Origin of the sequence: Pseudomonas sp. NPDC087803, assembly GCF_044742995.1 — a bacterium.
Classification (GTDB): Bacteria; Pseudomonadota; Gammaproteobacteria; order Pseudomonadales; family Pseudomonadaceae; genus Aquipseudomonas.
Genome location: NZ_JBIUVO010000009.1, coordinates 1 through 95,783, shown reverse-complemented (window position 1 = coordinate 95,783; position 95,783 = coordinate 1). Strand labels below are relative to the sequence as shown.

Annotated in this window: 99 protein-coding genes and 1 pseudogene; 51 read left to right on the top strand and 49 right to left on the bottom strand. The window is 61.4% G+C overall.

Features of this window, described 5'->3' with window-relative positions:
* The 7 genes from ACIOUG_RS08770 to ACIOUG_RS08740 all read left to right on the top strand — a co-directional run.
* On the top strand, positions 1-282 hold a 282-nt coding region (locus tag ACIOUG_RS08770; protein WP_401064425.1), incomplete at its 5' end, for an amidohydrolase family protein.
* 278 nt (positions 283-560) lie between these two features.
* A complete protein-coding gene (locus ACIOUG_RS08765) occupies positions 561-1,946 on the top strand; it encodes a UbiD family decarboxylase (RefSeq protein ID WP_401064423.1) in 1,386 nt (461 codons plus the stop codon).
* Entirely contained in the window at positions 1,943-2,572 is a 630-nt protein-coding gene (locus tag ACIOUG_RS08760) for a UbiX family flavin prenyltransferase (RefSeq protein ID WP_401064421.1), read from the top strand. Before ACIOUG_RS08765 ends, ACIOUG_RS08760 begins: the two co-directional genes overlap by 4 nt.
* A gap of 66 nt (positions 2,573-2,638) precedes the next feature.
* Positions 2,639-3,679, top strand: a complete 1,041-nt coding sequence (locus tag ACIOUG_RS08755) for a CobW family GTP-binding protein (RefSeq protein WP_401064419.1) — start codon at positions 2,639-2,641, stop codon at positions 3,677-3,679.
* 257 nt (positions 3,680-3,936) lie between these two features.
* The gene (locus ACIOUG_RS08750; protein WP_401064417.1) at positions 3,937-5,292 is read left to right on the top strand and encodes a nucleobase:cation symporter-2 family protein; all 1,356 of its coding nucleotides are present in this window, start codon (positions 3,937-3,939) and stop codon (positions 5,290-5,292) included.
* A 13-nt stretch (positions 5,293-5,305) separates the two neighbouring features.
* Positions 5,306-6,694 carry an amidohydrolase family protein gene (locus ACIOUG_RS08745; RefSeq protein WP_401064414.1) on the top strand — a complete coding sequence of 463 codons (1,389 nt, stop codon included), beginning with the start codon at positions 5,306-5,308 and terminating at the stop codon, positions 6,692-6,694.
* A gap of 215 nt (positions 6,695-6,909) precedes the next feature.
* On the top strand, positions 6,910-7,119 hold the full coding sequence (locus tag ACIOUG_RS08740) for a hypothetical protein (RefSeq protein WP_401064412.1): 210 nt from the start codon (positions 6,910-6,912) through the stop codon (positions 7,117-7,119).
* Positions 7,120-7,127: 8 nt separating this feature from the next.
* On the opposite strand, the gene ACIOUG_RS08735 is transcribed toward ACIOUG_RS08740, so the two are convergent.
* The 3 genes from ACIOUG_RS08735 to ACIOUG_RS08725 form a co-directional block, all read right to left on the bottom strand.
* A complete protein-coding gene (locus tag ACIOUG_RS08735; protein WP_401064409.1) occupies positions 7,128-8,045 on the bottom strand; it encodes a DHH family protein in 918 nt (305 codons plus the stop codon).
* Positions 8,046-8,186: 141 nt separating this feature from the next.
* Positions 8,187-9,470: a Zn-dependent hydrolase gene (locus tag ACIOUG_RS08730; RefSeq protein ID WP_401064406.1), complete on the bottom strand. Its 1,284-nt coding sequence runs from the start codon at positions 9,468-9,470 to the stop codon at positions 8,187-8,189.
* A gap of 142 nt (positions 9,471-9,612) precedes the next feature.
* Positions 9,613-11,097 (bottom strand): NCS1 family nucleobase:cation symporter-1, encoded by a 1,485-nt coding sequence (locus tag ACIOUG_RS08725; RefSeq protein ID WP_401064404.1) that lies wholly within the window; start codon positions 11,095-11,097, stop codon positions 9,613-9,615.
* Between the two features lie 624 nt (positions 11,098-11,721).
* Here ACIOUG_RS08725 and hydA point away from each other — a divergent pair.
* The 3 genes from hydA to preA all read left to right on the top strand — a co-directional run bounded on the left by hydA (position 11,722) and on the right by preA (position 15,962).
* A complete protein-coding gene (hydA, locus tag ACIOUG_RS08720) occupies positions 11,722-13,161 on the top strand; it encodes a dihydropyrimidinase (protein WP_401064401.1) in 1,440 nt (479 codons plus the stop codon).
* A 158-nt stretch (positions 13,162-13,319) separates the two neighbouring features.
* Positions 13,320-14,687 carry an NAD(P)-dependent oxidoreductase gene (locus tag ACIOUG_RS08715; protein WP_401064398.1) on the top strand — a complete coding sequence of 456 codons (1,368 nt, stop codon included), beginning with the start codon at positions 13,320-13,322 and terminating at the stop codon, positions 14,685-14,687.
* Positions 14,688-15,962: an NAD-dependent dihydropyrimidine dehydrogenase subunit PreA gene (gene preA / locus ACIOUG_RS08710; protein WP_401064396.1), complete on the top strand. Its 1,275-nt coding sequence runs from the start codon at positions 14,688-14,690 to the stop codon at positions 15,960-15,962.
* An 82-nt stretch (positions 15,963-16,044) separates the two neighbouring features.
* Here preA and ACIOUG_RS08705 read toward each other — a convergent pair whose 3' ends face one another.
* Positions 16,045-16,665, bottom strand: coding sequence for a TetR/AcrR family transcriptional regulator (locus ACIOUG_RS08705; protein ID WP_027613201.1), 621 nt, complete (start codon positions 16,663-16,665; stop codon positions 16,045-16,047).
* A 138-nt stretch (positions 16,666-16,803) separates the two neighbouring features.
* Between ACIOUG_RS08705 and copC the strand changes: the two genes are divergently transcribed.
* Together copC and copD are read left to right on the top strand one after the other, a co-directional pair.
* On the top strand, positions 16,804-17,166 hold the full coding sequence (gene copC, locus ACIOUG_RS08700) for a copper homeostasis periplasmic binding protein CopC (protein WP_401064393.1): 363 nt from the start codon (positions 16,804-16,806) through the stop codon (positions 17,164-17,166).
* Between the two features lie 3 nt (positions 17,167-17,169).
* The gene (copD, locus tag ACIOUG_RS08695) at positions 17,170-18,027 is read left to right on the top strand and encodes a copper homeostasis membrane protein CopD (RefSeq protein ID WP_401064390.1); all 858 of its coding nucleotides are present in this window, start codon (positions 17,170-17,172) and stop codon (positions 18,025-18,027) included.
* Positions 18,028-18,112: 85 nt separating this feature from the next.
* On the opposite strand, the gene ACIOUG_RS08690 is transcribed toward copD, so the two are convergent.
* The 5 genes from ACIOUG_RS08690 to ACIOUG_RS08670 all read right to left on the bottom strand — a co-directional run bounded on the left by ACIOUG_RS08690 (position 18,113) and on the right by ACIOUG_RS08670 (position 23,670).
* On the bottom strand, positions 18,113-19,255 hold the full coding sequence (locus tag ACIOUG_RS08690; protein ID WP_401064388.1) for an HlyD family secretion protein: 1,143 nt from the start codon (positions 19,253-19,255) through the stop codon (positions 18,113-18,115).
* A complete protein-coding gene (locus ACIOUG_RS08685) occupies positions 19,252-20,907 on the bottom strand; it encodes an MFS transporter (protein WP_401064385.1) in 1,656 nt (551 codons plus the stop codon). The genes ACIOUG_RS08690 and ACIOUG_RS08685 overlap by 4 nt, the downstream gene beginning before the upstream one ends.
* Positions 20,908-21,107: 200 nt before the next feature.
* The gene (locus tag ACIOUG_RS08680) at positions 21,108-21,908 is read right to left on the bottom strand and encodes a sulfite exporter TauE/SafE family protein (protein WP_401064382.1); all 801 of its coding nucleotides are present in this window, start codon (positions 21,906-21,908) and stop codon (positions 21,108-21,110) included.
* 9 nt (positions 21,909-21,917) lie between these two features.
* On the bottom strand, positions 21,918-23,162 hold the full coding sequence (locus ACIOUG_RS08675) for an FAD-dependent oxidoreductase (protein WP_401064380.1): 1,245 nt from the start codon (positions 23,160-23,162) through the stop codon (positions 21,918-21,920).
* 166 nt (positions 23,163-23,328) lie between these two features.
* Positions 23,329-23,670: a helix-turn-helix transcriptional regulator gene (locus ACIOUG_RS08670; protein WP_007965280.1), complete on the bottom strand. Its 342-nt coding sequence runs from the start codon at positions 23,668-23,670 to the stop codon at positions 23,329-23,331.
* Positions 23,671-23,761: 91 nt separating this feature from the next.
* Here ACIOUG_RS08670 and ACIOUG_RS08665 point away from each other — a divergent pair, with 91 nt between their 5' ends.
* The gene (locus ACIOUG_RS08665) at positions 23,762-24,625 is read left to right on the top strand and encodes an MBL fold metallo-hydrolase (protein ID WP_401064378.1); all 864 of its coding nucleotides are present in this window, start codon (positions 23,762-23,764) and stop codon (positions 24,623-24,625) included.
* Between the two features lie 86 nt (positions 24,626-24,711).
* Here the strand turns inward: ACIOUG_RS08665 and bkdR are convergent, their stop codons facing one another.
* The gene (bkdR, locus tag ACIOUG_RS08660; protein ID WP_016985245.1) at positions 24,712-25,200 is read right to left on the bottom strand and encodes a Bkd operon transcriptional regulator BkdR; all 489 of its coding nucleotides are present in this window, start codon (positions 25,198-25,200) and stop codon (positions 24,712-24,714) included.
* Positions 25,201-25,385: 185 nt separating this feature from the next.
* Here bkdR and ACIOUG_RS08655 point away from each other — a divergent pair, with 185 nt between their 5' ends.
* The 5 genes from ACIOUG_RS08655 (at position 25,386) to ACIOUG_RS08635 (ending at position 31,686) form a co-directional block, all read left to right on the top strand.
* Positions 25,386-26,621: a 3-methyl-2-oxobutanoate dehydrogenase (2-methylpropanoyl-transferring) subunit alpha gene (locus ACIOUG_RS08655; RefSeq protein ID WP_003224001.1), complete on the top strand. Its 1,236-nt coding sequence runs from the start codon at positions 25,386-25,388 to the stop codon at positions 26,619-26,621.
* Between the two features lies 1 nt (position 26,622).
* On the top strand, positions 26,623-27,681 hold the full coding sequence (locus ACIOUG_RS08650; protein ID WP_003224000.1) for an alpha-ketoacid dehydrogenase subunit beta: 1,059 nt from the start codon (positions 26,623-26,625) through the stop codon (positions 27,679-27,681).
* A complete protein-coding gene (locus ACIOUG_RS08645; RefSeq protein ID WP_401064374.1) occupies positions 27,682-28,968 on the top strand; it encodes a dihydrolipoamide acetyltransferase family protein in 1,287 nt (428 codons plus the stop codon). It begins immediately after the preceding gene.
* A 4-nt stretch (positions 28,969-28,972) separates the two neighbouring features.
* Positions 28,973-30,346 (top strand): dihydrolipoyl dehydrogenase, encoded by a 1,374-nt coding sequence (gene lpdA, locus ACIOUG_RS08640; RefSeq protein WP_401064371.1) that lies wholly within the window; start codon positions 28,973-28,975, stop codon positions 30,344-30,346.
* A gap of 320 nt (positions 30,347-30,666) precedes the next feature.
* On the top strand, positions 30,667-31,686 hold the full coding sequence (locus ACIOUG_RS08635; RefSeq protein WP_003223996.1) for a branched-chain amino acid aminotransferase: 1,020 nt from the start codon (positions 30,667-30,669) through the stop codon (positions 31,684-31,686).
* Between the two features lie 163 nt (positions 31,687-31,849).
* Here ACIOUG_RS08635 and ACIOUG_RS08630 read toward each other — a convergent pair whose 3' ends face one another.
* The 3 genes from ACIOUG_RS08630 to ACIOUG_RS08620 all read right to left on the bottom strand — a co-directional run bounded on the left by ACIOUG_RS08630 (position 31,850) and on the right by ACIOUG_RS08620 (position 34,793).
* On the bottom strand, positions 31,850-32,671 hold the full coding sequence (locus ACIOUG_RS08630) for a TIGR03915 family putative DNA repair protein (protein WP_401064369.1): 822 nt from the start codon (positions 32,669-32,671) through the stop codon (positions 31,850-31,852).
* Complete coding sequence (locus tag ACIOUG_RS08625) at positions 32,668-33,888, bottom strand: putative DNA modification/repair radical SAM protein (protein ID WP_401064367.1); 1,221 nt, start codon at positions 33,886-33,888, stop codon at positions 32,668-32,670. The genes ACIOUG_RS08630 and ACIOUG_RS08625 overlap by 4 nt, the downstream gene beginning before the upstream one ends.
* Before the next feature lie 146 nt (positions 33,889-34,034).
* Positions 34,035-34,793: an ArsR/SmtB family transcription factor gene (locus ACIOUG_RS08620; protein WP_401064364.1), complete on the bottom strand. Its 759-nt coding sequence runs from the start codon at positions 34,791-34,793 to the stop codon at positions 34,035-34,037.
* A 78-nt stretch (positions 34,794-34,871) separates the two neighbouring features.
* Here ACIOUG_RS08620 and ACIOUG_RS08615 point away from each other — a divergent pair, with 78 nt between their 5' ends.
* Positions 34,872-35,975, top strand: a complete 1,104-nt coding sequence (locus tag ACIOUG_RS08615) for a cytochrome P450 (RefSeq protein WP_401064361.1) — start codon at positions 34,872-34,874, stop codon at positions 35,973-35,975.
* On the opposite strand, the gene dmeF is transcribed toward ACIOUG_RS08615, so the two are convergent.
* On the bottom strand, positions 35,972-36,901 hold the full coding sequence (gene dmeF / locus ACIOUG_RS08610; RefSeq protein WP_401064358.1) for a CDF family Co(II)/Ni(II) efflux transporter DmeF: 930 nt from the start codon (positions 36,899-36,901) through the stop codon (positions 35,972-35,974). The two genes, ACIOUG_RS08615 and dmeF, sit on opposite strands and share 4 nt — an antisense overlap.
* Positions 36,902-36,913: 12 nt before the next feature.
* Positions 36,914-37,189 carry a metal/formaldehyde-sensitive transcriptional repressor gene (locus ACIOUG_RS08605; protein ID WP_003223990.1) on the bottom strand — a complete coding sequence of 92 codons (276 nt, stop codon included), beginning with the start codon at positions 37,187-37,189 and terminating at the stop codon, positions 36,914-36,916.
* A 693-nt stretch (positions 37,190-37,882) separates the two neighbouring features.
* Here ACIOUG_RS08605 and ACIOUG_RS08600 point away from each other — a divergent pair.
* Together ACIOUG_RS08600 and ACIOUG_RS08595 are read left to right on the top strand one after the other, a co-directional pair.
* The gene (locus ACIOUG_RS08600; RefSeq protein ID WP_401064355.1) at positions 37,883-38,260 is read left to right on the top strand and encodes a DUF6124 family protein; all 378 of its coding nucleotides are present in this window, start codon (positions 37,883-37,885) and stop codon (positions 38,258-38,260) included.
* Positions 38,261-38,416: 156 nt separating this feature from the next.
* Positions 38,417-38,686 carry a hypothetical protein gene (locus tag ACIOUG_RS08595; RefSeq protein WP_401064352.1) on the top strand — a complete coding sequence of 90 codons (270 nt, stop codon included), beginning with the start codon at positions 38,417-38,419 and terminating at the stop codon, positions 38,684-38,686.
* Between the two features lie 122 nt (positions 38,687-38,808).
* Here the strand turns inward: ACIOUG_RS08595 and ACIOUG_RS08590 are convergent, their stop codons facing one another.
* Positions 38,809-39,147 (bottom strand): FKBP-type peptidyl-prolyl cis-trans isomerase, encoded by a 339-nt coding sequence (locus ACIOUG_RS08590; protein WP_115990136.1) that lies wholly within the window; start codon positions 39,145-39,147, stop codon positions 38,809-38,811.
* Positions 39,148-39,336: 189 nt separating this feature from the next.
* Positions 39,337-39,645, bottom strand: a complete 309-nt coding sequence (locus ACIOUG_RS08585) for an RcnB family protein (RefSeq protein ID WP_007965617.1) — start codon at positions 39,643-39,645, stop codon at positions 39,337-39,339.
* Positions 39,646-40,069: 424 nt separating this feature from the next.
* On the opposite strand from ACIOUG_RS08585, the gene ACIOUG_RS08580 reads away from it, so the two are divergent.
* Together ACIOUG_RS08580 and ACIOUG_RS08575 are read left to right on the top strand one after the other, a co-directional pair.
* Complete coding sequence (locus ACIOUG_RS08580; RefSeq protein ID WP_401064349.1) at positions 40,070-41,362, top strand: MFS transporter; 1,293 nt, start codon at positions 40,070-40,072, stop codon at positions 41,360-41,362.
* Between the two features lie 12 nt (positions 41,363-41,374).
* Positions 41,375-42,142 (top strand): substrate-binding domain-containing protein, encoded by a 768-nt coding sequence (locus ACIOUG_RS08575; RefSeq protein ID WP_401064347.1) that lies wholly within the window; start codon positions 41,375-41,377, stop codon positions 42,140-42,142.
* Here the strand turns inward: ACIOUG_RS08575 and ACIOUG_RS08570 are convergent.
* On the bottom strand, positions 42,132-43,046 hold the full coding sequence (locus tag ACIOUG_RS08570) for a LysR family transcriptional regulator (RefSeq protein WP_401064346.1): 915 nt from the start codon (positions 43,044-43,046) through the stop codon (positions 42,132-42,134). The genes ACIOUG_RS08575 and ACIOUG_RS08570 overlap by 11 nt on opposite strands.
* A gap of 251 nt (positions 43,047-43,297) precedes the next feature.
* On the opposite strand from ACIOUG_RS08570, the gene ACIOUG_RS08565 reads away from it, so the two are divergent.
* Positions 43,298-45,106 (top strand): monovalent cation:proton antiporter-2 (CPA2) family protein, encoded by a 1,809-nt coding sequence (locus tag ACIOUG_RS08565; RefSeq protein WP_401064344.1) that lies wholly within the window; start codon positions 43,298-43,300, stop codon positions 45,104-45,106.
* Between the two features lie 187 nt (positions 45,107-45,293).
* On the opposite strand, the gene hcnC is transcribed toward ACIOUG_RS08565, so the two are convergent.
* The 5 genes from hcnC to ACIOUG_RS08540 form a co-directional block, all read right to left on the bottom strand.
* Entirely contained in the window at positions 45,294-46,553 is a 1,260-nt protein-coding gene (gene hcnC, locus ACIOUG_RS08560) for a cyanide-forming glycine dehydrogenase subunit HcnC (protein ID WP_401064341.1), read from the bottom strand.
* Positions 46,546-47,955 carry a cyanide-forming glycine dehydrogenase subunit HcnB gene (hcnB, locus tag ACIOUG_RS08555; protein WP_401064339.1) on the bottom strand — a complete coding sequence of 470 codons (1,410 nt, stop codon included), beginning with the start codon at positions 47,953-47,955 and terminating at the stop codon, positions 46,546-46,548. Before hcnB ends, hcnC begins: the two co-directional genes overlap by 8 nt.
* The gene (gene hcnA / locus ACIOUG_RS08550) at positions 47,952-48,266 is read right to left on the bottom strand and encodes a cyanide-forming glycine dehydrogenase subunit HcnA (protein ID WP_401064337.1); all 315 of its coding nucleotides are present in this window, start codon (positions 48,264-48,266) and stop codon (positions 47,952-47,954) included. The genes hcnB and hcnA overlap by 4 nt, the downstream gene beginning before the upstream one ends.
* 481 nt (positions 48,267-48,747) lie before the next feature.
* Positions 48,748-49,689 carry a hypothetical protein gene (locus ACIOUG_RS08545; protein ID WP_401064334.1) on the bottom strand — a complete coding sequence of 314 codons (942 nt, stop codon included), beginning with the start codon at positions 49,687-49,689 and terminating at the stop codon, positions 48,748-48,750.
* Positions 49,690-49,881: 192 nt separating this feature from the next.
* Positions 49,882-50,217: a hypothetical protein gene (locus tag ACIOUG_RS08540; protein WP_401064333.1), complete on the bottom strand. Its 336-nt coding sequence runs from the start codon at positions 50,215-50,217 to the stop codon at positions 49,882-49,884.
* A 166-nt stretch (positions 50,218-50,383) separates the two neighbouring features.
* Between ACIOUG_RS08540 and ACIOUG_RS08535 the strand changes: the two genes are divergently transcribed.
* Complete coding sequence (locus tag ACIOUG_RS08535; RefSeq protein ID WP_401064331.1) at positions 50,384-51,067, top strand: response regulator transcription factor; 684 nt, start codon at positions 50,384-50,386, stop codon at positions 51,065-51,067.
* On the top strand, positions 51,045-52,439 hold the full coding sequence (locus tag ACIOUG_RS08530; protein WP_401064329.1) for a sensor histidine kinase: 1,395 nt from the start codon (positions 51,045-51,047) through the stop codon (positions 52,437-52,439). Before ACIOUG_RS08535 ends, ACIOUG_RS08530 begins: the two co-directional genes overlap by 23 nt.
* 244 nt (positions 52,440-52,683) lie before the next feature.
* On the opposite strand, the gene ACIOUG_RS08525 is transcribed toward ACIOUG_RS08530, so the two are convergent.
* Positions 52,684-53,094 carry an SRPBCC family protein gene (locus tag ACIOUG_RS08525; protein ID WP_401064326.1) on the bottom strand — a complete coding sequence of 137 codons (411 nt, stop codon included), beginning with the start codon at positions 53,092-53,094 and terminating at the stop codon, positions 52,684-52,686.
* Positions 53,095-53,124: 30 nt separating this feature from the next.
* On the bottom strand, positions 53,125-53,922 hold the full coding sequence (locus ACIOUG_RS08520) for an SDR family NAD(P)-dependent oxidoreductase (protein ID WP_401064324.1): 798 nt from the start codon (positions 53,920-53,922) through the stop codon (positions 53,125-53,127).
* Positions 53,923-54,267: 345 nt separating this feature from the next.
* Between ACIOUG_RS08520 and ACIOUG_RS08515 the strand changes: the two genes are divergently transcribed.
* Positions 54,268-54,927, top strand: a complete 660-nt coding sequence (locus tag ACIOUG_RS08515; RefSeq protein ID WP_401064322.1) for a methyltransferase family protein — start codon at positions 54,268-54,270, stop codon at positions 54,925-54,927.
* A 104-nt stretch (positions 54,928-55,031) separates the two neighbouring features.
* Here ACIOUG_RS08515 and ACIOUG_RS08510 read toward each other — a convergent pair whose 3' ends face one another.
* Both ACIOUG_RS08510 and ACIOUG_RS08505 read right to left on the bottom strand, forming a co-directional pair.
* Entirely contained in the window at positions 55,032-55,700 is a 669-nt protein-coding gene (locus ACIOUG_RS08510) for an HAD-IA family hydrolase (protein WP_401064319.1), read from the bottom strand.
* 77 nt (positions 55,701-55,777) lie between these two features.
* A complete protein-coding gene (locus ACIOUG_RS08505) occupies positions 55,778-56,191 on the bottom strand; it encodes a response regulator (protein WP_401064318.1) in 414 nt (137 codons plus the stop codon).
* Between the two features lie 199 nt (positions 56,192-56,390).
* Between ACIOUG_RS08505 and ACIOUG_RS08500 the strand changes: the two genes are divergently transcribed.
* Entirely contained in the window at positions 56,391-57,332 is a 942-nt protein-coding gene (locus ACIOUG_RS08500) for a class I SAM-dependent methyltransferase (RefSeq protein WP_401064315.1), read from the top strand.
* Between the two features lie 131 nt (positions 57,333-57,463).
* Here the strand turns inward: ACIOUG_RS08500 and ACIOUG_RS08495 are convergent, their stop codons facing one another.
* A complete protein-coding gene (locus tag ACIOUG_RS08495; protein WP_401064313.1) occupies positions 57,464-58,243 on the bottom strand; it encodes a LuxR C-terminal-related transcriptional regulator in 780 nt (259 codons plus the stop codon).
* 111 nt (positions 58,244-58,354) lie between these two features.
* Between ACIOUG_RS08495 and ACIOUG_RS08490 the strand changes: the two genes are divergently transcribed.
* Together ACIOUG_RS08490 and ACIOUG_RS08485 are read left to right on the top strand one after the other, a co-directional pair.
* Positions 58,355-59,470 (top strand): polyamine ABC transporter substrate-binding protein, encoded by a 1,116-nt coding sequence (locus ACIOUG_RS08490; protein WP_401064310.1) that lies wholly within the window; start codon positions 58,355-58,357, stop codon positions 59,468-59,470.
* 147 nt (positions 59,471-59,617) lie between these two features.
* Complete coding sequence (locus tag ACIOUG_RS08485) at positions 59,618-60,736, top strand: P1 family peptidase (protein WP_401064308.1); 1,119 nt, start codon at positions 59,618-59,620, stop codon at positions 60,734-60,736.
* A 93-nt stretch (positions 60,737-60,829) separates the two neighbouring features.
* On the opposite strand, the gene ACIOUG_RS08480 is transcribed toward ACIOUG_RS08485, so the two are convergent.
* The gene (locus ACIOUG_RS08480; RefSeq protein ID WP_401064305.1) at positions 60,830-61,417 is read right to left on the bottom strand and encodes an NAD(P)H-dependent oxidoreductase; all 588 of its coding nucleotides are present in this window, start codon (positions 61,415-61,417) and stop codon (positions 60,830-60,832) included.
* Positions 61,418-61,503: 86 nt separating this feature from the next.
* Here ACIOUG_RS08480 and ACIOUG_RS08475 point away from each other — a divergent pair, with 86 nt between their 5' ends.
* Positions 61,504-62,142, top strand: coding sequence for a TetR/AcrR family transcriptional regulator (locus ACIOUG_RS08475; protein ID WP_247268638.1), 639 nt, complete (start codon positions 61,504-61,506; stop codon positions 62,140-62,142).
* A gap of 191 nt (positions 62,143-62,333) precedes the next feature.
* Here ACIOUG_RS08475 and ACIOUG_RS08470 read toward each other — a convergent pair whose 3' ends face one another.
* On the bottom strand, positions 62,334-63,020 hold the full coding sequence (locus tag ACIOUG_RS08470; RefSeq protein WP_401064302.1) for a GNAT family N-acetyltransferase: 687 nt from the start codon (positions 63,018-63,020) through the stop codon (positions 62,334-62,336).
* Between the two features lie 257 nt (positions 63,021-63,277).
* Here ACIOUG_RS08470 and ACIOUG_RS08465 point away from each other — a divergent pair, with 257 nt between their 5' ends.
* Positions 63,278-63,601 carry a YXWGXW repeat-containing protein gene (locus ACIOUG_RS08465; RefSeq protein ID WP_401064299.1) on the top strand — a complete coding sequence of 108 codons (324 nt, stop codon included), beginning with the start codon at positions 63,278-63,280 and terminating at the stop codon, positions 63,599-63,601.
* Positions 63,602-63,642: 41 nt separating this feature from the next.
* Positions 63,643-63,855 (top strand): hypothetical protein, encoded by a 213-nt coding sequence (locus tag ACIOUG_RS08460; protein WP_401064298.1) that lies wholly within the window; start codon positions 63,643-63,645, stop codon positions 63,853-63,855.
* Between the two features lie 15 nt (positions 63,856-63,870).
* Here the strand turns inward: ACIOUG_RS08460 and ACIOUG_RS08455 are convergent, their stop codons facing one another.
* Both ACIOUG_RS08455 and ACIOUG_RS08450 read right to left on the bottom strand, forming a co-directional pair.
* Positions 63,871-64,431 (bottom strand): YceI family protein, encoded by a 561-nt coding sequence (locus tag ACIOUG_RS08455; RefSeq protein WP_401064295.1) that lies wholly within the window; start codon positions 64,429-64,431, stop codon positions 63,871-63,873.
* A 115-nt stretch (positions 64,432-64,546) separates the two neighbouring features.
* Positions 64,547-65,905 (bottom strand): MATE family efflux transporter, encoded by a 1,359-nt coding sequence (locus ACIOUG_RS08450; protein WP_401064293.1) that lies wholly within the window; start codon positions 65,903-65,905, stop codon positions 64,547-64,549.
* A gap of 126 nt (positions 65,906-66,031) precedes the next feature.
* On the opposite strand from ACIOUG_RS08450, the gene ACIOUG_RS08445 reads away from it, so the two are divergent.
* From ACIOUG_RS08445 to ACIOUG_RS08435, 3 genes are all read left to right on the top strand, one after another.
* Positions 66,032-66,601 carry a chorismate mutase gene (locus ACIOUG_RS08445; protein ID WP_401064290.1) on the top strand — a complete coding sequence of 190 codons (570 nt, stop codon included), beginning with the start codon at positions 66,032-66,034 and terminating at the stop codon, positions 66,599-66,601.
* Positions 66,602-66,725: 124 nt separating this feature from the next.
* Positions 66,726-67,088 carry a hypothetical protein gene (locus tag ACIOUG_RS08440; protein ID WP_401064288.1) on the top strand — a complete coding sequence of 121 codons (363 nt, stop codon included), beginning with the start codon at positions 66,726-66,728 and terminating at the stop codon, positions 67,086-67,088.
* Positions 67,089-67,316: 228 nt separating this feature from the next.
* The gene (locus ACIOUG_RS08435) at positions 67,317-68,960 is read left to right on the top strand and encodes a diguanylate cyclase (RefSeq protein ID WP_401064285.1); all 1,644 of its coding nucleotides are present in this window, start codon (positions 67,317-67,319) and stop codon (positions 68,958-68,960) included.
* Between the two features lie 48 nt (positions 68,961-69,008).
* On the opposite strand, the gene ACIOUG_RS08430 is transcribed toward ACIOUG_RS08435, so the two are convergent.
* From ACIOUG_RS08430 to ACIOUG_RS08420, 3 genes are all read right to left on the bottom strand, one after another.
* The gene (locus tag ACIOUG_RS08430) at positions 69,009-69,725 is read right to left on the bottom strand and encodes a hypothetical protein (RefSeq protein WP_401064284.1); all 717 of its coding nucleotides are present in this window, start codon (positions 69,723-69,725) and stop codon (positions 69,009-69,011) included.
* A gap of 96 nt (positions 69,726-69,821) precedes the next feature.
* Positions 69,822-70,907, bottom strand: a complete 1,086-nt coding sequence (locus tag ACIOUG_RS08425; RefSeq protein ID WP_401064281.1) for a polyamine ABC transporter substrate-binding protein — start codon at positions 70,905-70,907, stop codon at positions 69,822-69,824.
* A gap of 51 nt (positions 70,908-70,958) precedes the next feature.
* Positions 70,959-72,260: an NAD(P)/FAD-dependent oxidoreductase gene (locus tag ACIOUG_RS08420; protein ID WP_401064278.1), complete on the bottom strand. Its 1,302-nt coding sequence runs from the start codon at positions 72,258-72,260 to the stop codon at positions 70,959-70,961.
* Positions 72,261-72,420: 160 nt separating this feature from the next.
* On the opposite strand from ACIOUG_RS08420, the gene ACIOUG_RS08415 reads away from it, so the two are divergent.
* Positions 72,421-73,305, top strand: a complete 885-nt coding sequence (locus tag ACIOUG_RS08415; protein ID WP_401064275.1) for a LysR substrate-binding domain-containing protein — start codon at positions 72,421-72,423, stop codon at positions 73,303-73,305.
* Here ACIOUG_RS08415 and ACIOUG_RS08410 read toward each other — a convergent pair.
* Positions 73,302-73,688 (bottom strand): c-type cytochrome, encoded by a 387-nt coding sequence (locus ACIOUG_RS08410; protein WP_401064273.1) that lies wholly within the window; start codon positions 73,686-73,688, stop codon positions 73,302-73,304. The genes ACIOUG_RS08415 and ACIOUG_RS08410 overlap by 4 nt on opposite strands.
* A 161-nt stretch (positions 73,689-73,849) precedes the next feature.
* Positions 73,850-75,181 carry a PLP-dependent aminotransferase family protein gene (locus tag ACIOUG_RS08405; protein ID WP_401064270.1) on the bottom strand — a complete coding sequence of 444 codons (1,332 nt, stop codon included), beginning with the start codon at positions 75,179-75,181 and terminating at the stop codon, positions 73,850-73,852.
* A 90-nt stretch (positions 75,182-75,271) separates the two neighbouring features.
* Between ACIOUG_RS08405 and ACIOUG_RS08400 the strand changes: the two genes are divergently transcribed.
* Positions 75,272-76,165: a DMT family transporter gene (locus ACIOUG_RS08400; RefSeq protein ID WP_401064268.1), complete on the top strand. Its 894-nt coding sequence runs from the start codon at positions 75,272-75,274 to the stop codon at positions 76,163-76,165.
* A gap of 98 nt (positions 76,166-76,263) precedes the next feature.
* On the opposite strand, the gene ACIOUG_RS08395 is transcribed toward ACIOUG_RS08400, so the two are convergent.
* Positions 76,264-77,709, bottom strand: coding sequence for a SulP family inorganic anion transporter (locus ACIOUG_RS08395; protein WP_401064265.1), 1,446 nt, complete (start codon positions 77,707-77,709; stop codon positions 76,264-76,266).
* 156 nt (positions 77,710-77,865) lie between these two features.
* Between ACIOUG_RS08395 and ACIOUG_RS08390 the strand changes: the two genes are divergently transcribed.
* Positions 77,866-78,156: a hypothetical protein gene (locus ACIOUG_RS08390; RefSeq protein ID WP_401064262.1), complete on the top strand. Its 291-nt coding sequence runs from the start codon at positions 77,866-77,868 to the stop codon at positions 78,154-78,156.
* 84 nt (positions 78,157-78,240) lie between these two features.
* Positions 78,241-78,786 (top strand): hypothetical protein, encoded by a 546-nt coding sequence (locus ACIOUG_RS08385; protein WP_401064259.1) that lies wholly within the window; start codon positions 78,241-78,243, stop codon positions 78,784-78,786.
* A gap of 41 nt (positions 78,787-78,827) precedes the next feature.
* Here the strand turns inward: ACIOUG_RS08385 and ACIOUG_RS08380 are convergent, their stop codons facing one another.
* Positions 78,828-79,463 (bottom strand): hypothetical protein, encoded by a 636-nt coding sequence (locus ACIOUG_RS08380; RefSeq protein ID WP_123588268.1) that lies wholly within the window; start codon positions 79,461-79,463, stop codon positions 78,828-78,830.
* Positions 79,464-79,592: 129 nt separating this feature from the next.
* Positions 79,593-80,051 (bottom strand): GNAT family N-acetyltransferase, encoded by a 459-nt coding sequence (locus ACIOUG_RS08375; RefSeq protein WP_401064257.1) that lies wholly within the window; start codon positions 80,049-80,051, stop codon positions 79,593-79,595.
* A 143-nt stretch (positions 80,052-80,194) separates the two neighbouring features.
* Here ACIOUG_RS08375 and ACIOUG_RS08370 point away from each other — a divergent pair, with 143 nt between their 5' ends.
* Positions 80,195-80,836, top strand: coding sequence for a TetR/AcrR family transcriptional regulator (locus tag ACIOUG_RS08370; RefSeq protein WP_258675007.1), 642 nt, complete (start codon positions 80,195-80,197; stop codon positions 80,834-80,836).
* A gap of 196 nt (positions 80,837-81,032) precedes the next feature.
* Here the strand turns inward: ACIOUG_RS08370 and ACIOUG_RS08365 are convergent, their stop codons facing one another.
* Positions 81,033-81,566: a cysteine hydrolase family protein gene (locus ACIOUG_RS08365; RefSeq protein ID WP_401064255.1), complete on the bottom strand. Its 534-nt coding sequence runs from the start codon at positions 81,564-81,566 to the stop codon at positions 81,033-81,035.
* Positions 81,567-81,632: 66 nt separating this feature from the next.
* A complete protein-coding gene (ggt, locus tag ACIOUG_RS08360) occupies positions 81,633-83,360 on the bottom strand; it encodes a gamma-glutamyltransferase (RefSeq protein WP_098968174.1) in 1,728 nt (575 codons plus the stop codon).
* A gap of 152 nt (positions 83,361-83,512) precedes the next feature.
* Here ggt and ACIOUG_RS08355 point away from each other — a divergent pair, with 152 nt between their 5' ends.
* A complete protein-coding gene (locus tag ACIOUG_RS08355; RefSeq protein ID WP_401064252.1) occupies positions 83,513-84,028 on the top strand; it encodes a methylated-DNA--[protein]-cysteine S-methyltransferase in 516 nt (171 codons plus the stop codon).
* A 127-nt stretch (positions 84,029-84,155) separates the two neighbouring features.
* On the opposite strand, the gene ACIOUG_RS08350 is transcribed toward ACIOUG_RS08355, so the two are convergent.
* The 4 genes and pseudogenes from ACIOUG_RS08350 to ACIOUG_RS08335 form a co-directional block, all read right to left on the bottom strand.
* Positions 84,156-84,746 (bottom strand): NUDIX domain-containing protein, encoded by a 591-nt coding sequence (locus ACIOUG_RS08350; RefSeq protein WP_401064250.1) that lies wholly within the window; start codon positions 84,744-84,746, stop codon positions 84,156-84,158.
* A gap of 153 nt (positions 84,747-84,899) precedes the next feature.
* Positions 84,900-85,901, bottom strand: a pseudogene (locus ACIOUG_RS08345) (chitinase); the annotation flags it as partial.
* A 39-nt stretch (positions 85,902-85,940) separates the two neighbouring features.
* Positions 85,941-86,576, bottom strand: a complete 636-nt coding sequence (locus ACIOUG_RS08340; RefSeq protein WP_401064247.1) for a lytic polysaccharide monooxygenase auxiliary activity family 9 protein — start codon at positions 86,574-86,576, stop codon at positions 85,941-85,943.
* A gap of 222 nt (positions 86,577-86,798) precedes the next feature.
* Entirely contained in the window at positions 86,799-87,236 is a 438-nt protein-coding gene (locus ACIOUG_RS08335) for a hemerythrin domain-containing protein (protein WP_003223870.1), read from the bottom strand.
* Between the two features lie 147 nt (positions 87,237-87,383).
* On the opposite strand from ACIOUG_RS08335, the gene ACIOUG_RS08330 reads away from it, so the two are divergent.
* Positions 87,384-87,809: a GNAT family N-acetyltransferase gene (locus ACIOUG_RS08330; RefSeq protein ID WP_401064245.1), complete on the top strand. Its 426-nt coding sequence runs from the start codon at positions 87,384-87,386 to the stop codon at positions 87,807-87,809.
* 110 nt (positions 87,810-87,919) lie between these two features.
* Here ACIOUG_RS08330 and ACIOUG_RS08325 read toward each other — a convergent pair whose 3' ends face one another.
* Complete coding sequence (locus ACIOUG_RS08325) at positions 87,920-88,270, bottom strand: hypothetical protein (protein ID WP_401064242.1); 351 nt, start codon at positions 88,268-88,270, stop codon at positions 87,920-87,922.
* A 133-nt stretch (positions 88,271-88,403) separates the two neighbouring features.
* On the opposite strand from ACIOUG_RS08325, the gene ACIOUG_RS08320 reads away from it, so the two are divergent.
* The 8 genes from ACIOUG_RS08320 (at position 88,404) to ACIOUG_RS08285 (ending at position 93,168) form a co-directional block, all read left to right on the top strand.
* Complete coding sequence (locus ACIOUG_RS08320) at positions 88,404-88,733, top strand: DUF6388 family protein (protein WP_401064239.1); 330 nt, start codon at positions 88,404-88,406, stop codon at positions 88,731-88,733.
* Between the two features lie 25 nt (positions 88,734-88,758).
* On the top strand, positions 88,759-89,463 hold the full coding sequence (locus tag ACIOUG_RS08315) for a YoaK family protein (RefSeq protein WP_401064238.1): 705 nt from the start codon (positions 88,759-88,761) through the stop codon (positions 89,461-89,463).
* Between the two features lie 238 nt (positions 89,464-89,701).
* The gene (gene tusD / locus ACIOUG_RS08310; RefSeq protein WP_027614682.1) at positions 89,702-90,094 is read left to right on the top strand and encodes a sulfurtransferase complex subunit TusD; all 393 of its coding nucleotides are present in this window, start codon (positions 89,702-89,704) and stop codon (positions 90,092-90,094) included.
* A 1-nt stretch (position 90,095) separates the two neighbouring features.
* A complete protein-coding gene (tusC, locus tag ACIOUG_RS08305) occupies positions 90,096-90,452 on the top strand; it encodes a sulfurtransferase complex subunit TusC (protein WP_201138125.1) in 357 nt (118 codons plus the stop codon).
* Positions 90,452-90,745, top strand: a complete 294-nt coding sequence (tusB, locus tag ACIOUG_RS08300) for a sulfurtransferase complex subunit TusB (RefSeq protein ID WP_401064235.1) — start codon at positions 90,452-90,454, stop codon at positions 90,743-90,745. The genes tusC and tusB overlap by 1 nt, the downstream gene beginning before the upstream one ends.
* The gene (locus ACIOUG_RS08295) at positions 90,742-91,077 is read left to right on the top strand and encodes a TusE/DsrC/DsvC family sulfur relay protein (protein WP_401064233.1); all 336 of its coding nucleotides are present in this window, start codon (positions 90,742-90,744) and stop codon (positions 91,075-91,077) included. Before tusB ends, ACIOUG_RS08295 begins: the two co-directional genes overlap by 4 nt.
* A complete protein-coding gene (locus tag ACIOUG_RS08290; protein WP_401064231.1) occupies positions 91,074-92,075 on the top strand; it encodes a glycosyl transferase family protein in 1,002 nt (333 codons plus the stop codon). The genes ACIOUG_RS08295 and ACIOUG_RS08290 overlap by 4 nt, the downstream gene beginning before the upstream one ends.
* Before the next feature lie 91 nt (positions 92,076-92,166).
* A complete protein-coding gene (locus ACIOUG_RS08285) occupies positions 92,167-93,168 on the top strand; it encodes a glutathione S-transferase family protein (RefSeq protein ID WP_401064228.1) in 1,002 nt (333 codons plus the stop codon).
* 117 nt (positions 93,169-93,285) lie between these two features.
* Here the strand turns inward: ACIOUG_RS08285 and cysG are convergent, their stop codons facing one another.
* Together cysG and serS are read right to left on the bottom strand one after the other, a co-directional pair.
* Positions 93,286-94,680, bottom strand: coding sequence for a siroheme synthase CysG (gene cysG / locus ACIOUG_RS08280; RefSeq protein ID WP_401064226.1), 1,395 nt, complete (start codon positions 94,678-94,680; stop codon positions 93,286-93,288).
* Positions 94,681-95,783 (bottom strand): serine--tRNA ligase (serS, locus tag ACIOUG_RS08275; protein ID WP_401064223.1); only part of this gene is annotated, 1,103 nt, incomplete at its 5' end.

Here is a 95,783-nt window from a genome sequence, read left to right as displayed (position 1 = left end):
GAATCCGGCTGGTGCTTCCAGTCGCGGATCGTCGAATTCGCCAAGGAGCTGCCGCGTAACAAGATCGTGTTCGGCACCGACTCGCCGCCGAACGAACCGGGCATGTGGCTGCGCGAGCTGGAGGTGTTGTGCTCGCCGGCACCGCAAGGGTTGGGCATCGACGAGGATCATCTAGAGGACTACCTGGGCAACAACATCGCCCGGTTGTGCGGGATCGAACCGACACCACCGCCGAAGGATCTGGTTGAGGCCGACATACGCCTGACCACCACGTATCTCTGATACTGCTGTTCGCTGAAGCCATGCTGAACACTTGTGGCGAGGGAGCTTGCTCCCGCCGGGTGGCGAAGCCGCCCCAAAGAACAAGGCCTGCTGCGCAGTCCAGCGGGAGCAAGCTCCCTCGCCACAGGGATCTGCTCAGCACCTAAGTGAACAATAGAGGCAACACAGCGACTTTACAGGCACGAAGATGACCCGGCGTTCCCTCGACCGGCAGGCCAACGGCTGCTCGATCGAACGCCCTCTCACCCCTGCGTGCCTGCTTTTTACGAGGTGAAACCATGACCCGTTCGACGCTCGGCGACACGCAGGATTTTCACGTTTTCATCGACGCCTATCGCCGTGAGTACCCGGACGATGTGCTGACCATCACCCAAGCGCTTTCTGCCGATCAGGACGTCACTGCCCTGGTCGATGCCCTCGCCGCACAGGGCCGCGATCCGTTGCTGATCTGCGACAACGTCGGCGGCCTCAAGGTGCCGGTGGCGACCAATCTGTTCGCCTCCCGCACCCGCATTGCCCGGTTGTTCGAGGTCACGCCTGCGCAATTGCACGAAACTTTTCAGAGCCGCGCCAACCAGCCCATCGCCCCGCGCTACGTGGCAACCGGCCCGGTGCTCGATGAAGTGTTCGAAGGCGAAGCCGTGGATCTGGCGCTGCTGCCGATGCTCAAGCACTTCGACAGCGATCGTGGCCCGTACATCACCAACGCGATCATCATCGCCGAGGACCCGCTGACCGGCATCGCCAACATGAGCTACCACCGCTCGATGCGCCACGCCCGCCAGTCCCTGGCGACCAGCCTGCACTCGCGCGGTCACCTGTGGCGGATGCTGCAGACCGCCCGTGAGCGCGGCGAAGAATTGCGCGTGGCGATGGTGGTCGGCGCGCATCCGTTGTTCATGCTCGCCGCTGCCGCACGCCTGCCCTACGGCAGCGATGAACGCGCCGTCGCCGGCGGCTTGTTCGGCGCCCCGCTGGAGCTGGTCAAGACCCCGCGCTACGGCATCGGCGTACCGGCATACGCGGAGTTCGTCCTCGAAGGCGCCATCGACCCGACGGCCTACGCCGAAGAAGGCCCGTTCGGCGAGTTCAGCGGTTACTCCTCGGATCGTTCGACCAACAACGTGCTGCGCGTCGACACCCTGTTGCGGCGCAAAGACGCCTGGCTGGTGGACGTGATGGGCGGCCGCTACGCCGAACACCTGACCCTCGCCCGGCTACCGCGCGAAGCGGAGATGAGCGAAAAACTCAAGGCGCGCTTCCCTGCCGTCACCGCCGTGCATTACCCGAATTCCGGCACGCACTTTCATTGCTACGTGGCACTGGATCAGAGCCGCGACGGCGAAGCGCGGCAGATCATGCTCGCCCTGCTCGGCTGGGACCCGTACCTGAAAAGCGTGATCGCGGTGGACAGCGATATCGACATCACTGACGACAGCCAGGTGTTGTGGGCACTGGCCACGCATTTCCAGCCGCATCTGGATATTTTCGTGATCGACGGCTTGCCCGGCAGCCCGCTGGATCCTTCGTCCTCGGTCAACGGCACCACTTCGCGCATGGGCCTGGACGCCACCCGTGGCTCGGGCTTCGACGGGATCAAGGCGCAGCTCGATCAGGACGTGCTCGAGCGTGCCCGGCAACTGCTCAAAGGGCTGGCATCGTGAACCGCCAGCGGTTGGTAGTGGGCATCAGCGGCGCGTCCGGCTTCCTCTACGGCGTGCGCCTGCTGCAGCTGCTCGCCGAACTGGACATCGAAAGCCACCTGATCATCAGCCGCGCCGCGCTGCTGACCATGGCCCACGAGACTGACTACAAACTGGCCGATGTCACTGCGCTCGCCAGCCACTACCACCGCGCCGATGACGTCGCCGCCGGGATCGCCAGCGGGTCGTTTCGCTGCCTGGGCATGGTGGTCGCGCCGTGTTCGATGCGCACGCTGGCGGAGATCGCCACCGGCACTTCGTCCGGGCTGATCGGCCGCGCCGCCGACGTCACCCTCAAGGAACGCCGCACCTTGGTGCTGATGGCCCGCGAAACGCCGCTGACCCTCGCCCACCTGCGCAACATGACAGCCGTCACCGAGATGGGCGGGATCATCGCGCCCCCAGTGCCGGCGTTCTACGCCCGGCCCGAGAGCCTTGCACAGATGGTCGATCACAGCCTCGGCAGAGTGCTCGACCTGTTCGGCCTCGATGCCGGGGTCGCCACCCGCTGGAAAGAACACCGAGAACCCTGTGGGAGCGGGCTTGCTCGCGAATGCGGTGGGTCATTCAACAATGATGGTGGCTGACCCTCCGCATTCGCGAGCAAGCCCGCTCCCACCCAGAGCAAATCCGCGTCCATCAAGGAGCTTCACATGAACACCCCCTTCAACGCCCCAACCCCGAACACCAAAATCCCCGTGACCATCCTCACCGGCTTCCTCGGCGCCGGCAAAACCACCCTGCTCAACTACATCCTCAAGGAAAACCACGGGCGCAAGATTGCCGTGATCGAAAACGAGTTCGGCGAGGTCGGCATCGACGGCGATCTGGTGCTCAGCTCCGAGACCGAAGAAATCTACGAGATGGTCAACGGCTGCGTGTGCTGCACCGCCGAGGTTCGTGAGGATCTGGTGCGCATCGTCCGCGAGCTGGTGGCGCGTCCGGTGCGCCTCGACCACATCCTGATCGAGACCAGCGGTCTGGCCGATCCGTACCCGGTGGCGCAGAGCTTTTTCATCAATGACCCGATTGCCGAGGAAGTCGAACTCGATGCGATCGTGACCATGGTCGACGCCAAGCACATCGCCCAGCACCTGGAAGATCTGCAACTGGATGGCGTCGACAATCAGGCGGTGGATCAGATCGTCTGCGCCGACCGCATCGTCATCAACAAGGTCGATCTGGTCAGCAGCGACGAAGTGGAAATCCTGCGCGGCAAGATCCGTGGTTTGAATGCCACGGCGGATCTGGTGACCTCGACCCACGCGCAAATCGACCTGACGAAAATCCTCGGCATCGGCGCGTTCGAGTGCACGCAGAAGCTCATGGAAATCGGCGCTGAACCTGAGCATCACGACCATGACCACCATCATGAATCGGAAGACCACGAACACGACCCCAGCGTGTCATCGGTGGGCATCGCCGTGGACGGCGCAGTCAACCTGATGGCGTTCCACCGCTGGATCAGCGAGCTGCGCTCCTCGCAGGCGGACAACCTCTATCGGATGAAAGGCGTGCTCGCCGTAGCCAACGAGGACCAGCGTTACGTGCTGCAGGGCGTGCACAGCCTGGTGGAGTTCCGCGCCTCGACCGCATGGGGCACGGAGCCCCGTTCGAGCAAGATCGTGTTCATCGGCCGCGACCTGGATCGTGCGGCGCTGAACCAGGGCTTTGCCGCCTGCCTGGCAGGCTGAACAAGGCATCGGAGCCGGTGGATGGCGGTTCCGGGCACGAATGACTGAGACCATTCAATTGACGGTGACACCGAACCTGTGGCGAGGGAGCTTGCTCCCGCTGGGTCGCGAAGCGGCCCCTGAAAAGCATGGGCCTGCTGCGCAGTCCAGCGGGAGCAAGCTCCCTCGCCACAGGTGTCATCACGGAGTCAATCAATTGATCAGCATCAGACGAATACCCCTCTCTACCGCATAAAAACAGCCAGAGGTGATTCCCCATGTCGTCAGCCACTCCTTCCTCCACCGTGCACCCCGTTGACCGCGTCCTCCCGGTGCGACAGATGCTCACCCTCGGCCTGCAACACATGGCCGTCTCGTACATCGGCGCCATCGCCGTGCCGTTGATTGTCGCCAGTGCTCTGAAAATGTCCCACGCCGATACCGTGGTGCTGATCAGCACCACGCTGTTCTGCTCCGGCATCGCCACCCTGTTGCAAACCGTCGGCTTCTGGAAATTCGGCGTACGCCTGCCGATTCTGCAGGGCGTGGCATTCAGCAGCGTCGGCCCGGTGATCGCCATCGGCAGCAACCCCGACGTGGGCTTCGCCGGGGTCTGCGGCGCGGTGATCGGCGCGGGGATTTTCACCATGCTGATGGCGCCGTTCGTGGGTCGATTGCGGCGGTTTTTCCCGCCGGTGGTCACCGGCTGCATCGTCACGGTGATCGGCTTGCAGCTGTTCCCGATCGCCTATGAATGGGTCGGTGGCGGACGCAACGCGAGTAACTTCGGCGCCCCGGCATTTCTCGCGGTGGCGGTGGTGGTGCTGCTGACCATTCTGCTGGTCAATCGCTATGGCAGTCCGTTGCTGCGCAACATGGCGGTGCTGGTGGGCATGCTGGTCGGCGCCGGTCTGGCCTACGGTCTGGGCATGGGCAATTTCCACAGTGTCGAAGAGGCGCCGTGGCTGACCGTGCCCTACCCGTTTTACTTCGGCCTGCCGACCTTCAGCCTGATCCCCATCGCGACCATGGTGGTGGTGATGATCGTGCAGATGGTCGAGTCGATGGGGCTGTTCGTGGCCATCGGCGACATCGTCGACAAACCGGTGGAAGACAAGCAGGTGATCAACGGCCTGCGCGCCAATGGCCTGGCCAGCACCATCGCCGGGATGTTCGCGGCATTCCCGTTTATCGCCTTCATGGAAAACGTCGGCCTGGTGATCCTGACCGGCGTGCGCAGCCGCTGGGTGGTCGCCGTCAGTGGCCTGCTGATGTGTTCGATTGCACTGGTGCCCAAGGCCGGGGCGATCATCGCCTCGATGCCGACGGCCGCACTGGGCGGCGCCGGTATCGCGATGTTCGGCGTGGTCGCGGCAGCGGGCATCCAGACCCTGGCCAAGGTCGATTACGAGCGCAATCGCTACAACGTGCTGATCGTCGGTTTCACCATCGCCGCCGCGCTGGTACCGGTGCTCGCGCCCACCCTGTTCAAACAAATGCCCGAGTGGTCACAGCCGTTTCTGCACAGCAGCGTGGTCATCGCCTGCCTGGTGTCGGTGCTGCTCAACGCGGCGCTCAACGGCGTCAGCGTGCCAGACACCACACCCGGCAAATCCGCCTCGCACATTCTCTGACTGGAGCCTGCCCATGACTCAACTTCAAAACATCCTGATCAAAAACCCGCTCGCGGTGATGACCGGCCTGCGCGGCCCGCGTGCCCGGGCCGGCGCAGTGGACATTCGCGTGATCAACGGACGCATCGCCGAAATGGCCACCGACCTCCAAGCGCAACCCGGCGAGCGAGTCATCGATGCGCGCAACGGCGTGGTCTATCCGGGCTGGATCAACACCCACCATCACCTGTTCCAGAACCTGCTCAAAGCCGTGCCCGCAGGCCTGAATCAGGATCTGCAAGGCTGGCTGGCAAGCGTGCCCTACCCACGTCTGAACCGCTTTACCCCGCACCTGGCACGGATCGCCGCCCGCCTGGGCATGGTCGAGTTGCTGCTGTCCGGGGTGACGACGTGCGCCGATCATCACTATCTCTACCACGCCCACGGCACGACCGAGACCGGGGATCTGCTGTTCGATCTGGCCGATGAGTTCGGCCTGCGTTTCGTGCTCTGTCGCGGTGGCGCGCTGGAATCGGCGAGCGCGCACCCGGGCTTCTCGAAAACTGCGCTGCAACCGGAAAGCCTCGAGCAAATGGTCGGCGACATCGAGCGACTGAAATCGCTGTATCACCAGGACACCCCGGACGCCCTGCGCCGGGTCGTCGTCGCACCCACCACGCCGACCTTCTCGCTGCCGCCAACCCTGCTGCGCGAACTGGCGCACACCGCGCGCGGCCTCGGTCTGCGCCTGCACACACATTTGTCGGAAACGCAGAACTACGTGAATTTCTGCCGCGAGAAATACAACTGCCTGCCGGTGGAATTCGTCGCCGAACACGAATGGCTAGGCCCCGACGTCTGGTTTGCCCATGCCGTGCACCTGCAACCCGGCGAAATCCGCATGCTCGCCCAGACCGGCACCGGCATCTCACACTGCCCGGTAAGCAACGCCCGCCTCGGCAGCGGCGTCGCGCCGGTGCCGCAAATGTTTGATGCCGGCGTGCCGATCTCCCTCGGCGTCGACGGCGTCGCGTCCAACGAATCCGGGAGCATGGTCGGCGAAGCCAACACTGCGTGGCTGATCCACCGCGCCGAACAAGGCGCTTCGGCGACCACTGCCGAAGACGTGATCCACTGGGGCACGGCGGGCGGTGCGCAGGTATTGGGACTGGGCGCGGTCGGCACACTGGAAATCGGGCAAGCGGCGGATCTGGTGATCTACAGCCTCGACCATCCACGCTTCTTCGGTTTCCACGACAGTGCGGTTGCACCGGTCGTCGCGGGTGAACCGATCACGGTGAAATACAGTTTGGTGGGCGGCCGGATCGTGGTCGATAACGGCGTGATTCCGGGGCTGGATATCGAACGGATGCGCGCCGAGGCGTGGGAAGGTGTGCAGGCGCTGATGAAGGTCGAGGATTGATCCGCAGGCGATGCAAAACCTGTAGGAGTGAGCCTGCTCGCGATAGCGGTGTGTCAGCTGACATTTGCGCTACTGACGCCCCGCTATCGCGAGCAGGCTCACTCCTACAGGGAACAACAGCGCATTCGCGGACTCGGGGTTTGTCGACTAAGGTTATTCCCTCATCGGATTGAGCCCCTGCCAGCTACACCGGGCTCTTGATCAAGGAGAGACTGATGACGTCGCGTCGCAACATCGAACAGACTTATCGCACCTGGTCCAGCCCGATTCTGCTGGAGCTGAAAAAGCGCGAACACCAAATGGCGCCGGTCGAGCGTCAGGCGCTGGAGAATGTTTTGGTCGAACGAAGGTTGCTGGATATTGGGAACGCCAACGGCCCCGACCGACGCCAGGGCACAGCGGGCAAGAATGACCGGCCCGGTTGATCAGCGGATCAGACCGGGTTGAGGTTCAACCCCAGCTTCAGCAGTTCCTTGCGCAGCATCGACGGTTTCACAACCGCCATTGCTGCGTGCCATTGCAGCGCCAACAACCGATCCAGCTTCTGCTGGCTGAGCACGGGTTCAGCCAGCAAACAACTCTTGCCGTCGCGGATGCTGATGATGTTGAGCAACCAGTCATCGCCCTGCCTGGCCATCCAGCCGCCGATCTCGTTGCGATGTTTGTGAAGCAACGCATCGGCGTCCCACACCGTCATCTGAGCGAAAACCTGCGGCAGGTTGCTGTCCGGTTTGAAGCGCTTCAGATCCGCCGCTAACGCAGCCTGCAGGTCTGCTTCGATGGCGGCCTGACATTCGAGAAAATACTGCTCGGGCCAATTCACCGGCAGATTCGCCCGCTGCATTAATGCCTCATAAGCCTCAATATCCGCCTCAGAGGTCATTTGCCCGGTGAGGTTAAGCGTGTTATCGAGGATTGCCGTGGCCAGCAATGCCGCGCTTTGCTCGCTGATTCGCGAGAGCAGACCGGCAGCTTGCCAGCGCTGAAAAACCAGCGTCGCCGCTGCACCAATCGGGCGGATGTCGGCGGCTGGACCCAGTCGCTCAGCCCAGTACCGTTCAAAACCGGGATGATGGTCGATGACCTCCACCACTTGGTCGAGCACCACCAGCGGGTCGAAGTGCTGATAGTCGGACACATCGACCAGCACGAATTCGTCGTTTACTTGTGGAGAGCAGCGGTGAAACTCAGCGCCCCAACTCAGAACGGTCGGCGACACGCTGCCGTTGGGTTCAGCACTGCTGACAGCACGGGCGAGAATGCCTTGCAGGTTGAGCAACTCTGCGTAAGCGATGCAGCAGGCGTAGGCGTCGATGTCCAGATAGGACGCGCCGGAGGTGATGATTTTCATGGGGCGCAAACGTCGCACATTTCCATGACATTGGGGTGACATAAAAAGATCGCAGCCTGCGGCAGCTCTTACAGGGGATTTGTGTCCGTTTCTGTAGGGGCTGCCGCAGGCTCGGGCCGCGATCGGACGATCTTTTGATCTTCAGGCCGCAGCTTTACCAGCGGCCACCATCGCCGAAGCCGCGAGCATCGCCCGCAACAACACCGCGCACCCGGCCGCCAGATCATCCGGCGCCGCGTTCTCGATTTCGTTGTGGCTGATCCCGCCCTCGCACGGCACAAAGATCATCCCCGCCGGGCCGAGTTCGGCGAGGAAGATTGCGTCGTGGCCGGCGCCACTGACGATGTCCATGTGTGACAGGCCCAGGCCTTGCGCCGCACCGCGCACGGCTTCGACGCAGCCTTTTTCGAAGTACAGCGGCGGGAAGTCGGCGGTCGGGGTCAGTTCGTAGGTCAGGCCGTGTTCTTCGCAGGTGGTATCGATGACTTGCTTGACCTCGGCGATCATCGAGTCCAGGCGCGCCGGTTGCAGATGGCGGAAGTCGAGGGTCATGCGCACTTCGCCGGGGATGACGTTGCGCGAGCCGGGATAGGCTTGCAGGCAACCGACGGTGCCGCAGGCATGAGGTTGGTGGCCGAGGGCCGCGCGGTTGACCGCACCGACGATCACCGAGGCGCCGACCAGAGCGTCCTTGCGCAGGTGCATCGGGGTTGGCCCGGCGTGGGCTTCGACGCCGCGCAGTTTCAGGTCGAACCACTTCTGCCCGAGTGCGCCGAGCACCACACCGATGGTTTTCTGTTCGTCTTCGAGGATCGGGCCCTGTTCGATATGCGCTTCAAAATACGCACCGACTTTATGCCCGCTGACTTTGCGTGACCCGGCGTAACCAATGGCGTTGAGCGCTTCGCCGACGGTGACGCCCTCGGCATCGACTTTGGCCAGGGTTTCTTCGAGGGTGAATTTTTCCGCGAAAACCCCGGAACCCATCATGCACGGGGCGAAGCGCGAGCCTTCTTCGTTGGTCCAGACCACCACTTCCAGCGGCGCTTCGGTCTCCACGCCGAGGTCATTGAGGGTGCGCAGCACTTCGACCCCGGCGAGCACGCCGAAGCAGCCGTCGAACTTGCCGCCGGTGGGCTGGGTGTCGATGTGGCTGCCGGTCATCACCGGCGGCAGGTTCGGATTGCGCCCCGGGCGCCGGGCAAAGATGTTGCCGACTTCATCCACGGTAACGCTGCACCCGGCGTCCTTGCACCATTGCACGAACAGGTCGCGGGCCTGGCGGTCGAGGTCGGTCAGGGCCAGACGACAGACCCCGCCCTTGACCGTTGCACCGAGTTTGGCCAGCTCCATGAGCGAGGCCCAGAGACGGTCGCGGTTGATGTGCTGATGGGTGGATTGCAGAACGTCTACGGCTGCGTTCATGTTGATCTCCTCAGGCAGTTCTTATGAGTGTCTTCAGGTAATTCTTTGGTGGGTTTGAGGCCGCCTTCGCGAGCAAGCCCGCTCCCACAGGTGAACGCATTCCAAAATGTGGGAGCGGGCTTGCTCGCGAAGGGGCCATCTCTCACACCGAAGATTTCACAACAGACGGGCTGCTTCGCATCGAACACAACCCGTAATAAATCACCCCACCCAGCGCCGAACCGGTAAACCAGCCGTAGCTGTAAAACCAGCTGAACGCATCGCTACCGAGCGACAGCAGGGTCAGCACCACCGGCACACCAAACGCGGTAAACCCGGCCCAGTTCCACGCCGGATACACGTCGTCGCGGTACAACCCGGCCAGGTCCAGTTGTTGTTTCTTGATCAGGAAATAGTCCACCACCATGATCCCGGCAATCGGCCCGAGCAGGCTCGAATAGCCCAGCAGCCAGTTGGAATACACGGTCTCCAGGCTGACATCGGACACGATCAGCCCGAGCTTTTTCAGCAACTCGTGGGCCATCAGCGCGAGCCCGACAAACCCGGTGAGCAACACCGCTTTGGTGCGGTTGATTACCTTGGGCGCGATGTTCTGGAAGTCGTTGGTCGGCGAAACAATATTCGCTGCAGTGTTGGTCGACAGCGTGGCGATGATGATCAGCGCCATGGCCACCGCCACCCACACCGGGCTCTGGATATGGCCGATCAGACTGACCGGATCCGATACGGTCACGCCGACCAGTTTCACCGACGCGGCAGTCATCACCACCCCCAGCGAAGCGAACAGGAACATGGTCAGCGGCAGACCGAAAATCTGCCCGAGGATCTGGTCCTTCTGACTTTTGGCGTAGCGGCTGAAGTCAGGAATATTCAGTGACAGCGTGGCCCAGAAACCGACCATCGCCGTCAGCCCGGCAGCGAAGTAACTGACCACACTGGCGCCTTCAGGGCGCTTGGGTGGAATCGCCAGCAGTTCGGTCATCGACACATTGGGCATGGCCCACATCAGCAAGCCGATACCGACCGCCACCAGCAGCGGCGCGGACAGGGTTTCCAGCCACTTGATCGACTCGGCACCACGGATCACCACCCACAGGTTCAATGCCCAGAAAATCATGAAACCGATCACCTCGCCCGTTCCGCCGAGGGACTTCCAGCCGTCGAAGATCGAGCCGAGAAACAGGTGAATCGCCAATCCGCCAAACATCGTTTGAATGCCGAACCAGCCGCACGCCACCAGCGCACGAATCAGGCACGGCACGTTGGAGCCAAGCACGCCGAATGACGAGCGCAGCAGCACCGGAAATGGAATGCCGTACTTGGTGCCGGGGAAAGCATTGAGGGTCAACGGGATCAACACGATGACGTTGGCCAGCAGAATCGCCATCAGCGCTTCGCCGACGGTCAGGCCGAAATACGCAGTGAGCACGCCACCGAGGGTGTAGGTCGGCACGCACACCGACATACCGACCCACAGCGCGGTGATGTGCCATTTGTTCCAGGTTCGTTCGCGCACCTTGGTCGGTGCCATGTCGTGGTTGTAACGGGGACTGTCGAGGACGTCGCTGCCGGCTTCGAGTTCGAACAAGCCGTCGCGCTCGGTCACTTGCGATCTGTTCTGTTGCATGGCCGCTCCACTGTTCTTCTGATTATTTTTTTGCTCATCAGGCGACTGCACACCAAGGTACGAGCCGGACGATGGCCGGAGGAACTGACAACTTTCTTGCACCGGCCATGGTGTCAGCGGCGGCATCAATAAACGTGCCGGGTACTCCGTCTGACGCTTGAACAGTGCTACAAACGCATTGCAACTTTCTGATATTGCTCGGTTTTAATTATTCACCAGAAGAGTTCTGGAAAACTTGTCTGCACGCTCAGGCAAAACGTCTGCCAAGTTGTCCGAACTGTCAGGACTCAATCTGGTGCACTGCACTTTTTTTCATCACGGGCGCTCAACCGCAGCTCAACTTCAAGCGGCTGATTTCACATAGGAAATCTTGCTCATATTTCCATCCTGTCAAGTGCGTCAAAATGGTGAACAGCCTCACCATTTTGGTGATTTTTGTTTTTTATCCTTATTTTTCATGCACTTAAAACAGCAATAAGCTTATAAAAAATAATCTTGATCAATTGCATAACTGCGACTAGCTTCTATTCCTGACAGCGTTGACAGGAATACGCCGATCAGCGTTGTACATCAATAAAACATTTAGAACCGGCACAAGTCGGTCATGCCTGCGAGGAACTCGGAATGTCTCTGTTGATCCGTGGCGCCACCGTTGTTACCCATGATGAAAGTTATCGCTCCGACGTCTATTGCGCCGACGGCGTGATCAAAGCCATTGGTCAAAACCTGGATATTCCCGCCGGCGCCGAAGTACTCGACGGCAGCGGCCAATACCTGATGCCCGGCGGCATCGACCCGCACACCCACATGCAACTGCCGTTCATGGGCACCGTGGCCAGTGAAGACTTCTACAGCGGCACCGCCGCAGGTTTGGCCGGGGGTACCACCTCGATCATCGACTTCGTGATTCCCAATCCGCAGCAGTCACTGATGGAAGCGTTTCACCAGTGGCGCGGCTGGGCCGAGAAGTCGGCGTCGGACTATGGCTTTCACGTCGCGATCACCTGGTGGAGCGAACAAGTGCGTGAGGAAATGGCCGAGCTGGTCAGCCAGCACGGGATCAACAGCTTCAAGCATTTCATGGCCTACAAGAACGCGATCATGGCCGCCGACGACACGCTGGTGGCGAGTTTCGAGCGCTGCCTGGAACTCGGCGCGGTGCCGACCGTGCATGCGGAAAACGGCGAACTGGTCTATCACCTGCAACGCAAGTTGATGGCCCAGGGCATCACCGGGCCTGAAGCACATCCACTGTCGCGGCCATCGCAGGTGGAAGGTGAAGCGGCGAGCCGGGCGATCCGTATTGCCGAGACCATCGGCACGCCGTTGTACCTGGTGCACGTTTCGACCAAGGAAGCGCTGGACGAAATCACCTACGCCCGCAGCAAGGGTCAACCGGTGTACGGCGAGGTGTTGGCCGGGCATTTGCTGCTCGATGACAGCGTCTACCAGCACCCGGACTGGCAGACCGCCGCCGGTTACGTGATGAGCCCGCCGTTCCGCCCGCGCGGGCATCAGGAGGCGCTGTGGCATGGTCTGCAAAGCGGCAATCTGCACACCACCGCCACCGACCACTGCTGCTTCTGCGCCGAGCAAAAAGCCGCCGGCCGCGACGACTTCAGCAAGATCCCCAACGGCACCGCCGGCATCGAAGACCGCATGGCGGTGCTGTGGGATGAAGGGGTCAACAGCGGACGATTGTCGATGCAGGACTTCGTCGCCCTCACCTCCACCAACACCGCAAAAATCTTCAACCTTTACCCGCGTAAAGGCGCGATCCGCGTCGGCGCCGATGCCGACCTGGTGCTGTGGGATCCGCAAGGCACCCGCACCATTTCCGCCAAGACCCACCATCAGCAGGTGGACTTCAACATCTTCGAAGGCAAGACCGTGCGCGGCGTGCCGAGCCATACCGTCAGCCAGGGCAAAGTGGTCTGGGCCGACGGCGACCTGCGCGCCGAGCGCGGGGCCGGGCGCTATATCGAACGGCCGGCGTATCCGGCGGTGTTTGATTTGCTGAGCAAGCGGGCTGAGCAACATCGCCCGACTGCCGTTAAGCGCTAAAGCGAGGCCTTCGGCCTCATCGCGAGCAGGCTCACTCCTACAGGTGTACGCATTCCAATTGTAGGAGTGAGCCTGCTCGCGATAGCGCCATTTCAGACACCACAAAAACCACTGCCCGACAGAGGCAGAGAACCTCAATAACCGTGAGGCACAAAACCGTGATCGAGACCCTGAATCATCTCCCGCATCCGCACGAAAGCGCGGCCGCGCTCGCCGGCCATTTCACTGATCTGGCGCCACCGCTCAACGCCCGGCAAGCCCATCTGGAGGCCTCGCGCTGCCTGTATTGCTACGACGCGCCGTGCGTCAACGCGTGCCCCAGCGAAATCGACATCCCGTCGTTCATCCGCAATATCCATCAGGACAACGTGCCCGGTGCGGCACAGAAAATCCTTTCGGCGAACATCCTCGGCGGCAGTTGCGCGCGGGTCTGCCCGACCGAAATCCTCTGCCAGCAAGCCTGCGTGCGCAACAACGCTCAGGAATGCGCGCCAGTGCTGATCGGCCTGCTGCAACGCTACGCCGTGGACAACGCGAATTTCACCGAGCACCCGTTCCAGCGCGCCGCCGCTACCGGCAAACGCATCGCCGTGGTCGGCGCCGGGCCGGCGGGTTTGTCCTGCGCTCACCGCAGTGCGATGCACGGGCATGACGTGGTGATTTTCGAAGCACGGGACAAGGCTGGCGGCCTTAATGAATACGGAATCGCCAAGTACAAACTGGTCGACGACTACGCGCAGAAAGAACTGGATTTCCTCCTGCAGATCGGCGGTATCGAAATCCGCCACGGGCAGAAACTCGGCGACAACCTGACCCTCAGCGAGCTGCATCAGCAGTTCGACGCGGTGTTCCTCGGCCTCGGTCTGAATGCCAGCAAACAGCTCGGCCTGCCCCACGAGGACGCGCCCGGCCTGCTCGCCGCCACCGACTACATCCGCGAACTGCGTCAGGCCGATGACCTGACGCAACTGCCGCTGGCCGAACGCTGCATCGTCCTCGGTGCCGGCAATACGGCGATCGACATGGCCGTGCAAATGGCCCGCCTCGGTGGCCGCGATGTGAATCTGGTGTATCGCCGGGGTGCGGCGGACATGGGCGCCACAGGCCACGAACAGGACATCGCCAAAGCCAATCAGGTGCGTCTGTTGACCTGGGCGCAACCGCAGGAAGTGCTGCTCGACGCGCAAGGCAAGGTGCGCGGCATGCGTTTCGCCCGTACCGAACTGGTCGACGGTCGTCTGCAAAGCACTGGCGAAACCTTCGAACTGGCCGCTGACGCAATCTTCAAAGCCATCGGCCAGGCCTTCGACAGCAGCGCCCTCGCCGACCCGCTGGCGCGCGAACTCAAGCGTCAAGGCGAACGGATTCAGGTCGATGAAAATCTGCGCACGAGCATTCCCGGCGTGTATGCCGGTGGCGACTGCACCAGCCTCGATCAGGACCTCACCGTGCAAGCCGTACAGCACGGCAAACTCGCCGCCGAGGCGATCAACGCGCAACTGATGCTCAACGTGGAGGCTGCGTAAATGGCCGATCTCTCGATTGTCTTCGCCGGTATCAAAGCGCCCAACCCGTTCTGGCTGGCTTCCGCGCCGCCGACCGACAAGGCCTACAACGTGGTCCGCGCCTTCGAGGCCGGGTGGGGTGGCGTGGTCTGGAAAACCCTCGGCGAGGACCCGGCAGCGGTCAACGTCTCGTCGCGCTACTCGGCGCATTACGGCAACAACCGCGAAGTGCTGGGCATCAACAACATCGAGCTGATCACCGACCGCTCGCTGGAAATCAACTTGCGCGAAATCACTCAGGTGAAGAAGGACTGGCCGGATCGCGCATTGATCGTCTCGCTGATGGTGCCGTGCGTCGAGGAATCGTGGAAACACATCCTGCCGCTGGTGGAAGCCACCGGCGCCGATGGCATCGAGCTGAATTTCGGTTGCCCGCATGGCATGCCCGAGCGCGGCATGGGCGCGGCGGTCGGTCAGGTGCCGGAGTATGTCGAGCAGGTGACGCGCTGGTGCAAGACCTATTGCTCGCTGCCGGTGATCGTCAAACTCACACCGAACATCACTGACATCCGCGTCGCCGCCCGCGCCGCCCATCGCGGTGGCGCCGATGCGGTGTCGCTGATCAACACCATCAACTCGATCACCAGCGTCGATCTGGAACACATGGTCGCCCTGCCCACCGTCGGCAGCCAAAGCACCCACGGCGGTTATTGCGGTTCGGCAGTCAAGCCGATCGCGCTGAACATGGTCGCCGAGATCGCCCGTGACCCGCAGACCCAGGGCCTGCCGATCTGCGGTATTGGTGGCATCGGCAGTTGGCGTGACGCGGCGGAGTTCATGGCGCTGGGCAGCGGCGCGGTGCAGGTGTGCACGGCGGCGATGCTCCACGGTTTCCGGATTGTCGAGGAGATGAAGGACGGGCTGTCGCGCTGGATGGACAGTCAGGGCTACGCCAACATCGCCGAGTTCTCCGGGCGCGCGGTGGGCAATACCACCGACTGGAAGTACCTCGACATCAACTATCAGGTGATCGCCAAGATCGACCAGGAGGCGTGCATCGGTTGCGGGCGCTGCCACATTGCTTGCGAGGACACTTCACACCAGGCGATCAGCAGCCTCAAGCTGGCTGACGGCACGCATAAATATGAAGTGATCGATGATGAGTGTGTCGGCTGCAATCTGTGCCAGATCACCTGCCCGGTGGCGGACTGTATCGAGATGGTGCCGATGGAAACCGGGAAGCCGTTTCTGGACTGGAATCATGATCCGCGCAATCCCTATCATGTCGCGGTCTGATTCTTAAGATCAAAAGATCGCAGCCTGCGGCAGCTCCTACACCGATCTCTGTAGGAGCTGCCGCAGGCTGCGATCTTTTGATTTATGGCTCCAACCCGATCCCGCGCAAAATCACACTGGTCACCGTCTGCACCGCCCGCTCGAACTGCATGTCCGACAGCGGTTGATGCTCGTTCAAAATATTCACCTGATGATCGAAGTCGGCGTAATGCTGGGTCGAGGCCCAGATCATATACAGCAGGCTCGACGGCTCCACCGGCAGAATCCGTTTGTCCTCGACCCACTGGCGGATCTTCGCTTCCTTCATTTTCGCCCAGTCATACAGGCTCAGATCCAGCGCCTCACCGAGGGTCGGGGCACCGTGGATGATCTCGTTGGCCCAGACTTTCGAACCATACGGCCGGCTGCGCGAGTGGTTCATCTTGGCGCGGATGTAACTGCTGAGCACCACCCGCGGATCGTCGAACATCTCGAAGCACAGCGCGTCCTGTTTCCACACTTCCAGCAGGTCGAATAGCACCGCGCTATACAGTTCGCTCTTGGTCGAAAAGTAGTAATGCAGGTTGGAGCGCGGCAGTTGCACTTCGGCGGCGATGTCCGCCATGGCGGTGCCGCCGAAGCCTTTTTCGGCGAAGACTTTTTCCGCCGCCAGCAGGATTTTCTCGACGTTACTGCGACGAATCTCGATCTTGTGATTGCCCATGAGGGCTCCCTGACAACGACGTTGTGGAAGACTAGCATCCGCTCTGGCCTCGGGGCGACCGCCGCAAACAAAACTTCGTACGAAGCGCTGCGCATGGCTAAACTGGCGTTTCTTTGTCCTGCCTCAGAGGTATCCGCGATGCTGTTCAAGAATGTCCTGACCACCACTGCCCTGCTCGCCTCGCTGTTCGCCGCATCTTCGGTTTTCGCTCACGCGCACCTGAAAACAGCGACCCCGGCCGCCGACAGCACCGTCGCCGCGCCGGCCGACCTGCGCCTGACCTTCTCCGAAGGCGTCGAAGCCAGTTTCACCAAAGTCAGCCTGACCCACGATGGCGCCCCGGTGGCGATCAAAGCGCTGACCACCGAGAACGACAAGAAAACCCTGATCGTCACCCCCGCCGCACCACTCGGCGCCGGTGCATACAAAGTCGAATGGCACGCAGTGTCGGTCGACACACACAAGAGCGAAGGCGCCTATCAGTTCAAGATCGGCCAGTAATTCATGAGTGAAGCGCTGGTGCTGTGCCGCTTTGTGCATTTCAGCGCGGTGTTGATGCTGTTCGGCGCCTGGCTGTTTCGACCGCTGCTGCTCAAGGCGCCAGTGCCGACACTGGATCGGCATCTGGCGCGACTGGCGCGCTGGCTGACGGCAATTGCGCTGCTCAGCGGCGTCACCTGGGCGCTGTTGATCACCGCGAGCATGGCCGGTTCGGCGGCGGCCGCGTTTGATCCGGAGACTATTGGCGTGGTGCTCGGCAACACGTTTTTCGGCCAGGTCTGGCGTTGGCATCTGCTGATCAACGCGCTGTTGCTGGCGTTGCTGTTCACCCCGTGGCGCTCGAGCGTGCCGCTGCGCTTGGGCTTGAGCGCGCTGTTGTTGGCGACGCTGGCGCCGGTCGGCCACGGCGCGATGCTCGACGGCCTCAGCGGGCAACTGCTGATCCTCAACCAGGTCGTTCATCTGACATGCGTGGCGGCGTGGCTCGGCGGGTTGTTGCTGCTGGTGCTGATCCTGCGTCAGCCGGTCGAACCGTTGAATCAGGTGTTGCAGCGCTTCAGCGGCGTCGGTTATGCGATCGTCGGCGGGCTGCTGATCACCGGGCTGATCAACGTGCGCGTGCTGACCGGGCAATGGTGGCCGACGCCGTTGTTCGCCGGGTTTGCCTTGATTCTGCTGATCAAGGCGTTGCTGGTGCTGGGCATGCTTGGTCTGGCGCTGTTCAACCGCTTGCGGATCAATGACTGCCAACAACGGATGGGCGCGCTCAAGCGCAGTGTGGTGCTGGAGTGGTTGTTGGGGATGGGCGCTGTGGCGGCCGTTTCCCTGCTTGGTACGCTGCCGCCGATGATTGCTGCCTAAAAGCAAAAGATCGCAGCCTTCGGCAGCTCCTACATTGGAACGCGATTCCCTGTAGGAGCTGCCGAAGGCTGCGATCTTTTTGCTCTTAATGCGGTTGTGTGTCGCCCGCTGCGGTGTCGATGCTGACCACCACCGACATCCCCGGGCGCAAGCGTTCCTCTTCCTGCTGCCCCTCATCAATGGTGATCCGCACCGGCACGCGCTGAGCGATCTTGACGAAGTTGCCGGTGGCGTTGTCGGCCTGCAACAGGGCGAATTCCGAACCGGTGCCGGGCGAAATGTGCTGCACATGGCCGGTGAACTTGCGGTGGTTCAGCGCATCGACGGTGAAGCGCACCGGCTGGCCGACACGCACGTTGTCCATCTGGGTCTCCTTCATGTTGGCGATCACCCATTTCTGGTTCGGCACCAACGCCATCAGTTGCGCCCCGGAGTTGACGTAAGCGCCGAGGCGCACGCCAATCTGCCCAAGCTGGCCGTCACGCGGGGCGACGATGCGGGTGTTCGACAAGTCGATGCGCGCCAGTTGCACCGCCGCTTCAGCACTGGCCACCGCGGCCTCCAGCGAACCGCGATTGACGATCACCGTTTGCAGATCCTGCCGGGCGATTTCCAGATTGGCCTTGGCCTGCGCCACCGCCGCAATGCTCTGCGCATTGGCCGCGAGCGCCACGTCCATCTCGCGTTTCGACACCGAGCCGTCACTCACCAGCTCCTTGTTACGGCGCAGATCCGCCTCGCTTTTACGCAATTGCGCTTCGCTGTCGGCCACCACCGCCTGACGCAGTTTGATCGTCGCTTCGGCGCTGTTGCGTTGCTGCACCACGTTGGCCAGCGTGGCCTTCTGCACCGCCAGTTGCGCCAGCGACTGGTCGAGGCGCTGCTGATAAATCCGGTCGTCCAGCCGCACCAGCAGGTCGCCGGTCTTCACGTACTGGAAGTCCTGCACCGGCACCTCGAACACGTAACCGCTGAGCTGCGGGCCGATGATCGTCACCTGGCCGCGCACCAAGGCGTTTTCGGTGGTTTCGACCGCACTGCTGAACGGCGGCAACTGCCAGGCGTAGAGCACGATCAGCACGCCGACGATGGCAATCGCGGCAAAACCCAGCGACGAGATGATCCGCACCCGCAACGAGCGCGGTTCGGTGTTCGGCGAGGACGGCGGTGCCACGCCTTCCGGGGTGGCGGCGATGGCATTGGTGGTTGTGGTGGTCGGTTCGGTCATGAATTGGAAGCACCGCTAGGAGGTACGGAAGGCGCTGGGTCGACGGCTTTGGTGGTGCTCATCAGCCACAGCGCACGAATGGACAGCCAGATCATGGTCAGCACCGCAATCACGGCGATCAGCATGAATACATCGTTATAGGCCAGCACGTTGGCTTCGCGAGTCGCGGCATTCGCCAGGCTGCGAATCCCGGCCAGATTGCGCAGGCTCGGATCGGCGAGCAAGGAGCCATAGGCCGAACCGCCGCTCTGCACGCGGGCGGCTACCAGCGGATCGGACAGCGTCAGGTGTTCGACCAGATGACTGGAATGGAATTTCTCGCGCACGATCTGGAACGTGCCCAACAACGCCGCGCCGAGCAAGCCGCCGAGGTTGTTGCAGATCCCGAACAACACCGAAAAACTCACCAGATTGCGCGGATTGGTCAGCACGTTGCGCGTGCCGAAAACCATGGTCGGGCCGAGGAAAAACGTGCTGCCGAAGGCCAGCAGGAACTGGCTGAAATACAGGTTTTGCGGACGAGTCAGGTTGTTGGAAAAGCTGTCCATCACCGAACCGGTGGCCATCAGCGCCAGCGAGATGATCAACGGCATCAGCAGGTGCTTGGGGTCGATGGTCAGTGCGCTGGTCGCCAACCCGGCGACGCTGCCGATCAGCATCACCACGTACAGGCTGTGCAACTGCTCATAGCCCATGTTGAGGTTCTGCATGAAGCCGACGGCGCCGGTGGATTGTTCCGAAGTGACCATGCGAATCAGGGTCACCGCCAGCGCCAGGCGGATCATCGTGCCGCTGCCGAGCCAGCGGGTCATCAGCATCGGGTTGCTGCGATTGTGCTCGATCGCCAGGCCCGCAAGGATCAAGGCAATCGAGGCCGCCAGCGCATAGCCGATCCAGTTGGCTTCCAGCCACCAGTCGATGCGCCCCAGCGACAACACCGCACACAGCAGTGCCACGCCGCTGGCGAGAATCGCGAAGGTGAGAAAGTCCAGCGGCTCGAAGGTTTTGAAGCGGTCACCGGGCGGCAACTTGAGCAGCAAAACGCAGCCCAGCGACAGCAAGGCCATGCCCAATTCGAACAGGTACAAGCCGCGCCATTCGGCAATCTGCAGCAAGTCTTCGGAGAACAAGCGCGCCAGCGGCAGCGCCAGTTGCGAGGCGCCGAGGCCCAGCACCAGCGCCTTCAGCCGCCACTTGGCCGGAAACGCCTGAACCATGTAATACAGGCCCAACGAACTCAACGCTGCGCCAACCATGCCGTGCGCCGCGCGCACCGCGATGGCCGAGCTCAAGTCATTGACGAACAGATGGCCGAAGGTCACCAGCGCATACAGCACCAGAAACACCTCGGTGAATGCACGCAGGCCGAACTGCTGACGAAACTTCACCAGCAGCAGGTTCATCGACACGTTGGTCATCACGTAGGCGGCCGGCAGCCAGGCCATCTCCGCTGTGGTCGCGCCCAGCGCACCTTGCAGGTAAGGCAGGTTGGCGACCACCAGCGAGTTGCCCAGCCCACCGGTCACCGCCACCAGCAGCCCGACCAGCGCATACGCCAGGCGCTTGGGGTTGGAGTGCAGCGGCGTCGAGGGGGAACCGGGCAGACTGGGCTTCTCGTGAGGCTGCCAGTTGCGCGGGGCGTATCGATCCATTGAAAGGCCTTGTGCTGAGGTTGCTTGAGTGTGCCGCAAATTTTGCGGCAAACCCATATCTGCTGTGACAACAGAGACACCTGTGGGAGCGGGCTTGCTCGCGAATGCGGTGTACCAGTCAATAAATATGTCGACTGTTACACCGCATTCGCGAGCAGGCTCACTCCTACAGGGTCAAATGTTGGGCCGGGTTATTTGTATCAGGCGCGCAGCATCATGTAAGCGGCGACGATCAGACACACACTGGCAAACCCGACCTGCAATGCCCGCGCCGGAACCTGGGCGCACAGCCTGCGGCCGATGACCATGCCGACAATGCTGGCGACGATGAACGCCGCGCCAAGGCTGTCGATGCGCACCCCGGCATGGAACGAGCCGATCACGCCAATGGCGGAAATCAGGCTGATCACCATCAGCGAGGTCGCAACAATGCCGCGCATCTGCACGTCGGTCAGTTGCTTGAACGCCGGCACGATCAGGAAGCCACCACCGACGCCGAGCAAGCCCGAAACCACCCCGGTCACCGCGCCCAAAGCCGCAAGGGTCGCGGTGCATTTGGCGGTCCAGTCGAAACGTCCGGTCTCTTCATTGAGCATGCAGTTTTTCTGGCCCCAGCTCGCGTGGCCGTGGTCGCTCGGTCCCTCTTGCGCACGCTCGCGGCGCAACATGCGCCAGGCCACCAAGACCATCAGCAGGCTGAAGAGGATCATCAGGATCTTCTCCGGCAACTGATGCGCGAAATAAATGCCCAGCGGCGAAAACACCGCACCGAGCGCGGCAATCAGCAACGCCGCGCGATAGCGCACCAGACCATGACGCAAACCGTCGATCGCCCCGACTGCCGCCGCACTGCCCACGGCGAACAACGCCACAGGCGCGGCCTGGGTCATGCTCCAGCCGAGGCCCAGCACCAGCGCCGGCACCGCGAGAATCCCGCCGCCCGCCCCGGTCAGCCCGAGAATCAGCCCCATCAACACGCCAAACAGACTTGCCAGCAACATAGGGAGTTCTCAGTCGACTTTGGACAAACCGGTCAGCCACTCGCGACCCTTGAGCATGCCGTTCCAGTAGAACCACGGCAGCAGCGTCGCCTTGAGGAACCACGCCGAGCGGCGCGGCACGGTCGCATCGAGGGCGAAGGTCGGCAGCAACTTTCCGCCGTAGCCGAACTCGGCGAGGATCACCTTGCCCTTCTCCACCGTCAGCGGGCACGAACCGTAACCGTCGTATTTCAGTGGCAGCGGTTGTTTCTTGCGCAGGGCCAGCAGATTTTCCGCGACTACCACGATCTGCTTGCGCACGGCGGCAGCGGTTTTCGCATTGCTGGTGCCGCAGATATCGCCGATGGCGAACACTTCCGGGTAACGCGGATGTTGCAGGCTGTGCGGGTTCACTTCGCACCAGCCGCCCGCATCGGCCAGCGGGCTCTGAGCGATGAAATCCGGCGCGACTTGCGGCGGCACAACATGCAGCAGATCGAAGCTTTTCGCCTGTGTGGTGAGGTTGCCGTCAGCGTCCCTGATCTCGAACCAAGCGGTTTTCGCCGGGCCGTCGACCTTGACCAGGTTGGCGTTGAAGGCCAGTTGCGCGTTGTATTTTTCGATGTACTTCATCAGCGGCGGGACGAAGGTCGCGACGCCGAACAGCGCCGCGCCGGCCAGGTTGAACTCGACGTTGATGTTGTTCAGCACGCCTGTTTTGCGCCAGTGATCGCACGACAGGTACAACGCCTTCTGCGGTGCCCCGGCGCATTTGATCGGCATCGCCGGCTGGGTGAACAGCGCCTTGCCGCCACGCAGTTTCTGCACCTGATCCCAGGTGTACTGCGCATGCTGATAGCTGTAGTTGGAGGTCACGCCGTGCTGGCCGAGGCTTTCCTGCAGGCCTTCGATCTTCTCCCAGGCCAGCCGCAGGCCGGGGCAGACGATCAGGTTCTGGTAGCTGACGCGGCGTTGATCGCTGAGCGTGAGGTGACGTGTGTCGGGATCAACCGCAGTTACCGCCGCCTGAATCCAGGTGGCCTGCCGGGGCATCACTTTGCTCATCGGTCGGGCGGTGTCCTTGACGTCATAGGCACCACCGCCGACCAGCGTCCACGCCGGTTGGTAGTAGTGCTGGGCGCTGGGTTCGATCACGGTGATGTTCAGCGTGGGATCGCGCTTGAGCAGACTGGCGACGAAGCCGATGCCGGCGGTGCCGCCGCCGATGACCACGATATCTGCACTGATGGATGGGCCCCAGTGTTGATCGTTCATTGCTTGTTCCTTATTGCTGCACGCAAGGATTTTCCGGCCATCGCACCAATCCATTGTAGGAGTGAGCCTGCTCGCGATGGCGGTGGATCAGTCTATGAAGATGTTGGCTGATACACCGCTATCGCGAGCAGGCTCACTCCTACAGGGATTGTGTGGTGGCTGACATTTATTGATGGCCCAGACTTTTCAGCACCGCTCCGCAATACAGCCCGGAGAGCGTCTTCATCACCTGAATCACTTCAGGACTGGCCAAACCGTAAAAGATGTACTTGCCTTCGCGACGAGTCGCCACCAGGCCTTCATCGCGTAGGATGCCCAGTTGCTGGGACAGCGTCGGCTGGCGCACGCCGGTCATTTTTTCCAGCTCGCCGACGTTGCGCTCGCCCTGAGTCAACTGGCACAGGATCAACAGGCGATCCTCATTGGCCAGCGCCTTGAGCAGCGCGCAGGCCTTGGAGGCGGACGCCCGCAACTGGGCGACTTCACATTCGGTCAGACTGGATTGCATTTGCACGATGCCTTCAACGTCACTTAAGCTGCGAACATTATGTTTTTAGATAAAGTGTTGCAACCCATTTCCCTGGTTCAGGTTGGTGTCCATGCCCGCGCAGATTGAAGCTTTCCTCGACCCCGCCTCCTCGACCTACAGCTACGTGGTCTATGAAGCCGATGGCGGGCAGTGTGCAATCGTCGATCCGGTACTCGATTACGACGGCGCCGCCGGTCGCACCTGCACGGTACAGGCCGACAAAATCATCGCCTTCGTCCGTGAACGCCGCTTGCAGGTGCAATGGCTGCTGGAAACCCACGCTCATGCCGATCACCTGTCCGCCGCGCCGTACCTGCGCCGCGAACTCGGCGGCAAGATCGCCATCGGCCAATCGATCAGCAAGGTGCAGAACGTGTTCAAGGCGCTGTTCAATCTGGAGCCGGAATTCTGCGTCGACGGCTCGCAGTTCGATCACCTGTTCGCGCCGAATGAGTCGTTCATGATCGGCAACCTCAAGGCCACCGCCCTGCACGTCCCCGGCCACACCCCGGCGGACATGGCCTACCTGATCGACGGCGAACAGATTCTGGTCGGCGACACGCTGTTCATGCCCGACGTCGGCACCGCCCGCTGCGACTTCCCCGGCGGCAACGCGCATCAGTTGTTCAACTCGATTCACAAACTGCTGGCCTTCCCCGCCAGCGTCAAACTCTACGTCTGCCACGATTACCCGCCCGAAGGCCGCGCCGCGCAATGCCAGACCACTGTCGGTGAGCAGCGCCTGAGCAATATTCATGTGCATGACGGGATTGATGAGGCGGCGTTTGTCGAGATGCGCACGAAGCGTGACGCCGGGTTGGGCATGCCGACGTTGTTGTTGCCGGCGATTCAGGTGAATGTGCGGGCGGGGAATTTTCCGGCGGCCGAGGATAATGGTGTCGTGTATCTGAAGGTGCCGATCAACAAGCTCTAGAAGCAAAAGATCGCAGCCTTCGGCAGCTCCTACAGAGAGATCCGTTTCCCGTGTAGGAGCTGCCGCAGGCTGCGATCTTTTGCTCTTCAAGACCCCAGCGTCAACCCATTCGCCGGCAACGGCAGCGCGGTTTTATAGCGCACCTGCTTCAAGGCAAAACTCGACCGAATGTTCGCCACCCCCGGCACCTTGGTCAGAAAGTCCATCATGAACCGCTCCAACGACTGAATCGTCGGCACCAGTACCCGGATCAGATAGTCCGGGTCGCCGGCCATCAGGTAGCACTCCATCACCTCGGGGCGATCGGAAATCGCCTCTTCGAAATGCTGCAACGCTTCCTCGACCTGTTTCTCCAGGCTGACGTGAATGAACACGTTCACGTGCAGGCCCAGCAGATCGGCATCCAGCAGCGTCACCTGCTCGCGAATCAGACCTAGTTCTTCCATCGCCTTGACCCGGTTGAAACACGGCGTCGGCGACAGATTCACCGAGCGTGCAAGGTCGGCGTTGGTGATGCGCGCGTTCTCCTGAAGGCTGTTGAGAATGCCGATGTCGGTACGGTCCAGTTTGCGCATGAGACAAAACCACCTGTTTTTTATGTTTATGCAGAATTTCTATCTGCAAATCGTCTTCAGCGCAACGAAACAGAGAGAAATATTCTTCTTGGCCGGGCCTATGATTGTTGTAGGACAAGATTTCTTTCACCCAAGAATGATTGCCAGCTCACTACAAGAAATTCACAAGATCGAGCGTAGAAGCCATGACCCAAGCGTATGAACCGCTGCGTCTGCACGTCCCTGAACCCTCGGGCCGCCCAGGCTGCAAAACCGACTTCTCCTACCTGCATCTGACCGATGCCGGCACGGTGCGCAAACCTTCCATTGACGTTGAACCTGCCGACACCGCCGACCTGGCGCGTGGGCTGATTCGGGTGCTCGACGATCAAGGCAACGCCCTCGGCCCCTGGGCTGAAAACGTGCCGGTCGAAATCCTGCGCAAGGGCATGCGCGCCATGCTCAAGACGCGGATCTACGACAACCGCATGGTGGTCGCCCAGCGCCAGAAAAAAATGTCGTTCTACATGCAGAGTCTTGGCGAAGAAGCCATCGGCAGCGCCCAGGCCCTGGCCTTGAACATCGACGACATGTGCTTCCCGACCTACCGTCAGCAAAGCATTCTGATGGCCCGCGAAGTACCGCTGGTCGATCTGATCTGCCAACTGCTGTCCAACGAGCGTGATCCGCTCAAGGGCCGGCAGTTGCCGATCATGTATTCGGTCAAGGACGCCGGCTTCTTCACCATCTCCGGCAACCTCGCCACCCAATTCATTCAGGCCGTCGGCTGGGGCATGGCTTCGGCGATCAAAGGCGACACGAAAATCGCCTCGGCCTGGATCGGTGACGGCGCCACCGCCGAATCGGACTTCCACACCGCCCTCACCTTCGCTCACGTTTACCGCGCGCCAGTGATCCTCAACGTGGTCAACAACCAGTGGGCGATCTCGACCTTCCAGGCCATCGCCGGGGGTGAAGCCACCACTTTCGCCGGACGCGGCGTCGGTTGCGGCATCGCCTCGCTGCGGGTCGATGGCAACGATTTCTACGCGGTGTACGCCGCTTCCGCCTGGGCTGCCGAACGCGCCCGGCGCAACCTCGGCCCGACCATGATCGAATGGGTCACCTACCGCGCCGGCCCGCACTCGACCTCCGACGATCCGTCGAAATACCGTCCTGCCGACGACTGGAGCCACTTCCCGCTGGGCGACCCGATTGCCCGCCTGAAGCAGCACCTGATCAAGGTCGGCCACTGGTCGGAAGAAGAGCACGCCGCCGTCAGCGCCGAGCTTGAAGCCGAAGTGATTGCCGCGCAGAAACAGGCCGAACAGTACGGCACCCTCGCCGGCGGGCAGATTCCAAGCGCCGCGACCATGTTCGAAGACGTCTACAAAGAGATGCCGGAGCACTTGAAGCGCCAGCGTCAGCAGTTGGGGATCTGACATGAACGATCACAACAACAATATTCAGTTGGAAACCGCCATGACCACGACCACCATGACCATGATCCAGGCCCTGCGCTCGGCCATGGATGTGATGCTTGAGCGTGACGACAATGTGGTGGTGTTCGGTCAGGACGTCGGCTACTTCGGCGGCGTGTTCCGTTGCACCGAAGGCCTGCAGACCAAGTACGGCACCTCGCGGGTATTCGATGCGCCAATTTCTGAAAGCGGCATCGTCGGTGTGGCCGTGGGCATGGGCGCTTACGGCCTGCGTCCGGTGGCCGAGATTCAGTTCGCCGATTACGTCTACCCGGCTTCCGACCAGATCATTTCCGAAGCCGCACGCCTGCGTTATCGCTCGGCCGGCGAATTCACCGCGCCGATGACCCTGCGCATGCCGTGCGGCGGCGGCATTTACGGCGGTCAGACCCACAGCCAGAGCATCGAGGCGATGTTCACTCAGGTCTGCGGCCTGCGCACCGTGATGCCGTCCAACCCGTACGACGCCAAGGGCCTGCTGATCGCCTCCATCGAAAACGATGACCCGGTGATCTTCCTCGAGCCTAAGCGCCTGTACAACGGCCCGTTCGACGGCCACCACGACCGCCCGGTAACCCCGTGGTCGAAACACCCGCAAGCCCAGGTGCCGGACGGTTACTACACCGTGCCGCTGGACGTCGCCGCGATCACCCGTCCGGGCAAGGACGTGACCGTGCTGACTTACGGCACCACCGTTTACGTCTCGCAAGTTGCCGCTGAAGAATCCGGCGTTGACGCCGAAGTCATCGACCTGCGCAGCCTGTGGCCGCTGGACCTGGAAACCATCGTCAAGTCGGTGAAAAAAACCGGTCGCTGCGTGGTGGTACACGAAGCCACCCGCACCTGCGGTTTCGGCGCCGAACTGGTGTCGCTGGTGCAAGAGCATTGCTTCCATCACCTGGAAGCGCCGATCGAACGCGTCACCGGTTGGGACACCCCCTACCCGCACGCGCAAGAGTGGGCGTATTTCCCAGGGCCGTCCCGAGTGGGCGCGGCGTTGAAACGGGTCATGGAGGTCTGAATGGGCACGCACGTTATCAAGATGCCGGACATCGGCGAAGGCATTGCAGAAGTAGAACTGTCGCAGTGGCACGTCAAGGTCGGCGATCTGGTGGTTGAAGACCAGGTGCTGGCGGACGTGATGACCGACAAGGCGATGGTCGACATTCCGTCGCCGGTACACGGCAAGGTGATTGCCCTTGGCGGTCAGCCGGGTGAAGTGATGGCGGTCGGCAGTGTGCTGATCAGCATCGAAGTTGAAGGCGCCGGCAACTTGAAAGAGTCCGCCGCGCCAGCGCCGGTTGCCGCGAAAGCGCCCCCTGTCGCAGCGAAAGTTGAAGCGGTAGTCGAAAACAAACCTGCTGCCGCTGCTGCACCGCGTCCGGCTCCGGCTCCGGTTTGCCAAGGCCCGATGGTTGCCCGTGAAGCCGATGAACGTCCGCTGGCCTCGCCGGCCGTGCGCAAGCATGCGCTGGATCTGGGCATTCAATTGCGCCTGGTACGCGGCACCGGCCCAGCCGGTCGAGTGCTGCATGAAGACCTCGAGGCCTATCTGGCGCAGGGTCAATCCAACGCATCGGCACCGTCAGCCGCTGCATACGCTCAGCGTCATGATGAAGAGCAGATCCAAGTGATCGGCATGCGCCGCAAGATCGCCCAGCGCATGCAGGATGCCACCCAGCGTGCAGCACACTTCAGCTACGTCGAGGAAATCGACGTCACCGCGATTGAAGAGTTGCGCGCGCACCTCAACGAGAAACACGGCGCCAGCCGTGGCAAGTTGACCTTGCTGCCATTCCTCGTCCGCGCACTGGTCGTGGCTCTGCGCGATTTCCCGCAGATGAACGCGCGTTACGACGACGAAGCTCAGGTCATCACCCGCCTCGGCGCGGTGCATGTTGGCGTCGCCACGCAAAGCGATGTGGGATTGATGGTGCCGGTGGTACGTCACGCCGAGGCGCGCAGCCTGTGGGACAGCGCCGCGGAAATCTCGCGCCTGGCTAACGCCGCACGCAATGGCAAGGCCAGCCGCGACGAACTGTCCGGCTCGACCATTACCCTGACCAGCCTCGGTGCGCTGGGCGGCATCGTCAGCACCCCGGTGCTGAACCTGCCGGAAGTGGCGATCGTCGGCGTGAACAAAATCGTCGAACGCCCGATGGTCGTCAAAGGCCAGGTGGTGATCCGCAAGATGATGAACCTCTCCAGCTCCTTCGATCACCGCGTGGTCGACGGCATGGACGCGGCGCTCTTCATCCAGGCCATTCGTGGTCTGCTCGAACAACCCGCGACCCTGTTTGTGGAGTGATGCCATGCAAACCTTGAACACCACGCTGCTGATCATCGGCGGCGGTCCCGGCGGTTACGTCACGGCGATCCGCGCCGGACAACTGGGCATTTCGACGATTCTGGTCGAAGGCCAATCGCTGGGCGGCACTTGCCTGAACATCGGCTGCATTCCATCGAAAGCGTTGATTCACGTGGCCGAGCAGTTCCACCAGACCCGCCATCACAGCCAGCATTCGGCGCTGGGTATCAGCGTCTCGGCACCCACCCTCGACATCGGCAAGAGCGTCGAGTGGAAGGACGGCATCGTTGATCGCCTGACCACCGGCGTCGCCGCGTTGCTGAAAAAGAACAAGGTTCAGGTCATCAATGGCTGGGCCAAGGTTATCGATGGCAAAACCGTGGAAGTCGGCGACACGCGCATTCAGTGCGAGCATCTGGTGCTGGCCACCGGTTCGACCAGCGTCAACCTGCCGATCCTGCCGATTGGCGGGCCGATCATCTCCTCCACCGAAGCGCTGGCACCCAAGTCCGTGCCGAAACGCTTGGTGGTAGTGGGCGGCGGTTATATCGGTCTGGAGCTGGGCATTGCTTACCGCAAGCTCGGCGCCGAGGTCAGTGTGGTCGAGGCGCAGGATCGTATCCTGCCAGCCTACGACGCCGAGCTGACGCAACCGGTGCACGAAGCGCTGAAGCAACTGGGCGTGAAGCTCTATCTCAAGCACAGCGTGCTGGGTTTCGACGGCACCTTGCAGGTACGTGAGCCGAACGGCGACACCCTCAATCTGGAAACCGATCAGGTGTTGGTGGCGGTTGGTCGCAAACCGAATACGCAGGGCTGGAACCTTGAAGCGCTGAACCTGGACATGAACGGCTCGGCGATCAAGATCGACAGCCGCTGCCAGACCAGCATGCGCAATGTCTACGCCATTGGCGATCTGAGCGGCGAACCGATGCTCGCGCACCGCGCCATGGCTCAGGGCGAGATGGTCGCCGAGCTGATCAGCGGCAAATCCCGCGAATTCAACCCCACCGCTATCGCTGCCGTGTGTTTCACCGACCCGGAACTGGTGGTGGTCGGCCAGACCCCGGACGAGGCCAAGGCTGCGGGGCTGGACTGCATCGTTTCCAGCTTCCCGTTCGCCGCCAACGGCCGGGCGATGACCCTCGAATCGAAAAGCGGCTTCGTGCGGGTGGTCGCCCGTCGTGACAATCATCTGATTGTCGGCTGGCAGGCGGTCGGGGTTGGCGTATCGGAGTTGTCGACCGCGTTCGCGCAAAGCCTGGAAATGGGCGCGCGGCTGGAGGACATCGGCGGCACCATCCATGCACACCCGACCTTGGGTGAAGCGGTGCAGGAAGCGGCGTTGCGCGCTTTGGGACATGCGTTGCACCTGTAAACGCTGAACCCCTGTGGCGAGGGAGCTTGCTCCCGCTGGGCTGCGAAGCGGCCCCAAACCCTGTCACTGCGGTACACCTGATGCACCGCGATGGCCGGCTTCACCAGTGCTGCGCACTGGAGCGGGAGCAAGCTCCCTCGCCACAGAAGAGCAGAAAGATAGAGGAACGATGGGAATTTAATAAGCAAGCTACGATTTTTGCCAATCCCCCCATCGTCCGGGCTGCGAAACCGCTCAAGAATGAAGTATTGTTGTGCCCATCCAAAAAAACGTCAGAAGCCTTGAACCGTTTCGACGGTTGTTCAGTGATAGAGGGTGTCATGGGTAACGAAAGCATCAATTGGGACAAGCTGGGTTTTGATTACATCAAGACCGACAAACGCTATCTGTCGTACTTTCGCAATGGCGAGTGGGACAAAGGCACCCTGACCGAAGACAACGTGCTGCACATCAGCGAAGGCTCGACGGCCCTTCACTATGGCCAGCAGTGCTTCGAAGGCCTGAAGGCTTATCGTTGCAAGGACGGCTCGATCAACCTGTTCCGTCCTGACCAGAACGCCGCGCGCATGCAGCGCAGCTGTGCTCGCCTGCTGATGCCGCACGTCTCCACCGAGCAGTTCATCGAAGCGTGCAAGGAAGTGGTTCGCGCCAACGAGCGCTTCATTCCGCCATACGGCACCGGCGGCGCGCTGTACCTGCGTCCGTTCGTGATCGGCGTGGGTGACAACATCGGCGTGCGTACCGCGCCGGAGTTCATCTTCTCGGTGTTCGCAATCCCGGTCGGCGCCTACTTCAAGGGCGGCCTGACCCCGCACAACTTCCAGATTTCCAGCTTCGACCGCGCCGCGCCACAAGGCACCGGTGCAGCCAAGGTCGGTGGCAACTACGCCGCCAGCCTGATGCCGGGTTCCCAGGCCAAGAAAGCGCACTTCGCTGACGCCATCTACCTGGATCCGCTGACCCACAAGAAGATCGAGGAAGTCGGTTCGGCCAACTTCTTCGGGATCACCCACGACAACAAGTTCATCACCCCGAACTCGCCGTCGGTCCTGCCAGGCATCACCCGTCTGTCGCTGATCGAACTGGCGAAAACCCGTCTGGGCCTGGAAGTGGTGGAAGGCGACGTGCTGATCGACAAGCTGTCGGACTTCAAGGAAGCCGGTGCTTGCGGTACCGCGGCGGTGATCACGCCGATTGGCGGCATCAGCTACAACGACCACCTGCACGTGTTCCACAGCGAAACCGAAGTCGGCCCGGTCACCCAGAAGCTCTACAAAGAGCTGACTGGCGTGCAGACCGGCGACATCGAAGCGCCAGCGGGCTGGATCGTCAAGGTTTGATCTGACGGCCAGTTGTACAAAAGCCCCCCATCAAGTGATTGATGGGGGGCTTTTTCGTTGTGAGGGTCAAGATCAAAAGATCGTCCGAACGCGGCCCGAGCCTTCGGCAGCTCCTACACAGATCTCCTGTAGGAGCTGCCGCAGGCTGCGATCTTTTGATTTTCTATTTCAGCGCAATCCGCTTCCCGCCCCGCGCGGCAATCCCGCTGGCCTGCCCGTTCTGCTGCTTGCCCGTGCGCGCCTGAGTAATCAATCCGGGAATCAACTCGCCCTCCGGCAGATTTTTCCAGAACCGCACCGGGAAGTGCCCTTGCATGACCTTCTCGTTCAACCGCGCCGGATTGAAGATGTGGCTGTAGTACGTCAGCCACAACTCGCCGTGCGGATCGTCGACGTTCTGCGCCAGTTGTTGCCATTCCAGCGGGCACTGGCGCTGATGAATCAACTGTTCGCCGTCGTAATAAACCCCGTCACGCGGGGTGGCGATCAACCAGCGGTGCCGCCCCATGCGCCGGATGAAATGCTCGCTGGCGCTGTGCAGGATGTCGTGGGCCGGTTCGTGCCACGCAACGTATTGCGGGCCTGGCTGATCCTGCGGGCGTTCGATGAAACGCACGAACGCATGCAGATGATGGGCTTCGCGCTGCACCTGCTTGATCCGCCGCTGCAACTCGCTGCCGAGTTTGTCGCCGGCCATCATCGCCGTGCGATCGCCGTGGCTGACGCGCCACAGCACTTCATACAACAGACTCCAGCGCTGCTCGCCCCGGTAACGGCAGGCCTGCTCCAAAGTGTCGAGCAGTGCGCGAGGAATGCGTGCCTGAAACGGCCCCTGCCCCTCGGGCACCGATACGTCACTGGCAAACAGATCACTCACCCCTTCCGACGCCCAACTCACCAGACTCGGGTCGATTTCATGGCTGAGCAGCCAGCGCGCCTGCTGGCGCCAGGTGTCGAACAGGTCGTCGCAATCAAGATTGATCATCCCCACAACCCCATCTGCTGTGGCTGCGGCCGGTCGCGCAATTGCTGGTAAAGCATGTGGCTGGTGACTTCGGCCTGTTGCGGGTGGTAGTCGCTGGTGATGATGAACGGCTTGGCCTTGGCCAGCACACAGCGCATGCGCGCCACGTCTTCGTAGCGGATGCGCCGTTGCTGGCGCAATTGCACCAGACGTTCGGTGGTGCGCAGGCCAATGCCGGGAATGCGCGCGATCAGCGCCGGTTCGGCGCGATTCAGATCCAGCGGAAACACTTCGCGATTCTGCAGCGCCCAGGCCAGTTTCGGGTCGATGTCCAGCGCCAGATTGCCCGGGCCCTTGAGCAGTTCGCCCGCGCTGTAGCCGTAACTGCGCAAGAGGAAGTCGGCCTGATACAAACGGTGCTCGCGCATCAGCGGTGGTGCGGCCAGCGGCACGCTTTTCGGGCTGTCAGGGATCGGGCTGAAGGCCGAATAGTAGACGCGGCGCAAGCGGAAATTGCCGTACAAGGCCTGGGCACCATGCAGGATCGTGCTGTCGTCGGTGTCATCGGCGCCGACGATCATCTGCGTGCTCTGCCCGGCCGGGGCGAATTTCGCCGAGCGCGGCTCGTTGAGCACGGTCTGCTCGCCGGTGTAGATGGTGTGCATCGCCTGCTTGATCGAGCCGATGTGTTTCTCCGGGGCCAGGGTTTGCAGGCTGGCATCGGTAGGCAGTTCGATATTGACGCTGAGGCGATCGGCGTAACGTCCGGCCTCCTCGATCAATGCCGGATCGGCCTCGGGAATGGTCTTGAGGTGAATGTAGCCGCGAAACTCATGCTCTTCGCGCAGCAGCTTCGCCACACGCACCAGTTGCTCCATGGTGTAGTCCGCCGAGCGGATGATCCCGGAGCTGAGAAACAGTCCGCTGACGCAGTTGCGTCGGTAGAAATCCATGGTCAACGTCACCACTTCCTCGGGGGTGAAACGTGCACGCGGCACATCGCTGGAGCGGCGGTTGACGCAGTACTGGCAGTCGTAGAGACAGAAGTTGGTCAGGAGGATTTTCAGCAACGATACGCAACGGCCGTCAGGCGTGTAGCTGTGGCAGATGCCCATGCCATCGGTCGAGCCCAACCCGCTCTTGCCCTCGGAGCTGCGCTTGGGCGCACCGCTGCTGGCGCAGGAGGCGTCGTACTTGGCGGCGTCGGCGAGAATGCTGAGCTTGTCGATGATTTGCATGGCGCGGGCTCTTTACTGTGTGGATATACAGTATAGATCCGAGCGCGGGGTTACAAGGTGCTAGAGCGCACCTCGTCGGGCGGAAGCTCAAGATCAAAAGATCGCAGCCTTCGGCAGCTCCTACAGGGATTGGGCAGGGTTGAGAATTATCGGGGGTACGCACTTACTGTAGGAGCTGCCGCAGGCTGCGATCTTTTGATCTTCCCGTCTAACGGCAACTCAAGACCAAACCGCATACCCAGTTCCTTGCGCCCCGCGACGGTCAGTGCCAACGCCCGACTGTCCAGATCCTGCGTCACCCACTTGCGCTTCAGCGCCGTCTGCAACAACGCCGCCCCCAGTGAGCCACCCAGATGCGGCCGGCGCATGCTCCAGTCCAGGCACGGGCAAGCAAACTTGCGGCGCAAGGTGCTCAAGTCCTGCACCTCAATCCCCAAGCTCGCAAACACCGCCTCGCCGCCGGCGCTCAAGCAATAAGCCCGCTCGTCGGTTTCCACCAGCCATCCCGCCTCACGCAAACGGTCGTGCAGCAACACCGCGAGCGTGCCGGCCATGTGGTCGTAGCAGGTGCGGGCGAATTGCAGGCGATCCGGGGTGTGCGCCTTGAAGCTCGGCGCGGCGTTCTGCCCGATCACCATCAACGCTTCCAGCGCCTGCGCCACCCGTTGATCGGCGAGGCTGTAATAACGATGGCGACCCTGCACGTGCAGGCGCACCAGCGCCAGATCTTTGAGCTTGGCCAGGTGCGCGCTGGCAGTGGATGCGCTGACCTCGGCGACGGCGGCCAATTCAGTGCTGGTGCGAGCGTGGCCGTCCATCAGCGAGCAGAGAATTTTCGTGCGTGCCGGTTCGGCGATCGCGGCGGCCACCTGCGAGACGCCAATGTCTTGATGTTCTGCGTGCATATTTCGCTCCCCGACGAATCGTCGTCGCTGCGCACTGAAGATACTCGCATCACTTTCCCGACGACAGGGCTGTGAACCATGGACCCGATCATCGCTGCGACGCATGCCGATCCTTATCCCTGTTACGCCAAACTGCGCGCCGAGGGCGGACTGACCTTTGATCATGGATTGAAACTGTGGGTCGCCAGCAGCGCCCGAGCAGTAAGCGCAGTGCTGGCACATGCCGATTGTCGGGTGCGACCGTTGCAGGAGCCGGTGCCCAAGGCGATTGCCTCAGGAATGGCCGGCAAGGTCTTCGGGCAGTTGATGCGGATGAACGAGTGCGAACGTCAGCGCTGCCCGCGTGCGGCAATCGAGCCGTCACTGCAATTGATAGATGAAGATCAGGTACGCGCTCTGGTGGCGGCACGATTGATGACAGCGGACGCCGATGGCTTGTATAAGGCGATGTTTCGCGGCCCGGTGTGCGTGGTCGCGGCGCTGCTCGGCTTCACCCCGGCGCAGGGCCGGGCGATCAGTGAGCTGACGGCGGATTTCGTCGCCTGCCTGTCGCCGCTGAGCAATGACCTGCAACTGGCGGCGGCGCATGCGGCGGCGGTGCAATTGCACGGCTATTTCATCGAGTTGCTGGCCGAAGCCGATAGCGAGTTGCTCAAGGCTATCGAGCAGCAATTTGCAGGAGACGAAGAAACACTGATCGCCAACCTGATCGGTCTCTGTTCGCAGACGTTCGAGGCCAGTGCGGGACTGATCGGCAATGCACTGATAGCACTGCAACGTCAGCCCGAGTTGCGTGACGCCTCTGTGGACACCCTGTTGGCCGAGGTTCAGCGCTTTGATCCTCCAGTGCAGAACACTCGGCGCTTTGTCGCGCAGACTTGCGAGATCGACGGCGTGCGGCTCGAGCCTGGCGAGGTGGTTCTGGTGCTGCTGGCCTCGGCCAACCGCGATCCTTTGTTAAATACAGAGCCCGAGCGGTTTTTGCTGGATCGTCCTGACCGGCGCAGTTTCAGCTTTGGCAGCGGCCGGCATCAGTGTCCGGGGCAGACACTGGCGCTGAGCATTGCCGCTGCGACTGTCAGAGAAATTCTTGATCAGGGTGTGAATCTGCAACAACTGACGTGGCATTACCGCCCATCCCTGAATGGGCGGATTCCACTGTTCAGCGCGGTGCCGCCTTAAGCGTTGCGCAGCTCGATGGTCAGGTGCGACAGCTCATGCACCGGCGCCAGCCGTTCGCGAATCGCCTCCGCCGTCACGCCCGCCGCCGCGACCACACTGACAATCGCCGCCCGCGCCTGCGGGCCGACCTGCCAGACATGCAGATCGCTGATGCGCACATCGTCGGAGATTTCCAGCAACTCGCGGATCTCCGCTGCCACCGGTTCGTCGGTGGTGTCGAGCAGCACCGCGGCGCTGTCGCGCATCAGGGTGTAGGCCCATTTTGCAATGACGATCGAACCGACAATGCCCATCGCCGGGTCCAGCCATACCCAGCCCAGATAACGCCCGGCCAGCAACGCGGCAATCGCCAGCACCGAGGTCAGGGCATCGGCCAGCACATGGACGTAGGCCGAGCGCAGGTTGTTGTCGTGATGGTGATGATGATCGTGGCCGTGGTCATGCTGATGGCCGTGGTCATGGCCGTGATGGCCCATCAACAGGAAGGCGCTGAGGATGTTTACGCCTAGCCCGATGATGGCAATCACTGTCGCTTCGCCGAATGCCACGCTGGTCGGTTCGAACAACCGAAAAACCGACTCGCCGGCAATGCCCAGCGACACCAGGCCCAGCACCATGGCTGAGGCGAAACCGGCCAGATCGCCGACCTTGCCGGTGCCGAAACTGTAACGGCGGTTGTTGGCATTGCGCCGGGCGAATCCGTAGGCCGCCGCAGCGATGCCCAACGCGCCGGCATGGGTCGCCATGTGGAAACCGTCGGCCAACAGGGCCATGGAGCCAGTGAGATAACCGGCGGCAATCTCGCCGATCATCATCACGAACGTCAGCACCACCACCCACAGGGTGCGGCGGGCGTTTTCGTCGTGGGATGCGCCGAGGAACTGGTGATCGTGGCTGAAACGCTCAGCGCTTGGGGTCAGGCTCATGATGCGCGTGCTCTATTTGGAATAACGGCGGATGGCTTGCAACAGATCTTCGGCGCCCTGGGCGCGCTGTTCGTCAGTGAGGTCGGGATGCGCCACGTGCTCACGGGTGTGGGCCTCGATGAACTGCTCCATCAACCCGTTGACCGCCCCGCGAATCGCCGCCACCAGATGCAAGGTCTTGGCGCAATCGGCATCGCCCTCCAGCGCTTTTTCCACTGCCTGCACCTGCCCGGCAATGCGCCGTACGCGGTTGAGCAATTCGTCTTTGTGTTCGTGAATGTGCGACATACCTATACCCCCTACCCCTATATAGCGCGCATGGTCGCCGATGGCTTGGGCAATCGCAAGTTCGGTGAGCATTCAAGGGATGAACGGGATGCTGAAAGCGGCCTCAATCCCTTTATAGCAGCGAGCCTGCTCCCATGATTGTCCGGTGGTGCGCTCGAGTTCAGCGTCCAACACAAATCCCCCCGGTGGGAGCGGGCTTGCTCGCGAAGGCGGTGTGTCTGCTAACAAAGATGCCGGATGTGCCGGCCTCTTCGCGAGCAAGCCCGCTCCCACAATTGTCCGGTGGAGTGCTCAGGTTCATCGCCCATCACAAATCCCCTGAGGGAGCCAGCCTGCTGGCGATGTCAGGCTGAAAAATGCAGCATCATTTCGGCATCATCCAGCAGGCTACATCACCTTGCGCCTTTGCCTACAACTACGCCAGAATCCGCCGGCTTGTGCGGTTTGGGGGGCATCGGTAACTTGGTTCGCGTCACAGAATGGTCAGTGATCGGGTTTAGTCGCTCGGTTTTATCTCAAACACGCAAGCTGTTATCAGTCAGGCACTTTCACGCCTGCACTCAATGGCAGCTGTGCGCAGGGCGCCTTCGGGTGCGCCGGTAATGTTTGGGTACTGGTCGACTAACCTGCGTACAGCTGCCACCTATTGTTTAGTCGCAAAAGCGTGTCAGCCTCATTGAGGTTGCCCAACAAATGTTCAAAGTAACGCCAAATCCGCCAGAAGCGGACGCAATACCGGACCCGGAATCAACGTCCCCCTACTCCGACCCCAATTCCAGAAAACTCCACGAAGCCGCCGAACGCGCCCTCGATCACTATCTGAAACTGCAAGCCCCGCCCGAGCGAAAACCCAGTCACATGTTTGTCGTCGCCCCGAACATGGACAACGAAGAACTGCTGGCCCACGCCTGCGAATCCATGGCCTCGGCCAGCATCATGCTCAGTGACTTCGCCAGTCTCCTCGACACGCCCTACCGCAACACCCTGCTCGGCATTCAGCAAGTGGTGATGCTCGGCGAACTCGCCGTCAACCGTGCCCTCGACAACCTCGAGCCCCCGATCAGAAATTGAAAAGCGTCCCTGTGGCGAGGGAGCTTGCTCCCGCTCGACTGCACGGCAGTCGAGAATCCGGATCCGATCCGCAACGATGGGGCTTGGGGTCGCTTCGCAACCCAGCGGGAGCAAGCTCCCTCGCCACAAGGAAAACGGCGCAAAGGAGAATTCCACATGACCAATAAAACAGATGCCCACGTCGTCGCCGCATTAGTCGCCATGGGCCTCAACGAACGGGATCGACGCTGGGCGCAAAACGCATGCCTGGTGTTGTTTGAAAGCGAGCGGGAAACAATTGTGGCCTCGGCCGTGAACGCTCTAGGGAAACTTGATGGGCTTGAAATGGAGGCTGTACTCCCAGCGCTGCAGCGGGTGAAACGCCGGTTTCCGTCACTTGCAAGGACAGTGGCTGAGACGCTGGACGCGATGGCAATTGCAGCCTGAGTGATCGTGGCGAGGGGGATCGCGAAGCGATACCTCAAGAGAAGGCCTGCTGCGCAGTCCATCGGGGATAAATCCCCTCGCCACAGATTGCATGGACATTGATTGATCGGCGTTTAGCCCCCTCAATCCTCCCGCGTCAAAACCTCCAACAATTCAATCTCGAATACCAGATTCGAATGCGGTGGAATCTTGCCCATCGTCCGCTCGCCATAGCCCAGATGCGCCGGCACCAGCAGTTTGCGCTTGCCGCCCACTTGCATGCCCATCAGTCCCTGATCCCAGCCCTTGATCACCCGGCCCGTGCCAATCACGCACTGGAAAGGTTTGCCACGGCTGTGGGAAGAATCGAACTCGCTGCCGTCTTCCAGCCAGCCGGTGTAGTGGGTGGTAATCAGCGCGCCTTTGACGGCAGCCTTGCCCTCGCCCACCTGGAGATCGATTACCTGCAGTTCATCCGTCATGACATTCACTCAATTGCTTAACTGGCGGCCGTTTTCCCAGAAATGCCGGTGATTGGCAAGCCGATGGCGCAGAGCAACGCTATTACTCCGCGGATTGTGGATCTGGCGATGCAGGAGGCCAGACACAGGACGATTTTGGGGCGGGAAGCCCTGCACGAGTGCATGCGCAGGGCCTTTGAGTCGGGGGACTTAACGCTCGACAGGCTGCATCTCAACGATAGTGCCGTTGGTGATCATGACCATCACGTACTTGTCGTTGATCTGCACCCACTGCGCCTGGTCAATCGGGGCTTTCAAACCTTTCTGTTTCCAGTTTTTCAGCGCTTTGTCGCTGCGCTGATAGATGTCCGGGGCGCGGTCGTTGACCTTCAATTCGCGGTCGCTGGTCGGCGACTGGACGGTGGGTTCGCTTGAGGTTTGCGCCGCTTGAACAAGTGGGCTGATCCCGGCAATGCCGGCAACGAGGGCCAGGCTGGCGATTAGGGTTTTGCTGTTCATCGGTGAACCTCCTTGAGATATGTAATACCTGAACTCCGACTGCTGAGTCAGGAAATCATTCCTTGTTTTTTGCTTGGGGTGGCGATGGATTTTATTGAACAGATACTCCGCCATCGCTGGCAAGCCAGCTCCCACAAGGTGTCTTGGTGGTGCAGGAACAGTGGGCACACCGAGAAACTGCGGGAGCTGGCTTGCCAGCGATGGCGTCGGCACATGCAACATCTCCATTGAATGAAAAACCGCTATCGCCAGCAGGCTGGCTCCCACAGGTTAGACGGTGTTTTCAGGATTGATCCGCTTTGCACATCAATCCATGCCAACAATGCAATTAACATCCTGTAACACCTGCGCGACCATCCGCCGCAATAACAACCGTGCGCCGCTTCCACGTCGCGCACGTCATAAAAGCGGTGGAGATTTTTCTATGACAGCCTCAATCCCACACGGCGGCTCGCGGGCCGGCGCCATTTTCCGGGTGACCTCGGGCAACTTCCTCGAACAGTTCGACTTCTTTCTGTTCGGCTTCTACGCCACGCAGATCGCGGCGGTGTTCTTCCCGGCGAGCAGTGAGTTCGCTTCCCTGATGATGACCTTTGCCGTATTCGGCGCCGGCTTTCTGATGCGTCCGCTGGGGGCGATCGTGCTTGGCGCCTACATCGACGATGTCGGTCGGCGCAAAGGTTTGATCGTCACTCTGTCGATCATGGCCAGCGGCACGATCCTGATTGTGCTGGTGCCCGGATACGAAACCATTGGTCTGTTTGCACCGGCGCTGGTGTTGGTCGGACGGCTGTTGCAGGGTTTCTCCGCCGGTGCGGAATTGGGCGGTGTTTCGGTGTATCTGTCCGAAATCGCCACGTCCGGCCGCAAAGGTTTCTTCACTGCCTGGCAGTCGGCCAGTCAGCAAGTGGCGATCATCGTTGCAGCCGCGCTGGGCTATGCGCTGAACGCGTGGATGGCGCCGGACGTGATTGCCGATTGGGGCTGGCGCATTCCGTTTTTCGTCGGTTGCCTGATCGTGCCGTTCATCTTTCTGTTGCGCCGTAACCTGGCGGAAACCGAAGAGTTCGCCGCACGCAAACATCGTCCGAGCATGAAGGAAGTGTTCCGCACCCTCGGTCAGAACTGGGGCGTGGTGCTCGGCGGCATGCTGATGGTTGCGCTGACCACCACCGCGTTCTACCTGATCACCGTGTACGCGCCGACCTTCGGCAAGACCGTGCTGCACCTGAGCACTTCGGATGCGCTGCTGGTGACCTTGCTGGTGGGCGTGTCGAACTTCTTCTGGCTGCCGATTGGCGGCATGTTGTCCGACCGTATCGGCCGGCGCCCGGTGCTGATCGCGATGTCGCTGCTGGCGCTGGCCACCACCTATCCGGCGCTGTCGTACCTGGTGCAGGCGCCGAGCTTCAGTCACATGTTGCTGTCGCTGCTGTGGCTGTCGTTCATCTACGGCATGTACAACGGCGCGATGATTCCGGCGCTGACCGAGATCATGCCGGTGGAAGTGCGGGTAGCCGGTTTCTCTCTCGCTTACAGCCTGGCGACCGCGATTTTTGGCGGTTTCACTCCGGCGATGTCGACCTTCCTGATCCAGTACACCGGCGACAAAGCCGCGCCCGGTTACTGGATGAGCGTCGGCGCACTGTGTGCGTTGTGCGCCACGTTGTACCTCTATCGCCGCGCAGGCGGCCGTTTGCAACCGGTTGCCGCATAAGGAGCAATCACCTTGAAAAAATTGATCAACCTCAGCGCCATCGCGCTCTTCGCTTTCAGCGCCCTGGCGCATGCTGAACAGCTGAACGTGATGACGTCGGGCGGCTTCACCGCCGCGTACAAAATCCTCGGCCCGAAATTCGCGGCCGCCACCGGCAACACTCTCGATACCCAGCTCGGTCCGTCGATGGGCAAGGCGCCGGAAGCGATCCCCAACCGCCTCGCCCGCGGTGAGCACGCCGACGTGGTGATCATGGTCGGTTATGCCCTCGATGACCTGATCAAACAAGGCAAGGTCGACCCGGCCTCGCGGGTCGAACTGGCGGACTCGCGGATTGGTCTGGTGGTGCGTGAAGGCGCGCCGAAGCCGGACATCAGCAGCGTCGAAAGCCTGAAGAAAACCCTGCTCGATGCAAAATCGGTGGCCTACTCCGACAGCGCCAGCGGCGTGTACATCGAGAAGCAGTTGTTCAACAAACTCGGCGTCGAGGATCAACTGAAACCGAAAGCGAAGATGATCCCGAAAATCCCGGTCGGCTCGGTGGTTGCCACGGGCGATTATCAACTGGGCTTCCAGCAGGTCAGCGAATTGCTGCCGGTGCCGGGGGTGAATTTTGTCGGCAAGATTCCGGAGTCGGTGCAGTCGGTGACGCGCTTCGCCGCCGGCATCCCGGTCGGCGCGCAGCATCCAAAAGAGGCCAAGGCCTTGCTCGACTACCTCGCCGCGCCTGCCGCCCAGGCGGACGTGCAAGCCACCGGGCTGGATTCGGTCAAGCGCTGAGTGTTGGCGGCTGGACTTTCATTTCCACCACCAGCCGCTCCAGTTCCAGTGCCGCCGGGGTCAACGTGCGACCCCGGCGCTTGATGATGCCGACACTGCGCATCACTTGCGGGTCGGTCAATGGCACCCGCGTCAGGATCGGATGATCCGGCCCGGGCATCGCCATCAGCGGCACCGCTGCCACGCCAAGTCCCGCCTCCACCAGACCAATCATCGTCGTCACATGCCGCGTCTCGCAGATGCTCTGGCGCTGCGGCACCACACTGCTCAAGGCCTGATCGAGCAGAAAACGGTTGCCGGAAGTCTTGTCCAGCGAGATGTAATCCTGCTGATAGAACTCGTCCCAGGTCACGCTGCTGCGTCCGGCCAACGGGTGATCGCGCCTGCAAGCAACGACATAGCACTCCTGCACAAGCGGCTCAAAGTCGACTTTGGCATCCTGCGTGCCGAGGAAACTCAAACCGAAATCCGCCTCGCCATTGACCACTGCGCTGAGCACATCGTGAGCGCTGGAATCGAGGACTTTGACCTTGATTCGCGGAAACTGCTGGTGATAGCGGGCGACCACCCGCGGCATGAAGTAGTAAGCCGCCGACGGCACGCAGGCCACCGTGACATGACCCAATCGGGTCGATGCGACTTCACTGATGCCGAGCAACGCCACATCCAGATCATCCAGCAAACGCTCGACGCTGGGCATGAAGCCGCGCCCGGCCTGGGTCAGGCTGACCTTGCGCGTGGTGCGCTCGAACAGCTTCACGCCGAGGGCGTCTTCGAGCTTTTCGATGCGCCGGCTCAGGGCCGGTTGTGACAGGCGCACGGTGTCGGCAGCTTTGCGGAAACTGCCTTGCTCGACCACGGCGCGAAAGGCTTGCAGGTCGTTGAGGTCGAAGTTGATGGCCATGGCGGAACCCGGAAAGATTGATTCGCGAAGCCTATCAATGTAACCAACTGATGCAATTTATTGAAGATTTGATTATATCGCCCTTGTGGGAGCGGGCTTGCTCGCGAATGCGGTGTACCAGTCGCCAGCAACATCGACTGAACCAGCGCTTTCGCGAGCAAGCCCGCTCCCACAGGTTTTGTGGTGGATTGACGAGCGGCGCAGCCTTTATTCTTGTCACCCCCCGCCGTACCGCTGTCAGGAGTCAACCCATGCCCCATGAAGGCAACCTGTTACAAGCCGCTGTCGTGTTTCTCTTCGCCGCGGTGCTCACCGTGCCCCTGGCCAAACGTCTGCAATTGGGCGCGGTGCTCGGTTATCTGCTGGCCGGGGTGATCATCGGCCCGTCGGTGCTCGGCCTGATCGGCAATCCGCAGAGCGTCGCGCATATTTCCGAACTGGGCGTGGTGTTGCTGCTGTTCATCATCGGCCTTGAGCTGTCACCACGGCGCTTGTGGGTGATGCGCAAATCGGTGTTCGGCGTGGGCCTGGCGCAGGTGCTGCTGACGGCGGCGGTGATCGGCGTGCTGGCGTTGTACGTGTTCGGCCAGTCGCTGAACAGTGCGATTGTGCTCGGCCTTGGTTTGGCGCTGTCGTCCACCGCGTTCGGCCTGCAAAGTCTGGCCGAGCGCAAAGAACTGACCAGCCCGCACGGGCGACTGGCGTTCGCGATTCTGCTGTTTCAGGACATCGCCGCGATCCCGTTGATCGCGCTGGTGCCGATGCTTGCTGGCAGCGCGCACGCCAGCAGCAATGCGGAAAGTCTGAACCACGGTCTGCAGGTGCTCGGCGGGATCGCCGTGGTGGTGGTCGGCGGGCGGTACCTGTTGCGTCCGGTGTTTCGCGTGGTGGCAAAAACCGGTCTGCCGGAGGTGTCCACCGCCACCGCTTTGCTGGTGGTGATCGGCACGGCGTGGCTGATGGATCTGGTCGGCGTGTCGATGGCGCTTGGGGCTTTTCTCGCCGGCCTGCTGCTGGCGGATTCGGAATATCGCCATGAACTGGAGGCGCAGATCGAGCCGTTCAAGGGCCTGCTGCTCGGGCTGTTTTTCATCAGCGTCGGCATGGGCGCCAACCTGAGTCTGCTGCTGAGTGCGCCGATCACCGTGCTGGGCCTGACGCTGCTGCTGATCGGTTTGAAGTTGCCGCTGCTGTTTGTGGTCGGGCGTCTGGCGGGTGGGCTGACCAAGGTCAGTGCGATTCGCCTGGGTATCGTGCTCGCCGCCGGTGGTGAATTTGCCTTTGTGGTGTTCAAGATCGGGCGCGATCAGGACCTGTTCGAACCACGCCTGTACGACTTGCTGGTACTCACCATCACCCTGTCGATGGCGTTGACGCCGTTGCTGCTGTTGATCTGTGCGCGATTGGTCAGCCCGAAAGTGCAGCCGGTGGAAGTGCCGGAGAAATTCCGTGAGATCGACACGGAAGCACCGCGCGTGGTGATTGCCGGCATGGGCCGGATGGGCCAGATCGTGGCGCGGATTCTGCGTGCGCAGAACATCAAGTTCGTGGCGTTGGACACCTCGGTGGAAACCATCGAACTGTCGCGCAGTTTTGGTGGCGTGCCGGTGTTCTACGGCGACCCGATGCGCCCGGAAATCCTCAATGCGGCGAAGGTTGGCGAGGCGGAGTATTTCGTGATTGCCACCGATGATCCGGAGACCAACATCAAGACGGCCGAAATCGTGCGCAAGCTGTATCCGCACATGAAGATCATCGCCCGCGCACGTAACCGTCAGCACGTACACCGCCTGGTCGATGTCGGCGCCGAAGCGATTCGCGAGACCTATTACTCAAGCCTGGAAATGAGCCGGCGCACGCTGGTCGGGCTGGGTCTGACCCAGGCCCAGGCCGATGCGCGGATCAAGCGCTTCAAGCACCACGACGAACAGGTGCTGGAAGCCCAGCACGCGATCTACGACGATGCGGCCAAAGTCCTGCAAACCGCCCAGGAAGCCCGGGCGGAACTGGCGCGATTGTTCGAGTCGGATCAACTGGAAGAGGAAGCGCGCAAGGCCTGATCTCCTTGCACAGATCCAGACTTCGTGCCGACAGGACTGACGCCTTCGCGGGCAAGCCCGCTCCCACAGGTTTTGTGAACGACCGAAAACCCTGTAGGAGCTGCCGCAGGCTGCGATCTTTTGATCTTGATCTTAAAAAGCAAGGTCAAAAGATCGCAGCCTGCGGCAGCTCCTACAGGGGATTGGGTCAGGCCGGCTCTAATTCGCGCTCTTGTTTGACCGGTGCAGTCTCAAACCGGTCCGCGAGGAACGGTGTGATATCCAGCGGCAGCGCTTCCTGGTTGACCAGTTTGTCCAGCAGCACGCCGGTAATCGCCGAAGTCAGAATGCCGGTGCGGAAGTGTCCGCAGGCATTCAGATAACCCTCCACCCCGCGCATCGGCCCGAGAATCGGCAGTTCATCCGGCGAGCCCGGGCGCAATCCGGCCCAGGTGCGCTTGAGATTGACGTCCTTGAGCTCCGGCAGGCAACGCACCGCGCCCTGCACCAGTCCGGCGATTTCCGGGTAGGTGGTGGTGACGTCGAAACCTTTTTCTTCGGTGGTACTGCCGATCAGGATTTCGCCGTTGTCCTTCTGCGCCACGTAGCAGTCGCTGGTGGTCAGGCAACCGTTGAGGATCTTCGGCATGCGCTCGGTCAGCAGGATCTGGCCCTTGACCGGTTTCACCGGAATCCGCACACCGGTGGCCCATTCGCTCAAATCCGCCGCCCAGGCACCAGCAGCGTTGATAAGAGTCTTGCAGTGGAACACGCCCTCCTCGGCCGTCTGTACGCCCGTCACGCGGCTGCCGTGATGCAACACACCGGTGACGTTGGTGTTGACGTAGATGTCGACGCCATTCTGCCGCGCACCTTCCATGTAGGCATCGGCGAGGCGGAACGGGCTGACCTGGTGATCGCAAAGAAACTCCAGCGCACCCCGGGCCTCGTGGCTGACGCTCGGCTCGGCTTCACGCAGTGCGGCCTGATCAAGCCAGCGCACCTGATCGGCCAGATGCGGAATGCAGCTGACAATGTGCTCGGCGTAGAGCCGGTCTTCGTCGTCATAGATGACGAATTTCAACCCGGTCTTTTCGAACTTGAAATCCATCCCGTGCCTGTCCTTCAGCTCGCGGTGCAACGCCGGATACAGCGCGTTGGACTGCAAGGCGAAATCGAAGAACGACTCCGGCAGGATGTGCGGCGTGCTGGCGTCCACCGCCACCGCCGCACCCTGGGTTTCGCGCTTGCGGTTGGCCGACATCATGCGGAAGAAAATCACTCCGCAGCCCAGCCCCACCGACTCGCCGATGGCCCACAAGCCGCCGGCCGAAGCGCGGGTGGCGTTGCCTGGGCGCTTGGCGTCGATCAGCGCGACCTTGAGCCCTTGGCGCTTGGACAATTGATAGGCGCAGGACGCCCCGATCACGCCGCCGCCGGCAATGACCACGTCATAGAACTTACTCATGGGAAGCGGCCTCCGTGCCGACGGACTGGAACGCGGAAAAAGGAATCGGATCAATCGGGAAACGCGGACGCAGCCAGCCAACGTCCTTGCGCCCGGTGGCCTGGCGCAGACGGTCGCTGCAGTAGCCGACGCACATCCGCCCCTGACAATCGCCCATGCTGACGCGGGTGCGCATCTTCAGACTGGCGATGTCCTGCACGCCTTGCTCCAGCGCCCGGTCGATGTCGGCGCGGGTCGCATGTTCGCAGCGGCAGATCACCGTATCGGCGGCCGGCAACGCGGTCTGGCCGACACCGCGTTCGGTGTAGCGGTCGACGGCGGCGCGAAAACGCACGATGGATTTGAGCTTGCCCAAATAACGATCGCGGCGCACCCGCGCCAGTTCTTCTTCGATTACGCCGCGTTGCAGGAGGATCGAGGTGGCGGCGATCTTGCCGGCGAGCATCGCCGCTTCACCGCCGCGAATCCCGCCCATGTCACCGGCCAGGTGCACGTGCGGCTCTTTGCTTTGCTGCCAGACGTTGGAGTTGGCGCGCAGGTAGCCGTCGTCGCTGAAGCCGTGATCGAGGCCCATCTGCTGACTGAGTTGCGTGCGCGGGATGAAGCCGTAACCGACCGCCAGGGTCTTGGCTTCGAAGCGTTCGATCTGAGTCAGATCAGGTTCCCAACTGGCCGAATACGGCGCAACAGTGACGCTCTTCAGTTCGCCTTCGCCGTGAGCTTCGACCACGCCCCAGCCGTAGTTCATCGGGATGCCGTGCAGTTTCAGGTACGCAAGCATGCTCAGGCCGTCGAGGAACAGCTGTGGTTTGTTCAACAGCGCCAGGCTTTCGCGGGCGATCTTGCCGAACGCGCAGGCTTCATACACCCCCGCGACCTTGACCCCCGACGCATGCAGCTGCGTCGCCACCAGCGGCAGCAGCGGCCCGGTGCCGGCGATGATCACCGGCCCTTGCGGCTTGACCACGCCACTTTTGATTTGCAGCTGCAGGCCGCCGAGCATGATCACCCCCGGCAGGGTCCAGCCGGGGAACGGCACGCTGCGCTCGTGGCAACCCGCCGCCAGCAGCAATTGCGGGTATTCGATCTCGTGCAGTTGCTCATCGCCGTCGAGCACCACCAGCGCGCGGGTGCCTTCGGCGCCGACCACGCGGTGATTGAGGCGCACGTCGATCAGCCCGGATTGCTCCTGAAAATCACCGTGCAACGTGCTCAGGGCTTCGGCATAGCGTGGCCCGAGGTAGTCCAGTTGCACGCCGTCGCGCAGCGGCCCGCGATAGACCACGCCGCCGAGACGCGAGGCTTCTTCGAGCAAGGTGCAGCGCACACCATGGCGCGCCAGTTCGATGGCCGCCGCCATCCCCGCCGGACCACCGCCGACGATCACCGGTTGCAGGCTCATACGACCTCCTGCTCGTGGATGCGGTTGACCTGGGTTTCAATCTGCATGCCCTCGCGTACCACGGTCTGACAGGCACGGCGCTTGTGCCGGCCGTTGATTTTCACCAGACAGCACTGGCACACGCCCATGCCGCAGTAGGCGCCGCTGATCTGGTTGTGATCGTTGCGCGCAACCTGGCGCACGCCGAGGGACTGGATGACGCTGAGGACGGTTTCGCCGATGGCGGCAGTCACCGCTTGGCCGTTGATGTGGACGGTCATATCCGCCTGGGTCAGGGGCTGGATATCGAAGGTGCGTTCTAGGCAGTGCATTGCGATGTTCATCCGTGAAAAGTTTCAGGGGTAAGTGTTACGTCAGCTCCTTGCTGCACTCTGCCGGGCGACCCGTTGTGTTTTTTGGTGGGGGTCCGCCGGGCTACTCCATGAGCGCAGCAATTTGCGCACCGGAGCACTGTAGTCGATACCGCGGCAAGGGCCTGGATCTTTTAAGTTAGGGGAAATCGCGAGGGTGAATATTGATCCAGATCGACAAATCCACCTGCGTCCCTGTAGGAGCTGCCGAAGGCTGCGATCTTTTGATTTTGCTTCTAAAAAGATCGCAGCCTTCGGCAGCTCCTACAGGGAGCATGTGGCGGGCATGAAAAAGCCGCTTCCACCGTGAAGTGGAAGCGGCCGAGGCATGGGCCTCAATAGAGCATCTGGATCAGTGTACGAACAGGGCGATCAGAATAATGATCGGGATTGGCACACCGAGGAAAAACAGTAGTAGAGAGCGCATGGTGATTCTCCTTGTTTAACGAACTGGAGGCAGTGTGGATGTGGTGGCGTAGGTGTCGACTTCGACGTACTCGACCGCATCCCGGCGACGACCGCCGAAGGTAGCTGCCAGACTGGCGAAGAACGCACCGGCCAACAGTGCAATGAACATCCACAGCGAAGTCCAGGCAGCAACTTTGGCAGCGGTGTCGGCAGCCTGTTGAGCTTTGACTTTGGCATCGGCGATGGCTTTCTGAGTGCGGGCATACACTTCATCGACACGTTTTTCGGCGTCGGCCTGACTCAGGTTGGTCCGCTGTGCGACCAGTTGTGCGAGGTAGGTGCGGTCTTCTGGGCTGAGTTGGCCGTTGGCCAGGCTCTGGGCGAAGATCCGGGTCACCGCACCGTGAGCAGCATCATCGCTGACGGACGCTGGGCGGTCGTCACGGAACAGACTGTCGACAAAGTAACCGTACTGGTCGCTGCTGGTGTTTGCTGCGGCAGTACCGGCAGCTTGAGTCGCGGCAGCCGCTGCGCCACCGGCCACACTGGCACCGGCCTGCACACCACCGCTGATCACGCTGCTGACCGAGCCAACGACCAGAACGGCCGTCACCAACGTAGCCACGCACCAGGCGAGGAAACCATGGGCGGTATCACGGAAATACACTTCATCACCGTGCATGTTGGCCCACTTCACCCGCAGACGACCGGCGATATAACCACCGAGGCCCGAGGCGATGATTTGCGTCGCCGCCAGCCAGACAATCGTGGAAATCCCCAAGCCCTTGGCGCTGATGCCCTCCCCGGCCCAAGGTGAAACGGCAGAGAATCCCAAACCGAAGCCAAGCAGCACCAAAATCATTGACAGTGCTGCAGCCGCCGCCGCGCCCGCGAAAATCGCGCCCCAGGACACGCCTGACACGTTGCTCGACTCTCCTTCGAAGGCAGGATAAAACCCATCAGGGGATCTATTCATTGTTGTAGTGCTCCAGGCATGAAAAATGGTGTTACAACTCGTCATCAGATGAATTGCAGCGACCGTGCCATTTGCCAACTTTAAATAAATCCTTATATTTCAATAATTTAAAAAGAATGAACTTCCTAAGACCATGCAATTTGCAATAACCGGCCAAAAGCAGCGGGTTTTATGCATTGGCACAAAGCGCTGTCATTTGCGCTTGTAGCTTTTGTTTCCACTCGGTGTCAGGCAATACACTCCGCCACGCGGCCCGGTGCAGAACGATCCAGTACCGCAGGTGCAGCCATCGTCACTCTGCAAAAATCGCTGAGGACGTGCCTGGCCCTTGATTCCGAACATGGCGGCACAGCTTTTCTTCGAACCACTGATAGAGCCGTCATTGCACAGGAACAGATCGCCGTCGCAGCGATCGATCCCGCCCTTCCTCCCGGAGCACGGTGTATTGGCGGCCAGGGCTGCTGTGCTCAGCAGCACCAGGAGCACTCCGGTGATTGGCATCCAGCCACGGCGAATAAATGTACGCACTGAACCACTCCTGACAGAAAGCTATGGCCAGATGATATCAATGTTGCCGAAAATAATTGCGCAGCCTTGGCAAATGGCGGCTAAAACATGAAAGTTAATTTAAAGCGCCACGGAAAATACTTGGCAAAATGCTGCCATTCCGTTTGAACCGATCAAGGCCTGCTCTATGACTCGTATTTTGACCATCGAAGACGACGCCGTGACTGCCCGTGAAATCGTTGCCGAACTCAGCAGCCACGGCCTGGAAGTGGATTGGGTCGACAATGGCCGCGAAGGCCTGGACCGTGCCGTCAGCGGCAACTACGACCTGATCACCCTCGACCGCATGCTGCCGGAGCTCGATGGCCTGGCCATCGTCACCACCCTGCGCACCATGGGCGTGGCCACGCCGATTCTGATGATCAGCGCGCTGTCCGATGTCGATGAGCGCGTGCGCGGCTTGCGTGCCGGCGGCGATGATTACCTGACCAAACCGTTCGCCACCGACGAGATGGCCGCACGCGTGGAAGTGTTGTTGCGCCGGCAGAACAGCGTCGCCACTCAGGCCACCACGCTGCAGGTCGCCGACCTTGAACTGGATCTGATCAGCCACGAAGCGCGCCGTGCCGCGCAGGTGCTGACGCTACTGCCGACCGAATACAAGCTGCTGGAATTTCTCATGCGCAACAGCGGCCAGATCCTCTCGCGGATGATGATTTTCGAAGAAGTCTGGGGTTATCACTTCGACCCGGGCACCAACCTGATCGACGTACACATCGGTCGTCTGCGCAAGAAGATCGACGCGGCGGGCAATGTTCCGCTGATTCGCACGGTACGGGGCTCGGGTTATGTCATTGCCGAACCCGTCTGACGGCTGGCGTTCCTCCAGCAGCCGGTTGCTGGCGCTGTACAGTTCGTTGTTCGTGGCCTGGAGCGCGATCCTCATGGGGGTCATGTATTTCGAGGTTTCCGGCTACCTCGACAACCTCGCCAAGCATTCGCTGATGCAACGTCAGCATCTGTTTTCGCACTTTCGCGGTGAGCAACTGGAAGAAGCGCTCGCCGCCAGCATGACCTTCGACATCCGTGGCATCGACGCCTATGGCCTGTTCGACGCCCAGGGCGTTTATCTCGGCGGTGCTTTGCAACAGTTGCCCGAAGGCCTGCCGCTGGACGGCAAGATCCACACCCTGGACGACTGCGCCGATTCCGACGACCCGACCCTGCCCGCCGACAGCTGCGACGCCGTGGCGACCCAGACCCGCGACGGCCGCTGGCTGGTGTTGTTGCGCGACAACGGTTCGCTGTTCGCGGTGACACGGATCATTCTGCATGCGTTGTTCTGGGGGGTGTCGCTGACGATCCTGCCGGGGATTGCCGGCTGGCATCTGCTGCGCCGACGCCCGATGCGGCGGATCCGGGCGATTCAGGACAGCGCTCAGGCGATTGTGGCCGGCGACCTGACGCACCGTTTGCCGCTTTCCAACCGCCGCGACGAACTGGACATGCTCGCCGCCATCGTCAACGCCATGCTCGATCGCATCGAGCGGCTGATGCACGAAGTCAAAGGCGTATGCGACAACATCGCCCACGACTTGCGCACGCCGCTGACACGTTTGCGTGCGCAGTTGTATCGCATGCAACAGCAGGCGGGTGAGGGTTCACAGGAGGCGGCGCAACTGGATCTGGTGCTGGCCGAGGCCGATACGCTGATGGCGCGGTTTCGCGGATTGCTGCGGATCTCGGAGCTGGAAGATCGCCAGCGGCGCTCAGGGTTTGTCGAGCTGGATCCGGTGCAACTGCTTGAGGAACTGCATGAGTTCTACCTGCCACTGGCCGAGGAAGGCGAACTGCTGTTCGTGCTGAACATGCCGGAAACCCTGCCACCGTTGAATGGTGACCGGGCATTGTTGTTCGAGGCGCTGGCGAATCTGCTGAGCAATTCGATCAAGTTCACCCCGGCGGGCGGTACGGTGATTTTGCGTGGTGTGAATGACAGTGGGCACACGCGAATCGAGGTTCACGATTCCGGGCCGGGGATTCCCGAAGCCGAGCGTGAGGCGGTATTCCAGCGTTTCTATCGTGCCGAGGGCGGGCAGCCGCAGAGCGGCTTTGGCCTGGGATTGTCGATTGTCGCGGCGATTGTCAGCCTGCATGGCTTCAATCTTGAAGTGGGCAGCAGTGAGCTGGGCGGCGCGAAGCTGGTGCTGGATTGTCGGCAGAGTCTGATTTCGCAATCCTGAGAATCACCGCGATGCAATGTAGGAGTGAGCCTGCTCGCGATAGCGGTGAGTCAAACAACAAATATGTTGGCTGATTCACCGCTATCGCGAGCAGGCTCACTCCTACAATCCGCGGTCCTGAAAACAATGTGATCCCCTGTGGGAGCGGGCTTGCTCGCGAAGGCGTCGGGTCAGTCGACATCTTTTTTGGCTGACACTGCGCATTCGCGAGCAAGCCCGCTCCCACATTCAGATCTCTGTCAGATCACGCCGGGTAATTGGCCCGCAACGCCTCAAGCCCCCCCTGATAAATGCCGTTGAACAGCGCCACCACTTCTTCCTCGCTCACGCCCTTGGCGTTGAAGCGGCCCGACCATGTCACCCGGGCGCTCTGCCCCTGGGCTTCGACCTTGATCGTCGCCAGGTAGTCAGTGGCCGGGAACGGCGCCTGTTCGATCGAATAGCTGTAGGTCTTCGCTGTGTTGTCGAACGCTTGCAGGCGCTCGATCACCACGCCGCCATCGGCGGTTTGCAGGGTGCGCACGCGTCCGCCTTCGCTCAATTCACTCTTGGTAATCAACGGCAGCCAGTCCGGCAGCGTGTTGAAGCCGCCGATCAATTGCCAGACCTGATCGGCCGACGCCGGGATGTCGATTGTTGCTGATGCAGTTGCCATAAATAAACGCTTCTCCAGAGTCTTTGCGGTTCAGATCGCCATACTGTCGACTACACCGCCATCCACGCGCAAGGCCGCGCCAGTGGTGGCGGAGGAAAACGGCGAAGCGATGTACGTGACCAGATGCGCCACCTCGGCAACATCGGCCACCCGCTGGATGATCGACGTCGGCCGCGCCCTGCGGACGAACGCGTCGGCTTCTTCGCGCAGGTTGCGCCCGGACTCGGCCGCGGCATCCTTGAGCATGTGTTCCACGCCACCGGTAAAGGTCGGTCCCGGAAGGACTGCATTGACCGTCACGCCAGTGCCAGCCAGACGTTTGGCCAGGCCATGGGACACCGCAAGATTGGCGCTTTTGGTCACGCCATAGTTGAGCATGTCGGCCGGGGTCGCCACGCCAGACTCCGAAGACAGGAAGATCACCCGCCCCCAGCCCTGCTCGACCATCGCCGGCACGTAGTGCCGCGACAGACGCACGCCGGAAATCACGTTGACCTCGTAGAAGCGCGTCCACTCGCTGTCCGGGGTGTCGAAGAAATCCACGGCGTCGAAGATGCCGAGATTGTTCACCAGAATGTCGGCACGTGGTTCGGCGGCGAACAGTTTTTCCGCACCTTCGGCGGTGCCCAGGTCGGCCGTCAGACCGCGCAGGTGCGCACCCGGCACGTGCTGGCGAATGCTTGCCAGTGCTTGCTCGACCTTGGCCGTTTCACGCCCGATGACCACCACCGTAGCGCCGGCCTCGGCCAGTGACTGGCTGATGCCCAGCCCAATGCCACCCGTGCTGCCGCTGACGATGGCCAGTTTTCCACTCAAGTCGATTTTCATGGGTTCACCTCTTCGATTGGCAATACACGGACAAATAGAAGGAATGGATCAGCGTAGACGCGATGTTGGCCGGATGAAGGCGTTGCCGACCAAAGACCGGCGTTGCCGAAGGTTCTTGGCAACGTCATGGCCGGCAGCGATAGACCCGACGCCTTCGCGAGCAAGCCCGCTCCCACAGGGGCGAGTCGGTGTTTGGAGATCCTGGAGCTGGGCGTGTTCAAGGGTGGGAGTGGGCTTGCTCACGAAGGGGGTGGCACAGTCAGCACCCAAGTTGATTGACTCGAAGCCTTCACAGGCTCCCCGGCGTCCTACACTGAAAGAGTCAGCCCTCTGCAAGAGAGAACGATGAAAATGTCTGCGCAAATGACCGTGGTCGCGGTGCTGGCCACGCTTGCCTATCTGGGGCTGGCGGTGTGGGGCATCGGTGGGCCGGCGGTGTTCTTCTCGCATGGGGCGCTGGTGCTGGTGGCGCTGGCCACGCTGCTGATGGTGGTGGCGTCTTTGTTCACCGACGTGAACATGAGCTCGGGCGAGCGCGAGGACCGGGCCAATCGCTGGGTGCTTCCGGCGTTCGGGGTGATTGGGCTGGTCAGCGGATTTCTCCCGGCGTACTGCGACCGCATCGACTTCTGGACCTTCGGCGCGGAAGGCCTGCGCTGGCTCGGCGCGCTGCTGTTTATCATCGGTGGCGCGCTGCGGCTGTGGCCGGTGTTTGTCCTGGGCCGGCGGTTCAGCGGCTTGGTGGCGATTCAACCGGGGCATCGGTTGGTCACCGACGGTATTTACTCGCGCCTGCGCAATCCGAGCTATCTGGGGTTGGTGGTCAACGCCGTGGGCTGGGCGCTGGCGTTTCGCTCCAGTGTCGGCTTGATTCTGGCGGTGCTGACATTGATTCCGCTGATCGCGCGTATTCACTCGGAAGAGGCGCTGCTGCGCGGGCAATTCGGCGCCGAGTACGAGGCTTACTGCGCGCGGAGCTGGCGGTTGTTACCGGGCATCTACTGACCCCTGTAGGAGCTGCCGCAGGCTGCGATCTTTTGACCTGGATTTTCAAAAGCAAGATCAAAAGATCGCAGCCTGCGGCAGCTCCTACAGGGGGCTGTGTTGGGTCAGGTTTTTTGCAGGTGCAGTTGACCTTGGCTGTCGACAGCGACGCTCAGCGACTCATAACTGTCGAGGGTCGCGTGGTGGGTTTCTAGAGGATGCTGGTGTGTCGTGGTGATGATCATCAGCGCCGCCCCGGCCGCTTCAGCGGCCTGAATGCCAACCGTGGCGTCTTCGAAAATCAGGCAATCAGCGGGCTGAAGTCCCAGACGCTGCGCCGCCAGACGATAACCCGCCGGGTCGGGTTTGCCAGCCGTCACATCCTCCGCCGTAATCATCAGCGCAGGCTCGGGAATCCCCGCCGCCGCCATCCGTCGCAATGCCAGATCCCGTGGCGCCGAGGTCACCATTGCCCAGCGCTCCCTTGGCAAGGCCTCGAGAAACGCCACTGCTCCGGGAATCGGCACAATACCTTCGACATCGTCGATTTCCGCCTGCGCGATGAACGCTGCTTGCGCCTCGGCATCCACACCTGGCAGGTTCAGCCGGCGGATGGTGTCGATGGCGCGCGCACCGTGAATGGTCGGCAGGAAAGTCTCGACATCAACCCCGTGGCGCTCAGCCCACGCCGCCCAGACGCGCTCGGCCGCGGCGATGGAATTGAGGACGGTGCCGTCCATGTCGAACAGGAACGCGCCGAACGCGCGGTCGAAGACGTTATCGTGAGCAGGCAAAAGGTCGCATCCTTTGACAGACTGGGCGAATTGGCCGGGCAATGTAGCATTTTTGCCCGCCGATTCGACCCGACGTTTCAATGCACACGCGGCGCCTTGGACTTGAACGCGCTGTCGACGCAATCGAGCAATTGGCCGATGGCCCAGGGTTTTTTGATGAACGCGACCGGATGCTTGACCCCGGAAGTCTCGGGGGTTTCATAACCGGACATGACCATCACCGGTTTGTCCGGCCAGCGCTCGCCGACCAGATTGGCCAGCCCCGCCCCGTTGATTTCACCGGGCATGGTGATATCGGTGAGCAGCAGCGCCACTTCGGGCGCGTGCTTTTCCAGATACAGCTTGGCTGCATCCGCGCTGGTTTGCGGCTCGACCTTGAAACCTTCCTCCTGAAGAATTTCGCAGAGAAACTCCAGAATCAACGGGTCGTCCTCAACCACCAGAATCAACCCGTCAGGAAGGTGCGCGCTCGCCGTCGGTGTTGGACTCATGAACTGGCACTCCCTGAATTGCATTAACGATTTAGCGGCTTGTTTCCGCTGCTTATCAGGTATGAGCAGCACGCCCTGCATAAATTCATTTTTGATACAGGTCTTTTCTTAACAGGCGCGATCAGCCTTCGTTGACGGGCGTTCGCCAGGCGGTTTTTGTGGTTAAAATGCCGGCCCTTTTGCTTGCCGACCGTGACTGATGAACCCTGAAGCCCTCGCCACCCTCCGCGCCCATTTGTTGCCTGCACTGGCGGCCGCACCGAGCGAAACCCGTCGCCTGTTCCATGGCCGCGGACGTTGCTGGCCGGGGCTGGAGCAACTGACGGTGGACTGGTTGCAAGGCGTGGTGCTGGTCTCGCTGTTCAAGGAGCCAGTGCCGGAACAGCTCGACGCGCTCAAGCACTTGCTGCTCGACCTCAGCACCTCGACCGAGTGGCAACAGTCCGGCGCCCACACCTTGCTGGTGCAACATCGGTATTTGCCGCAGAGCACCGCCGAATGGTTGCTGGGGGAGGAAATCGACGAGATGCGCATCGTCGAGGGCGGTTTGCAGTACCGCGTCGACCTGGGGCGCAAGCAGAACGCCGGGTTGTTTCTCGACATGCGCTACGGGCGCAACTGGGTGCGAGAGCAGGCGGCGGGCAAACGCGTGCTGAACCTGTTCGCCTATACCTGCGGCTTTTCCGTGGCGGCCATCGAAGGCGGCGCCAGCCATGTGGTCAACCTTGACATGTCCCGCGCCGCGCTGAGCCGAGGCCGTGACAATCACCGGTTGAACGGGCATGACCTGAGCAAAGTGAGCTTTCTCGGCCACGACCTGTTCAAGTCCTGGGGCAAGGTGATCAACAGCGGCCCGTACGATCTGGTGATCATCGACCCGCCATCGTTCCAGAAAGGCAGTTTTCTGCTGACCAAGGATTACCAGCGCGTGCTGCGTCGTTTGCCGGAATTGCTCACGGCGGACGGCACGGTGCTGGCGTGCATGAATGATCCGTCGTTTGGTTCGGACTTTCTGATTGATGGAGTGACCCAAGAGGCGCCGAGTCTGCGCTTTGAACAGCGGCTGGAGAATCCGCCGGAGTTTCCGGATATTGATCCTGAAAGTGGCCTGAAAGCGCTCGTCTTCAAACGCACAGATTGACCTGACACCCCGATAACACCGCTGATCCCTGTGGGAGCTGGCTTGCCAGCGATGGCGGTGTTTCAGGTCACGAGGATGTCAGCTGTGCCGCCCTCATCGCTGGCAAGCCAGCTCCCACAGGGTTTGGTGGATCATGGGGTGTGTGGACGGAGCACCAGCGCAAACAACTCGCCATGCCCGGTCACATTGAGCTTGTGATAGAGATTGCGCCGATGCACCTTCACCGTTTCCGGCGATATGCCCATCTGCTGGGCGATGGCCTTGCTCGAGAAGCCCTGCAGAATCAACCGCGCGGTGTCGACTTCACGGGTGGTCAGGCGCGCATCGAAACGATCAAGCAACGTCGCCAGATCCCCCGCCACCGGCTCGCTGCCGGTCCCTTGCGGCGGCAACAGCTGCACGTGCCGGCGCATCGCCGCCAGCACCCAGTCGCGCACACACAGCAGACGGCCCTGCTCCGTCAGATCGAAAGCCGTCGAGCGCCCGAGTGACAGGCCAAGCACCCCGCCCTCGACGTTGATCATGAACTGCAACTCGTCTTCACCGACCACCGAGCGAAAGTAGCTCTGGTAATACTCGCTGTGCAGAAACTGGTCCGGCGCCACCGAGGCCAGGCTGTGCAGGCCATCGGCGATCCCGGTCGAGGCGGTTTGGTAGAACGGATCGAGCAGGTACATCCCGGCGCTGTAACTGGCCAGTTCTTCCTGCTCGTCGGCGCGGCCCTTGCTGTCGAAGTCGATCAGCAATCGCGGTGCCTGCCCCGCTTTCATCAGTGCCACCAGCGCGTTATCCAGCGGCACCAGCAGCCGTAGTGTGTCGACCAGCGCCCGCCAGAAAGCGTCCTGGCCGACGGCGGCGAATACCCGCGCCAGACTCTGATGCACCGGCAACTCCTGCAACAACGCGTCCACGCACTACCCCTTTTGAGTAACCCATGATGGGAATGGGTCAGGCGTGCCCGCCCCGATAGGCTGAGCACTCCTGTCAATCACCGGCCTGCCGCAGGCCAGGAGTGCCGCATCATGCGTTGTCGTCGTGGCTATATCAACCGGGGCATCAAGCTTGGCCTGCTCGCCTGTTTTGGCATCGCATCCGCCGCCAGTGCCGCCGATGCACCGAGCGTGCACGTCTACAACTGGTACGACTACATCGGCCCCACCACCCTGGCCGACTTCAAGCGCGACAGCGGCATTCAACCGGTTTACGACACTTTCGACAGCGCCGAAGTGCTCGAAGGCAAACTGCTGACCAGCCGCAGCGGTTACGACGTGGTGGTGGCGAGCAACTTCAGCCTGCCGACGCTGATCAAGGCCGGCGCCCTCGCCCCGCTGCCCCGCGATCAGCTGCCGGGCTGGAAGAATCTGGACAGCGATCTGCTGAGCAAACTGGCCAATAACGACCCCGGCAATCAATACGCCGTGCCGTATCTGTGGGGCACCAATGGCATCGGCTACAACGTCGACAAAGTGCGCGCCGCACTCGGCGACAAGGCACCGCTGGATTCGTGGGATCTGGTGTTCAAGGAAGAAAACCTCGCCAAGCTCGGCCAGTGCGGGGTGGCGATGCTCGACTCGCCGTCGGAAATGCTCCCGGTCGCCCTGCATTACCTGGGATTGCCGCCCAACAGCACCAACCCCGAGGACTATCAGAAAGCCGAAGCGCTGCTGCTCAAATTGCGCCCGCACATCGCCTACTTCAACTCGTCGAAATTCATCAGTGACCTGTCCAACGGCAACATCTGCGTAGCGGTGGGCTGGTCCGGGGCGATGCTCGAAGCCAAGACCAACGCCGAACAGGCCAACAACGGCGTGAAGATCGCCTACAGCCTGCCCAAGGAAGGCGCGCCGGTGTGGTTCGACACGCTGGTATTGCTCAAGGATGCGCCGAACCGTACTCAGGGTCTGGCGTTCATCGACTACCTGCTGCGCCCGGAAGTGATCGCGCCGGTCAGTGATCACCTGACCTATCCCAACGGCAACCGCGCCGCAACCCCGCTGGTGGCCGAGGCCACGCGCAATAACCCGGCGGTTTACCCGTCCGCTGCGGCGATGGCGACCCTGTACACCCTTGAACCACTGCCCAAAGCCATCGAACGGGTGCGCACGCGGGTGTGGAGCAAGGTCAAGAACGGCCAGTAATCCCAACACATTTCCCTTGTAGGAGTGAGCCTGCTCGCGATGGCGGTGAGCCAGTCAACAGAGATGTTGAATTCAAAGACGCCATCGCGAGCAGGCTCACTCCTACAAGGTCCGTGAGTCCTTCAGATTTTTATAGAGAGACAATCCATGAAACCCCGTGCCCGTGACCTCAACATCCGCATCGGCCAGTTGCAACCCGGCCCCCTCAACGCCATCACCGATGTCCCCGGCGTGCGCGTCGGCCACAGTAACGTGCGTGGCCGCAGCGCGGCCGGACGAGACATCTGCACCGGCGTCACAGTGATCGAGCCGCGCCGCGGATCGACCAACCAGCAACCGTGTTTCGCCGGGGTGCATGTGCTCAACGGCAATGGCGACGCCACCGGCCTTGAGTGGATTCGCGAAGCCGGGCTGTTGACCAGTCCCATCGCCTTCACCAACACCCACAGCCTCGGCGTGGTGCGCGATGCGTTGATTGCGCTGGATCGCCAGCAGCAACCGGACGACGGCCGTCTCTACTGGAACATGCCGGTGGTGCTGGAAACCTTCGATGGTCTGCTCAACGACATCAACGGTTTTCACGTCAAGCCGGAGCATGTCGCCGAGGCGCTGAGTGCCGCGCATGACGGCGCCGTCGAAGAAGGTGCCGTGGGTGGCGGCAGTGGCATGATCTGCCATGAATTCAAGGGCGGCATCGGCAGCGCGTCACGGCGTTTGAGCCGCGCTCAAGGCGGCTGGACGGTGGGCGCGATCGTCCAGGCCAACCACGGTATTCGCAGCGAGTTGCGGGTCGACGGTTATCCGGTGGGCCGCCACATGGAGCAGGTCGATTCGCCGTTCCTGCGTGCTTCGCTGCCGCATCCGGGCATGGGTTCGATCGTGGTCTGCCTGGCCACTGACGCACCGCTGCTGCCACATCAATGCACGCGCCTGGCGCAACGCGCCAGCCTCGGTCTGGCGCGCAGCGGCGGTGGCAACGAAGACCACAGCGGTGACATCTTCATCGCCTTCGCCACCGGCAACGAACAGGTGCCGCCCGCCGCCTACGAGGGCAAAGGCGCGCCGACCTGCGACGGCTTGCGCATGGTCAACAACGACCACATCAGCGAGCTGTTCCTCGCCGCCACCGAAGCGGTTGAAGAAGCGATCATCAACGCCCTGCTCGCCAGTGACAGCACCGCAGGCAACGGGCATGCGGTACCGGGGCTGGATTCAGAAACGCTGCTCGCCGCCCTCGCCAAGGCCGGCTGGCCCGGCGCCCGCTGACCTGTAGGAGCTGCGGCACGCTGCGATCTTTTGATTTTCTAAAAACAAGATCAAAAGATCGCAGCCTTCGGCAGCTCCTACAGGAGGTGCGACTCAGGTGAACATCTGGGCGCCGATGTGCCGTGCCGTCTGCAGATGTTCCTGCGGGTCACGCACTTCCGATTCCACCATCAGCGTCGAACTGACCACTGTCGCCCCGCTGTAATCGAAAATCCCGTGTTCGATCTGCGCCTTCATCGCCGGCCCATAACCGTGACGCTCGTAGGCGCGCTCATCCGCGCCAGCGAGGCCGACCAGATGCACGCGCAGGCGCTGCAGCTTCTTCACATGCTTGAGGTCGCCGGCGAAATCAAATGCCCAGCCGTTGCTGAACACCCGATCAATCCAGCCCTTGAGCAGCGCCGGCATCGACCACCAGTACACCGGGAATACCAGCACCAGGGCGTCGGCCCGGTCAATCCGTGCCTGTTCCGCCAGTACGTCGGCTGGCGGCAGCGCCTCACGGTGATGCACGGCGAAATCGGCTGCGCCGAACACCGGCTGAAACCCCTCGGCGTGCAGATCGGCGATTTCCCAGGTATTGGCGGGGTTGGCGCGGGTCAAGCCTTCGGCAATCTGCATCGCTACGCTGTGGGTCAGCGAACGCGGCTCGTGATGCGCCACAACAATCAATGCATGCATGGGAATTCTCCTGTAAGTTTGCGCTGACCAAGGGCTATATACTCTTGGTAAGTTACGAACAGTAAGTTACGTTTGGTATATAACCGATGTCAACCACAGAAATGACCGAAGCTGATTCCCCTGCCCAACCGCGACGTCGCCTGTCGCGCGAAGATCGCAACCGCCAGTTGCTCGACGTCGCCTGGCAGATCATTCGGGCCGAGGGCACCGATGCCCTGACCCTGGGTTATCTGGCGGACAAGGCCGGGGTGACCAAACCGGTGGTCTACGACCACTTCACCACTCGCTCGGGCTTGCTCGCGGCGCTGTATCGCGACTTCGATACTCGCCAGACTGCGGTGATGGATGCAGCGATCGACCAGTGCCCGCCAACGCTGATCGACACCGCGACGGTGATCGCCACGGCGTACGTCGATTGCGTGTTATTGCAGGGCAATGAGATCCCGGGGGTGATTGCCGCGCTGGGCAGCACGCCGGAGCTGGAAAAGATCAAGCGTGACTACGAGGCGATCTTCCTCGAAAAGTGCCGCAGTGTGCTGCAACCGCTGGCTGCTGGCGGGCAAATCACTCAGGCCGGTTTGCGCGCGATGCTCGGTGCCGCCGAGGCGTTGTCGAATGCCGCCGCCAGCGCTGAAATCAGTGCCGGGCAAGCGAAGGACGAGTTGTTCGCCACCATCATCGCGATGGTGGAACGGGCCGCCGCCCGTGCGACTAGCGGTACTTGAGTCAGGTCCCGCACGTTCCCATGATGAAGCTACGCAGGCGCTTCACTCCTGAGCGCCTGCGTAGGGAACGGGTGTTCTGAACCCCAAATCAAGCCTGTTCCCTGTTTCATGCGCAGCTTGAGCCTCATGGCTCTACTTCTCCCCATCAAAGAGCCTTGAGGCTCTTTTTTTGTCCGTTTTTTGCGCCGGACTCAGTGCAGCGTCAGGCGCTGACGGACAAATTCTTCGACGTGACGAGTAGTTTGATCCAGATGCCGGTCGCGCTGTTTCTCGGCATCGAGCATCGCGCGCTTGCCATTTTTCTGCAGCAGGTAGGTGTGGATCTGCTGCACTTCCAGCGAGCGATAGATCGGCGTGGTGTCGATAAAACCGCGCAGGCCGTTGCTGCGGTAATGCCGGGTGCTCATCAGCACCTGGGTTTCGCGAGCGCCAATCACCTCGAAGCCCAGTGCCTCGAAGTACGGCACCTTGCCGACGCTGCAGGTCAGCTCGGCGTGCGGATAACGGCTGATCATCTCGCCAATCATCGCCCGCGCCACACCCTGGCGCCGATAGCCTTCGCGCACGGCCATGTAGGCGACGCTGCAGGCCTCCCAATCGCCTTGCACCGGCAGGTACAAAAGGAAACCGGTGACCTGCTCCGGGTCGTCTTCGGCCGTCGCCACCAGCAATTCAACCTCGGTGCCCTTCTCGCCGTTCAGCGCTTCCAGATACAGATGCACCTCATAACCGACCGCGTACTGATAGACGTTGTACAGCAGATTGCTCGGGCCGAGACCGACTGCGCTGATGTCGGTCAGGTAGTCGACCACCAGTTGCAGAATCTGGCTGTTGACGCTTTCGGGGCATGGGGTTTTGTAGTGGGTGATGCGTGGCATGACAGCTGAACTCCGGCGGAAAACCGCGACATCATACCCCGTCCCGCCACCCGCTTTATGTAGGAGCTGCCGCAGGCTGCGATCTTTTGGCTTTATAGAAGCAAGATCAAAAGATCGCAGCCTGCGGCAGCTCCTACAGGGAAGGTGGGGGTTGAGCTGAAGAAAATTTCATCTGCTGCAGAGCGGATCTTTCGCCGATTTGGCGTCCAATTCTTCAGCTGCGTTGACTTTTTCCACGCAGGCCTTGAGGAGTTGTCATGAGCGTTTTGCGTTCACTGTTGAAATGGCGGCAAGCCTTGTTGCTGGTACCGCTGACGCTGGCAGCGCTGGCCAGCACCCCGGTGTTTGCCCAACCCCCGGTCTACATTCAGCAAGCCCCACCGCCGATGCGCATGGAAGTGATGCCCGGCCCGCGCCCCGGTTATGTCTGGGATCAGGGCCACTGGCGCTGGGAAGGACGCGGCTACGTGTGGACGCCCGGCCATTGGCAACCGATGAGGTATGGCGGGCACTGGCGACCAGGTCACTGGCAGGCACGTGGGCCTAACTGGTACTGGGTTGAAGGCCACTGGGCCCGCTGAACCTGCTCGGCAAAAACAACTCATCTACCGGGAAGATCACCATGTCGCGAAACCTGAAAACCCTGCTCGTTGCCTCTCTGGTCGCGATCACCTTGTCCGGCTGCATCGTCGAGCCGGCCCGGCCGCATCGACCGCCACCACCGGTTGAAGTCGTGCCGGTCATGCCAGCACCCGGCTACCACTGGGTCGCCGGCCACTATCGCTGGGATGGCCGTGAGTGGCGCTGGGCACCGGGACACTGGCGCGCGTATTGATCGCCAGCGGTGGCGTCACTGCTGTGGCGCCACCACCTTGAACTTGATGTCAATTTCGTTGGAAACAATGGAGTCGGCCCACTCCCCCGCACCGAGCGCGAAATCATCGCGCTTGAGCACCAACTCACCGTCGAAAATGCCGATCGCGCTGCCCGGTTTCAGTTGCACTGGCACCTGCACTTCCCGGGTCATGCCTTTGACGGTGAGTCGGCCGGTAAGCAGGTAGCGGTTTGGCTCGACCTGGGTAAAACCGGTCGACTCGAAGACCGCAACGGGAAATCTTTGAGTATCGAACCACGCCGGCTTCACCAGTTCGGCATTGGCGTCCTCGCTGCCGGCGTCGATGCTGTTGAGATCGATGTGCAGCGTAGTGCGGGCATTGGCGGGATTATGGGTGTCGAAGTCCAGCGTCGCCTCGAACTTGCCGAAGGTGCCGTACACGCGAGATCCCATCTGGTTGTACGTAAAGCTGATCTGGCTTGCCGCGGTGTTGACGCGGTTGTATTCAGCCGCCTGCGCGCAAGAGATGACGCCCAGGCAGGCAAACAGTGCCGCAGCGGTGAATCGAGCGCGCATGGGATTCTCCGGACAGGGCAAACCTTCAAGACCTCGATTGACTTAAGCAAACAACCCGCGGTTGCGCCATGTCACCTGTCCGCCGGGCTCAGGTCGCTCAGCCTCACCAACCCCGTCAGACCAGCCGCTCGATCTTCTGATGCTGCCAGACCAGTTTGTAATACAGCGTCTGCAACACCAGCATGCCCAGATACGCCACCGGAAACGCCATCCACACACCCTGCAAACCGTACTGCCCGTCCAGCCAGTAAGCCGCCGGCAACTGCACGCCGACCACACAGACAATTGCAATGACGACCGGCACCAGCACCGTGCCGCTGGCGCGCATGATGCCGCCGATGATCGCCTGGAAACCAAACACCAGCAGGCTCCACAACATGATGTGCAGCAAGTGCTCAGCCATCGCCCGGGTCGAGTCTTCGGTCAGGAACAGTCCCAGCAACCAATGCGACAGCAGATAGCCGAGCACGATCAAGCCACCGGTCAGGCACACGTTGATCAACAGCCCGGTGCGCAGAATCGGCCCCATGCGCTCCAGTCGTCCGGCACCGATGGCCTGGGCGCCAAGGATCGAGGCGGTGATGGCAATCGACAAAGCCGGGAACTGCACGTAGTTGACGATCTGTGTCACCGCGCCATAGGCCGCCGTCGCCTGTGAGCCATGCTGGTTGACCAGTGCCAGGATCACCAGCTCCGACAGCGACAACACGATCATCTGCACCCCAGTCGGCAGGCCGATGCGCAGCACCTTGCCGAGAATCGCCGCGTCCAGCCGCAGTGCCGCGAAGAACTCGCGGTCCGGCGCCAGCGGATGGTGCTTGCGAATCAGCCGCCACGCCAGCCACGCCATTGCCGACAGGTTGCCGGCGAGACCGGCGTAAGCGGCGCTCTGGATTCCCAGCTGGGGCAAACCGAACCAGCCACGGATCAACGCCGGGGTCAGCGCCAGCCCGACCGAGGTCGATACGATCAACGCCAGCAGGGGCGACACGGTGTCACTGACACCCCGCAACAATTGCGTGAACAGCACAAACACCAGCATCGACGGCAGAATCCACATCATCACGTGCGCATACGCCACGGCATCGTCCAGCACATCCGCCGGCGTCCCCAGCCCCTGCAACGCCTGCCGCGCAAACACACTGCCGAGCACCGCCGCGAGCAAGCCGATCAATACCCCCAGCAACAGCGTTGCCCCGGCGATCGCCTTGACCATGTGCGCCTCACGGGCGCCCCACGCCTGACCGATCAACACCCCGGCCCCCGCACCCAGGCCGATCACCAGCGCGATGAAGAAAAAGATGATCGGAAACATTCCCGACACTGCCGCCAACGCCTGCGTACCGAGCATCTGCCCGATATAAATGCTGTTGACCGTGCCCGACATCGATTGCAGGAAGTTGGACAGCACCATCGGCGCAAGGAACAGCAGGTAGGTTTGCCAGAGGGGTTTGCTGGTGGCAGGGGTTTGCATTGAAGATCCGTCTCGGGGTGGCAGATGCGATGGATATTACGCTAGATGCGCGGGTTAAAGTCGGTCGACATCGACTCTGCTCAAGGCTTAAATGGCGGCACTATTTTCCATGGAACGCGCCTGCCCATGACCCCGTTGCGAAATGCCCTGACCTGTTCCCTGCTGGTGGTTTTCAGCCACATTGCTGGCGCCGCCGAGGCCCCTGCCCCCGCCGAATCGTTGCGTCCCTTGCTGGCAACCCTGAATGAACGCCTGAACATCGGCGACCTCGTCGCCCTGACCAAATGGGACAGCGGCAAGCCGATTCAGGACAGCCCGCGTGAAGCTCAGGTCATCGCCAATGCCCGCACTTTGGCGACCGAACACCAGCTCGACCCCGAAGACGTCGCCCAGTTGATCGCCGCGCAAATGGAGGCGAACAAACTGGTGCAGTACGGACTGCTCGCGCAATGGCAGGCGGCCGGTGCGGCGCCGGATACTCCGCGACCGGATCTGGCCAGGCAGATTCGCCCGCGCCTGGACGAGTTGCAAACCCGCCTGCTGCGCCAGTACGCCGACTTCGCGCCGTATCGCCGCGACCCGAATTGCCCGGTCTGGCTGGCCAAGGCACGGCAGGGTCTGAGCCATGATGCACTGCATGATCTGGCCCTGACCCGCGCCAGCGGAGAGCTGTGTATCAGGGAGCAGAAGCTCTAGATCAACAGTTGCGGCACACATCGCTGGCGTCGATAGTCACCATCACGTCAATGAAGTTCTCATAAAAAATCCGCGGCGTAACATCGGCTCCATACCAACCCAATACACCCCGGAGCACACGATCATGAAACGCCAAACCATCCTCGGCATCGCTTTCTCGGTTCTTGCAGTTAACGCTTTTGCAGCAACACCCGCTCACACCCAGGTCGCTGAAGGCGGCTCGGACAAGCTGATTGAAAGCCGTGTGGCTGAAGGTGGCTCGGATCGTCTGCTGGAACGTCGTGTGGCTGAAGGGGGTTCGGATCGTCTGCTGGAGCGCCGCGTCGCCGAAGGTGGTTCGGACCGTCTGCTGGAACGTCGCGTGGCTGAAGGTGGCTCGGACCGTCTGCTGGAACGTCGTGTGGCCGAAGGTGGTTCGGATCGTCTGCTGGAACGTCGTGTGGCCGAAGGTGGCTCGGATCGTCTGATCGAAAGCCGCAACGCCTGAAATAACGGTTCTAAAGCAGTCAAAGAAAGCCCGGCCTGATCAGCCGGGCTTTTTTCATCTCGACGTTTGGTAATCGTGTTTTTTTCACCTCCAAGCGTCAGAAATGGTGAGGCCTTGCAGAGCGTGGGCGAAACCTCCGACAGCCATTGCCCGAATCGGCCGACTGGCAGCCTGACGCCGAATGCGCATACCATGCGGCCACACCTTCAGAACAGAATTCGCCTGCCCATGCTCAAAGCCAGTCTGCGAAGCCACTTGACCCTCTGGTTCGCCGGTTTGTCCCTGCTGACCCTGGTGAGCGTCGGCTTCTATGTCGGTCATATCGCCACCGAACAGATGAAACAGGCCAGTGGTAATGCGCTGCTCAATACCGCACGTTCGGCGGCGACGTTGCTCGGTGATCAGTTGCGCGAGCGTCAACTGGAGGTTTACCTGCTCAGCCGTGCGCCGCATCTGGAACGCGGCGATCTCGACAACCCGGCGATTCTCAAGTCGATGCAATTGCGCACCCAGGCCCGTGCCGAATACGCGTGGATGGGCGTGACCGACGCCGAAGGGCATGTGCATCAAGCGGTGAATAATTTGCTGGTCGGGCAATCGGTGCAGCAGCGGCCATGGTTCCAGGCGGGCCTGCGCGGTGAGTACACCGGTGATCCGCACGAAGCGGTGTTGCTGGCCAAACTGCTACCGGGCACGCCCAACGGCGAACCGCTGCGTTTCATCGACTTCGCCGCGCCGATCCGCAACGCCGACGGCCAGGTGATTGGCGTGCTGGGCGCGCACGCGCACTGGAGCTGGGTGACGCGCATTGTCGAGTCGGCAGCGCTCTCGCATAAAAATGCATCACCGGATATCGAAGCGCTGATCATCGATCACGACGGCAAGGTGCTGTACCCGGAAGCGCTGATGGGCCAGCAACTGGCGGTGAATGAGTCGAAGTTGCCGGGCTGGTCGGTCGGCAACGGTTACCTGACCAGCATGGTCACCGTACCGACACCTTCGAGTACCGCGCTGTCGTGGTCGATTGCCGTGCGCCAACCATTGGACACCGCGCTGGAGCCGGCGCGCCTGCTGCTTTATAGATTGTTGCTGCTGGGTGTGGCCGCCGCCGTGGCGTTCGGACTGGTGGCGTACTATCTGGCGCAGTACCTGAGCCGGCCGATCGAGCAACTTGCGCACTCGGCCAAACAGGTGCAGAACCAGCAGCCCGGTGCACACTTCCCGCTGCAGCACCCGGTGCGGGAAATCGCCCAGCTTGGGCAGTCGCTCGACGCCATGACTCGGTCGCTGCTGGCCAAGGAACGCGAACTGCAGGAAGCCAACGCCTCACTGGAAGCCACCGTCGCCCAGCGCACTGCCGCACTGATGCAGGCCAACGCCGAACTGTTGAATCTGGCGACCCACGATGCCCTGACCGGCGTATACAACCGCCGCCGCTTCGACGAAAAACTCAGCGAGTACAGCCTGCTGTTCCGCCGCACCGGGCGACCGTTTGCGCTGCTGCTGATCGACGCCGATCACTTCAAGCGCGTCAACGACACCTACGGCCATGCGATTGGCGACGACGTGTTGCAACAGTTGGCGCAACTCATCCAGGTCAGCGTGCGCGCCACCGACTTCGTCGCGCGTTACGGCGGCGAGGAATTCGCCGTACTGCTGCCGGAAGTCGCCCAGCCCGATACACCGGAGGTGGTCGCCGAAAAGATCCGTGTCGCCGTGGCCCAAGCGCACTTCCCGCATATCGGGCAGGTCACGGTGAGCATTGGCGTCGCGCTGGCCGATCCGGCGGACAACAGCCACACGATGTTGATCAAACGTGCCGATCAACAGCTGTATCAGGCGAAAGCGGCGGGCCGTAATCAGGTGGCTTGATCAGCGATCACAGCGAGGTGCAATGAGTCGAGTTGTCCTCGCCGAAAATCAAGGTTTCAAGTCATCGACAAGCTTTTTCATCACCAGATCGGAAACATGGGTGAACGCCGTGCGCAATGCCTCGGGGTCGGTCGCATATTGCTCCGGTGTATAGGCGATAGTGTTGGCGTCGTTGAACACTGAAATGGTTTCGAAGTTACGCCACACCGCAGAACCGTTGCGTTTGATGGAAGCATTGGCGCCGATAACCGGGTACAGCACAGTGCTGTAGTTCTTCAGGGACAGCCCCCACTGCATCACGAGGATTTCCACCTCGGCATCAGCCTGCTCGCCCTCACCCACGACAGTGAAGGCTCGTTCCTGCTGGATGCGTTTGACGAAACTCTGGCGGATCAACTGACTCAGGTCGATACCGTTGGCTTTCATGTTGTTCTGGATCGCTCGGGAAATATCGCCGGTCAGCACATCGCCGGTTTTAGTGCCGGCCACGGAGCCTGCGCCTGTCAGTGCGGCTGTACCTGCAGAGGATGTACCGGCCGCCATGCCGGTTGCTGCACCGGCACCCGCGCCCAGGCCTGCACCCCAGGCCTGAGTCATGCTGGTGTACTGAAAATTGTCGAGCGCAACAAACACCGGCAACACCTTCAGGGTTTTGATCTGCTGGCGGTCTTCAGTGCTGAGGTTTTTGGTTACGCAACCAGAGAGCATTGCCAGCGCACAAACAATACCGAGAATCTTCTTCATATCAGCCAGAATCCAGAACATGGGTGACAGTCGTATCGCCCGCCACCCGCATTTCTTGAATCCCGTACGCGCTGGCGAGTCAGGCTTGCGGGCCTGACCCGGATCAAACGAGCTAACTCAGGTATTGGTCTTCAACTTGGTCCACAACCGCGTCGACAACCGTGCAATCGCCGCCGGCAGCTCTTCGACGGTGAACAGCCGTTGCATCACGTCCTTGGGCGGATAGATCGCCGGATCCTGCTTCACGTCCGCGTTGAGGTACTGCTCGGCCGCCGCATTGGGATTGGCGTAGTGAATGCTGTTGCTGATGTTCGCCACCACTTTGGGGTCGAGCAGGTAGTTCATGTAGGCGTAGCCGTTCTTTTCGTGCGGCGCGTTTTTCGGCATGACCACCATGTCGAACCACAGGGTCGTGCCTTCTTTCGGGATCGAATAGGCGATGTTGATGCCATTCTTCGCTTCCCTGGCGCTGGCGGCAGCCTGAACGATGTCGCCGTTGAAGCCGATCACCGCGCAGACGTTGCCGTTAGCCAGGTCGCTGATGTACTTCGAAGCATGGAAGTACTGAATGTACGGGCGAATCTTCAGCAATTGTTGTTCGGCCTGCTTGTAGTCCGCCGGTTCATGACTGTGTGCTGGCAAGTGCAAATAGTTGAGCGTGATCGGCAGCACCTGGGTCGGGTTGTCGATGAACGCCACGCCGCACTGGCTGAGCTTCTTGATGTTTTCTTCGTTGAAGAAAAAGTCCCATGACTGCGTGACATCGGTGTTGCCGAAGATCGCCTTGATCTTCTCGACGTTGTAACCGATGCCGGCGGTGCCCCACATGTAGGGGTAGCCGTACTGGTTGCCGGGATCGTTGACTTGAAGCTTTTGCAGCAGCACCGGGTCGAGGTTTTTCCAGTTCGGCAGTTGCGACCGGTCGAGTTTCTGAATCGCGCCGGCCTTGATCAGTCGCGACAGAAAATGGTTCGACGGACTGACCACGTCATAACCGGTGTTGCCGGTCATCAACTTCGACTCCAGCACTTCGTTGCTGTCGTGAATGTCGTAGGTGGTCTTGATCCCCGTGGCCTGGGTGAAATTGGCCAGGGTGTCCGGGGCGATGTAGCTGTTCCAGTTGGAGATGTTCACGGTTTCGTCGGCACAAGCGGCCGCGCTGGTCGCGAGCAGGACTGCCAGGGAAAGTGGGTGGATGCGCATGGTCTGTCACCTGTGTTGAGTGGCTTTTGTTGTTGTGCGGTAGGCGAAACTTCAGATTTCTGTTCTGGCCCTGACGGCCTCCACGCGCATGCGCAGCATGGCACCGATGTCGAAAAAAGGTCGCGGTGGGAGCCAACCGGGTTCGGCCCGTTGCATCACCGATTGCAGCAACGGTGAATCGACGCCGGACGCCAGTTCCGCCAGCAAGCGGCCCCACAGCGTGCCGCGCGCCACCCCGGAACCGTTGCAACCGGCGACGGCAAACACGCCCTCTTCCACCTTCTGAAAAAATGCCTGACCACTGCGGGTCGCGCTCAAATGGCCGGTCCAGGTGTACTGGATGTCTTGCGCGCCGAGGAACGGGAAGCGTCGTTGCAGACCACGGACATGATGTTCACGGCGCAGCAGCAATTGGCTTTCGGATAAATCGCGGGTGCGGTATTCGGCGGTGTTGCGGATCATCACCCGGCGGTCCGGGGTCAGGCGCACCGTGGCGCCCAGCGGCCGGGTCGAGAGCACGCCCCACGGCTCGACGGCGCCGATGGCCTTGAATTCCTCATCGCTGAGCGGCCGGGTGAGGCTGGCGCTGAGTTCCATCGGGAAGGTCGCGCTGTCATGAATGCCGACCCGGGGAATGAATGCGTTCAGACACACCAGCACCCGCTTGGCCTCGACGCTGCCACCCACCGCGTTGGCTCGCAGCCGGCCGTGGCTGATGCGCTCCAGACTGCTGATGTCGGTGTGCTCGTAAACGCTGATATTGCCCGGTAGCGCATTGAGCAGGCCCTTCACGTATTTGCCCGGTTGCAACAACGCATTGCCGTTGCCGCACCAGATCCCCGCCGCGTAGTGCCGGGTGCCGAGTTTCTGCGCCAGCGCATCGCCCTGGAGAAATTCTGCGCGGGCACCGAGGGCGCGCAAGGTCGCCAGTTTGGCGTCGACCTGGCTGAGCTTGGCGGCGTCGCTGACGGCAAAGAAATAGCCGTTGTCGCGAAAGTCGCAATCAATGGCATGTTGCGCGATGGCCTGACGCACCGCGTCGCTGGCGGCACGGGAAATCGCCGTGTCGATGTCGAACCCGGCAAAGCCTGGCGCGCCGATCAATTCACTGTCGGCTGGATGTTCGTGGGCCACGACGAACCCCGAGTTACGCGCCGAAGCGCCCTGCGCCGCACGCTGGCGGTCAACCACCACGATCCGTGCCTGCGGGTGCAGGTGTGCCAGGTTGTGCGCGGCGCTGAGGCCGGTGATGCCAGCGCCGATAACCAGCCAATCGGCTTTCTGCGCACCGCTCAGACGACCGCGCTCCGGCGAGCTGCCGGCCTGGGCGATCCAGCCACATACGTTTTCCATTGCTGACCTCATTCGACTGTCGTTGCACGGCTTGCCTTTCACCTCTGCTCATGCGTGAATCGCATGGAGAAAACGCAAAATTCGCCGCCAGAGCTAAAATCTATAAGGTCTTGGCCGGCCCAACCAGCGTTATAAAATCATCGAGCCATTCTGAAAACGCATGGATAAAATCCGCCACGTGCCCTCCCTGCAAGCCATGCAGACGCTGGTTGAAGTCGCCCGTTGCGCCAGCTTCACCCAAGCCGCGCAACAGCTGTGCCTGACCCAAAGCGCGGTGAGCCGGCAGATCCAGCAACTGGAAAGCCACTTCAGCGTTGCGCTGTTCATCAGGACCAGCCGCAGCCTGCGCCTGACCGCGGAAGGCGAACAGGTACTGGCCAGCGCCGTCAGCATTCTTGAACAACTGAAAACCCTCGAAGAACGCCTTGTTCCGCAGCTACGCCCGTTCCGCATTCGCATGCATGTGTCACTGGCGGTGCGCTGGCTGCTGCCCAGACTAAACGACTTCTACCTCAGCCACCCCGAGGTCTCGCTGGCGATAGAAACCGTCGCTACAGAGGTGGTGGAACCGGCCAGTGACAGCGACGCCTACATTCTTTACTTGCCGCAGCCAAACCATGACGCGGATTGCCTGACGCTGTTCGAGGAAACGCTGGTGCCCGTCTGTTCGCCCAACCTGGCAAACGCGCCGCACTCGGTCGAAGACTTGCTGGGGTTCGCCTTGCTGCATCGCTCTGCCGATCGCCAGGCCTGGATTGAATGGCTGGCGGCCAACGGCGGCAAGCCGCTGGAAAGTTACCGGCACATTCCGTTCAACCTCGATGAACTGGCACTGGATGCGGCGGCGCGAGGCCTGGGCGTGGCGGTGACCGACATGACGCTCGCGGCAGAGTCCATCGAGCGCGGAGTGTTGGTGGTGCCGTTCGGACCACCGCTGAAGACGGGTGGAATTTACGCGCTGTGCCTGCAACCGGCGGCGGCTTCGCAGCCGGCATGCGCAATGGTCATGCAGTGGTTTGCCGCGCAGGCCGAAAAAACTCTTTAGTTGGCGAATTGCTGCAGATACGCCAGCAAGTTATCGATTTTCTGCTCGTCACTCAGCCCCCAGAAAATCATTCGCGTGCCTGGCACCACGCCCTTGGGGTCCTTCAGATACGCGGTCAGCGTTTCGCGATCCCAAGTCTTGCCGGAATTTTTCATCGCGTCGGAATACACGTAATTGGCCGAAGTCCCGGCCGGTCGACCGATGATGCCGTTGAGTTGCGGGCCGAACCCGGGGCGCGCATCCGGCCCGACCTGATGGCAGCCGCCGCACAGTCGCGGAAAGATCTTTTCACCGGCGGCGGGATCGCCGGCGGCGTGGGTGGTCGAGCTGAACAAAACGGCGGTGGCGGTCAAGACAAGAAGCAATGCAGCGGTGTTTTTCATCGGGCGTTCCAGAACGGTGTGATGCAAATGAGGCAAGGCTATCACTTTGTGGCGAGGGAGCTTGCTCCCGCTGATCCATGCAGCAGGCTCACCGTAGGGGGTGCTTCGCACCCAGCGGGAGCAAGCTCCCTCGCCACAGGGGTATTTCACAGCAGGTGTTTTTACAGATAAGCGCCGATGACCTTTCTGACGGTGATCAATGCCTGACGCAAGACATCCAGCGGCACCGACCCCAGCGCCAGCCGAATCGCATGCGGCACATGTGTCGACACCGCGAACGGCTCGGCGGTGGTCACCGAAATCTGCCGGTGCATCAATTCCACCACCATCTGATCGGCGCGCACGTCTTCCGGCAGCGGCAGCCACAAAAAATAGGAGGATGGATGACCGATGCAAGTCAGCCCTCGCAGCAACTCGGCGGCGAGGGCTTGCCGGGCCTTGGCGTCGTCGCGTTTCTGTTGCTCCAGCAGAGTGACGGTGCCGTCGTCGAGCCAGCCGCAAGCCATCGCGGTCATCACCCCGGGGGTGTTCCAGGTGGTGGCACGAATGATGCGCTCCAGCGCCGGCACCGTGTGCAGCGGCGCGGCGATGAAACCGACGCGCAGCCCAGTGGCAATGTTCTTCGAGAGTCCCGACACGTACACCGTGCGCTCCGGTGCCAGATCGACCAAGGTACGCGGTGGGTTTTCCACCAGAAAGGCGTAGGCTGCGTCTTCGATGAGCGTCAGATCATGGCGGCGGGCGAGCGCGACCAATTGCTCGCGCTGTTCGATCGGCGTCACCCAACCCAGAGGATTGTGCAGGGTCGGCATGCTGTATACGGCCCGCACCGAGCGGCTTCGACAAAGTTTTTCCAGCGCCGCCAAGTCCGGCCCGTGATCACCGGGCGGGATCGCCACCACTTCCAGATGCAGCGCTTCGGCCAGCACCTTGAAGCCGGAATAGGTCAGTGCGTCCGCTGCAATCACATCGCCGGGTTTGAGCAAGGCCATCAGCGTCACCGCCAACCCTTGCTGGGCACCGTTGACGATCAGCACTTGCGCGGCATCGACCTGCACTCCGCGATCCAGCAAATGCCGCGCAATCGAGGCGCGCTCATGCTGGCGCCCGGCGTGGGGCTGATACCGCAGCAGGGCTTCCAGATCACCGGACAGTGCCAGTTGACGCAGCGCCGTACGCAACAGATCGGCCTGACCGGGCAGCGACGGATAGTTGAAATTGAGGTCGATCATGCCGACCGCCACGTCTTTCTGGTCGATGCCCTGCCCCGGCGCCAGCGAGGTTTCGCGGACAAACGTCCCGCGTCCGGTTTCGCCGCTGACCAGTCCCATCGCCTCAAGCTCGGCGTACACCCGCGACGCGGTGACCAGCGCCAAGCCAGCACTGGCCGCCAGTTCCCGGTGGGTGGGCAGGCGCGTTCCGGGCGCCAGACGCCCAGCGCGAATGTCCGCGGCATAGGCATCGACGAGGGTCTTGTAGCGCGAGCGTGGCATGCCGGATGTATCCATGACAATTATTTGATTGTGCTGATTCTCAGCCCCAGGATGACTCGAAAGCAACCCATCTTTTGAGCGTGACCCTGTATGGAACGGACGTCGAACCTGGTTAACCCGACCGAGGAAAAAACCAGCGGCTGGATCAATGGCTTTATTGGCGTGGTGATTTTCAGCGGATCATTACCAGCCACGCGTCTGGCGGTGCTGGAATTCGATCCGGTGTTTCTCACCGTGGCGCGCGCGGCCATTGCCGGCGTGTTGGCAGTGGTTCTGTTGTGGCTGTTTCGCGAAAGGCGTCCGACACGCGATCAGTGGTGGTCGTTGTTGATTGTGGCGTTGGGTGTGGTGCTGGGTTTTCCCCTACTGACGGCATTGGCACTGCAACACGTAACGTCGGCACATTCGATTGTGTTTGTCGGATTACTGCCACTGGCGACGGCGATTTTTGCCGTGCTACGTGGCGGCGAGCGCCCGCGACCGGTGTTCTGGATGTTCTCGATTCTCGGCAGCTCGCTGGTCGTTGGCTTCGCCCTCTCGCAGGGCCTGACCACCTCGCCCGCCGGCGACCTGCTGATGCTCGCGGCGATTCTGGCCTGCGGCCTGGGTTATGCCGAAGGCGCGAAACTGTCGCGAGTCCTGGGCGGCTGGCAGGTGATCTGCTGGGCGCTGGTGTTGTCGCTGCCGGTGATGGCGTTGCTCAGCCTGTGGCTGGCGCCCGCCTCGTTCAACCACATCAGCCTGTCGGCCTGGATGTGCCTGGCCTATGTGGCGCTGTTCAGCATGCTGATCGGCTTCGTGTTCTGGTATCGCGGCCTGGCTCAGGGCGGGACTGCGGCAGTCGGGCAACTGCAATTGCTGCAACCGTTTTTCGGTCTGGCGCTGGCGGCGACGTTGCTGCATGAACAGGTGAGTGTCGGCATGCTGGTGGTGACGCTGGGCGTCATTCTCTGCGTAGCCGGAGCGAAGAAGTTCGCCCGATAACCCGACCGCCTCTGTAGGAGCTGCCGCAGGCTGCGATCTTTTGATCTTTTAATAGACAAGATCAACAGATCGCAGCCTGCGGCAGCTCCTACAGGGGGTCAGTGGTGTTCGACGCCCGCGCGCTTGAGCAGCTTTTTGCAGCGCTCGGACAGATGAAACACTTGCAGTTCCTTGCCGGCCTTGGCGTAACGCTCACGCAAGGTCTTCAACGCGGCGATCGCCGAGTAATCGACAAAACTCAAATGCCGGCAATCCAGGGTCACCCGGGCCGGGTCATTGGCCGGGTTGAACTGGTTGAGGAACGGCGTGGTCGAGGCGAAAAACAGCGTGCCGTGCAGGCGATAGAGTTTGCTGCCGTCGGCTTCCAGATGCTCATCGGCGTACAACTCGCGGGCCTGCTGCCAGGCGAAATTCAGCGCGGCGATGATGATCCCGCACAGCACGGCGGTGGCCAGATCGGTGAACACGGTGATGCTGGTCACGGCGATGATCACCAGCACATCGTTGAGCGGCACTTTGTTCAACACCCGCAACGAGGCCCAGGCGAAGGTTTGCTGCGAGACCACGAACATCACCCCCACCAGCGCCGCCAGCGGAATGCGCTCGATCAGCGGCGACAGAAACAGGATGAACAGCAGAATCAGCACCCCCGCCACCACACCGGACAACCGCCCACGGCCGCCGGAGCTGAGGTTGATCACGGTCTGGCCGATCATCGCGCAACCACCCATGCCACCGAACGCGCCGGAGACCATGTTCGCCGCGCCCAGCGCTACACATTCGCGATCCGGGTAGCCACGGGTTTCGGTGATTTCGTCGGTAAGGTTCAGCGTCAGCAAAGTTTCCAGCAGACCGACCAACGCCATCAGAATCGCGTACGGGGCGATGATCCGCAGGGTTTCCAGCGTCCACGGGATGTCCGGCAGCGCGAAGCTCGGCAGGCCGCCGGCGATGTGCGCCATGTCGCCGAGGGTGCGCGTCGGCAGGCCGCACAGGTAGACCAGCAGGCCCACGCCGAGGATCGCCACCAGTGCCGGTGGGACCGCGCGGGTCAGGCGCGGCAGAATGTAGACGATGGCCATGGTCAGCAACACCAGCCCGGTCATCAGGTACAACGGCGTGCCGCTGAGCCAGTGTTCGCCGCTCTTGAAATGCTCCAGTTGCGCCAGCGCAATGATGATCGCCAGGCCGTTGACGAAGCCGAGCATCACCGGGTGCGGCACCATGCGCACCAGTTTGCCCAGGCGCAGCAGCCCGAACGCCATCATGATCAGCCCGCCGAGCAACACCGTTGCCAGCAGGTATTGCACGCCGTGCTGCACCACCAGCGCGACGATCACCACCGCCATCGAACCCGCCGCCCCCGAGACCATTCCCGGCCGCCCGCCGAACAGCGCAGTCAGCGTACAAATGATGAAGGCGCCGTACAGGCCCATCAGCGGATTGAGATGCGCCACCAGCGCGAACGCAATGCATTCGGGCAACAGGGCGAACGAGGTGGTGAGTCCGGCCAGGACATCGGCGCGCAGACGTTGTGGTTTCATGGCTTACCTGACTGACGGCCGACGAGCGCGGCCGCTGATGTTCGTAAAAAAGTGGGGGCGGATGTTACGGAATTGTCCGGGATCGGGCCAGTGATCGCTGACACCCGTCGCCGCGCGAATTATCCTGACGCGCTTGTGCCTCCACCGAGTTTGACCATGACTGCATTGCTGACCGCCCGCGACGTTTGCCAGCGCTTGCGCGAGGCTGCGCTGGGTGTGCTGATGTTCAACAGATTAGAGGCGCCCGGTGATGCCGGACTGGTTGCGGTCGATATCGAGGGCTGGCGCCTGTTGCTGGATGTTGAAGGTGGGCGCTTGCATCACTGTGAACATTGCCACGCCCCGGATGGCCGTGAATGGCATTTCAACAGCCGTTACGGCACCGACCCGGTGAATCTGCTCAGTACCTGGGAACTGGCGCAGATCGAGAATCTGCTGAAGCACTGAGCGCTTCACGGGCGAAGTCGGTTGCTCAATGATGGCACTCTGCCCATAATTCGCCCCCCTTTATTCCTCACGCAAGGAAACGCCGTGAAAAAGTCTCTGTTGTTGATCCCGATGCTGGCAGTGCTGCTGCAAGGTTGTGGCATGACCATGACCCGCTATGAGCCGAGCTTCGAAAATGTTCAGAAGCTCAAGCAGACCCCGCCCCTGCACGCGATCAACAATCCGCAGGTAACTGCCGAGTCCGGCGAAGGTTCGCTGACCGTGCGGGCCAACCCGGTGCGCTCGCCGTCCGGCAGCATCCCGGCGCACATCCAGGACGCGATCACTGAAGAACTGCGCAAGGCCGGCCTGCTTGATCCGCAAGCCCAGCGTCAGCTGAAAGTGCTGGTGGTGAAAAACAATCTGTCGGCCGGCATGGGCACAGGCGAAGGCCAACTCGCGGCACGCTTCACCCTGCTCAACGGCCAGAATGTGGTTTACGATGCGACCAAGAATGTCAGCAGCCAGTGGAGCAGCAGCTTCTTCGGTTTCATTGCGATTCCGAATGCGGTCAATGCCTATAACCCGATGCTGCGCGATCTGCTGAAGGAACTGTACAGCGATCCGCAGTTCATCCAGGCCCTGAAGTAAGGGCAAAAAAAGAGCCGCAATTGCGGCTCTTTTTTTTGGCATCAAGCCCGCGGAGTGCGGGTCTCGAGTGCCGAGTATTTCAGGTTGTTATTGTCGATCATCTGCTTGAGCAGCGCGTTGACCTGACGGGCGAAGGTGTCGTTGACCGCGGCCTTCGGAGTGTTGCCCATCAGCGGAATGAACCAGATACCGATCCAGGTACCGACCGCATCATGGTTGCTCGCAGTGGTCAGGGCCTGGCCTGTTCCGTCCACGGCTTCGAGGCTCATGGTGTATTGATCGGTGCCGTACGCCGGGATCACCCCGAGGCTGAAACCACTGATGAAACCCAGCACCATCGAACCGGCATTCGGCGGATGGTTGTACATTTTCAGACGCAGGCTGTAGTCGCCCGGCTGCTTCTGGAACTCGTCCAGGGTGACGCGGCCGAACAGGCCCGAATCGGTCAGAATTTTTTGCAGCTCAGGTTTGAGCTGATCTCGCGCTTGCGGCACTTCTACGGCCGAAGTGCTTTTCGGCTCGCCCTGATAGAAGTCGAAGTCCACATACACGTTCGGTTTATTCGCGTAGCTGGCCATCGATGGCAGCTTGACCGGCGCGACTTCGTCTTTGGTGAAACTGGCACAACCACCGAGCGCAAGCACCAGGCCCAGCGCCAGGATTTTCCCGAATTGCATGTTGTCTTCCCTATGTGAACCGAGCCAAATGATAGCAATGAGCCTCCATTGCGGAGGCCGGGCGGATTCTAGAGAGAGCGCTCGCTTGAGGAAAGGCTGAAGCGGAAAATTTACACAGAAATATTCGGATCAGCCCTGCCGCAAATCGAGCATGTAGGTGTAGTAACCGGTATCACGTACGTAACCCAGCGATTCATACAAACCCTGCGCCGTGACGTTGTCGGTGGCGGTTTCCAGCACCAGCCCTTTGGCGCCGGTTTGCACGGCAAAGTCCCGCGCGGTGTTCATCAGCAACCGTCCGACGCCACAACCACGGGCGGCGGGCGCGGTGAACAAATCGCTGAGCAACCAGGTGCGATGGGCATCAATCGAGGAAAACGTCGGATACAGCTGCACGAAACCCAGCGCTTCGGCGTTCTCATCCTGGGCGAGAAAAATTGCCGACTCGTCGGCGGCCATGCGCTCGGCGATGAACGCACGCGACTGCGCCAGATTCGACGGCTGCTGATAGAAACCGCGATAGGCGTCGAATAGTTTTGCCACCGCCTCCAAATCAGCCGCCGTAGCGCGCAGTGCCTTGATGGCCATGCTCCCTCCCCCCGTTTTGTTGATTATCGAACCAGCATAGCGCTCTCGAACGAGTTAGCTGGCCTCATCGCTATATAGTTTTGTATATTGCGAAACCGAATTTGCCAGTATCCGCCCATGCCATTCATTCACATCGTGTTCCCATGAGCGCCATTCGCGTACGCAACGAGCAACTGATCCTCGCCGCCGCCAGCGAAGAGTTTGCCGCCAACGGCTTCGACGCCACCCAGACCCGCGACATCGCCGCCCGTGCCGGCGTGCCCAAGGCCAACCTGTATTACTACTTCCAGACCAAGGAAAACCTCTATTCCAAGGTCCTGCTGGGATTCGTCGAACCGCTGCTGGAAGCCTCGGCAGCGCTGCGTGAAAGCGACGACCCCATGATCGGCCTGCGCGCCTACGTCGCCGCGCGCATCCGTATCGCCCGTGAACACCCGGCCATCGCCAAGGTCTTCAGCGGCGAACTGCTGCTCGGCGGACGCCAGTTGCCGGACGAGTGCCGCGACCTGCTGCACGCCGAAGCCCGGCGCAACGTCGACTGCCTGCGCAGCTGGATCGACCGCGGCCTGCTGGCACCGGTAGACCCGGAGCACCTGATGCTGTTCATCTGGTCCGCGACCCGCACCTACACCAACATTGGTTGGCAAATGGGCTGCATCACCGGACGCGAAGTGCCGCAGGATGAGGATTACGCGACGGCAGCCGAGACCATTACGCGGTTGGTGCTGGAGGGCGTCGTGGCCCCGCGGGTTGGGGCGATTCGTGGGGTTTTGTTTGCGACTTGAGGTGTGAGGGCAGCTACGCAGCCCGGCGCGAGCAAGCTCGCTCGCCACAGGGGATTTGTGCTGGACATGGAATCCGTGAACACCATCAATCAATGTGGGAGCGGGCTTGCTCGCGAAGGCGTCGGATCAGCCCACACATGCGTCACAGGCCCACCGCTTTCGCGAGCAAGCCCGCTCCCACAGGGTATTCGCTGGTTTAGAGAATGATGTCGGCTGCGGGTTTGACATCGACCCGGGCCGTGGCGCCGGTCAGATGGGCCAGATCCTTGTTGTGTTCGGCGATGATGTCTTCGGCGCTCATGTTGCCGTTGTCGAGGGTGGTATGGGCGTCTGCAGCGAGGACCACGTCGTAGCCCAGTTCATGGGCCTTGCGCACGGTGGCGTTGACGCAGTAGTCGGTCTGCAGGCCGCAGATGATCAGGCGTTCGAAGTCTTCGCTGGGCAGCAGTTTGCCCAGGTCGGTCTGGTAGAACGCGTCCGGGGTGGTTTTGCGTACGCGCAGGTCTTGCGCTGTGGTCAGCAGGCCGCCGGCGAGTTGCCAACCTTCGGCACCGTACGCCAGTGGGCTGTCCGTTTCTTCATGCTGAACCAGCACCACCGGCACACCGGCTGCGCGCGCGCGAGTGCTGAGCTGGTTAATGGTGTCGATGACGCGGTAAATATCGAAGCATTGGTATTGGCCCGAGCAGAGCGCGTGCTGGACGTCGATGATCAGCAATGCAGTAGACATGAGGGTCTTCCTTGATCGTTCCTCGAGACAGGGGCGAACCTGAGTCCGCCCCCTTTTTTACGCCTCTCAGTAGCCCAGTGACAACCCGGTGTTGCGCCGTGGATCGTTGGCCCCGTAGAAACGGTTCTTGCCCACCGGTTTACCGCCCAGCGACGGCGCGCCGACCAGAATCGCGGCGATGTGGTTGGCATCCTGCGGACCGGCAAACTTGTGGCCCCAGCTTTCGAGGATTTTCTTCGTGTCGGGGCTGGCGGCGAAGTCTTCGAGATTGGTCTCTTCCGGCATCCATTGCTGGTGGAAGCGTGGTGCGTCGACTGCTTCCTGCAGGCCCATGCCGTAGTCGATGACATTGAGCATGGTCAGCAAGGTCGCGGTGATGATGCGGCTGCCACCCGGGGTGCCGACCACCATCACCACTTTGCCGTCCTTGGTGACGATGGTCGGGCTCATCGACGACAGCGGGGTCTTGCCCGGAGCGATGGCATTGGCCTCGCCCTGCACCAGACCGTACATGTTCGGCACGCCGACCTTGGAGGTGAAGTCGTCCATCTCGTCATTGAGGATCACCCCGGTCTTGCTCGCCATTACTCCGGCGCCGAACCAGTCGTTGAGGGTGTAAGTCACCGACACCGCGTTGCCCCACTTGTCGACGATCGAATAATGCGTGGTGTTATTGCCTTCATGCGGCGCGACGCCGGGTTTCAGCTCGGCGGAGATCCCGGCCTTCTGCGGCTGGATCGCGTTGCGCAGCTTGGTCGCGTAGTTCTTGTCCAGCAGATGCTCGATCGGATTCTTCACAAAATCCGGGTCACCCAGATAGCTGTTGCGATCCACGTAAGCGTGGCGCATCGCTTCGATCTGGTAGTGCATGCCCTGGGCCGAGTGGAAGCCCAGATCCTTCATCGGATAGCCTTCGAGGATGTTCATGATCTCGCAAATCACCACGCCGCCGGAGCTTGGCGGTGGCGCCGAGACCACGTGGTAGCCACGGTAATCGCACTCCACCGGGGCCAGTTCGCGGGTCTTGTATTTGTCGAGGTCGGCCTGAGTGATGATGCCCTTGTTGGCCTGACTGGACGTGACGATGGCGTCGGCCACCCAGCCCTTATAGAAGCCGTCAGCGCCTTTTTCGGAAATGGTGCGCAGGGTTTTCGCCAGGTCCTTCTGCACCAGTTTCTGCCCGACCTGCATCGGCTCGCCGTTGTGCAGGAAGATCGAACCGGAATCGCGCATGTCTTTCTTGAACACATCGGTGGCGTAGTCCAGCAGATCAACGTCGCCCTGCTCCAGCTCAAAGCCGTCTTCCGCCAGTTTGATCGCCGGGGCGATCATTTCCTTGCGCGGTTTGGTGCCGTACTTGCTCAGCGCCAGCTCCATGCCCGACACGGTGCCCGGTACCGCCACGGCGAGGTGGCCACGGGTGCTCAGATCCGGAACGACGTTGCCGTCCTTGTCCAGATACATGTTGGCGGTTGCCGCCAGCGGGGCTTTTTCGCGGAAGTCGAGGAAGGTCTTGCGCCCGTCCGCCAGTTGAATGGTCATGAAACCGCCACCACCGAGGTTGCCCGCTGCGGGATACACCACCGCCAGCGCATAGCCCACGGCGACTGCCGCATCCACCGCGTTACCGCCGTTTTTCAACACATCGACGCCGACATGGGAAGCCAGGTGTTGGGCGGTGACCACCATGCCGTTCTCGGCGGCGACCGGGGCCACGGAAGCGGCGTGGGCCATGAGGCAGCTCAGTGCCAGTGAAGTCGCTATCAGCGTTTTGGCCAAAGGTTCGTACTTCATGAGTCGATCTCTTTTTTTGTTATTGGATTCTGTGCAGGACAGAAGGGAACGCGTCAAAAGCAACAAGCAGTATGGTCGCTATTGCGATTTGCGCCTCCCCGGCCAGGCAGTATGCTGGGCGCTGTTGCCGCGCCGATCCGGAGTGTTTCCCCATGTCCTACACGTTCATCACCTTGCCCTCACCGGTCGGCGAATTGAAGCTGGTCGCGAACGGCTCACGACTGGCGGCCATCCTCTGGGAAAACGACAAACCCAATCGCGTGCGCCTGGGGGCGATGACCGAAGATCCAGACAACCCGCTGCTGCAAAAAACCGCGCAGCAGCTTGAAGAATATTTTGCCGGCAAGCGTGATCGCTTCGACCTGGAGCTGGATTTTGTCGGCACCGACTTTCAGAAAAAGGTCTGGGCGGCGCTGCTGACGATTCCGTTTGGCGAAACCCGCACCTACCGCCAGATCGCCGAGCAGATCGGTAATCCGAGCGCCGTGCGTGCGGTGGGAGCGGCGAATGGGCGCAATCCGATTTCGATTGTGGCGCCGTGTCATCGAGTGATTGGCGCGTCGGGGAAATTGACCGGGTTTGCGGGCGGGCTGGAGGCCAAGGAGCGGTTGCTGGTGCTGGAGGGGGGTGACTGGTCGGATGTCGGTAGAACAGGCGACCTGTTTTAATCCTGTAAATGCCATTGTGTGGCGAGGGAGCTTGCTCCCGCTCCAGTGCGTAGCACTGGCAAAAACCTGGGGCCGCTGCGCAACCCAGCGGGAGCAAGCTCCCTCGCCACAATGAATTGGCGCTGAATCAGGTGTTGAACAGGTTATTCATCGCCGCATACTGCAACAGCATGATGGTCTTGGCGTCGCAGATCTCACCACGGAGGAACGCCGCCAGTGCTTCATCGAAGCCCCACTCCAGCACTTCCAGCTCTTCGGTTTCTTCTTCCAGGCCGCCACCCTCACTGACCTTCGACTTTGCGTCGTACTCGGCAATGAAGAAGTGCAGTTTCTCGGTCACCGAACCGGGGCTCATGTAAGCCTCGAAGACCTTTTTCACGTCGTGCACGCGGTAGCCGGTTTCCTCTTCGGCCTCGTCGCGAATCCGCTGTTCCGGCGCCGCGCCTTCCAGCAGCCCCGCCGCCACTTCGATCAACAAGCCGTCGTGACCATTGACAAACACCGGCAAACGGAATTGGCGGGTCAGCACCACCGTGCGCTGGGCGCGGTTGAACAACAGGATCGCCGCACCATTGCCACGGTCGTAGACCTCGCGCGTCTGCCGCTGCCAGTCGCCGTTGTTACGCAGGTAGTCAAAGGTGATTTTCTGCAACAGGTACCAGTCGTGGGACAACACCTCAGTGTCGACAATGTTGACCCGCTCGGCTGTCTTGGTCATGACGCCTGATCCTTGTGTCATCGGAAAACGCCCATAGTCAGTTAATCGCGCGCACAAAAAAAGCCCGGCAGCGCTACCGGGCTTCTTTATTTGCGATTAACGGGCGAGGCGCGACAACGCTTCATCCGTTTCCTGCACCGCTGCTCCGGCGCCGTGAATCAGCGGCCCATAACGCCGGCTGAATTCCCAGTTGTACGGCACGCGGTCCTTGCTGACGCCATTGTCCCAGTTCACCGACCAGGTCATCAGGCCCTTGATCGGCAGCCCTTTGATCGCCAGACGTTTGAGCGCGTTGCCCACTGCGGTGCCGTCGATCACATAACCGGTGGCAGCCGCATCGACGTTGGTCGGCAGGCCGATGACGAATTTATCCGCCGGAATTTTGGTGAAGCCCCGGGTACCGGTCACCAGACTTTCGGTCAGGTAATAGAGGAAATCCTCTTTCAGCGCATCGTTGTTCTGCGCGATCCATGCACCATTGCCATTGTTGGCTTCCGGCACCCAGACCCCGTCGCCGCCCTGGTTGTAGAACTGCGGCGCGATGAAGTCGTAATAGCCTTCCAGTGCCTGCAGGTAACCGACGTATTTGCCGTTGGTGGTCAGGTACGGAAACTCCGGGGCCATGCTGATGATGAAGTGCTTGCCCTGGCCTGCGTAGTGATCCTTGACCAGTTTCAGCGCGGCTGGCAGCACGGTCTTGTTGGCAGCGAAATCAATCGCGCTCTGTTCAAGATCGATGTCCAACCCATCGAAGCCGTAGGTTTCCACCAGACGGATGATTTCATTGGCCAGCGGTTGTTCCTGCCCGCTGCGCAACTCGATGTGCGCATCGGCGCCTCCCAGGGACAGCAGCACCGCCCGCCCCTGGCTGTTGAGCACGCCGACCTGACGCCGGAACTCGGCATCGGAGACGTTGTACGGCTTGAAGGTCGGAATCCCGCTGCCCTTCATGAACGCCACCGCGACCACGTTGTATTCCTTGGGCACCGCTTCCAGCGCAATTTCGGCGAAGCGGCCCTGACGGTAGCCGTCACTCGGACCTGCGGGCCAGTTGTGCCAGAAACCCATGAGAATCTTCTTGCCGGCGATGCTCGGCATCAGCGAGGCAGCATCGGCGGCCTGACTGTGCATTAACGAAAAGTCGATATTTGACATGTTCTAATCCTTCAGAACCTGCAGTTAACGGTTGCCGACTTATTTGAAGTCGACGTCGAACGCTTGGTAGAAAGCGTTGCCGGTGTTGGCGACGATCCACATCAGCACGATGACGTGACGGCCCTTTTTGTTGGCCGGCAGTGTCACCGCATGATTGACCTTGGCCTTCAATTCCCCCGGATAGCTGTAATACGGCACTTGAGTGTAGAAGTCTTCGGCGAAAGGCTGCGCCTCGAGTTGTGCACGGGAAATACGCTGTTTCGGATCCCAGCCATCCTTGGTGATCATCCAGCGATAGCCACGGGTGGTGTGCGGCGCAGTGTATTCCCACTTCACTTCGAGCGTCTGGCCCGGGGTGACATTGAGCAGCGGCCAGTTGAACGGACGGTTGAGCTTCTTGCTCATTTCCTCGTCAGTGAAGTTCACGCAGTCACGGGCATCGGTCTTGCCGCCGCTGAGAATGTAACCATCGGCGGGCGGCGTGACGCTGTCACTGTCGCTGCCATACGGCGCAGGAAAAGGCCCTGCCGCCAGCGCCGGGAAGTTCTTGCCGCCCTCCATTTCGTTGACCTGCCAGGCACCGAGCAATCCTTGCTCAATGGCTACCGCACCGCGGCTGGCGGGAGAGGTGACGCGACCGTGTCGCAGTTGGGTTTGAGCTTGTGGTTGGTTCATGTTTTTCACTCCGTTGATTTAAGAACTCTCCTGTCCGAGGAGAGGCCTTCAAGCTAACGGAGGTGTTTTTTTTGTCCATCGGCGGTTTTGTCGCAGGCCACCAGCGTCCCAAGCGAAAAGTGCCGAAAATACTGGATGGATATCCAGTCAATTGCGACAACACCCACCTGACGCATGGCCAAAGGCCTACACGCCGACACAGCAAAAACCTGCATTCACCGCTTACTCGAGCTGTGCCTGGTATTCCTTTTCGTATTGCCCGGCGAGCTGTTCCTTTTGCTTGTCGTCGAGCAACTTGCCAGCCATCTGGAAAAACTTCTGCTCCTCTTCCTTGAGATGGTGATGAACCTTGTCCGAAAGCTTTTTCGCGGTGGCCAGCCAGGCCGGGCTGGACATCTCGGTCTCGTCCAGTTCTTCCATCATCTCGTCCATTTCATGGTGCTCGGAGATGGCATGGCGACTGAGGTCGACACCATTGTCGAACTCCATCAGCGGGATGTAGAAGTGGCGTTCTTCAGCAGTTTCATGGGCCTGCAACTCGGCTTTGAGCTGTTTGTAGGCTTCAACCCGCTCCGGCGTATCACCGCTGGTTTCAACCAAGGCTTTGGCATAGCTGCGCTGACGGTCATGGCTTTCGCGAAGGGCTTCGAAAATATTCATGGGGGGTCCTCATCAACCGCGTTCGAAATGACGCTGTAAAGGCTAGACCCCGGCGCATCAGCGACGGTTCCAAAGGGTTGCGCAAGGACTTGGAAAGCGCCCACCGGGCAGGATAGGCTGCGGGCTCACCTCACAAGGAAGTTGCACATGACGTTGCGAATCGAGCTGTCGCAGAACCCTACGGAAGAACAGCGCAAAGCCATTCTCGAGCCGTTGATTGCGTACAACGACGCCCAGACCGGTGGCTCCAAATCCGAGCCCTTTGCCCTGCTGGTGCGCGATGAACACGACGCGATTCTCGGCGGCTTGTATGGCCGGGTGATTTTTACCTGGATGTACATTGAGTTGCTGTGCGTCCCGGAACAGGGTCGCGGGCAACGCATCGGCTCGGAACTGATGGCCATGGCGGAAAATCTGGCCAGAGAGAAGAACTGCCTGGGCATCTGGCTCGACACCTTCGATTTTCAGGCGCCGGAGTTTTACAAGAAGCTGGGATTCAGCCAGTTTGGCGAGATCGTTGATTACCCGCCGGGGCATAGTCGGCATTATTTCCAGAAGCGTCTGATCGGTTGAATTCATTGGCCCCATCGCGAGCAGGCTCACTCCTACAGGATCGGTGGCAAACACAAATCCAGTGTGGGAGCCAGCCTGCTGGCGATGGCGGCAGCCGCTTCAGTGCAATATCAGAGACAGGTCGCCAGCCCCGCCAATCGGCGCTTGGCAACAAAATCATCTTTCTGCGCGTAGTAATTGAGCACGGTCCCCGAGGCATCGCTGGTCACGTCGACAAACGACTCCGCCGAGCGGGTATACACCGTCGAGCCGCCCTTCTTGCCCGGTTGCAGATACGCGCCGGCGTCCACGCCAAACACCGCTTCGTCCTGCCAGGCGAATTGCACGCACTGGGCCACGACTTTCTCGGGTTTGTTCGAGGTCAGAACCTTGTAAGGGGCTTTGGTGCGAGAATCGTCCATCACCGAACCCGCGCAGCCAGCCAGCACGGTCGCCGCCAGCGCTACCATCAGAATTCGCATTGCATTCGCTCATTCAGAAAAAAGCGGACTGTATCACCGCAACAGGCAAAATCGTTCTGCTTTACTGCATTTATAGCGCGACACGCACCGGCCGCTCCGGCACCCTAGGTCATCAGCCTCACAAGGAACACACATGGCGCCCACCGACCAGCGACATGAACAAGCCCTGAAACTGTTTCTCGAAGCGCGCCCCGAACTGCGCGAATCCCTCGATCATCTCAATCCGCTGCTGGCCCAGGCCAAGGGCGAAACCCCGGCGCAATATCGTGAAGAACGCCTGCACGAAGCCTTCGAGGCCGAGGCGGAGCATCAAGGCCTGTTCGCCTGGGAACTGACCTTGCTCCTGACCGCGGCAACGCCCGAGGACTATCAGGCCCAGCGCATGGAGGTGCACCGCGAGGTGGCGGAAATGGCGCACATGAGCTGGGCGGATTACTGCGATCTGTATGGGCTGGAACAGTAACCACTGCGCAAGGATATCGTCACCGATGCTGCCTTCGACCTCGACTCACCGCGCCACGTCCGGGCATCTGCATCGGCAGAAATGGCGTGGCCGCATCGGTCTGGCACTGGTGGCCAGTCTGTCAGTGCTGGCCGGCATGACCGACGCGATCGGCTTCATGGCCAGCGGCGATTTCGTGTCGTTCATGAGCGGCAACACAACGCGCCTGGCGGTGGCGATCAGTGACGGCGATCTCGGGCTGACGTTGCGCCTGATCATCCTCGTCTTCACCTTCGTGATCGGTAATGCCTTGGGGATCGTGATCGGGCGCCTCGGTGGTCGGCGCACATTGCCCCTGTTGCTGTGCATCGCCACCCTGCTCTGCCTGGCGGCCGCCTGGCCGTACGACACGCAACTGCCGGCGCTGCTGGCGGCGATCATCGCGATGGGCATGCTCAATGCGGCGGTCGAGGAAGTGAATGGTCTGCCGGTCGGCCTGACTTACGTGACCGGAGCGCTGTCGCGGTTCGGCCGTGGACTGGGGCGCTGGATGCTCGGCGAACGCCGTAACGGCTGGCGGGTGCAACTGGTGCCATGGAGCGGGATGTTCATCGGCGCGATTCTCGGCGCGGTGCTGGAACAGCATTTCGGACTTAGGGCATTGTTCGCCAGCGGCTTGCTGGCTGTCGGGCTGGGTGTGCTGTCCTTGAGCATTCCGCGTCGCTGGCAACTGGGCTATATGCCCCGCTGATTGAGGCCTCACTCAAATCCCCTGTAGGAGCTGTCGAGTGAAACGAGGCTGCGATCTCTTGATCTTGCTTGTAAAGATCAAAAGATCGCAGCGTGCCGCAGCTCCTACATGGATTTGCGCTGTGACCGGTAGCTGCAGGCGGACAGTTATTCCTGAGCAATCGGTGTGTGCAACTTGGGTTTCGCGGCGGCCTCGATAAAGCTTTATCATGGCCGCAGTTTTGCTGATCGAGTCCGTCATGAAGTTCGCCATCGCGCTGTTTTCCGCCGCCCATGCGCCCTCCTCGCGCCGTGCCCTGCTGTTTGCCCAGGCTGCACTGGCCGGCGGGCATGAGATTGTCCGGCTGTTTTTCTATCAAGACGGCGTGTACAACGCCTCGGACGCGGTGGTCACCCCGCAGGACGAACTGGACCTGCCCAAACAGTGGCGCGCGTTCATCAGCGAGCAGCAACTGGACGGCGTGGTTTGCATCGCCGCCGCCCTGCGCCGTGGTGTGCTGAATGACGAAGAAGCCAAGCGCTATCAGCGTGATGCCGTCGCGGTCAGCGCGCCGTGGGAATTGTCCGGCCTCGGCCAGTTGCACGATGCAGTGCAGGACGCCGACCGTTTGATCTGTTTCGGAGGCGCGTGAAATGGCCAAATCCCTGTTGATCATCAGCCGCCAGTCGCCGTGGTCCGGCCCCGGTGCCCGCGAAGCACTGGACATCGTCCTGGCCGGCGGCGCGTTCGATCTGCCGATCGGCCTGCTGTTTCTCGATGATGGCGTGCTGCAACTGGCCGCTGGACAGAACGCCAAGGCCCTGCAACAGAAAGACCTCAGCGCCAACCTGCAGGCGCTGCCGATGTTCGGCGTTGAAGAACTGTTCTACTGCACCGACAGCGCCAGCGCTCGTGGCCTGAGCGCGCTGTCGCTGGACGAAGCGCAGCCGCTCGCTGCCAGCGAAATCACCGCCCTTATTGACCGTTACGACCAGGTGATCACCCTCTGATGTCGACTTTGCATGTGTTGTCTCATTCCCCGTTCGGCGATGCTCGCCTGAGCAGTTGCCTGCGCGTGATCGGCGCTGCCGACGCCTTGCTGTTATCCGGTGACGCGGTCTACGCCCTGCAATCGGGCACCGCGCCGTTCAACACGCTGAACGAATGCCGAGTCAAGCTGTTCGCCCTCGCCGAAGACCTGCAGGCCCGTGCCATCGTGGCTCCCGACTGGGCCGAAGCCATCGACTACCCGGCGTTCGTCGAACTGTCGATCCACCACGACAAGGTCAACAGCTGGCTATGAACTCCATGACTGTCGGCGCCCGCGACATCGAACTGGACAAGGACGGCTTTCTGCTCGATCTCGACGACTGGTCCCATGACGTCGCCAGCGCCCTAGCCGCCGCTGAAGACATCGAACTGACCGCCGAACATTGGGAAGTCCTCGAACTGCTGCGCAGCTTCTACGCGGAATTCCAGCTGTCGCCGGCCACCCGCCCGCTGATCAAGTACACCGCACTCAAACTCGGCCCGGACAAAGGCAACAGCCTGCATCTGAATCGACTGTTCAAAGGCACCCCTGCCAAACTCGCCGCGAAACTGGCGGGCCTGCCCAAACCGACGAATTGCTTATGACCGACTTTCCAGCGCTGACTCTCGAAACGCCCGCCGAGCACCCATTCGCCCAATTCGTGCGGATCCTCGGCAAGGGCAAGCGCGGCGCCCGCGACCTGACCCGTGAAGAAGCGCGGGAGGCGATGGGCATGGTGCTCGACGACAAAGTCGAAGACACCCAGCTCGGCGCCTTTCTGATGCTGCTGCGGCACAAGGAAGAAAGCGCCGAGGAAATGGCCGGTTTCACCGAAGCCTTGCGCGAGCGCCTGTCAGCACCAACGCTGAACGTCGATGTGGACTGGCCGACCTACGCCGGCAAGAAACGCCATCTGCCGTGGTACCTGTTGTCGGCCAAGTGCCTGGCGCAAAACGGCGTGCGGATTTTCATGCACGGCGGCGGCGCGCACACCGCCGGGCGTCTGTACACCGAACAACTGCTTGGCGAGCTGAACATCCCGCTGTGCCGCACCTGGCAGCAGGTCGGCAGCGCGCTGGACAACGGCGGTCTGGCGTTCATGCCGCTGATGGACTGGGCGCCGCAGTTGCAGAAGATGATCGACCTGCGCAACACCATGGGCCTGCGTTCGCCGATCCATTCGCTGGCACGGATTCTCAATCCGCTGCACGCGCGTTGTGGCCTGCAAAGCATTTTCCACCCGGGCTATCAAGCGGTGCATCGCGAGGCCAGCGGTCTGCTCGGCGACACGGCGATCGTGGTCAAGGGCGATGGCGGCGAAATCGAGATCAACCCGGATGCCGACAGCCACCTCTATGGCACCACAGGCGGCGAGAGCTGGGACGAGGAATGGCCGCAACTGTCGAGCCAGCGCCACGTCAAACCGGCCTCGCTGGATGTCGAGCATTTGAAAGCGGTTTGGCGCGGCGAGGTGGTCGACAGCTATCCGCAGATGGCCCTGATTTCGACCATGGCCCTGGCCCTGCGTGGTCTCGGCCAAAGCCGCGAGCAAGCGTTCGAAACGGCCGAGCAGTACTGGGCGGCGCGCAACAAATCGATTTAACCGATCATCAACGCCCGTTTTTTGCGCTTTTTGTTCGAACTCATCGGAATAGACTCGGCTCCAACGCTTATTGGATACAGGAGTCTTGATCATGGGTTTACTCGTCGACGGCCACTGGCAGGACAAGTGGTACGAAAGCAGCAAGGACGGCGCGTTCCAGCGCGAACAGGCGCAGCGCCGCCACTGGGTCACCGCTGACGGCCGGCCCGGGCCGAGCGGTGAAGGCGGTTTCGCCGCCGAAGCCGGACGCTATCACCTCTACGTTTCCCTCGCCTGTCCCTGGGCGCACCGCACGCTGATCCTGCGCAAGCTCAAAGGTCTGGAAAGCCTGATCGACGTGTCCGTGGTCAGTTGGCTGATGCTGGAAAACGGCTGGACCTTCGACAAGGCCCTTGGCTCGACCGGCGACAAACTCGATCATTTCGACTTCATGCACCAGCGCTATACCGCCGACACGCCGGACTACACCGGCCGCGTCACGGTGCCGGTACTCTGGGACAAAAAGCTCAAGCGCATCGTGAGTAATGAGTCGGCGGAAATCATCCGCATGTTCAACAGCGCCTTCGATGGCTTGACTGGCAACGCGCTGGATTTCTACCCGGCGCCATTACGCGGCGAGATCGATGCACTGAACGACCGGATTTATCCGGCGGTGAACAACGGTGTGTATCGCGCCGGCTTCGCCACCTCGCAACAGGCTTATGAACAAGCCTTCGATGAAGTATTTGCCGAGCTGGATCATCTGGAGCGGGTGCTGGGCGCCAATCGCTATCTGACCGGTGAATACCTGACCGAGGCCGATGTGCGACTGTTCACCACGATGATTCGCTTCGATGCGGTGTATCACGGGCACTTCAAGTGCAATCTGCGGCGGATTGCCGATTATCCGAACCTGTCGAACTGGCTGCGTGAGCTGTATCAGTGGCCGGGGATTGCCGAGACGGTGGATTTTCAGCACATCAAGAATCACTACTACGGTAGCCACAAGACCATCAATCCGACGGGGATTGTGCCGAAGGGGCCGAAGCAGGATTTCAGAATCGCGCATGACCGGGAGCGCCTGAGCGGGAAAGGGGTCTGGCGGCGGGGTTAATGGATTCGGTGTTTTTGAGGGCCTCTTCGCGAGCAAGCCCGCTCCCACAGGTGATTTGTGCAGGACACAGATCCAATGTGGGAGCGGGCTTGCTCGCGAATGAGGACAACTCGGTTTTCAGACTTGCGCCTGTGCCCCTTCAAACCACGCCAGTTTCTCGCGCAGCTGCACCACTTCACCGACGATCACCAGGGTCGGCGCATGCACTTCATGCTCCGCCACCAATCGTGGCAGATCGGCCAGCGTGCCGGTGAAGACCCGCTGATTGACTGTGGTGCCCTGCTGAATCAACGCCGCCGGAGTGTCCGCCGAACGACCATGCTTGATCAGTTGTTCGCAGATGACCGGCAAGCCCACCAGGCCCATATAGAACACCAGCGTCTGCGCCGGGGCGACGAGGTCGGACCATGGCAGATCAGTGGAACCGTCCTTCAGGTGACCGGTGACGAAGCGCACCGACTGCGCATAATCACGATGGGTCAGCGGAATCCCGGCATACGCCGCGCAACCGCTGGCCGCCGTGATGCCCGGCACCACCTGGAACGGAATTCCATGGGCTGCCAGTTCCTCGATCTCTTCACCGCCGCGACCGAAGATGAACGGATCACCGCCCTTCAAGCGCACCACGCGTTTGCCGGCCTTGGCCAGATCCACCAGTTGCTGGTTGATCTGATCCTGCGGCACCGCATGATCAGCGCGACGCTTGCCGACGTAGACGCGCTCGGCATCGCGACGGCACAGCTCAAGAATCGCCGGAGCGACCAAGCGGTCGTACAGCACCACATCAGCTTGCTGCATCAGGCGCAGGGCACGGAAGGTCAGCAGATCCGGATCACCCGGCCCCGCCCCCACCAGATACACCTCACCGGTGGTGATGGTCGCTTCGCCATCAATCTTGGCCTGCAACAGACGTTCGGCCTCGCTGCCCTGCCCGGCCAGTTGCCGATCGGCAATCGGGCCCTGAAACACGTCTTCCCAGAAACCACGACGCTGCTGCACATCCGGAAACAGGTTTTTCACCTGATTACGGAAACGTGCGGCCAGTCCAGCCAATTGGCCATAAGTTGAGGGAATCCAGGTTTCGATCTTGGCGCGAATCAGCCGCGCCAGCACCGGCGCATCGCCGCCGCTGGACACTGCAATGATCAGCGGCGAGCGATCGACGATTGCCGGGAAGATCACGCTGCACAGCTGCGGCGCATCGACCACATTGACCGGCACGCAACGCCGATGGGCATCGCTGGAGACTTGGGCGTTGAGCGTTTCGTCGTCGGTGGCGGCGATGATCAAGCCGCAACCGTCCAGATCCGTTTCCACGTAACCACGCAGCAGGCACTCGCCACCGCTGGCGCTGACCAGGTCGCGCAGTTGCGCTTCGATTTCAGGTGCGACCACCCGCAGCAGCGCACCGGCATCGGCCAGCAGGCGGGATTTGCGCAAGGCAATTTCCCCCCCGCCGACGACCAACACACGACTGCCGCGCAGGTTGTGAAACAGCGGCAGATATTTCATTTAGCCGATGACCTCAAGGCCACCCATGTACGGCTTCAGTACGTCCGGCACGCGGATCGAACCGTCGGCCTGCTGGTAGTTTTCCAGCACCGCCACCAGCGTACGACCGACCGCCAGGCCGGAACCGTTGAGGGTGTGCACCAGCTCAGGCTTGCCGGTTTCCGGGTTGCGGAAACGCGCCTGCATGCGGCGGGCCTGGAAGTCGCCGCAGTTGGAGCACGACGAGATTTCGCGGTACTTGTCCTGGCTCGGAATCCACACTTCGAGGTCGTAGGTCTTCACGGCGCTGAAGCCCATGTCGCCGGTGCACAGCGCCAGGGTGCGGTAAGGCAGACCCAGCAGTTGCAGGACTTTCTCGGCGTTGGCGGTCAGGCCTTCCAGCGCTTCCATCGAAGTCGACGGCTCGACGATCTGGACCATTTCAACTTTGTCGAACTGGTGCTGACGGATCATCCCGCGGGTGTCGCGACCCGACGCACCGGCTTCGCTGCGGAAGCACGGAGTGTGCGCGACGAACTTGATCGGCAGCAGTTTCGAGTCGACGATTTCACCGGCAACAATGTTGGTCAACGACACTTCGGCGGTCGGAATCAGGTACAGATCGGCTTCGCCTTCGCGAGCGATCTTGAACAGGTCTTCTTCGAACTTCGGCAGTTGACCGGTGCCTTGCAGCGCCGGAGCCTGAACCAGATAAGGCGTGTAGGCCTCTTCGTAGCCATGCTCGTTGACGTGCAGGTTGATCATGAACTGCGCCAGGGCGCGGTGCAGACGGGCGATCGGGCCGCGCAGCAGGGCGAAACGGGCGCCGGACAGCTTGGCGGCGGTTTCGAAATCCAGCCAGCCGAACTTCTCGCCCAGTGCAACGTGGTCCTTGACCTCGAAATCAAACTGCGTCGGCGTGCCCCAGCGGCGCACTTCGACGTTGTCGTCTTCGTCTTTACCGACCGGTACCGATTCGTGCGGCAGGTTGGGGATGCCCAACAGGATCGAGTCCAGTTCGGTCTGGATCGCGTCCAGCTCGACTTTACCGGCACTCAGCTCGCCCGCCATGCGCTCGACGTCCGCCATCAGCGGCGCGATGTCTTCGCCGCGCTGCTTGGCCT

Excerpts from the sequence above, each read along its gene's own strand:
- ACIOUG_RS08605 (WP_003223990.1), bottom strand. The coding sequence starts at position 37,189 with ATGTCGCACATTCACGAACACAAAGACGAATTGCTCAACCGCGTACGG.
- tusD (WP_027614682.1), top strand. The coding sequence starts at position 89,702 with ATGAAGTTCGCCATCGCGCTGTTTTCCGCCGCCCATGCGCCCTCCTCG.
- ACIOUG_RS08455 (WP_401064295.1), bottom strand. The coding sequence starts at position 64,431 with ATGCGCGCTCGATTCACCGCTGCGGCACTGTTTGCCTGCCTGGGCGTC.
- ACIOUG_RS08765 (WP_401064423.1), top strand. The coding sequence starts at position 561 with ATGACCCGTTCGACGCTCGGCGACACGCAGGATTTTCACGTTTTCATC.
- ACIOUG_RS08390 (WP_401064262.1), top strand. The coding sequence starts at position 77,866 with ATGACTGCATTGCTGACCGCCCGCGACGTTTGCCAGCGCTTGCGCGAG.
- ACIOUG_RS08485 (WP_401064308.1), top strand. The coding sequence starts at position 59,618 with ATGAAACCCCGTGCCCGTGACCTCAACATCCGCATCGGCCAGTTGCAA.
- ACIOUG_RS08730 (WP_401064406.1), bottom strand. The coding sequence starts at position 9,470 with ATGAACGCAGCCGTAGACGTTCTGCAATCCACCCATCAGCACATCAAC.
- ACIOUG_RS08655 (WP_003224001.1), top strand. The coding sequence starts at position 25,386 with ATGACCCAAGCGTATGAACCGCTGCGTCTGCACGTCCCTGAACCCTCG.
- ACIOUG_RS08745 (WP_401064414.1), top strand. The coding sequence starts at position 5,306 with ATGACTCAACTTCAAAACATCCTGATCAAAAACCCGCTCGCGGTGATG.
- hcnA (WP_401064337.1), bottom strand. The coding sequence starts at position 48,266 with ATGCACTGCCTAGAACGCACCTTCGATATCCAGCCCCTGACCCAGGCG.
- ACIOUG_RS08685 (WP_401064385.1), bottom strand. The coding sequence starts at position 20,907 with ATGGATCGATACGCCCCGCGCAACTGGCAGCCTCACGAGAAGCCCAGT.
- ACIOUG_RS08755 (WP_401064419.1), top strand. The coding sequence starts at position 2,639 with ATGAACACCCCCTTCAACGCCCCAACCCCGAACACCAAAATCCCCGTG.
- ACIOUG_RS08545 (WP_401064334.1), bottom strand. The coding sequence starts at position 49,689 with ATGAATAGATCCCCTGATGGGTTTTATCCTGCCTTCGAAGGAGAGTCG.
- ACIOUG_RS08325 (WP_401064242.1), bottom strand. The coding sequence starts at position 88,270 with ATGCGAATTCTGATGGTAGCGCTGGCGGCGACCGTGCTGGCTGGCTGC.
- ACIOUG_RS08515 (WP_401064322.1), top strand. The coding sequence starts at position 54,268 with ATGAAAATGTCTGCGCAAATGACCGTGGTCGCGGTGCTGGCCACGCTT.
- hydA (WP_401064401.1), top strand. The coding sequence starts at position 11,722 with ATGTCTCTGTTGATCCGTGGCGCCACCGTTGTTACCCATGATGAAAGT.
- copC (WP_401064393.1), top strand. The coding sequence starts at position 16,804 with ATGCTGTTCAAGAATGTCCTGACCACCACTGCCCTGCTCGCCTCGCTG.
- ACIOUG_RS08580 (WP_401064349.1), top strand. The coding sequence starts at position 40,070 with ATGACAGCCTCAATCCCACACGGCGGCTCGCGGGCCGGCGCCATTTTC.
- ACIOUG_RS08630 (WP_401064369.1), bottom strand. The coding sequence starts at position 32,671 with ATGATCAATCTTGATTGCGACGACCTGTTCGACACCTGGCGCCAGCAG.
- ACIOUG_RS08675 (WP_401064380.1), bottom strand. The coding sequence starts at position 23,162 with ATGAACGATCAACACTGGGGCCCATCCATCAGTGCAGATATCGTGGTC.
- ACIOUG_RS08505 (WP_401064318.1), bottom strand. The coding sequence starts at position 56,191 with ATGAGTCCAACACCGACGGCGAGCGCGCACCTTCCTGACGGGTTGATT.
- ACIOUG_RS08650 (WP_003224000.1), top strand. The coding sequence starts at position 26,623 with ATGAACGATCACAACAACAATATTCAGTTGGAAACCGCCATGACCACG.
- dmeF (WP_401064358.1), bottom strand. The coding sequence starts at position 36,901 with ATGAGCCTGACCCCAAGCGCTGAGCGTTTCAGCCACGATCACCAGTTC.
- ACIOUG_RS08375 (WP_401064257.1), bottom strand. The coding sequence starts at position 80,051 with ATGGCCATCAAGGCACTGCGCGCTACGGCGGCTGATTTGGAGGCGGTG.
- ACIOUG_RS08530 (WP_401064329.1), top strand. The coding sequence starts at position 51,045 with ATGTCATTGCCGAACCCGTCTGACGGCTGGCGTTCCTCCAGCAGCCGG.
- hcnC (WP_401064341.1), bottom strand. The coding sequence starts at position 46,553 with ATGAGTAAGTTCTATGACGTGGTCATTGCCGGCGGCGGCGTGATCGGG.
- ACIOUG_RS08590 (WP_115990136.1), bottom strand. The coding sequence starts at position 39,147 with ATGACGGATGAACTGCAGGTAATCGATCTCCAGGTGGGCGAGGGCAAG.
- ACIOUG_RS08470 (WP_401064302.1), bottom strand. The coding sequence starts at position 63,020 with ATGCCACGCATCACCCACTACAAAACCCCATGCCCCGAAAGCGTCAAC.
- ACIOUG_RS08740 (WP_401064412.1), top strand. The coding sequence starts at position 6,910 with ATGACGTCGCGTCGCAACATCGAACAGACTTATCGCACCTGGTCCAGC.
- ACIOUG_RS08600 (WP_401064355.1), top strand. The coding sequence starts at position 37,883 with ATGTTCAAAGTAACGCCAAATCCGCCAGAAGCGGACGCAATACCGGAC.
- ACIOUG_RS08500 (WP_401064315.1), top strand. The coding sequence starts at position 56,391 with ATGAACCCTGAAGCCCTCGCCACCCTCCGCGCCCATTTGTTGCCTGCA.
- ACIOUG_RS08330 (WP_401064245.1), top strand. The coding sequence starts at position 87,384 with ATGACGTTGCGAATCGAGCTGTCGCAGAACCCTACGGAAGAACAGCGC.
- ACIOUG_RS08585 (WP_007965617.1), bottom strand. The coding sequence starts at position 39,645 with ATGAACAGCAAAACCCTAATCGCCAGCCTGGCCCTCGTTGCCGGCATT.
- ACIOUG_RS08680 (WP_401064382.1), bottom strand. The coding sequence starts at position 21,908 with ATGTTGCTGGCAAGTCTGTTTGGCGTGTTGATGGGGCTGATTCTCGGG.
- ACIOUG_RS08670 (WP_007965280.1), bottom strand. The coding sequence starts at position 23,670 with ATGCAATCCAGTCTGACCGAATGTGAAGTCGCCCAGTTGCGGGCGTCC.
- ACIOUG_RS08405 (WP_401064270.1), bottom strand. The coding sequence starts at position 75,181 with ATGCCACGCTCGCGCTACAAGACCCTCGTCGATGCCTATGCCGCGGAC.
- ACIOUG_RS08320 (WP_401064239.1), top strand. The coding sequence starts at position 88,404 with ATGGCGCCCACCGACCAGCGACATGAACAAGCCCTGAAACTGTTTCTC.
- ACIOUG_RS08735 (WP_401064409.1), bottom strand. The coding sequence starts at position 8,045 with ATGAAAATCATCACCTCCGGCGCGTCCTATCTGGACATCGACGCCTAC.
- ACIOUG_RS08435 (WP_401064285.1), top strand. The coding sequence starts at position 67,317 with ATGCTCAAAGCCAGTCTGCGAAGCCACTTGACCCTCTGGTTCGCCGGT.
- ACIOUG_RS08615 (WP_401064361.1), top strand. The coding sequence starts at position 34,872 with ATGGACCCGATCATCGCTGCGACGCATGCCGATCCTTATCCCTGTTAC.
- cysG (WP_401064226.1), bottom strand. The coding sequence starts at position 94,680 with ATGAAATATCTGCCGCTGTTTCACAACCTGCGCGGCAGTCGTGTGTTG.
- ACIOUG_RS08420 (WP_401064278.1), bottom strand. The coding sequence starts at position 72,260 with ATGGAAAACGTATGTGGCTGGATCGCCCAGGCCGGCAGCTCGCCGGAG.
- ACIOUG_RS08525 (WP_401064326.1), bottom strand. The coding sequence starts at position 53,094 with ATGGCAACTGCATCAGCAACAATCGACATCCCGGCGTCGGCCGATCAG.
- ACIOUG_RS08465 (WP_401064299.1), top strand. The coding sequence starts at position 63,278 with ATGAGCGTTTTGCGTTCACTGTTGAAATGGCGGCAAGCCTTGTTGCTG.
- ACIOUG_RS08395 (WP_401064265.1), bottom strand. The coding sequence starts at position 77,709 with ATGAAACCACAACGTCTGCGCGCCGATGTCCTGGCCGGACTCACCACC.
- ACIOUG_RS08645 (WP_401064374.1), top strand. The coding sequence starts at position 27,682 with ATGGGCACGCACGTTATCAAGATGCCGGACATCGGCGAAGGCATTGCA.
- ACIOUG_RS08415 (WP_401064275.1), top strand. The coding sequence starts at position 72,421 with ATGGATAAAATCCGCCACGTGCCCTCCCTGCAAGCCATGCAGACGCTG.
- ACIOUG_RS08620 (WP_401064364.1), bottom strand. The coding sequence starts at position 34,793 with ATGCACGCAGAACATCAAGACATTGGCGTCTCGCAGGTGGCCGCCGCG.
- ACIOUG_RS08520 (WP_401064324.1), bottom strand. The coding sequence starts at position 53,922 with ATGAAAATCGACTTGAGTGGAAAACTGGCCATCGTCAGCGGCAGCACG.
- copD (WP_401064390.1), top strand. The coding sequence starts at position 17,170 with ATGAGTGAAGCGCTGGTGCTGTGCCGCTTTGTGCATTTCAGCGCGGTG.
- preA (WP_401064396.1), top strand. The coding sequence starts at position 14,688 with ATGGCCGATCTCTCGATTGTCTTCGCCGGTATCAAAGCGCCCAACCCG.
- ACIOUG_RS08365 (WP_401064255.1), bottom strand. The coding sequence starts at position 81,566 with ATGTCTACTGCATTGCTGATCATCGACGTCCAGCACGCGCTCTGCTCG.
- ACIOUG_RS08690 (WP_401064388.1), bottom strand. The coding sequence starts at position 19,255 with ATGACCGAACCGACCACCACAACCACCAATGCCATCGCCGCCACCCCG.
- ACIOUG_RS08475 (WP_247268638.1), top strand. The coding sequence starts at position 61,504 with ATGTCAACCACAGAAATGACCGAAGCTGATTCCCCTGCCCAACCGCGA.
- ACIOUG_RS08355 (WP_401064252.1), top strand. The coding sequence starts at position 83,513 with ATGTCCTACACGTTCATCACCTTGCCCTCACCGGTCGGCGAATTGAAG.
- ACIOUG_RS08460 (WP_401064298.1), top strand. The coding sequence starts at position 63,643 with ATGTCGCGAAACCTGAAAACCCTGCTCGTTGCCTCTCTGGTCGCGATC.
- ACIOUG_RS08725 (WP_401064404.1), bottom strand. The coding sequence starts at position 11,097 with ATGCAACAGAACAGATCGCAAGTGACCGAGCGCGACGGCTTGTTCGAA.
- ACIOUG_RS08380 (WP_123588268.1), bottom strand. The coding sequence starts at position 79,463 with ATGCAATTCGGGAAAATCCTGGCGCTGGGCCTGGTGCTTGCGCTCGGT.
- ACIOUG_RS08595 (WP_401064352.1), top strand. The coding sequence starts at position 38,417 with ATGACCAATAAAACAGATGCCCACGTCGTCGCCGCATTAGTCGCCATG.
- ACIOUG_RS08400 (WP_401064268.1), top strand. The coding sequence starts at position 75,272 with ATGGAACGGACGTCGAACCTGGTTAACCCGACCGAGGAAAAAACCAGC.
- ACIOUG_RS08490 (WP_401064310.1), top strand. The coding sequence starts at position 58,355 with ATGCGTTGTCGTCGTGGCTATATCAACCGGGGCATCAAGCTTGGCCTG.
- ACIOUG_RS08570 (WP_401064346.1), bottom strand. The coding sequence starts at position 43,046 with ATGGCCATCAACTTCGACCTCAACGACCTGCAAGCCTTTCGCGCCGTG.
- ACIOUG_RS08535 (WP_401064331.1), top strand. The coding sequence starts at position 50,384 with ATGACTCGTATTTTGACCATCGAAGACGACGCCGTGACTGCCCGTGAA.
- ACIOUG_RS08665 (WP_401064378.1), top strand. The coding sequence starts at position 23,762 with ATGCCCGCGCAGATTGAAGCTTTCCTCGACCCCGCCTCCTCGACCTAC.
- ACIOUG_RS08635 (WP_003223996.1), top strand. The coding sequence starts at position 30,667 with ATGGGTAACGAAAGCATCAATTGGGACAAGCTGGGTTTTGATTACATC.
- ACIOUG_RS08335 (WP_003223870.1), bottom strand. The coding sequence starts at position 87,236 with ATGAATATTTTCGAAGCCCTTCGCGAAAGCCATGACCGTCAGCGCAGC.
- ACIOUG_RS08480 (WP_401064305.1), bottom strand. The coding sequence starts at position 61,417 with ATGCATGCATTGATTGTTGTGGCGCATCACGAGCCGCGTTCGCTGACC.
- ACIOUG_RS08705 (WP_027613201.1), bottom strand. The coding sequence starts at position 16,665 with ATGGGCAATCACAAGATCGAGATTCGTCGCAGTAACGTCGAGAAAATC.
- ACIOUG_RS08440 (WP_401064288.1), top strand. The coding sequence starts at position 66,726 with ATGAAACGCCAAACCATCCTCGGCATCGCTTTCTCGGTTCTTGCAGTT.
- ACIOUG_RS08450 (WP_401064293.1), bottom strand. The coding sequence starts at position 65,905 with ATGCAAACCCCTGCCACCAGCAAACCCCTCTGGCAAACCTACCTGCTG.
- ACIOUG_RS08350 (WP_401064250.1), bottom strand. The coding sequence starts at position 84,746 with ATGACCAAGACAGCCGAGCGGGTCAACATTGTCGACACTGAGGTGTTG.
- hcnB (WP_401064339.1), bottom strand. The coding sequence starts at position 47,955 with ATGAGCCTGCAACCGGTGATCGTCGGCGGTGGTCCGGCGGGGATGGCG.
- ACIOUG_RS08370 (WP_258675007.1), top strand. The coding sequence starts at position 80,195 with ATGAGCGCCATTCGCGTACGCAACGAGCAACTGATCCTCGCCGCCGCC.
- ACIOUG_RS08285 (WP_401064228.1), top strand. The coding sequence starts at position 92,167 with ATGGGTTTACTCGTCGACGGCCACTGGCAGGACAAGTGGTACGAAAGC.
- lpdA (WP_401064371.1), top strand. The coding sequence starts at position 28,973 with ATGCAAACCTTGAACACCACGCTGCTGATCATCGGCGGCGGTCCCGGC.
- ACIOUG_RS08340 (WP_401064247.1), bottom strand. The coding sequence starts at position 86,576 with ATGAACCAACCACAAGCTCAAACCCAACTGCGACACGGTCGCGTCACC.
- ACIOUG_RS08565 (WP_401064344.1), top strand. The coding sequence starts at position 43,298 with ATGCCCCATGAAGGCAACCTGTTACAAGCCGCTGTCGTGTTTCTCTTC.
- tusC (WP_201138125.1), top strand. The coding sequence starts at position 90,096 with ATGGCCAAATCCCTGTTGATCATCAGCCGCCAGTCGCCGTGGTCCGGC.
- ggt (WP_098968174.1), bottom strand. The coding sequence starts at position 83,360 with ATGAAGTACGAACCTTTGGCCAAAACGCTGATAGCGACTTCACTGGCA.
- ACIOUG_RS08750 (WP_401064417.1), top strand. The coding sequence starts at position 3,937 with ATGTCGTCAGCCACTCCTTCCTCCACCGTGCACCCCGTTGACCGCGTC.
- ACIOUG_RS08295 (WP_401064233.1), top strand. The coding sequence starts at position 90,742 with ATGAACTCCATGACTGTCGGCGCCCGCGACATCGAACTGGACAAGGAC.
- ACIOUG_RS08625 (WP_401064367.1), bottom strand. The coding sequence starts at position 33,888 with ATGCAAATCATCGACAAGCTCAGCATTCTCGCCGACGCCGCCAAGTAC.
- ACIOUG_RS08290 (WP_401064231.1), top strand. The coding sequence starts at position 91,074 with ATGACCGACTTTCCAGCGCTGACTCTCGAAACGCCCGCCGAGCACCCA.
- bkdR (WP_016985245.1), bottom strand. The coding sequence starts at position 25,200 with ATGCGCAAACTGGACCGTACCGACATCGGCATTCTCAACAGCCTTCAG.
- tusB (WP_401064235.1), top strand. The coding sequence starts at position 90,452 with ATGTCGACTTTGCATGTGTTGTCTCATTCCCCGTTCGGCGATGCTCGC.
- ACIOUG_RS08410 (WP_401064273.1), bottom strand. The coding sequence starts at position 73,688 with ATGAAAAACACCGCTGCATTGCTTCTTGTCTTGACCGCCACCGCCGTT.
- ACIOUG_RS08425 (WP_401064281.1), bottom strand. The coding sequence starts at position 70,907 with ATGCGCATCCACCCACTTTCCCTGGCAGTCCTGCTCGCGACCAGCGCG.
- ACIOUG_RS08315 (WP_401064238.1), top strand. The coding sequence starts at position 88,759 with ATGCTGCCTTCGACCTCGACTCACCGCGCCACGTCCGGGCATCTGCAT.
- ACIOUG_RS08430 (WP_401064284.1), bottom strand. The coding sequence starts at position 69,725 with ATGTTCTGGATTCTGGCTGATATGAAGAAGATTCTCGGTATTGTTTGT.
- ACIOUG_RS08445 (WP_401064290.1), top strand. The coding sequence starts at position 66,032 with ATGACCCCGTTGCGAAATGCCCTGACCTGTTCCCTGCTGGTGGTTTTC.